Annotated in this window: 110 protein-coding genes, 1 pseudogene and 2 riboswitches (2 of these 113 cut by a window edge); of the genes and pseudogenes, 59 read left to right on the top strand and 52 right to left on the bottom strand. The window is 67.1% G+C overall.

Going from position 1 to position 113,309, the window contains the following annotated elements; all coding sequences use genetic code 11:
• On the top strand, positions 1–221 hold the 3' portion of the coding sequence (locus VH571_RS07520; protein WP_055963258.1) for a LemA family protein. 361 nt of this gene lie to the left of the window's left edge; only the last 221 of its 582 coding nucleotides appear in the window; its start codon lies beyond the left edge, outside the window; it ends in the stop codon at positions 219–221.
• A 47-nt stretch (positions 222–268) separates the two neighbouring features.
• Here the strand turns inward: VH571_RS07520 and VH571_RS07515 are convergent, their stop codons facing one another.
• The gene (locus VH571_RS07515; protein ID WP_423263978.1) at positions 269–1,486 is read right to left on the bottom strand and encodes a winged helix-turn-helix domain-containing protein; all 1,218 of its coding nucleotides are present in this window, start codon (positions 1,484–1,486) and stop codon (positions 269–271) included.
• Positions 1,487–1,555: 69 nt separating this feature from the next.
• Between VH571_RS07515 and ilvA the strand changes: the two genes are divergently transcribed.
• The gene (gene ilvA / locus VH571_RS07510; RefSeq protein ID WP_055963253.1) at positions 1,556–2,797 is read left to right on the top strand and encodes a threonine ammonia-lyase; all 1,242 of its coding nucleotides are present in this window, start codon (positions 1,556–1,558) and stop codon (positions 2,795–2,797) included.
• 95 nt (positions 2,798–2,892) lie between these two features.
• Here ilvA and greA read toward each other — a convergent pair whose 3' ends face one another.
• Positions 2,893–3,384, bottom strand: a complete 492-nt coding sequence (greA, locus tag VH571_RS07505) for a transcription elongation factor GreA (RefSeq protein WP_123942945.1) — start codon at positions 3,382–3,384, stop codon at positions 2,893–2,895.
• An 83-nt stretch (positions 3,385–3,467) separates the two neighbouring features.
• Entirely contained in the window at positions 3,468–3,923 is a 456-nt protein-coding gene (locus VH571_RS07500; protein WP_423263976.1) for a DUF4307 domain-containing protein, read from the bottom strand.
• Positions 3,924–3,972: 49 nt separating this feature from the next.
• Between VH571_RS07500 and mca the strand changes: the two genes are divergently transcribed.
• Both mca and VH571_RS07490 read left to right on the top strand, forming a co-directional pair.
• Complete coding sequence (gene mca / locus VH571_RS07495) at positions 3,973–4,857, top strand: mycothiol conjugate amidase Mca (protein WP_233573073.1); 885 nt, start codon at positions 3,973–3,975, stop codon at positions 4,855–4,857.
• Positions 4,858–4,874: 17 nt separating this feature from the next.
• On the top strand, positions 4,875–5,177 hold the full coding sequence (locus VH571_RS07490; protein ID WP_423263974.1) for a hypothetical protein: 303 nt from the start codon (positions 4,875–4,877) through the stop codon (positions 5,175–5,177).
• A gap of 16 nt (positions 5,178–5,193) precedes the next feature.
• On the opposite strand, the gene trhA is transcribed toward VH571_RS07490, so the two are convergent.
• Positions 5,194–5,841: a PAQR family membrane homeostasis protein TrhA gene (trhA, locus tag VH571_RS07485; RefSeq protein WP_423263972.1), complete on the bottom strand. Its 648-nt coding sequence runs from the start codon at positions 5,839–5,841 to the stop codon at positions 5,194–5,196.
• Between the two features lie 122 nt (positions 5,842–5,963).
• On the opposite strand from trhA, the gene VH571_RS07480 reads away from it, so the two are divergent.
• The 6 genes from VH571_RS07480 to VH571_RS07455 all read left to right on the top strand — a co-directional run bounded on the left by VH571_RS07480 (position 5,964) and on the right by VH571_RS07455 (position 11,693).
• Positions 5,964–6,410 carry a peptidase inhibitor family I36 protein gene (locus VH571_RS07480; RefSeq protein WP_423263971.1) on the top strand — a complete coding sequence of 149 codons (447 nt, stop codon included), beginning with the start codon at positions 5,964–5,966 and terminating at the stop codon, positions 6,408–6,410.
• Positions 6,407–7,360: a hypothetical protein gene (locus tag VH571_RS07475; protein WP_423263970.1), complete on the top strand. Its 954-nt coding sequence runs from the start codon at positions 6,407–6,409 to the stop codon at positions 7,358–7,360. Before VH571_RS07480 ends, VH571_RS07475 begins: the two co-directional genes overlap by 4 nt.
• Positions 7,361–7,364: 4 nt before the next feature.
• Entirely contained in the window at positions 7,365–8,177 is an 813-nt protein-coding gene (locus VH571_RS07470; protein WP_370544573.1) for an isoprenyl transferase, read from the top strand.
• Between the two features lie 25 nt (positions 8,178–8,202).
• Entirely contained in the window at positions 8,203–9,330 is a 1,128-nt protein-coding gene (locus VH571_RS07465) for an aminotransferase class V-fold PLP-dependent enzyme (RefSeq protein WP_423263969.1), read from the top strand.
• Between the two features lie 273 nt (positions 9,331–9,603).
• A complete protein-coding gene (locus VH571_RS07460) occupies positions 9,604–10,968 on the top strand; it encodes a PhoH family protein (RefSeq protein ID WP_423263967.1) in 1,365 nt (454 codons plus the stop codon).
• 167 nt (positions 10,969–11,135) lie between these two features.
• Complete coding sequence (locus VH571_RS07455) at positions 11,136–11,693, top strand: hypothetical protein (RefSeq protein ID WP_423263966.1); 558 nt, start codon at positions 11,136–11,138, stop codon at positions 11,691–11,693.
• Positions 11,694–11,783: 90 nt separating this feature from the next.
• Here the strand turns inward: VH571_RS07455 and VH571_RS07450 are convergent, their stop codons facing one another.
• From VH571_RS07450 to xseA, 5 genes are all read right to left on the bottom strand, one after another.
• Positions 11,784–13,196: a class II fumarate hydratase gene (locus tag VH571_RS07450; protein WP_268761022.1), complete on the bottom strand. Its 1,413-nt coding sequence runs from the start codon at positions 13,194–13,196 to the stop codon at positions 11,784–11,786.
• Positions 13,197–13,321: 125 nt separating this feature from the next.
• Entirely contained in the window at positions 13,322–13,924 is a 603-nt protein-coding gene (locus VH571_RS07445) for a carbonic anhydrase (RefSeq protein ID WP_055963224.1), read from the bottom strand.
• Positions 13,925–14,018: 94 nt separating this feature from the next.
• The gene (locus tag VH571_RS07440; RefSeq protein ID WP_423263965.1) at positions 14,019–14,684 is read right to left on the bottom strand and encodes a DUF4245 domain-containing protein; all 666 of its coding nucleotides are present in this window, start codon (positions 14,682–14,684) and stop codon (positions 14,019–14,021) included.
• Positions 14,681–14,938: an exodeoxyribonuclease VII small subunit gene (locus VH571_RS07435; protein WP_423263964.1), complete on the bottom strand. Its 258-nt coding sequence runs from the start codon at positions 14,936–14,938 to the stop codon at positions 14,681–14,683. The genes VH571_RS07440 and VH571_RS07435 overlap by 4 nt, the downstream gene beginning before the upstream one ends.
• A gap of 47 nt (positions 14,939–14,985) precedes the next feature.
• A complete protein-coding gene (gene xseA, locus VH571_RS07430) occupies positions 14,986–16,209 on the bottom strand; it encodes an exodeoxyribonuclease VII large subunit (protein ID WP_423263963.1) in 1,224 nt (407 codons plus the stop codon).
• A gap of 132 nt (positions 16,210–16,341) precedes the next feature.
• Here xseA and VH571_RS07425 point away from each other — a divergent pair, with 132 nt between their 5' ends.
• The gene (locus VH571_RS07425; RefSeq protein ID WP_055963213.1) at positions 16,342–17,355 is read left to right on the top strand and encodes a 4-hydroxy-3-methylbut-2-enyl diphosphate reductase; all 1,014 of its coding nucleotides are present in this window, start codon (positions 16,342–16,344) and stop codon (positions 17,353–17,355) included.
• On the top strand, positions 17,352–17,954 hold the full coding sequence (locus VH571_RS07420) for a DUF6264 family protein (protein ID WP_194606549.1): 603 nt from the start codon (positions 17,352–17,354) through the stop codon (positions 17,952–17,954). Before VH571_RS07425 ends, VH571_RS07420 begins: the two co-directional genes overlap by 4 nt.
• Positions 17,955–18,045: 91 nt before the next feature.
• On the opposite strand, the gene fbaA is transcribed toward VH571_RS07420, so the two are convergent.
• On the bottom strand, positions 18,046–19,074 hold the full coding sequence (fbaA, locus tag VH571_RS07415; RefSeq protein ID WP_055963207.1) for a class II fructose-bisphosphate aldolase: 1,029 nt from the start codon (positions 19,072–19,074) through the stop codon (positions 18,046–18,048).
• 150 nt (positions 19,075–19,224) lie between these two features.
• Between fbaA and glpX the strand changes: the two genes are divergently transcribed.
• Complete coding sequence (gene glpX, locus VH571_RS07410; protein ID WP_055963206.1) at positions 19,225–20,217, top strand: class II fructose-bisphosphatase; 993 nt, start codon at positions 19,225–19,227, stop codon at positions 20,215–20,217.
• Positions 20,218–20,314: 97 nt separating this feature from the next.
• Here glpX and VH571_RS07405 read toward each other — a convergent pair whose 3' ends face one another.
• Entirely contained in the window at positions 20,315–21,595 is a 1,281-nt protein-coding gene (locus tag VH571_RS07405; protein WP_423263962.1) for a DNA recombination protein RmuC, read from the bottom strand.
• 167 nt (positions 21,596–21,762) lie between these two features.
• Here VH571_RS07405 and iolC point away from each other — a divergent pair, with 167 nt between their 5' ends.
• The 10 genes from iolC to VH571_RS07355 all read left to right on the top strand — a co-directional run bounded on the left by iolC (position 21,763) and on the right by VH571_RS07355 (position 32,669).
• The gene (gene iolC / locus VH571_RS07400; protein WP_423263961.1) at positions 21,763–22,731 is read left to right on the top strand and encodes a 5-dehydro-2-deoxygluconokinase; all 969 of its coding nucleotides are present in this window, start codon (positions 21,763–21,765) and stop codon (positions 22,729–22,731) included.
• Complete coding sequence (locus tag VH571_RS07395; protein ID WP_423263960.1) at positions 22,724–23,677, top strand: class I fructose-bisphosphate aldolase; 954 nt, start codon at positions 22,724–22,726, stop codon at positions 23,675–23,677. Before iolC ends, VH571_RS07395 begins: the two co-directional genes overlap by 8 nt.
• A 17-nt stretch (positions 23,678–23,694) precedes the next feature.
• Positions 23,695–25,224, top strand: a complete 1,530-nt coding sequence (locus tag VH571_RS07390) for a CoA-acylating methylmalonate-semialdehyde dehydrogenase (RefSeq protein ID WP_423263959.1) — start codon at positions 23,695–23,697, stop codon at positions 25,222–25,224.
• Positions 25,225–25,227: 3 nt separating this feature from the next.
• The gene (gene iolB / locus VH571_RS07385; RefSeq protein ID WP_423263957.1) at positions 25,228–26,148 is read left to right on the top strand and encodes a 5-deoxy-glucuronate isomerase; all 921 of its coding nucleotides are present in this window, start codon (positions 25,228–25,230) and stop codon (positions 26,146–26,148) included.
• Positions 26,145–28,052 (top strand): 3D-(3,5/4)-trihydroxycyclohexane-1,2-dione acylhydrolase (decyclizing), encoded by a 1,908-nt coding sequence (gene iolD, locus VH571_RS07380; protein WP_423263956.1) that lies wholly within the window; start codon positions 26,145–26,147, stop codon positions 28,050–28,052. Before iolB ends, iolD begins: the two co-directional genes overlap by 4 nt.
• 35 nt (positions 28,053–28,087) lie before the next feature.
• The gene (locus VH571_RS07375; RefSeq protein ID WP_423263955.1) at positions 28,088–29,020 is read left to right on the top strand and encodes a sugar phosphate isomerase/epimerase family protein; all 933 of its coding nucleotides are present in this window, start codon (positions 28,088–28,090) and stop codon (positions 29,018–29,020) included.
• A 26-nt stretch (positions 29,021–29,046) separates the two neighbouring features.
• Complete coding sequence (locus VH571_RS07370; RefSeq protein WP_423263954.1) at positions 29,047–30,114, top strand: Gfo/Idh/MocA family protein; 1,068 nt, start codon at positions 29,047–29,049, stop codon at positions 30,112–30,114.
• Positions 30,115–30,132: 18 nt separating this feature from the next.
• Positions 30,133–31,002, top strand: coding sequence for a sugar phosphate isomerase/epimerase family protein (locus VH571_RS07365; protein WP_423264023.1), 870 nt, complete (start codon positions 30,133–30,135; stop codon positions 31,000–31,002).
• A 136-nt stretch (positions 31,003–31,138) separates the two neighbouring features.
• Positions 31,139–32,227 carry a transaldolase family protein gene (locus tag VH571_RS07360; RefSeq protein WP_423263953.1) on the top strand — a complete coding sequence of 363 codons (1,089 nt, stop codon included), beginning with the start codon at positions 31,139–31,141 and terminating at the stop codon, positions 32,225–32,227.
• A 37-nt stretch (positions 32,228–32,264) separates the two neighbouring features.
• Positions 32,265–32,669, top strand: a complete 405-nt coding sequence (locus VH571_RS07355; RefSeq protein ID WP_423263952.1) for a tautomerase family protein — start codon at positions 32,265–32,267, stop codon at positions 32,667–32,669.
• A gap of 41 nt (positions 32,670–32,710) precedes the next feature.
• On the opposite strand, the gene VH571_RS07350 is transcribed toward VH571_RS07355, so the two are convergent.
• A complete protein-coding gene (locus tag VH571_RS07350; protein WP_423263951.1) occupies positions 32,711–33,472 on the bottom strand; it encodes a GntR family transcriptional regulator in 762 nt (253 codons plus the stop codon).
• A gap of 187 nt (positions 33,473–33,659) precedes the next feature.
• On the opposite strand from VH571_RS07350, the gene VH571_RS07345 reads away from it, so the two are divergent.
• Positions 33,660–34,982 (top strand): glycoside hydrolase family 2 TIM barrel-domain containing protein, encoded by a 1,323-nt coding sequence (locus VH571_RS07345; RefSeq protein WP_423263950.1) that lies wholly within the window; start codon positions 33,660–33,662, stop codon positions 34,980–34,982.
• A 27-nt stretch (positions 34,983–35,009) separates the two neighbouring features.
• Here VH571_RS07345 and VH571_RS07340 read toward each other — a convergent pair whose 3' ends face one another.
• Entirely contained in the window at positions 35,010–35,600 is a 591-nt protein-coding gene (locus VH571_RS07340) for an exonuclease domain-containing protein (RefSeq protein ID WP_423263949.1), read from the bottom strand.
• A gap of 141 nt (positions 35,601–35,741) precedes the next feature.
• On the opposite strand from VH571_RS07340, the gene ychF reads away from it, so the two are divergent.
• The 3 genes from ychF (at position 35,742) to VH571_RS07325 (ending at position 37,748) form a co-directional block, all read left to right on the top strand.
• Positions 35,742–36,815 carry a redox-regulated ATPase YchF gene (ychF, locus tag VH571_RS07335; protein WP_055963162.1) on the top strand — a complete coding sequence of 358 codons (1,074 nt, stop codon included), beginning with the start codon at positions 35,742–35,744 and terminating at the stop codon, positions 36,813–36,815.
• A 42-nt stretch (positions 36,816–36,857) separates the two neighbouring features.
• Complete coding sequence (locus VH571_RS07330) at positions 36,858–37,247, top strand: hypothetical protein (RefSeq protein ID WP_423263948.1); 390 nt, start codon at positions 36,858–36,860, stop codon at positions 37,245–37,247.
• A gap of 69 nt (positions 37,248–37,316) precedes the next feature.
• The gene (locus tag VH571_RS07325) at positions 37,317–37,748 is read left to right on the top strand and encodes a hypothetical protein (RefSeq protein ID WP_423263947.1); all 432 of its coding nucleotides are present in this window, start codon (positions 37,317–37,319) and stop codon (positions 37,746–37,748) included.
• A gap of 42 nt (positions 37,749–37,790) precedes the next feature.
• On the opposite strand, the gene VH571_RS07320 is transcribed toward VH571_RS07325, so the two are convergent.
• Complete coding sequence (locus tag VH571_RS07320; protein WP_423263946.1) at positions 37,791–38,201, bottom strand: hypothetical protein; 411 nt, start codon at positions 38,199–38,201, stop codon at positions 37,791–37,793.
• Positions 38,202–38,813: 612 nt separating this feature from the next.
• Here VH571_RS07320 and VH571_RS07315 point away from each other — a divergent pair.
• Together VH571_RS07315 and VH571_RS07310 are read left to right on the top strand one after the other, a co-directional pair.
• On the top strand, positions 38,814–41,987 hold the full coding sequence (locus VH571_RS07315) for a phage tail tape measure protein (RefSeq protein ID WP_423263945.1): 3,174 nt from the start codon (positions 38,814–38,816) through the stop codon (positions 41,985–41,987).
• A 143-nt stretch (positions 41,988–42,130) separates the two neighbouring features.
• On the top strand, positions 42,131–42,697 hold the full coding sequence (locus VH571_RS07310) for a hypothetical protein (RefSeq protein ID WP_423263944.1): 567 nt from the start codon (positions 42,131–42,133) through the stop codon (positions 42,695–42,697).
• 81 nt (positions 42,698–42,778) lie between these two features.
• Here the strand turns inward: VH571_RS07310 and VH571_RS07305 are convergent, their stop codons facing one another.
• From VH571_RS07305 to VH571_RS07290, 4 genes are all read right to left on the bottom strand, one after another.
• Positions 42,779–43,258, bottom strand: a complete 480-nt coding sequence (locus tag VH571_RS07305) for a hypothetical protein (RefSeq protein ID WP_423263943.1) — start codon at positions 43,256–43,258, stop codon at positions 42,779–42,781.
• Between the two features lie 184 nt (positions 43,259–43,442).
• Positions 43,443–44,156, bottom strand: a complete 714-nt coding sequence (locus VH571_RS07300) for a hypothetical protein (protein ID WP_423263942.1) — start codon at positions 44,154–44,156, stop codon at positions 43,443–43,445.
• 373 nt (positions 44,157–44,529) lie between these two features.
• On the bottom strand, positions 44,530–46,140 hold the full coding sequence (locus tag VH571_RS07295; RefSeq protein ID WP_423263941.1) for a hypothetical protein: 1,611 nt from the start codon (positions 46,138–46,140) through the stop codon (positions 44,530–44,532).
• A gap of 185 nt (positions 46,141–46,325) precedes the next feature.
• Complete coding sequence (locus VH571_RS07290; RefSeq protein ID WP_423263940.1) at positions 46,326–46,565, bottom strand: helix-turn-helix domain-containing protein; 240 nt, start codon at positions 46,563–46,565, stop codon at positions 46,326–46,328.
• 720 nt (positions 46,566–47,285) lie between these two features.
• Between VH571_RS07290 and VH571_RS07285 the strand changes: the two genes are divergently transcribed.
• Together VH571_RS07285 and VH571_RS07280 are read left to right on the top strand one after the other, a co-directional pair.
• Positions 47,286–48,557, top strand: a complete 1,272-nt coding sequence (locus VH571_RS07285; RefSeq protein ID WP_423263939.1) for a Fic family protein — start codon at positions 47,286–47,288, stop codon at positions 48,555–48,557.
• 98 nt (positions 48,558–48,655) lie between these two features.
• Entirely contained in the window at positions 48,656–49,252 is a 597-nt protein-coding gene (locus VH571_RS07280) for an LON peptidase substrate-binding domain-containing protein (protein WP_423263938.1), read from the top strand.
• Between the two features lie 199 nt (positions 49,253–49,451).
• Here the strand turns inward: VH571_RS07280 and VH571_RS07275 are convergent, their stop codons facing one another.
• A complete protein-coding gene (locus VH571_RS07275; RefSeq protein ID WP_123942884.1) occupies positions 49,452–49,919 on the bottom strand; it encodes a MarR family winged helix-turn-helix transcriptional regulator in 468 nt (155 codons plus the stop codon).
• 9 nt (positions 49,920–49,928) lie between these two features.
• A complete protein-coding gene (locus VH571_RS07270; protein ID WP_423263937.1) occupies positions 49,929–50,684 on the bottom strand; it encodes an SDR family NAD(P)-dependent oxidoreductase in 756 nt (251 codons plus the stop codon).
• Between the two features lie 196 nt (positions 50,685–50,880).
• On the opposite strand from VH571_RS07270, the gene VH571_RS07265 reads away from it, so the two are divergent.
• Positions 50,881–51,138 (top strand): DUF6458 family protein, encoded by a 258-nt coding sequence (locus VH571_RS07265; protein ID WP_055963154.1) that lies wholly within the window; start codon positions 50,881–50,883, stop codon positions 51,136–51,138.
• An 8-nt stretch (positions 51,139–51,146) separates the two neighbouring features.
• Here VH571_RS07265 and VH571_RS07260 read toward each other — a convergent pair whose 3' ends face one another.
• The 3 genes from VH571_RS07260 to VH571_RS07250 are packed head-to-tail and all read right to left on the bottom strand — an operon-like array spanning position 51,147 to position 54,054.
• Positions 51,147–51,941, bottom strand: coding sequence for an alpha/beta fold hydrolase (locus tag VH571_RS07260; RefSeq protein ID WP_423263936.1), 795 nt, complete (start codon positions 51,939–51,941; stop codon positions 51,147–51,149).
• A 59-nt stretch (positions 51,942–52,000) separates the two neighbouring features.
• The gene (locus VH571_RS07255; protein ID WP_423263935.1) at positions 52,001–53,044 is read right to left on the bottom strand and encodes a FecCD family ABC transporter permease; all 1,044 of its coding nucleotides are present in this window, start codon (positions 53,042–53,044) and stop codon (positions 52,001–52,003) included.
• Entirely contained in the window at positions 53,041–54,054 is a 1,014-nt protein-coding gene (locus VH571_RS07250; protein WP_423263934.1) for a FecCD family ABC transporter permease, read from the bottom strand. The genes VH571_RS07255 and VH571_RS07250 overlap by 4 nt, the downstream gene beginning before the upstream one ends.
• A 116-nt stretch (positions 54,055–54,170) precedes the next feature.
• Between VH571_RS07250 and VH571_RS07245 the strand changes: the two genes are divergently transcribed.
• A complete protein-coding gene (locus tag VH571_RS07245) occupies positions 54,171–55,124 on the top strand; it encodes an ABC transporter substrate-binding protein (RefSeq protein ID WP_423263933.1) in 954 nt (317 codons plus the stop codon).
• A 31-nt stretch (positions 55,125–55,155) separates the two neighbouring features.
• On the opposite strand, the gene VH571_RS07240 is transcribed toward VH571_RS07245, so the two are convergent.
• On the bottom strand, positions 55,156–55,410 hold the full coding sequence (locus VH571_RS07240) for a hypothetical protein (RefSeq protein ID WP_423263932.1): 255 nt from the start codon (positions 55,408–55,410) through the stop codon (positions 55,156–55,158).
• Positions 55,411–55,605: 195 nt separating this feature from the next.
• Between VH571_RS07240 and VH571_RS07235 the strand changes: the two genes are divergently transcribed.
• Together VH571_RS07235 and VH571_RS07230 are read left to right on the top strand one after the other, a co-directional pair.
• Entirely contained in the window at positions 55,606–56,238 is a 633-nt protein-coding gene (locus VH571_RS07235) for a TetR family transcriptional regulator (protein ID WP_423263931.1), read from the top strand.
• 67 nt (positions 56,239–56,305) lie between these two features.
• Entirely contained in the window at positions 56,306–56,986 is a 681-nt protein-coding gene (locus VH571_RS07230; protein WP_423263930.1) for an SDR family oxidoreductase, read from the top strand.
• Here VH571_RS07230 and VH571_RS07225 read toward each other — a convergent pair.
• Positions 56,970–57,305 carry a hypothetical protein gene (locus VH571_RS07225; RefSeq protein WP_423263928.1) on the bottom strand — a complete coding sequence of 112 codons (336 nt, stop codon included), beginning with the start codon at positions 57,303–57,305 and terminating at the stop codon, positions 56,970–56,972. The two genes, VH571_RS07230 and VH571_RS07225, sit on opposite strands and share 17 nt — an antisense overlap.
• A gap of 331 nt (positions 57,306–57,636) precedes the next feature.
• Positions 57,637–58,125, bottom strand: coding sequence for a DUF1877 family protein (locus VH571_RS07220; protein ID WP_423263927.1), 489 nt, complete (start codon positions 58,123–58,125; stop codon positions 57,637–57,639).
• A gap of 210 nt (positions 58,126–58,335) precedes the next feature.
• Here VH571_RS07220 and VH571_RS07215 point away from each other — a divergent pair, with 210 nt between their 5' ends.
• Together VH571_RS07215 and VH571_RS07210 are read left to right on the top strand one after the other, a co-directional pair.
• Positions 58,336–58,521, top strand: a complete 186-nt coding sequence (locus VH571_RS07215) for an HPF/RaiA family ribosome-associated protein (RefSeq protein WP_194606524.1) — start codon at positions 58,336–58,338, stop codon at positions 58,519–58,521.
• Positions 58,522–58,639: 118 nt separating this feature from the next.
• Entirely contained in the window at positions 58,640–58,927 is a 288-nt protein-coding gene (locus VH571_RS07210; protein ID WP_423263926.1) for a hypothetical protein, read from the top strand.
• 138 nt (positions 58,928–59,065) lie between these two features.
• On the opposite strand, the gene VH571_RS07205 is transcribed toward VH571_RS07210, so the two are convergent.
• Complete coding sequence (locus VH571_RS07205) at positions 59,066–60,082, bottom strand: bifunctional methionine sulfoxide reductase B/A protein (RefSeq protein WP_423263924.1); 1,017 nt, start codon at positions 60,080–60,082, stop codon at positions 59,066–59,068.
• Between the two features lie 90 nt (positions 60,083–60,172).
• Here VH571_RS07205 and VH571_RS07200 point away from each other — a divergent pair, with 90 nt between their 5' ends.
• Both VH571_RS07200 and VH571_RS07195 read left to right on the top strand, forming a co-directional pair.
• Positions 60,173–61,783 carry an ABC-F family ATP-binding cassette domain-containing protein gene (locus VH571_RS07200; protein WP_423263923.1) on the top strand — a complete coding sequence of 537 codons (1,611 nt, stop codon included), beginning with the start codon at positions 60,173–60,175 and terminating at the stop codon, positions 61,781–61,783.
• On the top strand, positions 61,780–62,676 hold the full coding sequence (locus VH571_RS07195; protein WP_423263921.1) for an NAD-dependent epimerase/dehydratase family protein: 897 nt from the start codon (positions 61,780–61,782) through the stop codon (positions 62,674–62,676). The genes VH571_RS07200 and VH571_RS07195 overlap by 4 nt, the downstream gene beginning before the upstream one ends.
• A 176-nt stretch (positions 62,677–62,852) precedes the next feature.
• Here the strand turns inward: VH571_RS07195 and bla are convergent, their stop codons facing one another.
• From bla to VH571_RS07180, 3 genes are all read right to left on the bottom strand, one after another.
• Complete coding sequence (gene bla, locus VH571_RS07190; RefSeq protein ID WP_423264022.1) at positions 62,853–63,677, bottom strand: class A beta-lactamase; 825 nt, start codon at positions 63,675–63,677, stop codon at positions 62,853–62,855.
• A 146-nt stretch (positions 63,678–63,823) separates the two neighbouring features.
• Complete coding sequence (locus VH571_RS07185; RefSeq protein ID WP_423263920.1) at positions 63,824–64,507, bottom strand: response regulator; 684 nt, start codon at positions 64,505–64,507, stop codon at positions 63,824–63,826.
• Entirely contained in the window at positions 64,504–67,047 is a 2,544-nt protein-coding gene (locus VH571_RS07180; RefSeq protein WP_423264021.1) for an ATP-binding protein, read from the bottom strand. Before VH571_RS07180 ends, VH571_RS07185 begins: the two co-directional genes overlap by 4 nt.
• Positions 67,048–67,143: 96 nt before the next feature.
• On the opposite strand from VH571_RS07180, the gene deoC reads away from it, so the two are divergent.
• Positions 67,144–67,830: a deoxyribose-phosphate aldolase gene (gene deoC / locus VH571_RS07175; protein WP_423263919.1), complete on the top strand. Its 687-nt coding sequence runs from the start codon at positions 67,144–67,146 to the stop codon at positions 67,828–67,830.
• 40 nt (positions 67,831–67,870) lie between these two features.
• On the opposite strand, the gene VH571_RS07170 is transcribed toward deoC, so the two are convergent.
• From VH571_RS07170 to VH571_RS07140, 7 genes are all read right to left on the bottom strand, one after another.
• Positions 67,871–68,455: a type 1 glutamine amidotransferase domain-containing protein gene (locus VH571_RS07170; protein WP_423263918.1), complete on the bottom strand. Its 585-nt coding sequence runs from the start codon at positions 68,453–68,455 to the stop codon at positions 67,871–67,873.
• A gap of 112 nt (positions 68,456–68,567) precedes the next feature.
• Positions 68,568–69,434, bottom strand: a complete 867-nt coding sequence (locus VH571_RS07165) for an ABC transporter permease (protein ID WP_423263917.1) — start codon at positions 69,432–69,434, stop codon at positions 68,568–68,570.
• Positions 69,435–69,438: 4 nt separating this feature from the next.
• Entirely contained in the window at positions 69,439–70,398 is a 960-nt protein-coding gene (locus VH571_RS07160; protein ID WP_423263916.1) for an ATP-binding cassette domain-containing protein, read from the bottom strand.
• A gap of 16 nt (positions 70,399–70,414) precedes the next feature.
• Positions 70,415–71,557, bottom strand: a complete 1,143-nt coding sequence (locus VH571_RS07155) for a LolA family protein (RefSeq protein WP_423263915.1) — start codon at positions 71,555–71,557, stop codon at positions 70,415–70,417.
• 93 nt (positions 71,558–71,650) lie between these two features.
• Positions 71,651–72,136 carry an FBP domain-containing protein gene (locus tag VH571_RS07150; RefSeq protein WP_055963094.1) on the bottom strand — a complete coding sequence of 162 codons (486 nt, stop codon included), beginning with the start codon at positions 72,134–72,136 and terminating at the stop codon, positions 71,651–71,653.
• 145 nt (positions 72,137–72,281) lie between these two features.
• Positions 72,282–72,968: a hypothetical protein gene (locus tag VH571_RS07145; protein ID WP_423263914.1), complete on the bottom strand. Its 687-nt coding sequence runs from the start codon at positions 72,966–72,968 to the stop codon at positions 72,282–72,284.
• Between the two features lie 141 nt (positions 72,969–73,109).
• On the bottom strand, positions 73,110–74,183 hold the full coding sequence (locus VH571_RS07140) for a DUF475 domain-containing protein (RefSeq protein WP_423263913.1): 1,074 nt from the start codon (positions 74,181–74,183) through the stop codon (positions 73,110–73,112).
• 171 nt (positions 74,184–74,354) lie between these two features.
• Here VH571_RS07140 and VH571_RS07135 point away from each other — a divergent pair, with 171 nt between their 5' ends.
• From VH571_RS07135 to gcvP, 4 genes are all read left to right on the top strand, one after another.
• Positions 74,355–74,912 (top strand): SseB family protein, encoded by a 558-nt coding sequence (locus VH571_RS07135; protein WP_423263912.1) that lies wholly within the window; start codon positions 74,355–74,357, stop codon positions 74,910–74,912.
• Between the two features lie 91 nt (positions 74,913–75,003).
• A riboswitch (glycine riboswitch) is annotated at positions 75,004–75,099 on the top strand.
• Between the two features lie 7 nt (positions 75,100–75,106).
• A riboswitch (glycine riboswitch) is annotated at positions 75,107–75,211 on the top strand.
• 37 nt (positions 75,212–75,248) lie between these two features.
• Entirely contained in the window at positions 75,249–76,391 is a 1,143-nt protein-coding gene (gene gcvT, locus VH571_RS07130) for a glycine cleavage system aminomethyltransferase GcvT (RefSeq protein WP_423263911.1), read from the top strand.
• A gap of 26 nt (positions 76,392–76,417) precedes the next feature.
• On the top strand, positions 76,418–76,792 hold the full coding sequence (gene gcvH, locus VH571_RS07125; protein ID WP_194606759.1) for a glycine cleavage system protein GcvH: 375 nt from the start codon (positions 76,418–76,420) through the stop codon (positions 76,790–76,792).
• Positions 76,789–79,704 carry an aminomethyl-transferring glycine dehydrogenase gene (gcvP, locus tag VH571_RS07120; protein WP_423263910.1) on the top strand — a complete coding sequence of 972 codons (2,916 nt, stop codon included), beginning with the start codon at positions 76,789–76,791 and terminating at the stop codon, positions 79,702–79,704. The genes gcvH and gcvP overlap by 4 nt, the downstream gene beginning before the upstream one ends.
• 89 nt (positions 79,705–79,793) lie before the next feature.
• Here the strand turns inward: gcvP and VH571_RS07115 are convergent, their stop codons facing one another.
• Positions 79,794–80,276, bottom strand: coding sequence for a peroxiredoxin (locus VH571_RS07115; RefSeq protein WP_055963077.1), 483 nt, complete (start codon positions 80,274–80,276; stop codon positions 79,794–79,796).
• A gap of 61 nt (positions 80,277–80,337) precedes the next feature.
• Positions 80,338–81,117 carry a CPBP family intramembrane glutamic endopeptidase gene (locus tag VH571_RS07110; RefSeq protein WP_423264020.1) on the bottom strand — a complete coding sequence of 260 codons (780 nt, stop codon included), beginning with the start codon at positions 81,115–81,117 and terminating at the stop codon, positions 80,338–80,340.
• A gap of 329 nt (positions 81,118–81,446) precedes the next feature.
• On the opposite strand from VH571_RS07110, the gene VH571_RS07105 reads away from it, so the two are divergent.
• The 3 genes from VH571_RS07105 (at position 81,447) to VH571_RS07095 (ending at position 86,016) form a co-directional block, all read left to right on the top strand.
• Complete coding sequence (locus VH571_RS07105) at positions 81,447–83,207, top strand: ABC transporter family substrate-binding protein (protein ID WP_055963074.1); 1,761 nt, start codon at positions 81,447–81,449, stop codon at positions 83,205–83,207.
• Positions 83,208–83,381: 174 nt separating this feature from the next.
• Complete coding sequence (locus VH571_RS07100; RefSeq protein ID WP_194606763.1) at positions 83,382–84,914, top strand: ABC transporter permease; 1,533 nt, start codon at positions 83,382–83,384, stop codon at positions 84,912–84,914.
• A 49-nt stretch (positions 84,915–84,963) separates the two neighbouring features.
• Positions 84,964–86,016, top strand: a complete 1,053-nt coding sequence (locus tag VH571_RS07095) for an ABC transporter permease (protein WP_194606764.1) — start codon at positions 84,964–84,966, stop codon at positions 86,014–86,016.
• A gap of 53 nt (positions 86,017–86,069) precedes the next feature.
• Here VH571_RS07095 and VH571_RS07090 read toward each other — a convergent pair whose 3' ends face one another.
• Together VH571_RS07090 and VH571_RS07085 are read right to left on the bottom strand one after the other, a co-directional pair.
• Positions 86,070–86,255 (bottom strand): hypothetical protein, encoded by a 186-nt coding sequence (locus VH571_RS07090; protein WP_423263909.1) that lies wholly within the window; start codon positions 86,253–86,255, stop codon positions 86,070–86,072.
• Between the two features lie 79 nt (positions 86,256–86,334).
• Positions 86,335–86,697, bottom strand: a pseudogene (locus VH571_RS07085) (PH domain-containing protein); the annotation flags it as partial.
• 74 nt (positions 86,698–86,771) lie between these two features.
• Between VH571_RS07085 and VH571_RS07080 the strand changes: the two are divergent.
• From VH571_RS07080 to VH571_RS07070, 3 genes are all read left to right on the top strand, one after another.
• Positions 86,772–88,553 carry an ABC transporter ATP-binding protein gene (locus VH571_RS07080; RefSeq protein WP_423263908.1) on the top strand — a complete coding sequence of 594 codons (1,782 nt, stop codon included), beginning with the start codon at positions 86,772–86,774 and terminating at the stop codon, positions 88,551–88,553.
• Positions 88,554–88,729: 176 nt separating this feature from the next.
• Positions 88,730–90,637, top strand: coding sequence for a translational GTPase TypA (gene typA / locus VH571_RS07075; protein WP_055963064.1), 1,908 nt, complete (start codon positions 88,730–88,732; stop codon positions 90,635–90,637).
• A 147-nt stretch (positions 90,638–90,784) separates the two neighbouring features.
• Positions 90,785–92,794, top strand: coding sequence for a S9 family peptidase (locus VH571_RS07070; protein ID WP_423263907.1), 2,010 nt, complete (start codon positions 90,785–90,787; stop codon positions 92,792–92,794).
• A gap of 117 nt (positions 92,795–92,911) precedes the next feature.
• On the opposite strand, the gene efeB is transcribed toward VH571_RS07070, so the two are convergent.
• From efeB to efeU, 3 genes are read right to left on the bottom strand one after another with little or no spacing between them, the layout of a single operon-like run.
• Positions 92,912–94,192 carry an iron uptake transporter deferrochelatase/peroxidase subunit gene (gene efeB, locus VH571_RS07065; protein WP_423263906.1) on the bottom strand — a complete coding sequence of 427 codons (1,281 nt, stop codon included), beginning with the start codon at positions 94,190–94,192 and terminating at the stop codon, positions 92,912–92,914.
• A gap of 29 nt (positions 94,193–94,221) precedes the next feature.
• Entirely contained in the window at positions 94,222–95,421 is a 1,200-nt protein-coding gene (gene efeO / locus VH571_RS07060; RefSeq protein WP_423263905.1) for an iron uptake system protein EfeO, read from the bottom strand.
• Entirely contained in the window at positions 95,418–96,314 is an 897-nt protein-coding gene (gene efeU / locus VH571_RS07055) for an iron uptake transporter permease EfeU (RefSeq protein WP_423263903.1), read from the bottom strand. The genes efeO and efeU overlap by 4 nt, the downstream gene beginning before the upstream one ends.
• A gap of 136 nt (positions 96,315–96,450) precedes the next feature.
• Between efeU and VH571_RS07050 the strand changes: the two genes are divergently transcribed.
• From VH571_RS07050 to VH571_RS07035, 4 genes are all read left to right on the top strand, one after another.
• Positions 96,451–97,779: a PIG-L family deacetylase gene (locus VH571_RS07050; protein ID WP_423263902.1), complete on the top strand. Its 1,329-nt coding sequence runs from the start codon at positions 96,451–96,453 to the stop codon at positions 97,777–97,779.
• A gap of 3 nt (positions 97,780–97,782) precedes the next feature.
• Positions 97,783–98,109, top strand: coding sequence for a ferredoxin (gene fdxA, locus VH571_RS07045; protein ID WP_055963045.1), 327 nt, complete (start codon positions 97,783–97,785; stop codon positions 98,107–98,109).
• Positions 98,110–98,122: 13 nt separating this feature from the next.
• Complete coding sequence (gene dapC, locus VH571_RS07040; RefSeq protein ID WP_423263901.1) at positions 98,123–99,223, top strand: succinyldiaminopimelate transaminase; 1,101 nt, start codon at positions 98,123–98,125, stop codon at positions 99,221–99,223.
• A 61-nt stretch (positions 99,224–99,284) separates the two neighbouring features.
• Positions 99,285–100,598, top strand: coding sequence for a citrate synthase (locus VH571_RS07035; protein WP_423263900.1), 1,314 nt, complete (start codon positions 99,285–99,287; stop codon positions 100,596–100,598).
• Between the two features lie 99 nt (positions 100,599–100,697).
• Here VH571_RS07035 and dapD read toward each other — a convergent pair whose 3' ends face one another.
• Positions 100,698–101,654: a 2,3,4,5-tetrahydropyridine-2,6-dicarboxylate N-succinyltransferase gene (gene dapD, locus VH571_RS07030; protein WP_423263899.1), complete on the bottom strand. Its 957-nt coding sequence runs from the start codon at positions 101,652–101,654 to the stop codon at positions 100,698–100,700.
• A 79-nt stretch (positions 101,655–101,733) separates the two neighbouring features.
• On the opposite strand from dapD, the gene dapE reads away from it, so the two are divergent.
• The 3 genes from dapE (at position 101,734) to VH571_RS07015 (ending at position 104,314) form a co-directional block, all read left to right on the top strand.
• Positions 101,734–102,807, top strand: a complete 1,074-nt coding sequence (gene dapE / locus VH571_RS07025) for a succinyl-diaminopimelate desuccinylase (RefSeq protein WP_423263898.1) — start codon at positions 101,734–101,736, stop codon at positions 102,805–102,807.
• Complete coding sequence (locus VH571_RS07020) at positions 102,792–104,042, top strand: hypothetical protein (RefSeq protein ID WP_423263897.1); 1,251 nt, start codon at positions 102,792–102,794, stop codon at positions 104,040–104,042. Before dapE ends, VH571_RS07020 begins: the two co-directional genes overlap by 16 nt.
• Positions 104,043–104,137: 95 nt before the next feature.
• Positions 104,138–104,314, top strand: coding sequence for a DUF3117 domain-containing protein (locus VH571_RS07015; protein ID WP_084816223.1), 177 nt, complete (start codon positions 104,138–104,140; stop codon positions 104,312–104,314).
• Positions 104,315–104,369: 55 nt separating this feature from the next.
• Here VH571_RS07015 and VH571_RS07010 read toward each other — a convergent pair whose 3' ends face one another.
• Positions 104,370–104,996, bottom strand: a complete 627-nt coding sequence (locus VH571_RS07010) for an O-methyltransferase (protein ID WP_055963031.1) — start codon at positions 104,994–104,996, stop codon at positions 104,370–104,372.
• 63 nt (positions 104,997–105,059) lie between these two features.
• On the opposite strand from VH571_RS07010, the gene VH571_RS07005 reads away from it, so the two are divergent.
• A complete protein-coding gene (locus VH571_RS07005; protein WP_233573078.1) occupies positions 105,060–105,449 on the top strand; it encodes a Sec-independent protein translocase TatB in 390 nt (129 codons plus the stop codon).
• A 23-nt stretch (positions 105,450–105,472) separates the two neighbouring features.
• Here VH571_RS07005 and VH571_RS07000 read toward each other — a convergent pair whose 3' ends face one another.
• The 6 genes from VH571_RS07000 to VH571_RS06975 all read right to left on the bottom strand — a co-directional run bounded on the left by VH571_RS07000 (position 105,473) and on the right by VH571_RS06975 (position 112,780).
• The gene (locus tag VH571_RS07000) at positions 105,473–106,390 is read right to left on the bottom strand and encodes a LysR family transcriptional regulator (RefSeq protein WP_423263896.1); all 918 of its coding nucleotides are present in this window, start codon (positions 106,388–106,390) and stop codon (positions 105,473–105,475) included.
• A 520-nt stretch (positions 106,391–106,910) separates the two neighbouring features.
• Positions 106,911–108,074, bottom strand: coding sequence for an Mrp/NBP35 family ATP-binding protein (locus VH571_RS06995; RefSeq protein WP_423263895.1), 1,164 nt, complete (start codon positions 108,072–108,074; stop codon positions 106,911–106,913).
• Positions 108,067–108,606 carry a DUF1003 domain-containing protein gene (locus VH571_RS06990; RefSeq protein ID WP_423263894.1) on the bottom strand — a complete coding sequence of 180 codons (540 nt, stop codon included), beginning with the start codon at positions 108,604–108,606 and terminating at the stop codon, positions 108,067–108,069. Before VH571_RS06990 ends, VH571_RS06995 begins: the two co-directional genes overlap by 8 nt.
• Positions 108,587–109,912, bottom strand: a complete 1,326-nt coding sequence (locus VH571_RS06985; RefSeq protein ID WP_423263893.1) for a magnesium transporter MgtE N-terminal domain-containing protein — start codon at positions 109,910–109,912, stop codon at positions 108,587–108,589. Before VH571_RS06985 ends, VH571_RS06990 begins: the two co-directional genes overlap by 20 nt.
• A gap of 278 nt (positions 109,913–110,190) precedes the next feature.
• Positions 110,191–111,678 carry an aminopeptidase P family protein gene (locus VH571_RS06980; RefSeq protein ID WP_423263892.1) on the bottom strand — a complete coding sequence of 496 codons (1,488 nt, stop codon included), beginning with the start codon at positions 111,676–111,678 and terminating at the stop codon, positions 110,191–110,193.
• 76 nt (positions 111,679–111,754) lie between these two features.
• Complete coding sequence (locus VH571_RS06975) at positions 111,755–112,780, bottom strand: endonuclease/exonuclease/phosphatase family protein (protein WP_423263891.1); 1,026 nt, start codon at positions 112,778–112,780, stop codon at positions 111,755–111,757.
• A gap of 64 nt (positions 112,781–112,844) precedes the next feature.
• Here VH571_RS06975 and VH571_RS06970 point away from each other — a divergent pair, with 64 nt between their 5' ends.
• Positions 112,845–113,309, top strand: the 5' portion of a protein-coding gene (locus VH571_RS06970; RefSeq protein ID WP_423263890.1) for a PHP domain-containing protein. The gene runs 390 nt beyond the window's last position; the window shows 465 of its 855 coding nt (coding positions 1–465); its start codon is at positions 112,845–112,847; the stop codon falls past the right edge of the window.

The following is a 113,309-nucleotide window of genomic DNA, read 5'->3' as shown; positions in this document are numbered from 1 at the left end:
CGAGCCAGAACTTCCTTCAACTGCAGTCAGAGCTCGTCGAAACCGAAGACAAGATCCAAGGGTCGAGGCGGTTCTACAACGGCGGCGTTCGTGAGTTCAACACGAAGACCACGGTGTTCCCGAACACCCTCTTCTCGAAGCGGCTCGGATTCACCTCGCGCGACTTCTTCGAGGTGGCAGAGCCGTCGGCGATCGCCGAGCCCCCCCGCGTGCAGTTCTGACCGCGTGCAGTTCTGAGGCGAACCCGGCGAGTGCTCAGGCGCTTTCTTTAGGAGTTGGCGCGGACGGCAGCAGTCAGCGCGGACGCGAGGTCGCCACGCGGCATCACCTCGAGTGACTCCAGGCCCTGCCACTCGGCCGTCCGGCGGAGCAGGGCCGCCAACCGCTCGACGTCGATTGTCTGGCCCGCCTCATGCCACGCCGCCTGTACCCGCAGCACTCCGGCCTGACGGTCGCTTTTGAGGTCGACCCGACCGACCAGCGCCTCGTCTTGCAGCACCGGCAGCACGTAGTAGCCGAAGACTCGCTTGGGCTGCGGCGTGTAGATCTCGATCCGGTAGTGGAACCCGAAGAGGCGCTCGGCCCGCGCGCGCTCCCATACGATCGGGTCGAACGGCGAGAGCAGCGCGTCGGCCTCGATTCGTCGGGGCAGTCTCGCCTCGGCGTGCAGCCACCCTGGCCGGCCCCAGCCGTCGACCGAGACCTGAGTGATCTCGCCGGCCTCGGCCAGATCGGCCAAGGCCGGAGCGACGTCGGCCGCCTTGAGCCGGAAGTAGTCGGCGATGTCGGACGCGGTGCCGATACCGTGAGCCCGGGCGGCGTGCGAGACGAGCGCCCGGTGCGCGTCGGCACGCGAGACCGTGCGATCGAGCACCGCCGAGGGCAGTACCTGGTCGGGAAGACCGTAGGCGCGCTCGAAGCGGGTGCGACCGGCGCTAACGACCTCGCCCGTGCGAAAGAGCACCTCGAGCCCCTGCTTGACGTCGCTCCAGCCCCACCACGGACCGCGCCGCGCGGTCGACTCGGCGCCGATCACGGCATCGGCCTCGATCGCACTCGCCGGCAGGGGCCCGGATGCCCGGAGCTCCGCCCGCAACCAGTCGAGCGTCGCGGTGTTGGCCGACGCCCATGAGTCGGGCCGGGCGGCGTAGTAGTCGCGGTAGTGCTCCATCCGCCAGCGCCAGAGCGGCCAATCGGTCGTCGGGAGGAACGCCGCCTCGTGCGCCCAGTATTCGGTGTAGCGGCCCCCTCGGGCAAAGGTGAGTCGGTCGAGCAGAGACCGATCGAAGGATCCGAGCCGGGCGTAGATCGGCAGATAGTGGCTGCGCTCGAACACGTTGACGGAATCGATCTGCAAGAGGCCGAGACGATCGATGAGGGTGTTGAGTTGACGCGTCGCCACGGGCCCGGACGGGACGCGACCGAACCCTTGCGCCGCCAGGGCGACGCGACGGGCGAGAGCGGGAGAAACGCTGGACGGGAGCACGGTCTGAGGATAGATGCCGCTACCGACATACGGATCCTCAATCGGGGTTTCGCCGCCTACACTTCTTCCATGACGGATGTGACCCTGGCTGGCCCGACACTTGCCGAGTTCCGAGAAGCCCGCGAGCGCGTCTCGCACGTGGCGCACGTCACGCCGATGGAGAGCTCGTCTTTCTTGAGTCAGGCGCTCGGCGCGAAGGTGTACCTCAAGTGCGAGAACCTCCAGCGCACGGGCTCGTACAAGATCCGCGGGGCCTACAACCGGCTGTCGCAGCTCGACGCCGACGAGCGCGCCCACGGCGTCGTGGCGGCGAGTGCCGGCAACCATGCTCAGGGCGTCGCGCTGGCGGCTCGCGAGCTCGGCATCACGGCGACGATCTTCATGCCGGTAGGCGTGGCGCTTCCGAAGCTGCAGGCGACCCGCGACTACGGCGCCGATGTGGTGCTCGGCGGCAACTCCGTCGAAGACGCCCTGCGAGCGGCGAAAGAGTTCTCCGACGAGACCGGCGCCGTCTTCATCCCGCCCTACGACCACCCCGACGTGATCGCGGGCCAGGGCACGCTCGGCCTCGAGATCCTCGACCAGGTGCCCGACGTCGAGACGATCATCATGAGCATCGGCGGCGGCGGCCTCATTGCCGGGGTGGCCAGTGCGGTCACCCAGGCTCGGCGCGAGACCGGCGGAACGATCCGCATCGTCGGCGTCCAGGCGGCGAACTCGGCGCCCTACGCGATCTCGATGAAGCTGGGCGAGGCGACCGCGGTCGTTCCCACGCCGACGATCGCCGACGGTATCGCCGTGGCCAAGCCCGGAGTGCTCAACTTCGCGATCGCCCGCGACGTCGTCGACGAGGTCGTGACGGTCAAAGACGACGACACCGCCCGCGCGATCCTGGTGCTGCTCGAACGGGCCAAGCAGGTCGTGGAGCCCGCCGGAGCCGTGGGCGTGGCCGCCGTGCTCACCGAGCAGGTGCAGCCGACCGGAACGACCGTCATCGTGCTCTCGGGCGGCAACATCGACCCGCTCATGATGGAACGCGTGATCAGCCGCGGCCTCGCCGCCAGCGACCGGTACCTGCACTTCCGCGTCATGCTTCCCGACCGGCCGGGTCAGCTCGCCCGCGTCTCCGAGATCATCTCGGAGGCCAACGCGAACGTGGTCGAAGTGCTGCACACCCGGCACGGCCGTGGCCTTCAGATCAGCGAGGTCGAACTCGAGCTCAGCGTCGAGACACGCGGCCCCGACCACGCCGAGCAGGTCATGGAGCGTCTGCGCGACAATGGCTTCACGCCGCAGCCCGCAGCCTCGTAGGCGCTGACGGTCCGCGACGCTGGCGCGTCCGCGCGACAGAAGGCCCAGGATCCAGCGCGAGTCGCGTTGGATCCTGGGCCTTCTGTCGTGACGGGCTAGAAGCTGTAGGGCGCGACCGACGAGATCGCGACGGCGATCTCTTTGCCGTTGGGAGCCGTGTACGAGGTCGAGTCGCCGGCCTTCTTGCCCTCGATCGCCTCGCCGAGCGGGCTCGTCGGGCTGTAGACGGTGAGGTCGCTGCCGGGCGCGATGATCTCACGGCTGCCGAGCACGAACGTCGACTCGTCGCCGGCGATGGTCGCCGTGATGAGCATGCCGGGGCCGACGATGCCGGTGTCGGCCGCGCCCTCCGAGATGGTCGCCGTCTTGAGGAGGTTGATCAGGGTGCGGATGCGCGCCTCGATCTTCGCCTGCTCGTCTTTGGCCGCGTGGTAGCCGCCGTTCTCTTTCAGATCGCCCTCTTCGCGCGCGGCCGAGATGCGGCCGACGATCTCGTCGCGGCCCGAAGTGCTGAGGGTCTCGAGCTCGGCGGCCAGTCGGTCGTAGGCCTCCTGCGAGAGCCAGGTGGTCGTTTCTGCGTTGCTCATGGTTGCTCCAATACCCCGAAGGGTGGGTGGCTGAAAAAAGGAGACCGGCCGTGTGGCCGGTCTCGAGCGGGAATCACGAGAGTTTACGGCAGCCAGCACTTGTCGATCAAGCCCGTGACTCCGCGGTTCATGGTCTTGAGGTCGGTCGTGTAGGTGTTGTTCTGACTCGTCGATGCGGGGAAGTGGACGACCTTCCAGCCGACCACGTCGAAGCCCGAGTTGAGCACCTGAATCGAGCAGTCGACCTTCGTGCCCGGATCGACGCTGATCTGCGAGCGCACGGTTGCTGAGTGGGCGTCCTGGATCTCATACCCGGCGTCGTTCGACTCGATGGTGGCGCTCGTGCCATCGAAAGCTGCGAAGAGCACCCAGGCTCCGAAGACGACCACGACCACGCCGCCGGCGATTGCGGCGATCCAGCGACGCCGCAGACGGAAGGCGCGAGTGCGGCCGTAACGGACGTCGAGCTTGCTGTCGCCCGCGGGTGCTGCCGACGACTGCGGTGCGCTCGTGCTGTTGCTCGAGGGGGTGGGCGCCACCTGCGGTCTCCGTCCGATTATCCTTGGGTAGAGGTTAGCAACGCTGGCCGTGACCGAGATCCGAGGTACCACCGTGCCATTGCGCCTGCTGGCAGTCCACGCCCATCCCGACGACGAGTCGAGCAAGGGCTCCGCTACGTACGCTCACTACCGCAAGGCCGGGGTCGAGGTCTTGGTGGTGAGCTGCACGGGAGGCGAGCAGGGGTCGATCCTTAACGAGCACCTCGAGGCGCGGGCGCACGCCGAGCGGGACATCGCCGGGCTGCGGATCCTCGAGATGGCCCGCGCTCAAGAGGCCATGGGTGTCGACCATGTCTGGCTCGGGTACAGCGACTCCGGGTTGCCCGAGGAGGGCGAGAGCGTCGCGGTCAACTCGTTCGCAACCATTCCCCTCGAGATCTCGACCGAGCCGCTCGTGCGCATCGTGCGTCGGTTCAAGCCCCACGTGCTCCTCACTTATGACGAGAACGGCGGCTACCCCCACCCCGACCACATCCGCACCCACGAGGTCTCGGTCGCGGCCTACGAGGCTGCCGCCGACCCCGCGCGCTACCCCCACGCGGGCCCTGCCTGGCAGGTGTCGAAGCTCTACTACGACCGCATCATGAACACCACGCGAATGCGGGCGATCTACGAGGCCATCAAGGTCGAGACTCCTGACTCTCCCGTGCTCACGCAGATGGATGAGATGTTCGAACGCTGGGGCGAACGAGCCGACCCGTCGACAACACACGTGAACGTCGCCGATTCGTTCCCGGCGCGCGACGATGCGCTGCGAGCGCACGCGAGCCAGGTCGACCCCACTGGATTCTTCTTCTTGCACTCCCACGAGCTGCAGGCCAGGGTCTGGCCGACCGAAGACTTCCAGCTCATCGACTCCAAGGTCGAGACCACGCTGCCCGAGACCGACCTCTTCGCGGGCGTGACCGAGTGAGCGTGTTGGCCGTCTCGGTGTCAATCAGTGCACTGGCGACGAGGATCCTTGCCGAAACCGGCAACCCGTCTTCACCGGGGGTCCAGACCGTCCCCGACAGCGTCGTCACGCCCGGATGGATCGGGTTCCTGGCGATCTTCGGCGTCGCCCTGGCCACGGTGTTCTTGATCGTCGACATGACACGTCGAGTGCGGCGTACCCGCTATCGGGGCGAAGTGCGCGAGCAGATCGAGGCGGAGCGCGAGGAGGCCGCGAGGGCGGCCGCCGGGCTCGACGACGAGTTGCGCGGCGAGACGGACGACTCGGGCTCGTCTCGCTGAACCCGCGAGAGCGGCGCTAGATCGCGACGAGCAGCACGGCCGTCCAGTGGCAGAGGAACGCCAGCACGGTCAGGGCGTGAAAGAGCTCGTGGAAGCCGAAGACGCCCGGGATGAGATTCGGACGTTTCGCGCCGTAGCAGACGGCTCCGATGATGTAGAGGAGCCCGCCCGCGAGAACCAGGATCATTGACGCGGGGTTATTGGCGATCAATTCGCGCACGTAGAGCAGAGCACCCACGCCGAGGAGCACGTAGAGCGGGGTGTAGAGCCAGCGAGGCGCGCTCGTCCAGAAAACGCGGAAGGCGATGCCGGCGAAGGCCCCGCCCCAGACGAGCCAGAGCAGGATGACCGCCTTGTCGTGCGGGAGGCTCAAGACGGCAAGGGGAGTGTAGGTACCGGCGATCAGCAGGAAGATGTTGGAGTGGTCGAGGCGCTTGAGCAGCAGCTTCGCCTTCGGCTTCCAGTTGAAGCGGTGGTAGGTCGCCGACACTCCGAAGAGCAGCAGTGACGTGCCGAAGTACACGGCCGTCGACGCCTTGGCAGGTGTACCCACGGCGAGACTCACGAGGACGACGCCGAGCGCGATCGCCACGGGAAAGGTCGCGGCGTGAATCCACCCGCGCCAGGTGGGTTTGACCTCGAGCTGGGTGCTAAGAGCGGTCATCCACCGATCGTAGGGGGCTTTTCTGGCTATCCGCCAGGAGTTCACAGACCTGTATTTGCATGTGACACTTCTCGTTCCACAGAGTGAAGGGGCCCAGCCGGGCGACGACTCGAGGGAGAACGATGAAGTCCATTCGCCAGAGGGTGTTCGTGAGCGCGGTGGCCGCTCTCACCGGGGCGGCAGCCGCGATCGGTGCCGCCAGCCCTGCCTCCGCCAGCGGGGTCGCGCGCGCGACCTCACCCGCGCCGGGCACCTGTGCACTCGGTTCGGCTTGTCTCTACGACGCAAAGAGCTATGGCGGAATCCGCACGAGCTTCGCGAACTCGGTCAGCGATCTCCGTCTGGTGCGCGTCGGCGATTCGGGGCAGTGGAACGCCGACGACATCGCCACCTCCGTCTATAACAACGGTCGGTACCAGACCGTCCGTTTCTGGCAAGACGCTAATTTCAAAGGCCCGTCGATCGATCTCCCTCGGGGCTCCGGCGACCGCTATCTCGGCGATGCGGGCGGCACGATCACGAAGGTGTTCGACAACCGCATCAGTTCCGGCAAATTCGTCGCGCAGTGACCGCCCGGCCCCGCGCTCGCCGCGTCGTGGCGGGCGTGGCGGTCACCCTCGTCGTGGCCTTCGGTGCACTGGCGTGCAGCGAACCCGAGACGGGCCGCCACGACGTCCGGCTGCCGGCCAAAGACCGCAGCCGAATGGTGATGCCGACCGACGCCTTCGTCGAGACGGAGACCGGCAACCGCGACTATGCCCGCGACCTCGCGATCGGCACCTGCATGAAGGCGGCCGGCCAGAAGTGGTCCGTCGCGCCCCGCACGGTGCGTCCTGACGGAAACGCCAGCTGGAACTCCGTCACCCGCCTGATCTTCACTCCCGAGACCGCGCGTACCTTCGGGTATCACCAGCAGATCGGCGAGGGCGGCCTCGACCAGCGAAAGATCGACGAGCTCTTTCGGCAACCGCGCCTCGATCGAGCGGGCGAGAAGGCCTGGACTGCCTGTGCCGAGCGCGCCGACCGGCGTCTCGGGCTCGACAAGCCGATCTCGCATTTCGCGACGAAGCTCGCGGCCGAGGCCTACGCTCGCGCCCGAGCAGACCACGGGGTGGTCGCCGCCGCCGGGCGCTGGGCCGACTGCATGGCTCCGCTCGGTATCGCCGATCTGGGCTCCGACCCGGCAGATATGCCGACACCCTCCCTTCGTGCGATGTTCGGCCTCGACGCCGATGCGCCACCCACAGAGAAGGCGAGCGCTGACGAGATCAGGATCGCGACGGCCGACGCCGGGTGCCAAGAATCAAGCGGCTACGCCAAAGCCATCTACGACACCGAGTGGGATATCCAGGCGAAGCTGGTGGAGAAGTACGCCGACCGCCTCGTGAAGATCAGAGCGCGACTCGATGCCCAGCATCGACGCATTCACTCGTACCTGGAGCAGCGCGGCGTCATCCGCGCGGCACCGTCCATCACCCGGGAGGCGGATACCCCGGCTCAGACGAGTGGGCTACCGTAAGAGCGTGACTTCACGGCGACGATCAGGCGGCGGCGACACGGCCGAGACGCCGGTGGGCCGGGGTTTCGCCTACCGTCTCTACCAGCGCCGAATCCGCCGCGGCCTCGCCGAAGCCGAGGTGCCGAACCACGTCGCGATGATCGTCGACGGAAACCGCCGCTGGGCTAAGCAGCGCATGCTCGAGACCGCGGCGCACGGGCATCGTGCCGGTGCCGCGAAGATCCGCGAGTTCTTGACCTGGTGCGACGAGCTCGGCATCAAGGTCGTCACGCTCTACCTCCTCTCGGCCGACAACCTCACCAACCGCCACGACGAAGAGCTCGAAGCTCTCGTCGACATCATCTCCGAGCTGGCTCACGACCTGTCGCAGCAGGGCGACTGGCGGGTGCAGCACGTCGGGTCGGTCGACGGGCTCCCCGGATCCTTGGTTTCTGCGCTTCAGGAGGCAGAGGCGGGCACGGCGAAGCATGCCGGTCTGCACGTCAACCTCGCGGTCGGCTACGGTGGCCGGCGCGAGATCGCCGACGCCATGCGCAGTATCGTGCGAGCCCACGGCGAAGGCGGCGGCACCATCGACGACCTCGCCGACGTGCTGACCCCCGAGCTCATCGCCGACCACCTCTACACGGGGGGACAGCCCGACCCCGACCTGGTGATCCGCACCTCGGGGGAGCAGCGCCTCAGCGACTTCATGCTGTGGCAGAGCGCGCACAGCGAGTTCTATTTCGTCGAGGCCTTCTATCCGGATTTGCGTGAGGTCGACTTCTTGCGGGCCGTCCGAGACTTCGCGAACCGCCACCGCAGGTACGGTAGTTAGGTTCGTTCGCATACAAGGAGCCCGCGTGACCACCATCGACGAGTACCGCCAGGGTTTCGCAGAAGATCCGGGATATCTCGACTTCGCCTCCTTCGGGCCCATGAGCAAGGCCGTCTTGGCCGAGCAGAACGCCCTCGGCGAGATCCACGCCCGAGGTCGGTACGGCGCGGGGAGCGTCTTCGACGAGCAAGACATCCGCGTGCGCGAGGCGGTTCGCCGCCTCACCGGGTTCCCGACCGACCGGGTGGTGTTCCAGCCCAACGCTTCGATGGGGTTGTTCCACGCCATGTTCGGCTTGACCGGACAGGTGCTCTACTCGGCGCGGGAGTACCCGAGCATCCCCGTCGCGGCGCAGCGAGCCGCCCAGGCTCTGCACTCGGTCGACTCGATCACGATGCAGCCGCCGCAGGGGGTCGTGACCCCTGAGGTGGTTCGTGACAACCTCACGCCCGCGACCACCGCCGTCGCGGTGAGTCTCGTCGACTATCGCACCGGCTACCGGAGCGATCTCGAGGGCATTCGCGACGTGATCGGCGACCGGCTGCTGATCGTCGACGCGATCCAGGGCTTCGGAGTCGTCGAGGCCGCCTACGAGCTGGCCGACGTCGTCGTGGCGGGCGGGCAGAAGTGGGTTCGGGCGGGCTGGGGAACAGGTTTCCTCGCACTGAGCGAACGCGCGGCGACCGACCTGGTTCCGCTCATCAGCGGGGTCACCGGCACGATCGTTCCGCTCGGCTCGTCGTACGAAGAGGTACCGCCGCCCCTGCAGGGTGCTGCCGCCTTCCAGGTCACGCGCACCGACCCGATCGCGCAGGCCCGTTTCGCGACGGCTCTCGAAGGCATCGCCGACGTCGGAGTCGGCGCCATCTCCGGGGCGATCGCCGAGACGGTGTCGTCGATCATCGACCTCGCCGACGAGTTCGCACTTCCCGTCATCTCCTCGCGAGACGAGAGCGAGCGCGCCGGCATCGTCGTGCTCGAGCCCGAGCCGCCGCAGGTGACGGCCATCACCGCCTCGCTCATCAACCACGGAATCACCGCGACCGTCCGTGACGGCATGGTGCGACTCAGCGCGCACGTGTCGACGGGCGACGAGACGCTCGGAGCCCTGCGGGGGGCGCTCACGTCGTACGCGACGACCGTGCACTACTGACCGTCTCTCGGCCCGGGGGTTGACCGGAGACGAGGATCCGGCAGACGCCGCTCGGATCCTCGTCCCTTTGCCCTGGTCTGTCGTGGGGCCCCTGTGGCGCGCGTTAATCTGCCCGTAACCCCGGCACGGTGTGTCGGATTTGTGGGATGTCGGTGGGCTGACGTAGCTTCAAGCCATCGGGTAAGGCACCCGGTCGAGACGGCCACGTAAGTTCGTCTAGCTCTTGCTCCATGGCCGACTCGTGGGTAGGTACCGGGTGTTCTTCACCCGGAGATGGAGTCGGTCGTGACCGCATTCGAAGTCACTCCCCAGGCAACCTCAGCTTCGAGCGGGGCGGCGGTGCCGGCCACGGGTCAGCGCACCTACGTGCTCGACACGTCGGTGCTGCTGAGCGATCCCCAGGCGATGTTCCGGTTCGCCGAACAGTCGGTGGTGATTCCGGTCGTCGTCGTGAGCGAGCTCGAGAAGAAACGCCACGACCCCGAGCTCGGCTACTTCGCCCGGCAGGCGCTCCGGCTGCTCGACGACCTCCGCGTCAAGCACGAACGACTCGACTTTCCCGTCGAGGTCGGCGAGGGCGGTTCGCTGCGGGTCGAGCTCAACCACTCGAACATGTCGGTGCTCCCCTCCGGCCTCCGTCTCGACGACAACGACTCGCGGATCCTCGCCGTCGCATCTAACCTCTCGGCCGACGGGCTCGACGTGGTCGTCGTCTCGAAAGACCTGCCCTTGCGAGTCAAGGCGGCGTCGATCGGTCTCTCGGCGGAGGAGTACCGGGCCGAGCAGATCGTCGACTCGGGCTACACCGGCATCGCCGAGGTCGAGATCTCGGCCGAGCAGATGAAGAGGCTCTACGACGACGAGCACATCTCGACCCGCGAGGCCGAGCAGCCGGTCAACACAGGGCTCGTGATGCACTCCGACCGCGGCTCCGCTCTCGGCCGCGTCACGTCTCGCGGCCACGTCCGGCTGGTCCGCGGCGACCGCGACGTCTTCGGGCTCCACGGCCGCTCGGCCGAGCAGCGACTCGCGATCGACCTGCTGCTCGATCCGGAGGTCGGCATCGTGTCGCTCGGCGGCAGCGCCGGCACCGGCAAGTCGGCGCTGGCCCTCTGCGCCGGCCTCGAAGCCGTGCTCGAGAAGCAGCAGCACAAGAAGATCATGGTGTTCCGTCCGCTCTACGCGGTCGGCGGGCAAGACCTCGGCTTCTTGCCGGGCGACGCGGGCGAGAAAATGAACCCGTGGGCGCAGGCGGTCTTCGACACCCTCGGGGCGATCGTGTCGCAGAACGTGCTCGACGAGGTGCTGGAGCGAGGCATCCTCGAGGTGCTTCCGCTCACGCACATTCGCGGGCGTTCGCTGCACGACGCCTTCGTGATCGTCGACGAGGCCCAGTCGCTCGAGCGGAACGTGCTCCTCACGGTGCTGTCGCGCATCGGTCAGAACTCTCGCGTGGTGCTCACCCACGACGTGGCCCAGCGCGACAACCTGCGGGTCGGCCGGCACGACGGCGTCGCCTCGGTGATCGAGACCCTCAAGGGCCACCCGCTGTTCGCCCACGTCACACTCACCCGCTCCGAGCGCTCGGCGATCGCGGCCCTCGTGACCGAGCTGCTGGAGTCGAACGAGTTGGCCTGATCGACCGCGATCTCTGCTGACACGAGGCGCCCCGGGTTTCGACTCGGGGCGCCCGTGTAGTCGGACGCCGGCCCCTCTTCGTCTCCACCGGGCCGGAGCGGGGAGTGGCTCTCCACCGACGGAACCTCCTGGAATCTGCGGTGCGACCGCCGCTCTAGCGTCGACGCATGATCGCCTTCGTAGACGCCGCAGTCGTCCTCGCGCTCCTCGGGGTTGCCGCGCCCAGCCCGCCGGGCGCGCTCGCGCCCGCGGTGTGGCTCGCGTTCACGACGCCGCTCCTGATTCGATCCGACGTCACGAGGCGACGCCTGCCGAACCTCGCGACGATGCCCGCGCTCGGCCTTGTGCTGGGATCGAGTGCCGTCGCCGTCTTTGTCGATACGGGAGTCAAGGATCCTGCGCTCGCCCTGCTCGTCACCACGCTCATCGCCGCGGGTGGCCTTCTGTCAGCGCGCCTCGGTGGCGTCGGCCTCGGTGACGTCAAGCTCGCCGCCGCCGCGGCCGGCTCGGCGGCGCTCGTGGGGACCGATGCCGCCTGGGCGTTGATGGTCGTCGCCGGTGCCTCCGGCGGGGCGGTGGTGCTGGCGGTGAGGCTGCGGCTGCGTCGAGTGAAGCGGCGGAAGAGTCGTTGCGTCGACCCCGCAAGAGAGGTCGGTGAGATCCCCTACGGGCCGTGCCTGTTGTTCGGGTACTGGGTCGCGTTGGCGGTGGTGAACGTCGTGTGACCTCTCACGCGCGTCTGCCGAATGCGCGAAATCCGCCCGGAGCACTCGGCTGCCGGGCAGATTTCGCGCTATCGAGGGTGTGTGGTCGCGTCAGCCCGGGTGGGTCATGCTGAGCACGTCGAGCGCCTTGTCGAGTTGCTCTTCGGTGACTTCGCCGCGCTCGACGAAGCCGAGGTCGACGACGGCCTCGCGCACGGTCATCTTGGCCGACACCGAGTGCTTGGCGATCTTCGCCGCCGCCTCGTAGCCGACGATGCGGTTGAGCGGCGTGACGATCGACGGTGACGATTCGGCGAGGGCGCGGGCGTGCTCGACGTTGGCGACGAGGCCGTCGACGGCCTTGTCGGCGAGAGCCCGGGTGGCGTTCGACAGCAGGCGGATCGACTCGAGGAGGGCGGTGCCCATCACGGGAATGGCGACATTCAGCTCGAAGGCGCCGGAGGCACCGGCCCAGGCGATGGTCGCGTCGTTGCCGATCACGCGCGCGCTGACCATCAGGACGGCCTCGGGGATGACCGGGTTGACCTTGCCGGGCATGATCGACGATCCCGGCTGCAGGTCGGGGATGTGCAGCTCGCCGAGGCCGGCGTTGGGGCCGGAGCCCATCCAGCGGAGGTCGTTGTTGATCTTGGTGAGGCTGACGGCGAGAACGCGCAGTGCACCCGAGGCCTCGACGAGGCCATCGCGGGCGCCCTGAGCCTCGAAGTGGTCGAGAGCCTCGGTGATGGGCAGCGCCGAGTCGGCGGCGAGCAGGGCGATGACACGCTGCGGGAACCCGGCCGGTGTGTTGATGCCGGTGCCGGTGGCCGTGCCGCCGAGGGGAACCTCGGCCACCCGGGGGAGCGTGCCGGTGACGCGCTCGATGCCCAGCCGGATCTGGCGGGCGTAGCCGCCGAACTCCTGACCGAGGGTGACGGGGGTGGCATCCATCAGGTGGGTGCGACCCGCCTTTACGACCCCGCTCCACTCGTCGGCCTTCTTCTCGAGGGCGATCGCGAGGTGATCGAGGGCCGGGATGAGGTCGTGCAGGATCGCGCCGGTGACCGCGACGTGCACCGATGTCGGGAACACGTCGTTCGACGACTGCGAGGCGTTGACGTGGTCGTTGGGGTGGACGGGAGACCCGAGGATCCCCGAGGCCAGCGTCGCGAGGACCTCGTTCATGTTCATATTCGACGAGGTGCCGCTGCCGGTCTGATAGACGTCGACGGGGAATTGATCGTGGTGGGCCCCCTCGATCAGCAGGTCGGCCGCTTCGGCGATGGCCGAGGCGATCGCGGGGTCGATGATGCCCATCTCGCCGTTGACGACGGCCGCCGAGCGTTTGATCCGCGCGAGCGCCACGATCTGTGCCGGTTCGAGCCCGGCGCCCGAGATCGGGAAGTTCTCGACCGCTCGCTGCGTCTGGGCGCTGTAGAGGGCGTTCGCGGGCACGCGCACCTCTCCCATCGTGTCGTGCTCGATGCGGTACTCGGCTGCGTTGGTGGCGTCGGTAGTGGTCACGTCGTTGTGGTCCTTCCGTGGGCTCGGTGCTCCGGTAGGGGCGTCGAGCGGTGCGTTGGTGGTGTGGGGATGAATCGGGGCGACGACAAGCCGCTCACGAGCGGACTGTGATTCGAGACCGCCGGTTAGAGGTCGCCGACCACGGTGTGGACGTCGACGCGGCCGTTGGCGAGGTCGTAGTTGGCCCCGACCACTGCCAACTTACCGGTGGCCACAGCCTCGGAGATGAGAATCGACCGCTCCAGGAGGGCGCCGACCGAGGCCTCGATGTGAAGGCGCCCGACCTCTCGCGGGTCGAGGGCGTGGTCGTCGCCCGGCTGGACGCCGAGTGCGCGGTGGGCCCGCTTGACGGAGGGGACGATCATGTCGATGACGCGCTGGAGGTGGAACGACTGGGGCTCGGAGTCGGCGTCGATCGACTGGATCGCCGCCGCGACCGCACCGCAGCTGTCGTGGCCGAGGACCACGATCAACGGGATGCCCAGCTCGCCGACGGCGAATTCGAGAGAACCGATCACGGTGTCGCCGACGACCTGACCGGCGTTGCGCACGACGAAGAGGTCGCCGAGGCCGGCGTCGAAAATGATCTCGGCGCCGAGGCGGGAGTCGGCGCACCCGAAAAGGGCCGCGACGGGGGTTTGGCCGCCCGCGAGCTGAGCGCGTCGATCGGCGTCTTGGCGGGGGTGCTCGGGCGCCCCGGCGACGAAGCGCTCGTTGCCGGCTCGCATTTCGTCCCAGGCGGCGCCGGGCGTACGAGTGGGGGTGTCTGCGGTGGTCACGAGCGGTCTCCTGCGGGTGTTCGGAGGTGGGCGGGGTCTGGTGTCAGTCGGAGAGCTGGTCGGCGATGCGACCGGCCAGCAGGTCGAACTCGGCGTCGTCGGCCGTACCGGCGAGGACGACGGTCGAGTCGCCCTCGACTCCGACCATGGCGTATTCGGTGTTGCCGGCGTCTGTTTTGTCGCGCTGGTTGTAGACGGCCCAGCGGACTCCGCCGACCGTCTTCGACGACGTCTGACGAGCCTCGCCGAGCTGGTTGCTGACCCACGTGGCGTTGGCCTTGAAGCCCTGGGTCACCCCGATGAACTGCGTCGACGGAGTGATGAGCCCGACGTACCAGCTGGCGACGCCCGACGAGCCGGCCGGCCGGACCTCGGCGCGGTTGCTCGTCCACCCCGAGGGCAACTGAGGGGCGGCGAGCGTTTCGCTCTGCCGGGGTTGCGCGTCGGCGGCCACCTTCAGGTAATCGATCGTCTTGAGCTGCGAGGCCCCCGGCCGCACGACGACGAGGACGAGCAGCACCACGATGCCCACGGACACGATGATGGCGATGGTGAGGTTGAAGGCTGTTTGATTCTCGCGATGGGCACGCGAGCTGGCGGCTTTGCGGGCGGCCGTCTCAGAGGGGGTCTCGGGTCGCCCCAATTCGGCGACGACACGGGGTGCGCGCTGCTTGCCGACCGGGGGCGGGGGTGGGGGAACGCTGCTCATTCGGTTACGACCTGAGCTCGTGCCCGCTCGAGACGCTCTTTCGCGCCGAGCAGCCACTCTTCGCACCGGGCGGCAAGCGCCTCCCCGCGCTCCCAGAGGGCGAGCGATCTCTCGAGAGTCGACGACCCCTGCTCGAGCTCGTTCACCACGGTGACGAGCTCGTCGCGCGCCTGCTCGTACGAGAGGTCGGCGACGGCGTTGGAGTCAGCCGCCGCGGTGCGTGCGTCGGCGTCGGAGGGAGAGGTCTGTGCCACGGGGTGATCCTATCGAGAGAGGGTGGACGTCGATCGGGAGGGGAGGGTCAGGCCGAGACCGGGCCGGTGCTGGTGGCGCCGAGCGTGCCCGAGGCGAGGGTCAGCACCAGGGGTGTGGAGTTGGGGGCCTCGGAGGCGTCGCGCAGGACGGCGCCGGAGGGGAGCTGGACGATGGAATAGCCGCGTCGCAGGGTCGACTCGGGTGAGAGGGCGCGAAGCTGGACGGTGAGCTCGGAGACCCGGGTGCCTGCACGTTCGAGCGCTCGCCGCAGCAGCTCCTCGCTGCGGGCCACGTAGCGGACCAGCTCGTCGGCTCGAGACTCGATCATCGTGGCGGGGCGGGCGAGCACCGGCCGGCTGCGGATCTGACCGAGTCGGTCGATCTCGACGTTCACGATGTGGGTGAGACGAGAGCCCATCCGGGCACGGGCTTGACGAACGCCCTGCAGTTCTTCTCCCACGTCGGGGACGACCCGCTTGGCAGCATCGGTCGGCGTCGAAGCGCGGAGGTCGGCTACGTCGTCGAGAAGGGGCCGGTCGGCCTCGTGCCCGATCGCACTGACGATGGGAGTGGTGGCCGCCGCTGCGGCACGTACGAGAGTCTCGTCGCTGAAGCCCAGGAGATTCTGGAAATCGCCACCGCCTCGCGCGACGATGATGACGTCGACCTCGGGGTCGGCGTCGAGCCTCTGCAGCGCGGCGGTCACCTCGCCGACCATCCGGTCGCCCTGTACGGCCGCGTGGACGACCTTGAAGTGGACCGAGGGCCACCGCAGCTGAGCATTGCGCAGCACGTCTTTCTCGGCGTCGCTGTCTTTGCCGGTGATGAGGCCGATGCAGCCGGGCAGGAAGGGGAGGGGCCGTTTGCGGTCGGCACCGAAGAGGCCCTCCGATGCGAGCTGGCGTCGGAGACGCTCGAGTCGTTCGAGGAGGTCGCCGATGCCGACGTGGCGCATGTCGAACACCTGCATGGTGAGCGAGCCGCCCTTGACCCAATAGTTGGGCTTGATCGCCGCGATGACCCGATCGCCCTGCTTGAGGTCGGCGGGGATCTTGCCACGAACGCTCGACCAGATCGAGAACGAGACCGTCGCGTCGATCTCGAGGTCTTTGAGCTTGCCGTAGACGTTGCCGCCGGCGGAGTTCCACTGCGTGATCTCACCCTCGACCCAGGCCGTGCCGAGCCGGTCGATCCAGTCACGGACCTTGCCGGCGAGCAACCCCACCGGCCAGGGGGATTCGGCTGTGGGAGGCGGTGTGACGATCGTCAAAGGGGGCTCCTCCTGGGCGCTTGATCGAGAGACTCTCAGGCCGACCGGACCGGGCCCGCCTAGACTCGCTTCGTGAGCCGAATTACCAATGGCGCTCTCGCCATAGACCTTCCGACGCCGCGTGTTCCCGCGGTGCGCAACAGGCTAAAGGATACCCCCGTCATCGGGCGCAAACGCGTGCTCTTGGCGGCCCCTCGCGGCTACTGCGCTGGTGTCGACCGCGCCGTGATCGCCGTCGAGAAAGCCCTCGAGCACTACGGTTCGCCCGTCTACGTGCGCAAGCAGATCGTGCACAATGTGCACGTCGTCTCCACACTCGAACAGCAGGGTGCCATTTTCGTCGACGAGGTCGACGAGGTTCCCGAGGGGTCCCACATCGTCTTCAGTGCGCACGGGGTCGCCCCGAGCGTGGTCCAGGGAGCCGCCGATCGTGGTCTCCTGTCGATCGATGCGACCTGCCCCCTGGTCACCAAGGTGCACCGCGAGGCGGTCCGCTTCGCCAAGCAGGATCAGCACATCATCCTCATCGGGCACGCCGGTCACGAAGAGGTCGAGGGCACCATGGGCCACGCCCCCGATCGGACGACACTCGTGCAGAACCCCGCCGAGGTCGACCAGATCGAGGTCGCCGACCCCGACAACCTCGTGTGGCTGTCGCAGACGACCCTCAGCGTCGACGAGACGATGGAGACCGTCAACCGGCTCCGCGAGCGGTTCCCGAACATCCAGAATCCTCCGTCCGACGACATCTGCTACGCGACGCAGAACCGCCAGGTGGCGATCAAGAAGGTTTCGAAAGACGCCGATCTGGTGATCGTTGTCGGCAGCGCCAACAGCTCCAACAGTGTCCGCCTCGTCGAGGTCGCCCTCGAATACGGCGCCAAGGCCGCCTACCGGGTCGACTTCTCTTCCGAGATCCAGCAGGAGTGGCTCGACGGCGTCGAGACGGTCGGCGTCACCTCCGGTGCATCCGTGCCCGAAGTCCTGGTCGACGAGGTGCTCGCCGAGCTCTCCGACGCCGGCTACAACGACGTCGGCGAAGTCGTCACCGCCGAAGAAGACCTGATGTTCTCGCTGCCGAAAGAGCTCCGCAAAGACGCGACCGGCAGCGTCGACTCGCGGGCGCTCGGCGGCCGCACTCGATGACCGATCCCGACGGCGACGTGCGGGTCGAGGGGCGTCCGGCCCCCGAGTACGGCGAGTACGCGCCGCCGGGCTGGGTGAGCCCGGTTGCCCCGGCACCGGTCGACGAGCAACGAGCGCAGGATCCTGCGGCTCGCCAACAGGGCGACGCACGTCCGGCCCCGCCCGAGGCCCGGCAGCGATTCGACGCTCCTCCGCCGACCGGTGCCCCCGTCGCCGGCCCTCCGCCCCGAGCGCTTCGCCGCGCCGCGTTCAATCGGTTCGCCACCGTCCTGCTCGCCGTTCTCGGCGGCTACGACGTCGTCAGTTCGGCGTTCGACGCCAAGACCTTCACCGGTCGCTACGTGTCGGAGTTCACGAAGCTCGGGTACCTGAGTGGCACCTTCCAGAGCACTGCGATCCTCGACACCGTCGCTCTTGTAGCGGCCATCGTCTCGGTGCCGGTCTTTTTGATCGCGCTGGTCGTCGCTCTACGCCGCCTGCGAGTCGGCAAGCGATCGTGGCTGGTGCTGCTGCTGCCGGGCGTGATCGTGAATCTCGCGCTGGGCCTGATCGTCGTGGCGATCGTCATGGGCGACCCCTCGTTCACCGGAGCCGTCTAGTCGCGTCACCCACTCGGATCCTGGGGTCGATTCACTAGGGCCCGAGACGACGAAAGCCCCGCCCAAGTAGGCGGGGCTTTCGCGTCGAGTCTCAGCCCTGCGAGTGGCCGAACGAGCCGAGCTGCTTGGTGGCCTCGATCACGCGAGCGGCCATGGCCGACTCGGCGATCTTGCCCCAGGAGCGCGGGTCGTAAGTCTTCTTGTTGCCGACCTCGCCGTCGACCTTCAAGAAGCCGTCGTAGTTCTTGAGCACCGTGTCAGCGATCGAGCGGGAGAAGGCGTACTGCGTGTCGGTGTCGATGTTCATCTTCACGACGCCGTTCGAAACGGCCTCCGAGATCTCGGCGTCGGACGAGCCCGAACCGCCGTGGAAGACGAGCTCGAGGGGCTTGTCTTTCGTGCCGAACTTCTCTTGGATGCCCTGCTGGATCTCGCCGAGGAGTTCGGGGCGGAGCTTGACGTTGCCGGGCTTGTAGACGCCGTGGACGTTGCCGAAGGTGAGCGCCGCGATGTAGCGACCCTTCTCGCCGAGGCCGAGCGCCTCGACCACGCGGGTCACGTCGCCGACGGTCGTGTACAGGGCGTCGTTGGTGCCCTCGTGCTCGACGCCGTCTTCTTCGCCGCCGACGACGCCGATCTCGACCTCGAGAATGGCGTTGATCGCACGGGTGCGCTTGAGCATCTCTTCGGCGATCGAGATGTTCTCGTCGAGGGGAACCGCCGAGCCATCCCACATGTGCGACTGGAACAGCGGGTTGCGCCCGGCCTTGATCTCCTCTTCGGAGGCCGCGATCAAGGGCAGCACGAACCCGTCAAGAGCGTCTTTCGGGCAGTGGTCGGTGTGCAGAGCCACGGTGATCGGGTAGTTCTTGGCCACCTCGGTGGCGAACTTGGCGAACGCGATGGCACCGGCGGCGCGGTTCTTGACGGTCTGGCCGGCGAAGTAGTCGGCACCTCCGGTCGTGACCTGGATGATGCCGTCGGAGCCGGCCTCGGTCAGACCCTGCAGCACCGAGTTGATGGTCTGCGACGACGAGACGTTGATGGCGGGGTAGGCGAACCCCTGCGCTTTGGCTCGGTCGAGCATCTCGGCGTACTGGTCTGGGGTGGCGACGGGCATGACTTCTCCTTCGATGACGGGCGCGTTCGGGCTCAACTCTAGACTCGCCGCCCAAATGGGCGCTCCATCGCGACGACGATGCACAGACGTGCAGACGAAAGCCCACCCTGCACGAAGGGATCGAGTCGAGGCCCTAGTAAAGTTCGGAATATGACGACTACGGAGCCAGGCACCCTGTTCACGCACCCCGACCGCAACCTCGGTATGGAGCTGGTGCGAGCGACCGAGGCCGCGGCGATCCGGGCAGCACCGTGGATCGGCCGAGGCGAGAAGAACCTCGCCGACGGCGCCGCGGTCGACGCCATGCGCAAATTCCTCGGCACGGTCGACTTCGACGGCGTCGTGGTGATCGGCGAGGGCGAGAAAGACGAAGCCCCCATGCTGTTCAACGGCGAGCACGTCGGCACGGGCAACGGGGCGTCGTTCGACATCGCCGTCGACCCGATCGACGGCACCTCGCTGACCGCGACCGGCCGCATGAACGCCGTCTCGGTCATCGCCGTCTCGGACCGCGGAACGATGTACGACCCGAGCGCCGTCTTCTACATGGACAAGATCGTGACGGGCCCCGAGGGTCGCGGAGTCATCGACCTCGCCCGCCCGATCGGTGAGAACATCCGCGCCCTGGCCGAGGCCAAGGGCATCCCCGTCGAAGAGATGCAGATCGCCGTTCTCGACCGCCCGCGCCACAAGCAGCTCATCGCCGACATCCGCGCGGCCGGAGCCGGCACGCGCCTGCTGCTCGACGGCGACGTCGCCGGTGGCATCAACGCCGCCCGCCCCGACTCGCGCATCGACATGTGTGTCGGTGTCGGCGGAACCCCCGAGGGCATCATCACCGCGTGCGCCGTCAAAGCGCTCGGCGGCGTGATCCAGGGGCGACTCAAGCCCAAAGACGACACCGAGCGCCAGCGCGCCCTCGACGCCGGGCACGACCTCGACCGGATTCTCGACCAGGACGACCTGGTCACGGGCGACAACACGTACTTCGTCGCGACGGGTGTCACCGACGGTGGCCTCGTGGCCGGTGTCTCGCGCAAAAACGGCCTCATTCGCACCGAGTCGCTCGTGCTGCGGTCGCACTCGGGCACCCAGCGTCGCGTGATCGCCGACCACCTCGAGTCGAAGTGGCTCGGCGAGTAGGAGCTCTTCCGGTCGGAACCCTCGACCGACCATCTCGGGCGGATCTGCCACCTCGGTGGCGGGTCCGCCCGTTTTCGTCGGTCGAGGGAACGCTGCCCTAGATAGCTGGGGGAGTCGGCGCGGGTGGGGAGGCAGGTGCAGGCGTGGGTACGGGCGCAGGAGCGGCGTCGAGCTCGGCGATGAGCTCGGGCGCAGCGAGATCGCGCGGTACGTCGTCGATCGGAGGGGACGCCGCGATGACGGTGCTCTCGTCGAGCACGCTCAGCCGTCGCGCCGACGGCAACACCTGCCGCTCGAGCGAGCCGACGAAGCGGTTGTAGTCGGTCACGGTGCCGCGGATCGACCGGCCGAGCTTGTCGACGTGAGTGGCCATCGTCGAGAGGCGGCCGTAGAGCTCGCGGCTCAGGTCGAACAGCTGCTTGGCCTCCTGGGTGACGACATCCTGCTGCCAGCTGAACGCGATGGTCTTGAGGACCGACCAGAGGGTGACGGGGGAGGCCAGCGCCACCTTCTTCTGGAAGGCGTAGTCCATCACGGAGGGGTCGGCCTCGAGGGCCGACGAGACGAGCGATTCGCTCGGGATGAACGCGATGGTGAGTTCGGGCGAAGACTCGAGCCCCGACCAGTAGGCCTTGCTCGACAGGGCGTCGATGTGCGCGCGGACCGCCTTGACATGCTCGCGGAGCAGCTCGCCCCGACGCGCGAACTCGGCCCCCGTCGCCGTCGCGGGGATGCTCGAAGCCTCGAGATAGGCGGAGAAGGGGACCTTGGCGTCGACCGCGATGTTCTTGCCGCCGGGCAGGTGGATGACCATGTCGGGGCGCCGGGCACCGGAATCGGCCACGATGCCGGTCTGGACGTCGAAGTCGACCCGTTCGAGAAGCCCGGCCGCCTGCACCACGTTGCGGAGCTGCGTCTCGCCCCAGACTCCGCGCGTGCTGTTCGACTTAAGGGCGGCCGCGAGCGACTCGGCCGTCGACCGGAGGCGCTCCTCCGACTCGGCGGCACTCCGCAGCTGCTCGCTCAGCTCGCCGTGCTGCCGGTGCCGCTGCTGTTCGAGCTCGGCGACCTTGAGCTGCACGGCTCGCAGACTCTCGGCGACCGGGCTGAGAGCCGTCAAGACCCGCCCGTCGGATGACGAGCGCCTGGTTTCGGCCTCGGCCGCGGCGATCAGCCGGTCGTGGAGCTCGTCGACCCGTTGCTCCTGCTGCTCGAGCTGCCGCGCGTGCAGCTCTTCTTGCGCGGCGAGGCGATCGCGGAGAGCGGCGGCGGTCGAGTCGGCGGCGGCCGCGCGAGCTGAGAGCAACAGGCGGCCGATCACGAGACCGGCCACCGCACCGGTGAGAAGACCGAGGAGAAGAGCCACGACGGGAGACATGCGAGGAGTCTGGCAGGAGCTACCGACAGTGCCGTCGGATCCTGGGATCTGGCCTCGACGGTGCTTCAGCGGAGCTGAGACATAATGTCATGACATTAAGCCAAAACCGGTGTACGCTCATCGGGAATCGCAGATCGGCCCACGACGAGGAAGTTGTCCAGACGAGCATGACGCAGACACCAGAGCACCACGCCTTCGACGTGATCACCATGGGTCGAGTGGGCGTCGACATCTATCCGCAGCAGGCCGGGGTTCCGCTCGAAGAGGTCGAAACGTTCTCGAAGTCGGTCGGCGGCAGCGCCACGAACGTCGCCATCGCCGCGTCGCGGTACGAGCACCGCACAGCCGTCGTCACGCGCACCGGTAACGACCCCTTCGGTCGGTATGTCGTGAAAGAGCTCGAGCGGCTCGGTGTCTCGACGAAGTTCATCGCATCGGTCGACGGGCTGAATACCCCCGTGACCTTCTGCGAGATCTTCCCGCCCGACGACTTCCCCCTCTACTTCTACCGCGCCCCTAAGGCGCCCGACCTCATGATTTCGGTGAAGTCGCTCGACCTCGCCGCGATCGAGCAGGCCAAGGTCTTCTGGACAACTGTGACGGGCCTCTCCGAGGAGCCCAGCCGGCAGGCTCACCACGTCGCCTATCAGGCTCGTGCCCGCCGCCCGCTGACGATCCTCGACCTCGACTACCGGCCCATGTTCTGGTCGTCGCCCGAAGTCGCCACCCGCGAGGTCGGCCGTGCGCTCGAGCACGTCACCGTGGCAGTCGGCAACCGCGAGGAGTGCGAGATCGCTGTCGGCGAGACCGATCCGCACCGAGCCGCTGACGCGCTTCTCGAACGCGGGGTCGAACTCGCGATCGTCAAGCAGGGGCCGCGGGGAGTGCTCGCGAAGACGGCCGACGAGACGATCGAGGTGCCGGCGCACCTCGTCACCGTCATCAACGGTCTCGGCTCGGGCGACGGCTTCGGCGGCGCCCTCTGCCACGGGCTCATCGAAGGCTGGCCGCTCGAGCGGGTGCTGCGGTTCGCGAATGCCGCCGGCGGCATCGTCGCCACCCGATTCGAGTGCTCGACCGCCATGCCGACCTCGGCCGAGGTCGAGGCCGTCCTCGAGGAGGCTCTCCATGTCTGACGGTTTCGCTCACGACGGCATCGACATCGCGCGGCTCCGCGACATCAGGGCCACGCAGCCCGCTGCCATCGGCGCCGCACTGGAAGCCCGCGTGAAGCGCCCTCTGCTCCAGGGCGACGGACGGCTCTTCATCGTCGCGGCCGATCACACGGCCCGGGGTGCCCTCGGGGTCCGCGGCGACTCGCTGGCCATGTCGGATCGCGGCGAACTGCTGCGACGCCTCGTCGTCGCGCTCGAACGCCCCGGAGTCGACGGCGTGCTCGGAACCCCCGACATCCTCGAAGACCTCGCCCTCCTCGGCGCCCTCGACGGGAAGGTCGTCGTCGGGTCGATGAACCGGGGCGGCCTGCAGGGCGCGAGCTTCGAGATGGACGACCGCTTCACCGCCTATTCGGCCCGCGGTATCGTCGACGCCGGCTTCGACTTCGCGAAGCTGCTCGTGCGGCTCAACCTCGAAGACGCCGGTACGGCGGCGACGGTCGAGGCCACGGCGCGGGCGGTCAGCGAGGCGGCTGCCCTGAAGCTCCCGATCATGCTCGAGCCGTTCGTCTCGAACTGGGTCGACGGCGCGATCGTCAACGACCTCTCGACCGAGGCCGTGATCAAGTCGGTCGCCATCGCCTCGGGCCTCGGAGAGTCAACGGCGTACAGCTGGCTGAAGCTGCCGGTCGTCGATGAGATGGAACGTGTCATGGCGGCGACGACCCTCCCGACCCTGCTCCTCGGCGGCGATCCGGCCGAGAACCCGGACGCGAGCTACGCGAAGTGGGCCGATGCGCTGGCGCAGCCGGGTGTCCGCGGCCTCACCGTCGGGCGCACCCTCCTCTACCCGCCTGACGACGACGTCCAGGGCGCCGTCGACATCGCGGCGAGTCTGGTCCATTCCGAGAAGCCGGCGCCGACGGGGTCCGCGTCGATCCAGCCCGCGCAGACCCAACACGCCTAGTTCAGAAAGAAGCAGCCATGACCACCACCGCTCCCACGACCGACAGCACGGGCACAGCGCTTCCCGAGATCACTCACTGGATCGACGGTCAGCGCGTTGCCGGAACCTCCGGTCGCACCAGCCCGGTCTTCGACCCGGCCCTCGGCGTCGCGACGAAGAACGTCGCCCTCGCCAGCCAAGACGAGATCGACCGGGCCATCGCGAGTGCCAAGAAGGCTTTTCCGGCCTGGCGCGACATGTCGATCACTAAGCGCCAGCAGATCATGTTCCGCTTTCGCGAGCTGGTGAACGAGCGCAAAGACGAGCTCGCCCAGATCCTGACCGCCGAGCACGGCAAGGTCGTCTCCGACTCCCTCGGCGAGATCCAGCGCGGCCTCGAGGTGCTCGAGCTCGCCACCGGCTTCCCGCACCTGATCAAGGGCGAGTTCAGCCAGCAGGTCTCGACGGGTGTCGACGTCTACTCGACCAAATCGCCCCTCGGCGTCGTGGGCATCATCAGCCCCTTCAACTTTCCGGTCATGGTGCCGATGTGGTTCTTCCCCATCGCCATCGCGGTCGGCAACACCGTCGTGCTCAAGCCGAGTGAGAAGGATCCCTCGTCGTCGATCTTCCTGGCCGAGCTGTTCCAGGAGGCGGGGCTTCCCGACGGCGTCTTCACCGTGCTCCAGGGCGACAAGCTCGCCGTCGACGGCCTGCTGAACAGCCCCGACGTGGCCAGCATCTCGTTCGTCGGGTCGACCCCGATCGCGAAGTACATCTACGAGACCGCGGCGAAGAACGGCAAGCGCGTCCAGGCGCTCGGCGGGGCGAAGAACCACATGCTGGTGCTGCCCGACGCCGACCTCGAGCTCGTCGCCGACAGTGCCATCAACGCCGGCTTCGGCTCGGCCGGCGAACGGTGCATGGCGATCAGCGTGCTCGTCGCCGTCGGCGACGTGGCCGACAAGGTCGTGCCGATGATCAAAGAGCGCATGGCGAAGCTCGTCGTCGGCGACGGTCGACGATCCTGCGACATGGGCCCGCTCGTCACCCGGCAGCACCGCGACAAGGTGGCCTCGTACGTCGACATCGCTCTCGAAGACGGTGCCGAGGTCGTCGTCGACGGGCGCGAAGTAGCCGTCGACGGCGAGAAAGACGGCTTCTGGTTCGGCCCCACCCTCATCGACAGGGTTCCGCTCACGAGCCGCGTCTACACCGAAGAGATCTTCGGCCCGGTGCTCAGCGTCGTGCGCGTCGACACCTATGAGGAGGGCGTCGAGCTCATCAACTCGGGTGCGTTCGGCAACGGCACCGCGATCTTCACCAACGACGGCGGCGCCGCGAGACGCTTCCAGAACGAGATCGAGGTCGGCATGATCGGCATCAACGTGCCGATCCCCGTCCCCGTCGCGTACTACTCGTTCGGCGGCTTCAAAGACTCGATCTTCGGCGATTCGAAGGCCTACGGTCTGCAGGGCTTCCACTTCTTCACGCGCGAGAAGGCGATCACGTCGCGCTGGTCCGACCCGTCGTACGGCGGTATCAACCTCGGATTCCCGCAGGCCTAGTCGATGGCTCCGCAGCAGAACTGGTTCCATCCGAGAGGCGCCCTCGCCCGCGACGGCTGGGAGAGCGTCGTCGACGATTCCCTCGAGGGGTGGCAGCACACCGGCATCCGTGTCGGTGCGCTGACCGGGGGCAGGTCGCTCGCGCTCGAGGGCGGCAACGTCGAGCGGATGATCGTCCCGCTGTCGGGCGACGTCCACGTCGCGTACGTGACGAGCGAAGGATCCCACGGCTCACTCGATCTCGCCGGTCGCGCTTCGGTCTTCGACGGTCCGCCCGATGTGGCCTACACGGGTGTGGGCACGAGCGTCGCACTCACCGGCACCGGCCGCGTCGCGGTCGCCGAGGCGCCCGCGACCGAGGCGCTCGACGTGCAGGTGCTCCGCAAGACCGACATTCCCGTCGAGATCCGCGGCGCCGGTCGTTCGACCCGGCAGGTGCACAATTACGGCACCCCGGCGGGCCTTCATGCGCAGAAGCTCATCGTCTGCGAGGTCATCACGCCGGCCGAGAACTGGTCGTCGTACCCGGCGCACAAGCACGACGAGTCGGTGCCCGGTCACGAGTCGAAGCTGGAAGAGATCTATTACTTCGAGTCGGCGGTGTCGCGCAGTGTGACCGCGCCCGCCGAGGCCGACCCGTTCGGCATGTTCGCGACGTACTCGTCGCCGGCCGGCCAGATCGACATCAACGCGCTCGTGCGCACCGGAGACATCGCCCTGGTGCCCTACGGCTATCACGGCCCGGCCGTTGCGGCTCCGGGCTACGACCTCTACTACCTCAACGTGATGGCGGGCCCCGACCCCGAGCGCGTCTGGAACATCTCCGACGATCCGGCGCACGGCTGGGTCAGGGCGGAATGGGAATCGCAGGATCCCGACCCCCGCCTGCCCTACACCGAAACACCGAAAGAAGCGTCTCGATGAGCACCCCGAACACCAAGCGAATGACCGTCGGCCAGGCCCTGGTCGAGTTCCTGGCGAACCAGTGGACGGTCGACGGCGACGTGCGCGAGCGCACAATCCCCGGCATGTTCGGCATCTTCGGCCACGGCAACGTGGCGGGAGTCGGCCAGGCGCTCAAGCAGTTGCACGACACCGACCCCGGCCTCATGCCCTACCTCCAGGCGCGCAACGAGCAGGCGATGGTGCACGAGTCGGTCGGCTTCGCGCGCATGCACCGCCGCCGCGCGACGTACGCCTCGACCGCGTCGGTCGGCCCGGGCGCTGCCAACATGCTCACCGGGGCGGCGCTCGCCACGACGAATCGGCTGCCCGCCCTGCTCCTGCCGAGCGATACTTTCGCGACCCGGGTGTCGGATCCTGTGCTCCAGCAGATCGAGATGCCCCACGACACCTCTGTCAGCGTCAACGACGCGTTCCGCCCGCTGTCGCGGTACTTCGACCGGGTCGATCGCCCCGAGCAGCTCTTCTCGATCGCGCTCGCGGCGATGCGCGTCTTGACCGACCCGGTCGAGACCGGTGCCGTGACGATCGCGCTGCCCGAAGACGTCCAGGCGGAGGCGCTCGACGTGCCGCTCGAGTTCCTCCAACCGCGCGAATGGCACATTCGTCGTCCGGTGCCCGAGAGGGGCCCGCTCGCCCGTGCCGTCGCCGCGATCGCTCACGCGAAGCGCCCCATCATCATCGCCGGTGGCGGCGTGATCTACTCCGACGCCGAGCAGCAGCTGAGGGCGTTCGCCGAAGCCACCGGCATCCCGGTCGGCACGTCGCAGGCGGGCGGGGGAGCCCTCGACTGGGATCACCCGCAGTACCTCGGCGGGGTCGGCGCGACCGGAACCCTCGCGGCCAATCACCTCGCGGCGGAGGCCGACGTCGTCATCGGCATCGGGACGCGGTACAGCGACTTCACGACCGCCTCTCGCACCGCCTTCCAAGATCCCGACGTCACGTTCGTCAACATCAACGTGGCTTCGTTCGACGCCTACAAGCACGGATCGCAGCTGCCGGTGATCGCCGACGCCCGCGAGGCCCTCGACGCGCTCGCCGAGGCCCTCGCCGACTTCCGTGTCGAAGCCGACTACGCCGCTCGCATCAAAGCCGAGAAGGCCGCCTGGGACGCCCTTGTCGACCAGGCGTTCGAGCCGAGCGGCCTCGCGCTCCCCGGCCAGCCCGAGATCATCGGGGCGATCCAGTCGGGCAGCGCCCCCACGGATGTCGTCGTACAGGCCGCCGGATCCTTGCCGGGTGATCTGCACAAGCTCTGGCGCGTGCGCGACAGCCTCGGCTACCACGTCGAGTATGCGTTCTCGTGCATGGGCTATGAGATCGCCGGAGGCATCGGCGTCAAGCGCGCCGCCCCCGAGCGCGACGTGATCGTCATGGTCGGCGACGGGTCGTATCTGATGCTGCACACCGAGCTCGTCACGGCCGTCGCCGAGGGCATCAAGGTGATCGTCGTGCTGATTCAGAACCACGGGTACGCCTCGATCGGCCACCTCTCCGAGACGGTCGGGTCGGAGCGCTTCGGCACCCTCTATCGACGGCAGGATCCCGACACCCTCGACTTCCAGGGGGCCGAGTTGCTCCCGGTCGACCTCGCCATGAACGCGCGCAGCTATGGCCTCGACGTGATCGAGATCGAGCCGACGGCCCGCGCGATCGATGACCTGTCGGCGGCGCTGGCCACCGCCAAGGCGTCCGACACCTCGACGCTGATCCACATCAACAGCGACCCCCGGGTCTACGCGCCCGACGGCGACGGCTGGTGGGACGTGCCGGTGGCCGAGGTCTCGACGATCCCGTCGACGAAGGCCGCCTACGACGACTACCTCGCGGAACGGGCCCACCAGCGTCCGCTCCTCGGCTGACCATTCACCACCTCCACCAGAAAGACGAAGACGTCATGACCGTCACCTCCACCGCCGTCGACCGGGGCATCCGCATCGGCACCGCGCCCGACTCCTGGGGCGTCTGGTTCGCGGAGCACCCCAGCCAGATTCCGTGGGATCGCTTTCTCGACGAGGTCGAGAAGGCCGGCTACGAGTGGATCGAGCTCGGGCCGTTCGGCTACCTGCCGACCGACCCGCACCAGCTCGAAGACGAACTGGGCAAGCGGGGCCTCAAGCTCTCGGCCGGAACGGTCTTCACCGGGCTGCACAAGGGCGACGACCAGTGGCAGCGCGCCTGGGATCAAGCCCTGAACGTCGCGGGTCTCGCCTCGAAGCTCGGCGCAGAGCACCTCGTCGTGATCCCCGACCTCTGGCGGAGCGACCTCGACGCGAGTGTGATCGAGTCGCGCACGCTGACGACCGAGCAGTGGGGCAAGCTCGGCGCGGGCCACGACAAGCTCGGCAAAGCGCTACTCGAAGAGTTCGGCGTGAAGCAGCAGTTCCACACGCACGCCGACAGCCACGTCGGCACTTACCAGGAGACCGAGCGGTTCCTCGAGGTGACCGACCAGCAGTTCACGAACCTCTGTCTCGACACCGGGCACTTCGCCTACTACGGCGGCGACAACGTGAGGCTCATCGAGCAGTATCCCGACCGCATCGGCTACCTCCACCTCAAGCAGGTCGACTCCGACCTGCGCTTCACGGTGCTGAAGAACGACATCCCGTTCGGCGACGCCGTCGCGATGGGCGTCATGGTCGAACCGCCGACGGGGGTGCCCGAGTTCGCGCCGATCATCGAGGCGGTCGCGAAGATCGACCCGACCATCTTCGGCATCGTCGAGCAAGACATGTTCCCGGTCTCATCGATCGACCTGCCCCTCGGCATCGCCACCCGCACCCGCGAGCACATCTTCGGCTGCACGTCGGCCGCCCGCATCCACTGATCCGCTTCCGCTCTCAAGGAGACCCCATGTCTGTGTCACCCGCTCCCCTCCGCGTCGCCGTCGTCGGCGCCGGTGCCATGGGCGCCGACCACGTCCGCCGAATCACCACCCGGATCTCGGGCGCCGAGGTCACGGCGATCGTCGACCCCGACACCGGCCGCGCCACGGCCGCCGCCGAGCTCGCGCCGGGCTCGGTGACCTTCGCCTCGTTCGAGGAGGCCTTGGAGGCCGTCGAACTCGACGCCGTCATCATCGCGACGCCCGGGTTCTTGCACGAGCCGGTGATCCTGCCCGCGCTCGATGCGGGTCTGGCGATCCTGAGCGAGAAACCGCTGAGCGACACGGTCGAGTCGAGCCTTCGCATCGTCGAGGCCGAGCAGAAGCTCGCTCGCCCGCACATCCAGGTGGGCTTCATGCGCCGGTTCGACGCCGGCTACCTCCAGCTCCGGGAGCTCGTGGAACGCGGCGACAACGGCGCGCTGCTCGCCCTCCACTGCGCGCATCGCAACCCGTCGACACCGCCGAACTACTCCGAGTCGGCCCTCATCACCGACTCGGTCATCCACGAGATCGACATCGTGCCGTTCCTCACCGGCGAGCCCATCGTCTCGGTCGAAGTGAAGAAGCCGCGCCGCAACTCGCTCGCCCCCGACGGCCTCGTCGAGCCGCAGTTCGTGCTGTTCGAAACCGCGTCGGGCACGCTGGCCATCGTCGAGATCAGCGTCAACATCCAGTTCGGCTACCAGGTCACCACCGACGCCGTCTTCGAGTCGGGAGTCGCCTCGATCGGGCGCGCCGAGACGATCCAGATCGCCTCTGCCGGGCAGATCGGCCAGTCGGTGACCCCGTCGTTCAAGGAGCGCTTCGGGCTCGCCTACGACACCGAGATCCAGCGCTGGGTCGACGCTGCGCACCGGGGTGAGATCGACGGACCCTCGGCCTGGGACGGCTACCTCGCCAGCGTCGTCGCCGACGCCGGTGTGCTCGCGCAGCAGTCGGGCAAGAAAGAACCCGTCACCTACGCGATCGAGAAGCCGGCCTTCTACGAGACGCGGCAGTCGCTCGCGACGGCCCCTTCCTCGGCGACGGCCTAGTCGGATCCTGAAGCCATGGTGAAGATCGCTCTCGACCCGACCCCGTTCCATCACGACTACTCCCTGCTCGAGCTGCCGCAGAAGGTGCGCGACCTCGGGTACGACTACCTCCAGCTCACCCCGCACAAAGACTTCGTCCCCTTCTTTCGTCACCCAAAGGCAGACGACGACCTGGTCGACGCGTTCGCCGCAGCCTGCGCGAACGCGGGAGTACAGGTGGCGTCGGTGCTGCCGGTGCTGCGCTGGTCGAGCCCGGTCGAGGCCGAACGTCTCGCGGCTGTGAAGCAGTGGAAGCGCGTGATCGACATCACCGCCAGGCTCGGCGTCGATCTGATCAACACCGAGTTCAGCGGCCGACCCGAGCTGCAGGAGGAGTCGGAGCGCGCCTTCTACGAGTCGATGGAAGAGCTGCTGCCGCTCTTCGAGCGCGAGGGCATCCGCGTGCTGATCGACCCGCACCCCGACGACTTCGTCGAGGACGGCCTCGAGGCGGTGCGCGTGATCCGCGGGCTCAATTCGAAGCAGGTCGGGTTCGCCTTCGTGGCCTGCCACACGTTCCACTACGGCGATCAGACACCCGCCATCTTCGAGGCGGCAGGGCAGTCCATCGGCCTCGTGCACATCGCCGACACGTTCGACCACCACCGGTCGCACGGCTTGCGGTACATCACGAATCCGCCGGGCAACGCGGTCCGGGTGCACCAGCACCTGCCGATCGGGGGCGGCGACGTCGACTTCGGCGAGTTCTTCGGCGGGCTGAAAGGCCTTGGGTTCTTCGACCGCGACGACACCGTCGCGGTGTCGAGCGTGTTCGCCGACGACGAGAACGCCGACGAGGTGTCGCGCTATCAGCTCGCCGAGATCCGGTCGCGGATCGCCTCGGCCTGAGCTTCGACACCGCTTTGCGGTAACGACGCCGTCGATCGACGGTGCCTCATCCGAAAAGCGGTGGCATCGTGCACGAGCCATGTTAGGACAATAAGACCAGAGCACCTAGGCTGGTCGACGAGACGGGAGACCCACCATGACGACGACTGCCACCGACACGCGCCCCAGCACACTTCGAGCCGCGCACGACACGCCCACCAGCCTCTGGAACGATTCCGCGGATCCTCGTGAACTGAGCCGGTCGATCGCCGAGTTCGGCGCCGTCGGGGCGACCTGCAACCCGGTGATCGCCTACACCTGCATCAGGAACGACCCCGAGACCTGGGTGCCGCGCATCCGTCAGCTGGCCGACGAGTTCCCCACCGCGGGGGAGTCGGAGCTCGGCTGGAAGGCCGTTGAAGAGCTGTCGATCGGCGCCGCTCAGCTGCTCGAGCCGGCCTTCGAGGCGTCGGGCGGGCGCAACGGCCGTCTCTCGATGCAGACCGACCCGCGCTTTCACCGCGACAAAGACGCCCTGGTCGCACAAGCCATCTACTTCTCAGGGCTCGCGAAGAACATCATCGTGAAGATCCCGGCGACGAAGCTGGGCATCGAGGCGATCGAGGAGGCCGTCTACCGGGGCGTCAGCATCAACGCCACGGTCTCGTTCACCGTGGCTCAGGCCGTCGCTGTCGCGCAGGCGATGGAGCGCGCCCTCGACCGCCGCGCCGCCGACGGGCTGCCTGAAAAAGAGTTCGGCAACGTCGTCACGATCATGGGCGGGCGCCTCGACGACTGGCTCAAGGCCGTCGTCAAGCGCGACCGGATCATGATCGACCCCGGCTACCTCGAATGGGCCGGCGTCGCCGCGCTCAAGAAGGCGCACCACCTCTTCACGGCGCGCGGCTATCGGGCCCGCGTGCTGTCGGCGGCCTTCCGCAACCACCTGCAGTGGTCGGAGCTCGTCGGCGGCGATCTGGTGGTCTCCCCGCCGTTCCAGTGGCAGGTCGATATCAACGCAGCAGCCATTCCGGCCGAGAACCGCATCGACGTCCCCGTGGATCCTGAGATCATCCAGAGCCTGCGCGATAAGGTTCCCGAGTTCAGTCGCAGCTACGACGAAGACGGCATGACGCCCGACGAATTCGACCGCTTTGGTGCCACCGTCACGACGTTGCGCCAGTTCCTCGACGCCGACGCTCAGCTCGATGCGCTGGTGCGCGACATCCTGGTTCCCGCGGTCTGACTCCCACACTCGCAACCCCCAAAACCGAAGGATCCCCATGCCCCTCGTTCGTATCGACGTCATCCAGGGCCACTCCGCCGAGACGCTCACCGCCATCGCCGACGCCATTCACGAAGCCATCGTCGAGGTCTACGAGATTCCGCCCCGCGACCGCTTCCAGATCATCACCGAGCAGCCCGCCGCGCGGATCATCGCTCAAGACGCCGGTCTCGGCTTCGAGCGCACCGACGGTGTCGTCATGATCCAGATCTTCACGCAGCGCGGTCGTTCGACCGGCGACAAGGCGGCGCTCTACGCCCGGATCGCCTCCGGGCTCGCGGCTGTCGGTGTCGCGGGCGAGAACGTGTTCATCGGCTACGTCGAGAACGGGCCGGAAGACTGGTCGTTCGGCTTCGGTGCCGCGCAGTACATGACGGGCGAGCTGAACGTTCCCAAGGCCTAAGACGGCTCAGCTACGAGGCTCAGAGCCTCAAAGGCTCTCGGCTACTTTTCGACCAGCGTGATGGAGAACGAGTAGAGGTCGGGGCGGTAGCAGTGGTAGCCGACCTCGACGGCTCGGCCGGAGGCGTCGTAGGCCGTGCGGGTCATCGTGAGCACGGCACCGTGCTCGTCGATCTCGAGCAGAGACGCTTCGTCGTCGTAGCTGGCTCGCGCTCCGATGGTCTGCTTCGCGACGCGGATCGTCACGCCCCGGCCGCGGAGGATCTGATAGAGGCCGAACTCGTCGAAGTCGACCTCTGACAGGTCGGCCACCGCGGTCGGAAGGTAGTTCTCGAGTAGAGCGACGGGAACATCGTCGGCCAGGCGCAGGCGCCGGAGGTGGGTTACGGGGTCTCCGACGTCGATGCCCAGGGCGTTGGCGATCGGTTCGTCGGCCGGGATGACGCTGTGGCCGAGCACGGTCGTCGTGGGATGCTGATCGCCGTTCTTGAGGTCGTCGAAGAGGCTGGTCAGTTCGACCTTCCGGCTGACCGGACCGTGCACGACCTGCGTGCCGATGCCCCGCCGCCTGACGAGAAGACCCTTGTCGACCAGCTCCTGAATAGCGCGTCGAATAGTGGGGCGCGAGAGGCCGAGCCGTTCCCCGAGGGCGACCTCGTTCTCCAGGCGCGATCCGGCGGGCAGGCGGCCGGAGGTGATGGCCTGCTCGAGGCGGGTCGAGACCTGGAAGTACAGGGGCATGGGCCCGGATCGGTCGAGATCCATGAAGAGGTCCGCTGGTAAGACGCCATCCTGCGCTGTCATCGCCACTCCCCGCTGCACGGGCGACCCCGTAGACCGCAAGGTCTGGCCGCATATGTGCTGACAATAGCATCCCTCCAGTTCAGGGAGCGTCGGCTCGAACCGGAGGTCAGCGTTGCAGGCACTTTGGGGGACTGCGCGGTGAGTTTGCGACACGTAGCGTGGGAGCAACCGATCGCTTGGGAGCCCCATGCCGCGCACTGTCCGTTCCTCCACAGCCTTGGCCGTCTCGACCTTCGCCGTTGCGGCCCTCGTCGCCGGTGGTCTCGTGGCGGCCGCGCCGGCGCCCGCCGAGGCTGCTACGACCGCGGCCGTTACGACCGCTCTGGCCGTCCGCGTCGCCGGATCGCAGGGGTCGTGGCATCTCACTGTCGGAGGCAAGGCCTACACGGTGAAGGGCGTCACCTACGACCCGAACGTCAACGCACCCGCGAAGTACCTTCCCGACATCGCGTCGATGGGCGCGAACACCGTGCGCGACTGGGGCACCGACGTCTCGAGCACGACCGACACCTTCTTCGCGCAGGCTCGCGCCAACCGCCTCCGCGTGATCGCGGGTCTGTGGATCGATCAGAACCAGAATTGGACGACGAACTCGGCCTACCAGAAGCAGGCGCTAGCGACCATCAAGAAGACCGTGACGGCCTACAAAAACGACAACGCGGTGCTGATGTGGGACGTCGGTAACGAGGTAATGCTCACCCTGCCGAATGCGACTCAGCGGGCCGGTTACGCGAAGTTCATCGAGAAGGCCGCGAAGGCGATCCACGCCATCGACTCCCACCACTTGGTGACCTCCACCGACGCTCAGACGGCGTTCTGGCCGGCGTACGAGAAGTACGCGCCGTCCCTCGACGTGTTCGGGCTCAACATGTACGGCGGGATTCCGACGGTCGAGAAGGCGTGGCGGGCCGGGAAGTTCACCAAGCCGTACGTGCTCACCGAGGCGGGCCCCTTCGGATCCTGGGAGGTCGCGCGCGACGCGAACGGTCAGCCGGTCCAGCCGACCGATGCGGCCAACGCCCGCACCTACGCGTCGGCGTGGTCGAACATCACCGGGGCCCGGGGCATCTCGCTCGGCGGCACCATGTTCCACTACAGCAATCAGACCGACCTGCAGTCTCTCTGGTTCGGCATCCGGCCTGGAGACAAGAAGCGCGCCTCGTACTACGCGCTCGCGAAGGACTGGGGCGGGTCGGTCGGCTCGAACCGGCCGCCGGTCGTGTCGTCGCTGCGGTTCTCGGTCGGGTCGGTGAAGGCCGGCAAGACGTTCACCCTTGCGGCGCCGGCGGCGGATCCTGACCGCGACAAGCTGACCTGGAGCGTCTCGCGGACGTCGGCAACGATCGACCAGAACGGCACCGCCCCGCGCGCCAACTTCACGAAGGTGAGCACCGGGCGGTATCGGATCAAGGCTCCCGCGGCGGCCGGCGTCTACCGCTTCTACGTGCAGGTGTCGGACGGCAAGGGCAACGTCGACATCGAGTCGAAGACGATCAAGGTCGTGCGCTAGCTCCCGGAGCCGTTCGAACGAGGGCCCCTAGACGAAGCGGACAGCCGTCTTCGGCGTGAGCGTGTTGATGCGCACGCCGGTCGCGGCCGCGAGCTCGTCGACCGTGGTGGCACCGTGCCGCTCGGCGGCGTGCACGATGATCGCCGCGCAGGCCTCGGCGTCGGCCAGGGCATCGTGGTGCTGGAATCCCTCGAACCCGGCAGCCATCGCCGCGACCGGCAGGCGGTACGACTCGAGCGCGTAGGTCTTGCGCGCCACCTGGAGGCTGCAGAGGTAGCGCGACGCCGGCGGTTCGAGCCCGGTCGCGGCGCACCCGCCCCGGATCACACCCATGTCGAACCCGGCGTTGTGCGCGACCAGCACGTCGTCTCCCGCGAACGTCACCAGGTCGGCCAGCTGCTCGTGCCAGCCGAGCGCATCGATCACGTCGTCGCGCCGGATGCCGTGGATGCGGGTGTTCCACTCGCTGAAGTCGTCGTACCCGAACGGCGGCTTGATCAGCCACGACACCGCGTCGACGACGACACCGCTGCGGACCTTCACGAGACCGACCGAACAAGCTGACGCGCTGGAGGAGTTCGCGGTCTCGAAGTCGATTGCTACGTAGTCGAGGGGCACGGTGTCATGGTGACACGGGCCTCAGACATTCAGGATCCGACGCCCCGATCTCGAACCGGCCACCTCGGGTCTGTGACCCGGTCTCCGCGACCTGCGCCGCCCGGATCCTTCGTTCTGTGGGGCCGGTTAGGCTTGGGGACCGTGGCTCTCACTATCGCGATCGTCGGACTCCCCAATGTGGGCAAGTCCACCCTCTTCAACGCCCTGACAAAGAACCAGGTTCTGGCGGCGAACTACCCGTTCGCCACCATCGAGCCGAACGTCGGTATCGTCAACCTGCCCGACCCGCGCCTCGGCGTGCTGGCGGGCATCTTCGGCAGCGAGAAGATCCTGCCCGCGCCGGTGTCGTTCGTCGACATCGCCGGCATCGTCAAGGGCGCGTCGGAGGGGGAGGGGCTCGGCAACAAGTTCCTCGCCAACATCCGCGAGGCCGACGCCATCGCCGAGGTCGTGCGCGGCTTCGTCGACCCCGACGTCGTGCACGTCGACGGTGAGGTCAACCCCGAGAACGACATGGGCACGATCAACACCGAGCTGATCCTCGCCGACCTCGAGACCGTCGAGAAGGCGCTCGTCCGGTACGAGAAAGAACTGCGCCTCAAGCGCGTCGAGCCCATCACGCACGAGACCGCCGTCGCCGCCCGCGACGCCTTGCAGCGCGGCGAGGCCCTCTCGGCCACGTCGATCGACCTGTCGCCCATCGCCGAGCTCGGTCTGCTGACCGCGAAGCCCTTCATCTACGTCTTCAACGTCGACGAGACGATCATCAACTCGGAATCGCGCAAGGCCGAGCTCGCAGCGCTCGTCGCGCCGGCCGAAGCGGTGTTCCTCGACGCGAAGATCGAGTCGGAGCTCATCGACCTCGACCCGGAGGATGCCGCCGAGCTGCTCGCCTCCACCGGTCAGGAGGAGTCAGGCCTCGACCAGCTCGCGCGCATCGGCTTCGACACGCTCGGCCTGCAGACCTACCTCACGGCCGGCCCCAAAGAGACCCGCGCCTGGACGATCAGCAAGGGTTGGAAGGCCCCGCAGGCCGCCGGCGTCATTCACACCGACTTTGAGAAGGGCTTCATCAAGGCCGAGGTCATCTCGTACTCCGACCTCGTCGAGACCGGCTCGATCGCCGACGCCCGCTCGGCCGGCAAGGCCCGCATCGAGGGCAAGGAATACGTCATGCAGGATGGCGACGTGGTGGAGTTCCGCTTCAACAACTAGCTAGCCCGGAAACGCGGCGATCTAGCGGCCGGCAGTGATGAAATGCGTGCAACTCTCGATGAGTTCTACACGGCATCCGACCTGTCAGCGGAACCCCTCAAGGAGGCACTCGAGCAGGTGCAGGAAGCGATCGCGAGATACCGGAAACTCGTCTCCAACCAGCACACGGCACTCAAGGTGTGGGGTGACAGGCTGACCGCCCTCGGCATCCCGCGTGAAGGCTTCACGATCGATGACACCACCGTCACCATCAGCGCCGGCAACCTAATGGGCAGCACCGCAGTCGGCGAGATCACCATCGGTGATGCAACTGTCGAAGCGATCCACCGCCCAAACAGGTTCCTAGTCGACGCAATCAACGACCCCAGCATCACAGGCACCGACCACCGGACACCCATCGAAGAGGTAACCCGGATCGATCGCCGCTCCTAACCGTCACATTCAAGCCGCAGCCGGTGCGCAGCCCGTTCGAGTCGGGCCCCAGCCGCTAAGGTCCATGCCGTGGACACAAACGTGCTTATTGCTCTCATTGCGGGCACAGCCCTGGTGTTGGGTCAAATAGTCCAAAGCTTTCTCAGTCGGGCGCAGGCTAAGTCTGACTTGGAAGGGGACCTTGAGCTTTATAAAGCACTTCCAGCCGAATCCACGGCCAAGGTCGATCTCCTGACCGACATCGATCGGCGTATTTACAACAGGATCCGAAAGAACTCTGCAACGCGGTACGTCTTCGGAATCGTGCTCTCCGTCCTCCTCCTGGTTACCGGTGTGTGGTTTGGGTATCTCTGGTGGGGGGAGGCGAACTGGTACCGATGGGCGTTCGGGGTTCTGGCCGTAGGCCTTGTCGTGTTTGGCCTTGTCGGTGTCTCCATCTATGCCTCCAAGAAAGAGCGTGGGCCCGACGGGCTTGAAGTCAGACGAGATACCGAGTCGTGACTAACGACAAAAGAAGCAACTCTGGGTAAGGAGGGGCGAGTCTTACTTGTCCCACTTCAATGCGTCGAGCGTTGCCTGCCTCTTCTCCTGCGCAGCTTCTTCTCGCTGCGCTAACTCGGCAAGTAACTGGGCTTCCTTCTCCACTTCAATGCGACGCTCTGCGTTGAACGTGCGAAGAGCCGTTTGAATCGCCGGCTGATTTTCGCGCATGTCATCTGCGGTCATCATCCGCCACTCAATCTTGTTCTCGTGAATCTCGAGCGGATCGGCGGAAGATGGACCAACGTTGAGGCCCAACTGGTCAGAGACATGCGAGACGAGCAACCTTGCCTCTGTTACGTCCAAGCGGCGCGTGAGTGTCATCAAGACCATAAAGCGATGACTATCGCTAGGGTGCCGAACGCTTTCCGTACGGCTAACGTTGACTGGTACGTAGGTGTCATAGTCACTCATGATTGGGAGGCTACCTCAAGCTCCCAGGTACTCGTCTAAGGGACTCAGAGGACTAGAACGGGTGGGGGTGACTCCCCTTCCGCATCCAGCAAAAACCGCCGGATAGCAATTCCGGTCCTGCGTGCGCTTCTTCTGTGTTTTTGGGGCCTTCTGGCTGGCCTTTGGTGGCGCATTTGCGGCGCTTTCGTGGCGTCTGCGGGTGGTGCTACCTCTGATCGCTTAGACGCCGGATTCGACGCCGGACTTTCTGCGCGTCAGGCCAGAACCCCGGAAACATGCGGATTATCCGTAACGAGCTTAACCGCGGGGGCACGCTTCTCCGATGTGCCTGCTTGCCGATTTCGTCAGTCGGCGGTACCCGAGTCCGTGGGCCGAAGACGGCAACCAAGCCTGCTGTCTTGGATCTCAGAGGGCCCAATAAGTTGCCTCGTTTACGCCCATAAAGCCTCCTGATCAGGTAAAATTGAGGTGGAGTGAGTACACCTCTAATGCTTTTCCCTAGCTCCGCGCCTGCGGGGCTTTTCCTATTTCTAGCGCCTGCCCTGCACCGAAACACGGTCGAAGGGGCGGGCGCTTTTTCGTGCCCCAGCGAGGGCAGAAAGCGAGGCCCCGATGGCCGGCGACAGAATCACTCGAGTGTCTTTGGTGGCTAACGTCAGCAACTACGTCACAGGCATGAATCAGGCGGCAGCAGCAACGCGAGCGACTGGGACCGCTGCTGAGCGTCTCGGGCAGCAACGCGAGGCGTTTGACAGGCTCGGTAAGGGCATCACGTCGATTGGTGTCGTCGCGGCGGCGTCGGTGGCTAGCTCGGTCAAGAAGTTTGCCGACTTCGATCAGGCGATCTCGAACGTTCAGGCCGCTACCCATGCCTCTGCGGCGACTATGGGGCAGCTCCGTGATGCGGCGATCGACGCGGGCGCGAAGACGGTCTACTCGGCCACGGAGGCAGCGAACGCGATCGAAGAATTGTCCAAGGCGGGCCTGACCTCGAAAGACATTCTCGGTGGCGGCTTGGCCGGTGCTCTCAACCTTGCCGCAGCCGGTGGCCTCGACGTCGCTGATGCCGCTCAGCAGACCGCGATCACGCTGAAGCAGTTCAATCTGGCAGGCAATCAGGCAGGCCACGTAGCCGACCTTCTAGCGGCGGGTGCGGGTAAAGCGGTGGGCGACGTATCCGACCTCTCGGCGGCTCTCGGGCAGGCCGGGTTGGTGGCGAACCAGACGGGCCTCAGCGTCGAGGAAACGACTGGTGTACTCGCCGCGTTTGCCGACAAGGGCCTCCTGGGATCCGATGCCGGAACGAGTCTCAAAACAATGCTGCAGTCGCTTTCACCGAGTTCTAAGCAGGCGGCGGATGAGTTCAAGAAGCTTGGCATCAACGCTTATGACGCTCAGGGCAAGTTTGTCGGTATTGCTGACTTCGCGGGCCAGTACCAGACGGCGCTCAAGAAGCTGAGCCCGGAGCAGCAGGCCACGTCGTCCAAGATCATTTTTGGGTCGGATGCCGTGCGAGCTGCGAACGTGCTCTATAGCGAGGGTGCCGACGGGATCCAGAAATACATCAACCAGACCAACGACACCGGGTACGCGGCAGAAACGGCCCGGATCAAGCTCGACAACCTCAAGGGCGATATCGAGCAGCTCGGCGGCTCTCTCGATACGGCCCTCATCAAGACGGGCTCAGGGGCCAACCTCGCTCTGCGCGACCTCACACAGGGCGCTACCGGGCTGGTGAACGCTTTCGGTCAGGCCCCCGCTCGCGTGCAGCAGACGGCTCTAGCTCTCGGCACGGTCGTCGCCGCGTCGGCGCTCGTCGGTGGTGGGTTCCTGGCGATCGTCCCCAAGGTTGCGGCAGCTCGCGTGGCCCTCCAAACCATGAACGTGACCGGTACGCGCCTCGCTAAGGGGTTCGGTATCGGCGGTGGTGTCGTCGCTGGCCTCGCCGTCGCTACTGCAGCTCTGAGCGGGCTTGGCACCACGGCGAACCTGACTAGCGATCAGGTCTCGAAGCTGAACGCCGCTTCTAAGCTCGGCGACCTGAAAAGCCTAAACGCTCAGTTCAAGGGCCGCGGCGGCGTATTCGACCTGGTGGCTAAGGAATCGACCGGTATGGCCGATGCCCTCAACTACCTGTCTGACTCGTCGCAGCAAGCCAACCGGACTACCGGGGATCTTTTCGCCGGTGTCGGTATCGGCTTGGGCGACACGGGACGCAGGTTCAAGGCTCAGTTTGTTCAGATTGGCACCACTCTTGGCCAGTTGGCGGCCTCGGATCTCCCCTCTGCCACGGACGGGTTCAACAAACTGGTGAAGGCAGCAGGCGGTGGAGACGACACGGCCCGGAAATTGCTCAAGACGATGCCTGACTATGCGTCGGCGCTGACTGACCTGGCGGCAGCGTCGGGTAAGAACCTCTCCCAACAGGAGCTTTTGAACCTCGCTCAGGGCAAGGGGGAGACGGCGGCAAACCTGGCGACTACCGCAGCCAAGAAGCAGGCCGATGGTCTCGCGGACCTCTCGGGCACGGCTACTGCAGCTACCGGTGACATTCAAGATCTCGCGGACGCTATTAGCAATTTTGGCAAGTCGCAGTTTGACGTGAACAGCACCACCCGTGACTTCCAGGCGTCGATTGACGATGCCACGAGCGCGCTCAAGGAGAACGGGCGAACCCTCGACGTCCGCACCGAAAAGGGGCGCGCGAACGCCGCAGCTCTCGACGGGATCGGTTCGTCGGCCCTCGCCTCTGCTAGTGCGATCTACACGAGCACCGGCAGCCAGAAAGCGGCAGCCGCAGCGGTGAGCAGGGGCCGTGATGCCCTAATTGCTCAGGGGCAGCAGTTCGGCCTCACCAAGGGCCAGGCAATCGCTTACGCCGATCGTCTCGGACTGATTCCCAAGAACGTGAATACGGCCATCGGGCTGACAGGTGTCGCAGCGGCCACGCAAGCGCTGTTCACTTTCGGTGGCCAGCTCGACCAGATCACTCGAGCGCGAACCGTGGGTAACACTGCGGTTCTCGCGGCCAATAAAACGGGCCTCCCGGTTGACGGTTCGTTTAAGGTGCCGGGGAAAGCCGTTGGTGGTCAGGTTCGCGGCCCTGGCAGTTCGACCTCCGACAGCATCCCCACTTTGCTCTCTAACGGCGAGTACGTGGTGAAAGCCAAGTCCGTTTCTAAGTACGGGCTCGGGCTCCTAAACGCTCTGAACGCCGGAGAAATCCCGGCATTTGCTAAGGGTGGCCCGGTTGCGGTTGGTGCGGCGAAGCGGAAGCTGGACGATGCTGAGGCGGCTCAGAAGCGTTCTCAGGCGGAGTATGACCGGATCAAGTCGGCAGCAGCAAAGGGTCGGCTGGATGCGGCGAAGAATCGCACTGTGGCTGCGCAGAAAGCGTTGAAGGCTGCGCAAGATGCACCTACTGGCGCTTCGTCGTCTGACCGGATCTCGTTCCGTTCTACGGTGCGCTCTGGTGACTTCGACTCGGGCGAGGGTGTGCGTTCGCTCTACTCGATGGGCCAGGATGCATCCGCGTATTCTTCCAAGACACGGGCGGCGTTTATCGCTCAGGCCAACCGTTCCGAAGTGCGAATGCTGAAGCTCGAAAGGCCTCCGACTAAGCCGGGGCAGCGGTTGAGAAGGCAGCTGACAAGCTCGGCGATCTGCAAGACAAGTCGTCGTCGCTGGCGTCGTCTGTTGCGTCGAACCTTTCGGGTCAGGGTGTCTCGGACTTTGGTTCTGCGTCGTCGTTCGCTTGAGGCCAGTCCCGCACGGCAGCCACTCTGAAACAGCTTGCACCCGTCCTCGACAAGCTGAGCAAGAAGGGCCTCAGCCCCGCTCTCATTGCTCAGATTGCAGGGCTCGCACCCGTCGAGGCATTGCGGATGGCTAAGTCCTTTGACGCGCTCTCGGGGGCTGGAATCAAGTCGGTGAACGCCGACTACAAGTCCGTTCAGTCAACGTCGGCCGCGATCGGTAAACAGGTGGCCGATGCGAACTACGGTCCACAAATCAAGGTTGCTCAGGCCGCGCTCACTGACGCTCGGAAGAACGCCAAGATAATTACCTCGGAGCTCAAGACCCAAGGGCTGCTGCTTCGGAAGGTCGTCGGCAAGGGCCTCGGCCTCAAGGGATACATGGCAGGCGGTCACACCGGGGTGGGCTCGGTAAATCAGGTGGCGGGCATCGTCCACGCTGGCGAGTTCGTCGCCAACGCGCGGGCCACCGCGAACCCGCGTAACCGGATGATGCTCGAGGCCATGAACCGGGCAGGCGCACCCGGCTACGTACAGGGCGGGTACGTTCGACCGGTCAACATGCGAGGAGGTGGCGGCCTCGACGCTAAGGCGATCGTGGACGCGCTCAAAGCTGCACCTGGTGGCAACCAGTTCACGCAACAAAACACCATCACACCGATTCAGGCAGTTGACCCGCAGACGATCACGACCGTACTCGGACGTGAGTTGTCTCGACAGATGGTCGGCATGGTGAGCTAGAGCCCCGAAACCCCCAGGATTAAACCGATCCTGGGGGTTTCGCCTCTTCCGCAACAGATGAAGCTACGAATCTGGATCGTCCTAGGACAGGTCAGCTAGAAGCGATTCTAGGAATTCTGCGAGCTCTGGCGCATCAGCCTTCCCCCGGGACACGAACGTCACGCTTGCCTCTGGATAGGTGGCTTGGAACTTCAAACCGATGATGCTTCCCGAATCGACATTGATGTTCGCTGATTCCACACTGAGCGAGGTGATTCGACTACGCGGATAGACGGTGACGCTCGCTGCGTTGCCGATCGGCTTATCGACGACGACAAACCTGGATTCCGTGAAAACAAAAAAATTACCGGCCCAAGTCTCCCTGTTATCTTGCAGCTCAGCATGCCCTTCGCCAACTACCCGCTTTACCGACTCGGCACCCACCGCGAAGGAAACCCTGTCGACTACATTGCGCATTCCACCGCCAATCCAGGCGTCCTTGTCGTAGGAAAGGGGCTCCCATTGGTCCAGGCTGATTGATAGGGCAGAACTGACGTCTGATCTTGTGCTCTCGAATGACATGAGCTGAGTATGACGTTCAGGCGAAGTACCGGCTAGTGGCTCAGCAGGGTGAGCGAGGATCTTCACCTAGGGCACCGATTTGGTCGCACATTCACCAGAATCAGCCTCCCGAGTTCATCGCGCAGAGAGTCGCTCGACGGAGGCAGTCGCGAGGCGTCTCGCAACTAAGGGGCCCCCGGAGTAGTCATCGGCTCCGGGGCTTCGGGCTCGCCCCTCTTGCCGCCCGCCAAGTCCTAAACCGGGCCTTCACCCACGGCAACGTGCCCCCGAAGATTTGGCCGATGGAAGGGTCTCTAAGTCTCATCTTCTCTTGCGCAGCCTCCACGGACGCCCCGCCCAGAATTAGCTGAATGAAATAAGCGCGATTCGCGTGCGTCGTTGCGGCTATGGCAAGGGCGAACAGGATCACGAACGAGACCGCTGCCACGCTTATAAAGGCAAGGGAAAGCTGCTGCAGTTGCGATTCAGTGGCTGTGCTCACAGCAGCTCGCTTATCCTTCGCGTTCTCGCTGCTCAGCACAGATCCTGGGTAGGCGAAAACCCAGATGCCGACGAGTCCGAATGCTGTGAGGACGATGCACACAAAACTGAACACATAGCCGATCACTATTCTCGGGAGGCCCACGAGAGTAAGAGCTAGATAGCGGGCCGCTTCCAGATCCCTAACTCCCTCAACGGCGGTTCGGCTGGTACCTCGCGGGAGCTTGGAGGCAAGTTCCGTCGTTTTGAAAAGAGATCTTCTGAGGCGGTTCCGGCGACCGAGCTCAATGCCACCCGATAGAAGTCCGGCCACTCCACTGCTACCTAAAATCGACGCAGCGACAACGGCAAACGAGTCCAACCCCATAGCGCGAACAATACGGCCTACAACAGCGGCGATCCAGGGACTGACGTACATCAGTCAAGTTCCAAACCACGGCCTAGGTAATGACTTCCGGCTGGCAACGCCCAATGAAGTCTCGGATGTCCCGTTCGTGCTGCAACATCCAAGCCACCGCAGAATTCAGGGACGCAAAGGTCTTGAGCCACGGTCGCTCCCCGCCTTCGTCGCGGCAGTACGCGTAGCAATCCATCACGTACACGCCAAGCTCTGAACGAGCGAGCACCCTCCGAAGAGGCGGGCCGGCTTCTCCTGGACCACCCAGAAGCCGAACGAGCCGTGTGCGTAAGGATGTGATTGGGGAGGCCTGAACAGTGCTCGACCTATGTTCTCGAAGCTGCTCTGAACGCTTACGGTCCTTAGGGTGCCCTATGCGACCGACACTGGACTCCTACGAGAGAAGCGTAGCTATGTGCTTACCCCCTGGTTGGCCGACAAGATCCAATTCGATGGCTGCACGCGCAGCGAGTCCCAGCGGTGGCACACTTCCTGACCTGAAATGGGCATTAACGATCTGGTCGAGACCAGCGGCCACGAGTCTGGGGGCAATACGCGACGTCATGGAGAGGGAAACAGAGTCGAACTTCGCCGAGTGCATCACAAAGTTTCGCTGGTAGTAAAGCCTCCGGAAAGCTGTCTGTAGGTAGGCACGCACCCTCTTAACCGTTGGTGCCGAGGATGTGGCAAGTTCGTGAATGCGGGCAACGGCAGCCTGTTCTTCCGGTCGTTTGAACCCGGGATCACCGCTACTCACAATGTGATCGACCATGACTGTCATCTGCTCAAATGTCGTTCCATGGCGGATGTCTGGCCCGGATGAGCCCCGCGTCTCCTGTCGCCACCTCTTTACCAATTCAAAGAGTTCTTCGCGAATAAATGAGCACGCAACGACGTCAGCAAGTCGATCGGCGACACTGTGGCCGTTCGACTGCACGCGCCCCAGGAGACCTTCGCAAGCCGCCCAAAGGGTGGCCGCCGAAACGCCGGCGGTGCTCTGAAGGTGAGGCGCGAGCATGGCTAGTGCATCATCAAGCTGCTTTGACTGGGCAGAGTCGTCGATCGCGTCAACCGCGTTTTCGCGAAGAATGGAGGGCACCCGAAGTAGGTCCTGGTCCGCGAGAGCCCAAATCTTCTTCGCGCCTATTTCGACGACTTGGTCGTTAAGGTTTACGCCAAGACTCGCAGTTGCGAGAGCTGCGCGAGACGCGACTCGTTTAGCCCACTCACGGACGGAATCGAGGGCCGAGTGGGGGTCCTTTGCCTGAAAAGACACTTTGAGAACGCACTGAGGTGCAGATACAAGCGGACCTGACTTGACGCTGTTTTCACAGGAATAATACAGAGCTTCAAAGTCAGCAACTGCCATGAGATGCCCCTTGTCCAGAGAATTGCGAACCTCCCTCGACATCTTCACGAAGGGCACGGCGAATTCGTACGTCTTCATCTGCGCGTTTGCCAGCAGCTTGGCTTCGCGAATTAGTTCGACTGCGTTCAGGCTTCCCCTTCTTTTGTCGATCCAGCCGACGAGATGCTTGGGGTGAAGTCCATCGTCAAGGAGATGGCTGGCAAGTGATCGGCACATCGATTCAAATTGTTGGTCGGCCACCTGCCCCGATTCGATCGCGCTGGCCCAGTTTTCTAGGTACGGAAGTCGGCATCGAGTTATGAACTGTTCTAGTTCGGCAAGAGCGGTTCGTCCCTCGTTCGTGGACTCGGGCTTGAGTTTGATGATTATGAGCCGCAACTTCTCTCGCACCACCTCGGAACCTAGTCCAAGGTCGCCTTTAACCAATGACATCGCGTTTTTCTTGAAATCCGCCATCGCGCCGTCGTTCGTTAGGACGTTGTCCCAGGTTGCATTGACCGACTCCACGACCTCAAGCAGAGCCGTCACAGTCCCGACAGTCCACAGCGATCTAAACCAGGGCGCACTCGGGTCACACAGTTCTCGAATGCGATCGACGACAATCGGTTCGAGGATAAATTGACTCGGCGCGCTCATCCACGTATTCTATGGGGAGAGTCAACGACTCTCGCCTTGTCAAACGGGGCCGACATAATGTCGGCCCCGTTTTTGCGTCCGTAGATGATGCTTCAGGCTTATATCTGGTTCTGATGACCTCTCCGAGAATCAGAGCCCCGCTTTTGCGCCGCCTTCCTACCCAGGAGTAGGAATGTGACCGATCGTCAATTCGTCCGGCGCAATCGCTCGCGACTCTGTGGCGTCATCCCAGTTCGGTGCCGATCGATCTGCGGTCGAGTTATCTGCTCCACGTACGCCTCGATTACGGCCAGCGGGAAAAGCCACTTCGCACCAATCTTCATCGCGCCGATCTGCTGGCTCCTAGCCATCCGACGAAGCACCTCCGGAGAAATTTTGAGGTAGTCGGCCGTTGCTTCCAAGGAGTTGACCTCTTCTAGTGGCATCAGCATTGGTTCCTGAGCTCAGTCGGCAGCCAGTCGACGAAGTTGACTTTCAGCGCTGTGCCGAGGGCCATCAAATCTGGGAGGTCAATTCCCCGCTCCCCTCGAAGTTGCCTGCCTAGCGTGGTCCGAGGAATGTCAGTCATTCGAAATAGCTCCGACACGGACAAAAACCTTCGGACGCGCGAGTGATTTACGCGACGTGCCAGCTCAAATCGGAGAGTGTCTGTTGTAGTCATATCCTGAGTCCTGGGCTCGCGGAAGCACAGCCCGACCACGCTCTGCCACATTTGAGAGTCGATTACTTGGAAGTGGGTGTTTGCTACCGAATCTGGACCGATTTCCAAGTGGTTTGACAGAGCTTAAGTCTTCGAACGAAGAAGGTCGGGTGTTGCTGGTTCCAGTAGCAGGGCTCCCGCCAGCGAAGCGGCTGTGAGCGACCGTGCCTCACGCGTGCCGCAAAAGTCCCAATCACCGACTCGCATCCACAACCGGAAGTACCGGGCTAAACCCCGAAAAATCAACGGTGTTGAGGTCAGGCGGGTGTGGTCAACAACGCAGGCTTAGTTCCGCTTCAACAACTAGCTGATCGTACCGCATCGGCTTTTCGTGGGCGTTGTCGTCGGCGGACCGACAGGTTCGGTCTATCGGCGAAGGGATGTCAACTTTAGGCAAGCTAAAGTTGTTTTGACCCGGAATCCGGCAAGGCTAGGCGGTGCACCCATGTACTACGTCGACCTCCTGTGGAGCCCGGAAGACGCGGCGCACCTGAGCCGGAGAGATCGAGCGCCGGGCCGCTATCGCGCCTACGTCCCCGAGGAGTTGCCGCCCGAGCTGCCCCGCCTCTCACGAGAGGCAGAAGAGGCTGCCTCCGACGCGCTCGCGGTCCTCTCTCGTGCCGATGAACGCATTGGCACCCGCGGCCGCTACCTGAATCACCTCCTCATTCGATCCGAGAGCATCTCGTCGTCGTGGATCGAGGGAAATCGCGTCACCCCCAAGAAGCTCGCAATCGCGGAGTTGCTCCGCCAGGGCAACCGGGTCGCTCTCGATGTGGTCGCCAACGTCAGGGCGACCGAGGAGGCGATCGAGGCACTGGCCGATCGCGAGCGAACCATCGCGGTGGCCGATCTGGAACACCTGCAACACGTGATCGAGCCCTCGTTGGCGCCGGGCATCCGGGTCGAGCAGAACTGGGTCGGCGGCAACGGGTGGTCACCTCTTCGCGCCGATTTCGTACCTCCCCCCGAGACGGAGGTCGAGCGCTTACTGGCCAACCTGACGGCCTTTCTCACCGAGACCGGCGGCAACCCCATCGTTCGTGCCGCCCTGGCGCACGCGCAGTTCGAAACAATCCACCCCTTCATCGATGGCAACGGCCGCACGGGCCGTGCCCTCATCCACACCGTGCTGAAACGCGCCGATGCCCTGCGGCACATCCTCGTTCCGATCAGCACGGTGTTCGCCGGCGACGTCGACGCATACATCGCCGGCCTCACCTCCTACCGCGCGAGGAATGTCGACGCCTGGGTCATCGGCTTCGCTCAGGCGACAGAGATCGCGGCCTCGAATGCCGTTCGCCTTGCCGACGACATCGCACGACTCGACGACGCACTGCTGCAGCAACTCCTCGCCTACCGACGATCGCAAGGGCTGGCTCCGGAGTCTCCCCGTGCAGACGCTGTCGTCCTCAAGATTCTGGGTCGACTGTCGAGGGACCCGGTCGTCACAATCGACTCGGTGGCCGAGGCGCATAGTGTCTCGCGGGTGGCGGCGAACAATGCTCTGACCCAGTTGGCGGACGCCCGGATCCTTGGGCGGAGCAAAGATCACAAGGGTCGTCTCGTCTGCTGGACTGCCGACAAGCATCTGGCCCTCGTTGCCCTGACTGAACGGAGCAATCGAGTCGGGGGTGGCGACACGGCCAACAAGAAGCCGCGTCAGGGCCCACCGGTCCCTCCGGGTGACGCTCTCGGGACGTTACGAGAGGGCTAGCAGCGGAGTTCCGTCTCAACAACTAGGCCTCTCTCGAGGTGTGGTCGACCGCTCTCTGGGCACCTGCCACCCCTCCGCCCGCGGTGCTTCACTGAGGTATGGCCGTCTCACCGATGTTCCCGCTCGGATCAGTGCTGTTCCCCTTCATGCCAATCCAGCTGCGGATCTTCGAGCCGCGGTATCTCACGTTGGTCGGCCGCTTGCTCGACGAGGAGGAACCCGAGTTCGGCGTCGTCCTAATCGAGCGCGGACCAGAGGCCGGGGGTGGCGACCAGCGCGCCTCGGTCGGGACAATGGCGCGTCTCGTGAGCGCCGCCGCGGGTGCTGACGACCTGTTCATCGTCGGCCTGGGGACCAAGCGGTTCACGGTCGAGCGCTGGGTCGACGAAGACCCGTACCCGCAGGCCGAGCTCTCGATGCTTCCCGATCTCGAGTGGTCCGAGAAGCTCGCACCCCTGCGGGACCAGGCCGAAGCAGTGGTCCGCCGCTTGATCACCCGAGCCGCGGGGCCCATGTCGGATGACGACATCGAGCTGTCGGACGATCCCGTCGCCGCCGTCTGGCAGCTTGCGGCGATCGCCCCGCTGGGTGATTACGACAGTTACACCCTGTTGAGGTCGACGACGCTGGGGGGTCTCTTGCGTCAGCTGATCGATCTGGCCCTCGAGGCCGAAGAGCTCTGGTCCGCCGAGTGAGGCTTGTCGCTACGGTGCACCACCTCTGGGGTTCCGCGTCGACTGAGGACGACAAGGACGTCCTCTCGAAAGGAGCCGCGCGACGCTGAGCAGGAGAAGTGACGCCGGTCGTCATTCCAGCGAGGAGATCGGTGAGTAAACGCTCCTTTGAGAAGGAGCAGAGGCCCGATGTTCCTTCCGAAAGGATCAGCAACCGGAGCTAAGCGCCAGCCGAACCAGGCCCCGCCATGTGCTCCACGAGCCGCTGCGTCGCCTCCCGCAGCACCCGCCGCGCCACCTCCAGGTCAGCGGCATCGACACCGTCGAACGACAGAGCCGTCGCACGCCCCACAGGATCCGGAAGCTCGGCCCACAGCGCACGCCCGGCGTCGGTGATGCTCAGGATGCGCTGCCGCTGGTCGACCTCGTCGGCCACCTGCGCCACGAGGCCCTTGCGCACGAGCGTCGCGACGACGCCGCTGAGGGTCGCCCGTTCGATGTTCAGCAGCTGGCTCAGGTCGCGCTGTTTCGTCGCACCGACATTGGCGAGCTGGTACAGCACGTACCACTGGGTCGGCCCGAGGTCGTGCTCGCGCAGAACCGACTCGATCAGAGCGCGGGAGGTGAGGTAGTACTTCTTCGCCCACGCTCCGACCGAGTCGTGTTGGTCTTGGGGTTCGTCAGGCACCCGACATGGTTACCACGGAATCGTGGCGTCCTCCCAGCGGGTGAAGGTGCCGGTCGGGTCGTTCGGCCCGAACAGGGCGACGCGGACGACCTCGCGCGAGCCGTCTTCGACGGATTCGGTGCCGGCGAAGTTGTTCAGCGCCGTGCTCGTGAAACCGGGGGAGACCAGGTTGACCTTGATGTCGGTGCCCTCGAGCTCGATCATCATCGCCAGGGTCATCGCGTTCAGCGCCGCCTTGGAGGCGGGGTAGACCGGACCGAAGATGGCGCGGTACGGGAAGCTCGGGTCGGCGTTCGACGCCAGTGAGCCCACGCCGCTCGACACGTTCACGATGCGGGCATCGATACCGTCGCGAAGCAGCGGCAGCATCGCCTGGTAGACCGCGACGACGCCAAAGACGTTGACCTCCCACACCGCGCGGATCTCGTCGAGCGACGCCTGGCTGGCCGTCGACTGCGCCGCGTTCTGCTCCGGGGTGAGGCCCGCACCGAGGGTGTTCGAGATTCCGGCGTTGTTGACGAGGAGGTCGAGGCGGCCGAAGCGCTCGCGGATGGTGCCGGCCGCGGATGCGATGGACGCAGGATCCGTGACGTCCAGCTGGATCGCGTGGGCTCCGCTTCCGATTTCGGCAGCCGCCGCTTCGCCTTTCGCCAGATCACGTGACCCGACCAGCACGGTCACCCCGTGCTCGGCGAGCTCTTTCGCCACCTGCTTGCCGACTCCCTGATTTGCTCCGGTGACCAGTGCGATGCGTTCCGTGGGCATGGCGCCCTCCTTCATGTTCGATGATAATTCGTTTGCTACCTCACAATTATTGTCAGGTAGCAAACGAAACGTCAAGTCCCCCGAGAGCTAGCGGGCCGGGCTGCTCAGCAGCGCGCGTGAGTGGGCGCGGAGGGCCGTGCCCCGATAGGTTTCCTCTGAACCTCGAAATCGAGGTCACCCCGACGAAAGGAACACCATGAGTCTCGGCGGAGGAATCTTCCTGCTCGTTATCGGCGCCATTCTGGCGTTCGCCGTCGACTTCACGGTCGCCGGCGTCAACATCCACCTGATCGGCTACATTCTGATGGCAGCGGGAGCGCTGGGGATCATCCTCGGAATCGTGCTTCTCAGCCGTCGCCGTCAGGTGACCACCACCTCGCGCTCGGGCATCGACTCGGCGACGGGCGAGCGTGTCACGCGCCGTTCGACCGAAGACGGCGGCCCGCTCGTCTGAGTGACCCGCTAGACGGCGACGAAGTCGCGGATCGCCTCGCGCCACCCGGCCAGCTCGGGTGGTGACGAGGCGATTCGCATCTCGGCATTCGGCAGGCGTGACGCCAGGATCTCGGCCGTAGACACCGGGTGCCCGGGGTCGGTAGCCCAGGGCAGAAGCAGCACGGGAAGGTCGAGCGCCCGGAGGTCGTCGGGTGACGGCAGGTCGGACGAGCCCGCTCCGCGAAAAATGGACGCCGCGAGCTCGGGTCGGACATCGGGTTCCGGCGGGTAGCCGGCAATGTCGCGGAACAGCTCGGGGACAGGCGCTGCCGCCATCATCCCGGCCAGCACGCCGGTGCCGCGCGCATCCACCAGGTCGGCCATCTGGCGGTAGACGTCTGTCTGCCCGGCCCGCGTCGCCCAGGCGGTCGGCGGTGCGGTGAGCACGAGGCGGCTGAAGCGCTCCGGCCGTCTGAGCGCGGCGAAGAGCAACGTTGCCGTCCCCATCGACGTGCCGATGCCGGCGACGGGCTCGTCGGGCGAGAACGTGTCGAGCAGTTCGAGTAGATCGTCGGCGAGCGACGACCAGGTGTACGAGGCCGGGTCGGCAGCGCCGGTCGACTCGCCATGACCGCGAGCGTCGTAGGTGACGAGCCGGTTGGTGTCGACGACGCCGGACAGATCGGGGACGCCGAGTCGAGACACTTGCGCTCGGCTGCCCGAAAGACCGTGGGCGTAGACGGCGGTGTGGCCGGATCCTTGTTCCGAGAACGCGATCGTCGCGCCCTGCAGCTCGATCGTTCCCCGCGTGGTGTCAGCCATGTCGCCCTCTCGTGGTCTCGATCAGGCTAGACCCGCACGGGATCTCGAGGGCACTGCGGTCAGCCGTCGGCGGTCTTCGCGAAACCGACCATCCACAGCAGGTAGAAGCCGCCGAGGGCCGAGCAGACGAGCCCGACCGGAATCTGGAACGGATCGAGGATCCGCTGCGCCGCCAGATCACTCGCCGCGAGGAGGGCAGCCCCCATCACCCCCGACGGGAGAAGGCCGACCGACGAGAAGCCTGTCGCGGCACGGGCGAGACGCGGTGCTGCCAGGGCCAGGAATCCGATCGGACCGGCAGTCGAGACCGCCGCGGCCGCCAGGATCGTTCCAGCCGCCACCATGATCAGCTTCTGCAGTCGGGTGCGCACGCCCAGGCCGATGGCGAGATCGTCGCCCAGTTCGAGGATTCCTGCCGGGCGGGCAATCGCGACCACGACGACCGAGGCGACGAGCAGACAGGCCGCGAGAGGGACGATTCGATCCCAGGTGATCAGGTTGAGGCTGCCGTACTTCCACGCGCGCGCCGCCTCGGCCGATTCGAGAGGGGCCCGGCTGATCACGTAGTCGTTGACCGAGGCGAGCAGTGCGGCGACGGCGATGCCGCCCAGGATGAGGCGGTCGCCCGAGAAGCGTCGTGCCGCGGCGAACACAGTAACGACGGTGGCGCAGGCCAGGCCTCCGACAATCGTTCCCCCGGCAATCGACAGGGCCGACGGCGACGGTGTCAGGAGGATGACGACGAGCCCGCCGGTGGCCGCCCCGGTCGTGAAACCGATGATGTCGGGGCTGCCCAGCGGGTTGCGCGAGACGCTCTGGAAGAGCGCCCCCGAGACGCCGAGGCAGCAGCCCACGAGAAGTGCGGCCACGGCGCGGGGCAGGCGCTGCTCGACGACGAGGTAGCGGGCGGTCGCGGTTCCGCCGCCCGTGAGGGCATCGACGACACCGGACAGCTCGAGCCGGTAGGTGCCGGTGGCCACCGACAGCGCTGCGATCGACAGAGCGACGAGCGCGAGGATCCCGGTCACGCCGATCACCCTCGGCCGGATGACCACCGACAGGCCGCCGATCCGCACAGCGCGGCGGCGGGAGAAGCCGCTCACGAGGCTCGCCGCGCGATGAGAAAGAGCAGCACCGGTGCGCCGATGAACGCCGTGACGATACCCGCCTCGATTTCGCCCGGAAACGAGATGATGCGGCCGACGATGTCGGCGGCGAGGAGGAGCGCGGGCCCCAGGACGAGGCTCGAGGCCAGGATCCGACGCTGGTCGGCTCCCCAGATCAGCCGACTGACGTGAGGAACGACGAGCCCGATGAACGAGATCGGGCCGACCGCCGCGGTCGCCGCCCCGCACAGCAGCGTCACCGACAGCACGGCGGCTCCGACCGCGAGGCGAACAGGGATGCCGAGGGATGTCGCCTGCTCGGTTCCCAGCGTCAGCACGTTCAACGTGCGCCCGGACAGGAGGGCGAGAGCGAACCCGAGCGTCAAGAACGGCGCGACGGTGACCACGACGTCCATGCCTCGCGACGTCAGCGACCCCACCACCCACGAGTTGAAGGTCGTGAAAGCGGTGGCGTCGCGCAGGATCACTATGCCGGTTAGTGCGCTCAGACTCGCCCCGAGAGCGACGCCGGCGAGGAGCAGTCGAGTCGGGGAGGCCCGGGATCGGCGAGTGGAGATGACGAACACGAGGAGTGCTGTGCCGGCGGCGCCCACGAGAGCGAACCAGGTGGAAGCGAGAGCCGAACCGCCGCCGAAGACCGCTATTCCGGTCACGACCGCGAGAGCGGCACCAGCGTTGATGCCGAGCAGACCCGGTTCGGCCAAGGGGTTGCGGGTCAGGGCTTGAATGACGGTTCCCGCGACGGCGAGGGCTGCTCCGATCAGAACAGCGAGCAGGGTGCGGGGGAGGCGCAACTGCCAGACGATGATCGACGCCGACGTCGAGTCGTGGGCCAGGAGGCCCCGCATCACCTGCCCGGGGCCCAGCTCGCCCGATCCCACCAGGAGACTCGCGACGGTGAAGCCGATAGCGAGCGCCCCGAGGGAAACGATGCGGATTACCTCCCGAGGAGGGCCCGAGGCAGGGCGGAGTCGTTCATCAGGCATCACGAGTAATTAGGATAGCCTAAGCTAACTTCATGATGAAAAGAACGACCTCACCTGTTGCCATAGTCTTTGCAATCGTCACGGCCACGACACTCTCTCTCAGCGGGTGTGCGCAGGTGTCTGGCGCTTCGGCCACGAGCGAGAAGTCGGCCGCGACGCAGGGCGATGGCTCCTGGACGACGCCGCGCACCATGCCCGCAGGGAAGGGCAGCGATGCCGACGACGGGGTCTTTCCCCGAACGGTCGCCCACTTCGAGGGCTCCACCACCATTCCGTCGGCGCCGAAGAAGATCGTCGTGATCTCGACCGGGCAGGCGGATGCCCTGCTCACGCTGGGGCTCACCCCTGCTGCCTCGACCTCGGGCGACGGTGCCGACCTCGTCCCCGCGTACCTCACCGAGGCGTTCCCGGCGAAGGCTTCGCAGCTGGCCGATGTCGTCGACGTCGGCAATCGCTTCGAACCCAACCTCGAAGCGATCGCGAACGTCGACCCGGATCTGATCCTCATGAACATCGCCGGGAAGGATGCTGCCGGCCTGTACGCCGGTCTTACCGCCATCGCCCCGACCGTCGCCACGCAGGGAACGGGGAAGTATTGGAAACAGGACTTCCTTCTCCTTGCCGATGCCGTCGGTAAAACGCAGCAGGCCGAGGCGTGGCTGACGGACTACCAGGATGACGCCGCCGCCTTCGGTCGCAGCGTCGACGCTGATCCGGCCGTCTCGTTCCTTCGAAAGAGCGCCGATCGCACCCGGGTCTTCGGTGTCGCCTCGTTCAGTGGCTCCGTCGCGGAAGACGCCGGACTCGCTCGCCCGTCGACCCAGGCGTTCACCGACGACACCTCGGTCGATATCTCCGCAGAACAGCTGTCGCAGGCCGACGGTGACTGGGTTTTCTACGGCGTCCAGGGTGGCGACGAGACCGAACTCACCGGCTTGCCGCTCTGGCCGACCCTCACTGCGGTGTCGGCCAAGCACGCCGTCGCGGTCGACGACGACACGTTCTTCTTGAATGTGGGCCCGACTGCGGCCCGTGCCGTGCTTCAGCAACTGAAGAAAACGCTGGGGTAGATCGTCACGGCGTCGTCGCGGCCTGCATCACCTACCCGGTCCAGTCGGTCGGCACCTGCCGCCGAGTGGACCGGGACGCGACGGATGCCGTCTTCCAGGAGGCGAGGTAGCTGCGAATCGACTCCGCAGCGCTTCTCAGCTGGTCGGGCGGCCCCGGGTGGGCCATTCGGTATTCCAAGTGGGTGTGGTCGCGGGCGATATCGCAGGTGCACGACACGCGGATCGGCTGCCCGGTGGCCAGGCTGCGGAACACCTCGGCGTGAGGCGAATAGCGGTGTGGGGTCATTTCACCGCGCTCGATTCTTGCGCGCTCATATCTGTGGGCTCATTTCTCCGCGCTCATATCTTCGGGCTCATTTCTCACGAGGAGTCGCCGCGCTGAATCGCCGCAGTTATCCCAGACGATCGTCTGACATAGATGATCGTATAGTGAGGGACCGGGAATCGAAAGACCCGGAGCAGCGCTCGTCTGAGGGGTTCCATGAATCAACGCCAAGCAGGAATGGCCCGCGCTCGACAGGAGATCGTCGAGGCGGCCGGTGCCGAATTCGCGGCGCACGGGTACGAGGGCACGTCGTTCTCGGGTGTTGCCGCGGCGATGAACAAGCCGAAGTCGGCCATCGGCTACCACCTCTTCCCGTCGAAGCACAGTCTCGCCGTGGCTGTGATCACTGATCAGCAGGCCCGATGGCAGCGCTTCGACGACGCGATCCCGGCATCGCGAGGCGTCGAGAAGCTCGCGACCATGCTGCTGTCGTCGGCGCTCAACGCTCAGGAGTGCCCGGTCGCCGCCGGATCGATTCGGCTCCTTCACGAGCTGCGGCGGGCAGACATCGAGGTGCCCGAAGGGTACGACTGGTACCGCTTCGCCCGCGACCAGATCGAGGCCGAACTCGACGGGTCGCGATCCTCGCCTCTCGGTGATTCAGAGGCCGCCGCACAACTCGTCGTCAACGCCACCTTCGGGGTGCTCGGCGCCCTCCCGACTCCGGGTGGCCCGGGTGTCGAGGTGCGTCTCAAAGCCTTGTGGGTTCCCCTCTTCCAGTCCATCGGGATCACCGACGCCGAGAGCGTCGTGTCTGGCATCACACCGCTCGCTTCCGAACACCCCTGACCAGGCCTGGAGGGCGAGTCGCCCGCGGGCCAGGCATTCCGGCACCGCAGCGGGTACCGTGCGGGCAATGACAGACATCAGCGGTGCGGTCGTTCTCGTGGTCGGAGCGTCGGGAGGCCTCGGGTCGCGAATCTCGCGGGAGCTTGCCGAGGCGGGTGCGGTCGTCGTACGCGGTGGCCGGAGCGCGGAACGTCTCAGCGGCGACGGCGCCTACCTGGCCGACCTTCGATCGCCCGAGGGGGGAGCCTCGCTGGTCGCCGCGGCCCTAAAAGCCCACGGGCGGCTCGATGGCGTCGTGGTGGCCGCCGGCGTGGTCGCCTTCGGCCCGGCGGGCGAGATCGACGACGCCACCCTCGACGAGTTGATCGACGTGAACCTCCAGGCTCCGATTCGGCTCATCAGGGCGGCGACGCCGGCGCTCGCCGAATCGGCGAAGTCGGGCGGTTCGCCGTTTATCGTCACGCTGAGCGGCATCGTCGCCGAGGTTCCGACGGCGGGCATGGCTGCCTATTCGGCGGCGAAGGCGGGCCTCGCGGCGTTCATGACCGCCGCCTCTCGCGAGTATCGGCGCCAGGGCATCCGGCTGCTCGACGCCCGGCCCGGCCATATTGGCACCGAACTCTCTCAGCACCCCATCGCAGGTACGGCTCCCGCTCTGGGCGCCGGGTTCGATCCCGATGACGTGGCGAAACGCATCGTCCGGGCGATCGCCGAAGACGAGAAGGATCTGCCTAGCTCGGCGTTTTAGCCGGTTCGGCATTGTCATGCTCAGCAGCCGCCTGCTCAAGCGCCGCCTTCCGCTTCTTCTTAGTTAGCCGTTCGGGAGGCCGATCTTCGAATTGACAGCGCTTCCAGACCTTCCACCAGGGCACGCGACGCCAATAGACGATGTCAGCGTATTTCGGCACGGTGTCGGGCAGTGACAGTCGGAACTCTTCCATGGTGCAGTCGGGAATGTTGCCCGTCTTCACTTTTGCGAGTTCGGCGACCCAGCCGGGCAGCGGCTCGTTGAGGGCCTGGCAGACCGTGACGGCGAGCCGTGCATCGGCGATCTCCCACTCCTCCATCAGAGCTCCTCCATTTCTCTTAGGGTATCGAGCACCCGTCTTATAAGCACTAAATCGTAGCTTGGAACCGCTGTCGGAGGCTGAGGATGGTCTGGATCATGGGCGCTGACGATGAATGACTGCAAAGCGAAGCGACCGACGGACCGCGCGCTTGCCTTCTCGTGCCAGCACTGATCGAAGGCCCACTTCATACGTCGCCAGAGCTCGTCGCTCCGGTCGGCGCGCCAGCGCAATGTGGCAGTCAGAGCCACTCCGACGAACGCGAGGCCGGCAACCCCGACCGTGATGAGTTGCGTCGTTCCGAATACCCACGGATCGGCGGACATGAAGGTCACCCGATCGTGTAGATCACGCCGTAGCCGGCCTCCGCGCAGGCGGCCGTGAACTTCTGCGCTTCTGCCAGGAAGTGCCCGACGTAGCTCGTGTAGTCGCGGATCCGGCCCGTCTCACGCACATGGCTTCGCCCGCCATCGACGTACATGGCGAGGACATCGACCTTGTCGAAGCGTGCGATCTGGGTCGCGACGGTCGCGACTTGCTCCGGAGTGAGCACGGCGTAGTGCGGCTGATAAGCGAAACCGCTGTCGTAGTGGACGTTGCCGCGAACGAGATCCATTCCCCACTCGGCCGGTGAGCAGTGCGGCACCGTGAAGAGCTCCTGTAGGTCGCGCCACGACTTGTCGAGGTAGAGGCGCAGCTGCTCGTCGTACGGTTTGTCGTCGTCGACGAGGGGATGCGAGTTGAGGTAGCCGACCGGGTCACGGCGGGCGAGATCGATGTCGGAGGCGAGGATCGGATAGGCGTAGTAACGAATTCCCATGCCGAAAATCCTGACGACCCGTGCCGGATCCTGCGGGCGTTCTCCCCAGGGTGCAAAGCGGAGAACGCAAGCGGCAACTGGGGAGACGAGGACGCATGAGCCGCCCAGGCACACATCGGTACCGAAAGCAATGGGTCAGTTCACGTTTCTCGGTTTGGGCTCGAACGGGCACACTTCTCTTAGACACCACCGACCTAGGAGGGCCGCCCAGTGTTCCACGTTGAAATCCAGGCGCGTCTCGCCAACGGCGCTGTCATGAACGTCTCGGCGACGAGCGAAGATCGCCGCACTGCTATCCGTCGCGCGCTCGACTCGATGCCCCTCGGCAGTGTCGCGGTCAGCACGGTGGTCACGTCGTCGTCTGAGCAGTCGAGGCTCTTCGCTCCGTCGAGCTGAGCCCAGGTTGGCGCTGCAAGAACGGCTCCGCGCCGAGATCGCAGTAGTGGTCGCCGCCACCCGACCTCAACTGCGATCTCGGCGGCCCGAACGAACCAGCCCGGCCTACGCTCGGCCTATGCCGCACATCGTCTTCTCCGGTCAGAAAATCGCCATCAGCGACGCCCAACTCGTCGAGGTCAAAGACGGTTTGCGCCACGCAGCAGCCGCCGGTGAGCCCGCCGAATTCGACCTCCTCGATGCCGACGGAAACGCGACGTGGGTGCTCTGGACTCCCGGCGCACCCATCGTCGTGAACGACGGCGAGATTCCGCCGCTTCCCGAGATCCCCGTGCCCGACTTCTCGTCGCTCGGTCTGCCGGGATTCGGCGAGCCGCCGCAGCAGCAGCGCCGCGTCGGCTTCTAGCTGACCAGGGCGCAGGATCCGGCGGAGCCGCGCTCCACACTGGGCCCTGGCGCACGAAAGGCCGGATCGCATGCACCTCGCAAGGTGATGCGACCCGGCCTCGTCGGTGCCGGCGCCGGTCTCAGCGCCTAGAAGCGACTACGCGGCGTTCCGCTGCGGCAGACGCCAGTTCGGCCGCACGAAGTGGCACGTGTAGCCGAAGGGGTCTTTCTCGAGGTAGTCCTGGTGCTCTTCCTCGGCCTCCCAGAACGGTCCGGCGGCGGTGACCTCGGTGACGACCTTGCCCGGCCAGAGGCCCGACTCGTTCACGTCGGCGATGGTGTCGAGCGCGGTGCTCTTCTGCTCGTCGGAGGTGTAGAAGATCGCCGAGCGGTAGCTGTCTCCGACATCGTTGCCCTGGCGGTTCTTCGTCGACGGGTCGTGGATCTGGAAGAAGAACTCCAGGATCTCGCGGTACGACGTCACCGCGGGGTCGAAGACGATCTCGACGGCCTCGGCGTGGCCGGTGTGGTTGCGGTACGTGGCGTTCTCCACCGAGCCGCCGGAGTAGCCGACGCGCGACGAGATGATGCCGGGCCGGCGGCGGAGCAGCTGCTGCGCGCCCCAGAAGCAACCACCGGCGAGGAGGGCGGTCTCGGTCGTGGCGGGAGCCGGATCCTGGTGTGCTGCCGTGACTGTTGCGGCACTGGTGTCGGTCATGGGGTTCTCCTTCGGTGTGAACAGGGCTGAGTAGGCGCCGTATCCCTCGGCCTCGAGCGAGGCGGCGGGGACGAAGCGGAGGGCGGCGGAGTTCAGGCAGTAGCGGTCGCCGCCGGTCGCGAGCGGGCCGTCGGGGAAGACGTGACCCAGGTGGCTGTCGCCCGAGGCCGACCTGACCTCGGTGCGCTTCACGAACAGCTTGCGATCGGTCTTGGTGGTGACGCTCGCGGGCTCGATCGGCTTGGTGAAGCTCGGCCAGCCGGTGTGGCTGTCGTACTTGTCGATGGACGAGAAGAGGGGCTCGCCGGTGACGACGTCGACGTAGATGCCGTCGTCGTGGGTGTCCCAGTACTCGTTGCGGAACGCGGGTTCGGTGCCGTTCTTCTGAGTGACGCGATACTGCTGCGGCGTCAGCTTCTCGAGAGCTTCGGGGGTCTTGCGGTAATCGTTCGACACGGTGCCTCCTTGTGTCTGTCGGTCTACACGCCCCAACGCCGAGGGCGCCCAGAAAGTTCCCGCGCAGGCGCTCCTGTCAGACTGTCGCCTATGAGTCTCATCCGTCTGAACGACGTCTCCGTCCGCTTCGAGAACCGTCCCGTGCTGCGAGAGGCTTTCCTGAAGCTCGACTCCGGTGACCGGGTCGGCCTGATCGGGCGCAACGGCTCGGGCAAGACGACGCTGCTGAAGCTGATTCTCGAGCAGGTCGAACCCGACGAGGGCACGGTCACTGTCGAGCAGGGTGTGAAGGTCGGCTACTTCTCGCAGTTCTCTGAGCTCGACGGCACGCTCACCATCGTCGCCGAGCTGGAGGCCCTCTTCGCCGACATCCGCGCGATCGAGGCCGAGCTGGCCACCATCGATGAGCGGATTGCCGTCGTGGCGATGGATCCCGACGGCGGTGACGAGCTGACCGCGCTGATCGAGCGCCAGTCCGAGCTCTTCGCCGAGATGGACCGCCTCGACGGCTGGGAGTACGGCCGCCGCATCGACACGGCGCTCAGCGTGCTCGGGTTCAACGACGCGCACCGGACGAGCGCGATCGACGACCTCTCGGGCGGGTGGCGCAACCGGGCGGCCCTGGCGAAGATCGTGCTGCAGGATCCTGACGTCCTCCTCCTCGACGAGCCGACGAACTTCCTCGACGTCGCGGGCGTGGAGTGGCTCGAGGCCTGGTTCCGCGACTTCAAGGGCGCCGCCATCGTGGTCTCGCACGATCGGAGCTTCCTCGACGCGATCGCGACCCGCATCGTCGAGGTCGAGAACTTCCATCTGCACGAGTACCCCGGCAACTTCGGCGAGTACATCGTGCAGAAGCAGTTCCGGCTGAAGACGCTCGAGCAGCAGTTCGCTCACGAGTCGGAGTTGCTCGCGTTCGAGTCGGAGGGGATCTCCGACCGTCGAGAGGCGGTCAAGGCGGCGAAGGCCGGTACAGGGCTCTCGAAAGAGCTCTCGAAGATCAAGAAAGCTCGCACGCCGCGACCCGTCGACCAGATCATCACCGAGATCTACGGCGGCCTGCACGTCAAAGACGTCCTCGGTCGCATCGAGGGGCTCGCGAAGAGCTACGGCGATCGAACGCTGTTCGAGGGCGTCTCGTTCGAGGTGCGGCGCCGCGATCGCATCGTGGTGCTCGGTTCGAACGGTTCGGGCAAGAGCACGCTGCTGCGCGTGTTGACGGGTGACGAGAAGGCCGACAGCGGTTCGGCGAACTGGGCCGCCGGAGCGAAGGTGGTCTCGTACAACCGCATGCTCGACGAGCTCGACGGCGACGACACGGTCACTCACGCGGTCAACGCGATGCCCGACAGTCTCGCGCTGACCGCCACGCGCAAATCGGTGGGACGCTTCTTGACGATGTTCCAGTTCTCGGAGGCCGACCTGCAGAGCCGCATCCGCACCCTCTCGGGAGGTCAGCGGGCGCGAGTCGCGATGGCCCAGTGTCTGCTGTCGGGCGCGTCCGTCCTGCTCCTCGACGAGCCGACCAACCACCTCGATCTCGCCAGCACGCAGGTGATGGAGCGGGCTCTGCAGCACTTCCCGGGCGCCGTCATCGTTGTCAGCCACGATCGCTTCTTCGCCGAGAAGGTCGCGAACCGTCGCCTCGTCTTCGGTGCCGACGGGGCCGCCGCCTCCGAGCTCGAGATGAGCGCCGCATGAGCGACTCGTCGCATCGTTTCCCGGGCGCTGCTGCCCCGCGAACGGCAGTTATCGCAGGATCCGGCGACCTCGGCACCGAGGCCGGCCTCCGATTCGCCGACCGAGGCCTGCGAGTGGTCGGAATCCGACGCCAGGCCGACCTGCTGCCCGGCTCCTTCGACCGGCAGAGCCTCGACCTCTCGGTCGACGCACCCGTGATCCCGGCGGATACCGCCGTGGTCGTCGTCGCGCTCGCCGCCGGCAGCCGAGACCCCGACGTCTATCGCGCCACCTACCTCGACGGGCTCCGGCACGTGCTCGATGCCGTCGCCGCCTCGGGGGCGTCGCCGCGTATCGTTTTCGTCTCCTCGACGGCCGTCTACGACGTGGCCGACGGCAGCGTGGTCGATGAAGACACCCCGGCCACGGCGTCGGGCCCCACCGCCGCGATCCTGCTCGAGGCCGAGCAGTTGCTCGCCTCCCGGTCCGCCGCGTCGGGCTGGAAGTCCGTCTCCCTCCGCCTCGGCGGCATCTACGGCCCCGGCCGCGAGCGTCTCATCGACCAGGTGCGCCAGGGCGCTCACGCCCCGCGCAACTCGCCGCACACGAACCGCATCCACCGCGACGACGCGGCGGCGGCCATCGTGCACCTCGCCCTCGACGTTGCCACGCCTCCTCCGGTCGTGCTGGGGGTCGACGACGAGTCGGCGCCCCTCTCCGACGTCTTGCGCTTCATCGCCGCCGAGCTCGATGTCGACGAACCGAGCGAAGGATCCGAGATGGCCAGGGGAGCAGCCGGAGACAAGCGCTGCGACAACGCCCTCCTGCATTCCACGGGTTTCGAGTTTGCCTACCCGACCTATCGCGAGGGCTACCGCGCTGTGCTCGCGGGTGACGGGGTGAGGCACCCCTAGGGCCGGGGCGTGCTTCGGTCGCCGGCTGTCAGGCCGCCGGCTGTCAGGCCGCCGGCTGTCAGGCCGCCGGGCCGCCAATTTGCGAGTGATCATAAATCTCGGCCGCGCGGATCCGGGCGAGCGTGGCGGCGATAGGCCGAATCGCTCTCAAATTGACGGCGGGGCCGGCAGCGGGACTACTCGAGCGCGCCCACGACGACGCGAGTGGCGTCGGCCAGCAGCGCGTCGTCGCTCGTAGCGTCGACCGTGCCTCGATCGCTGAGCAGTGCGATGACGATCGGCGCGTGCCCCGGCGGGTAGGCGACGGCGATGTCGTTGCGCGTGCCGTACGACGCATTGCCGGTCTTGTCGGCGATCTTCCACGTCGAGGGCACTCCCGCGCGGATCCAGGGCGCGCCGGTGGTGTTGCCGAGCATCAGGGTGGTCATCTCGGAGCGGCGCGGGGTAGCGAGCGCACCGCCGAGGAGGAACGAGCGGAGGTCGCCCGCGATGGCTGCGGGTGTCGTGGTGTCGCGCGGATCCTTGGGTATTGCCTCGTTCACGCCGGGTTCGGGACGGTCGACCCTGGTGGTCGTGTCTCCGAGCGAGCGGAGCGATTCGGTGAGCCCGGCGGGGCCACCCAGCTGATCGAGCATCAGGTTGGCGGCGGTGTTGTCGCTGTACTGGAGAGCGGCGGCGATGATCTCGCGCACGGTCATGCCGCTGGCAACGTGCTTCTCGGTGACGGGGGAGTAGTCGACGAGGTCGCTCTCCGTGTAGTGAATCGTGTGGTCGAGCTCGGCTTCGGTCGATTGTTTGAAGAGGACGCCGGCGGCCAGGGCCTTGTAGGTCGAGGCGAAGGCGAAGCGCTCGCCGGGGCGGTAGGCGATGGTCGTCTCGCTGCCGGAGGGGGCGCTGGTGTCGACGGCGAAGACACCGAGTCGTGCGCCGTATTTGTTCTCGAGAGCGGAGAACGCGGCCCTCGTCGACGGAGTGGTCGTTGCCGGGGTCGTGGTCGGCATCGGCGCGGTCGTGCCCGCCGCATCGGGTGCGGAGGCCGATACCGATGCTGGTTCGGTGTCGTTCGCCCCCTGCCCACCCGCCGTGCAGCCGGTCAGCAGCACGGCCGCGACGAGCGCGCTGGCGGCGATCGCGCTGCCGCGCCGTCTCACACGAGCCCCTGCGGCACGAATCGGTATCCCATGCCCTGCTCGGTGACGAAGTAGCGCGGGCTGGCCGGCACTGGTTCGAGCTTCTTGCGCAGCTGCGCGAGGTACAGGCGGAGGTACCCGGTGTCTCGGGCGTGCGACGGACCCCACACCTGGGTGAGCATGGCCTCCCGCGTGATGAGCCGGCCCGGGTTCTGCACGAGCAGCTCGAGCAGGCGCCACTCGGTCGGAGTGAGTCGAATCGCGCCGTCCGGCCCGGTGACGACGCGCGACGCCATGTCGATGGCGATGTCGCCGAGACGCACAGTCGGCGACTCGCTCGGCCCCGCGAGCCGACGGGTGAGAGCTCGGATGCGGGCCAGCAGTTCGTCCATGGCGAAGGGCTTCGTCACGTAGTCGTCGGCGCCCGCGTCGAGAGCGTCGACCTTGTCGGCGGCACCGGTGCGGCCCGAGACGACGAGGATCGGCACCTGCGACCAGCCCCGCAGCGCCTGAACGACCTGGACCCCGTCGAGGTGCGGCATGCCGAGGTCGAGCATCACGATGTCGGGGTGCTGCGAGATGGCCTGCGCGAGGGCGGCGGCGCCGTCGGCAGCGGTGACCACCTCGTATCCGGCGGCGCCGAGGGTGATTCGCAGGGCCCGGATGATCTGCGGGTCGTCGTCGGCCACGAGGATTTTCATGCGTCAGGCTCCTTTTCGGGGGCGGGCGAAGCCGAGGATCCGGGCCCACCGTCGCTCGACTCCGCGCCAGCCGCCACGGGAAGTGACACCACCATCGTGAGCCCACCTCCCGGTGTGTCTTCGGCGTCGAGCGTACCGCCCATGCCCTCCGCGAACCCCCGAGACAGCGCGAGCCCGAGCCCGAGCCCCGTGGTGTTGTCGGTGTCGCCGAGTCGCTGGAACGGAACGAACACCTCGTCTCGACGCTCCTTCGAGATCCCCGGGCCGTGATCGGCGACCCGAAGTTCGACTCGTCCGCCGAACTCGCTCGCCGCGACGCGGACCCTCGTCGACGGCGGTGCGTGGCGAATCGCGTTGTCGAGCAGATTGACGACGATCCGCTGCAGGAGCACCCCGTCAGCGAGCGCCGGAGGAAGGGAGTCGGCCAGTCCGAGTTCGACCCGGTCGGGGCCGAGGCCGAGTTCGTCGAGCGACCCGAGAACCACGTCGTCGACGTCGACCGCGGCGAGTGACACGGCGAGGACGCCGGCCTGCACCCGCGACACGTCGAGCAGGTTGGTGACGAGGGTGGCGAGCGAGTCGAGGCTCTCGCTCGCGGTCGTGAGGAGTTCGTCGCGGTCGGCAGCCGACCACTCGACACCGGGGGAGCGGAGGCCCGTTACGGCGGCCGTGGCGGCGGCGAGTGGTCGGCGGAGGTCGTGGCCGACCGCGGCGAGCAGCGCGGTGCGCATCTGGTCGGCCTGGGCGAGGGGGGCAACCTCGTCGGCCGCCTGCCGGAGGGCGGATCGTTCGAGGGCGGCGTCGACCTGAGTGGCGATGACGCCCAGCAGACGCTGCTCGGTGGCGGCGAGGGTGGGCCCGCGGAGCTCGAGCGAGCCGTGTGACCCGGCCGGCACCGTCGTGATTCGGTCGTCGCGGTCGGGCTGCCCGGACTCCGACACCACTTCGCCATCGGCGAGCACTCGCACGCTGGTGAGGCCGAAGACCTCGCGGGTGCGTGACACGAGGGCCTCGAGGGCGTCTTGGCCGCGCAGCACACTCCCGGCGACGGTAGCGAGGAGCTCGGATTCGGCGAGGGCTCGGGCGGCAGATCGGGATCGGCGGGCCGCCTGGTCGACGACGTACGAGACGAGCAGGCCGTTGACCACGTAGAGGCCCAGGGCGATGAAGTGCAACGGTTGATCGATCGTCACGCTGTGGATCGGTTGCACGAAGAAGTAGTCCAGGGTGAGCCCGGAGAGCACGGCGGCGACTAGGGCCGGCCAGATGCCGCCGACGAGGGCGATCACGACGACGAGGAGCTGGTAGACGAGCACGTCGCTGGTGAGGGTGTCGTCGGAGCGGAGCGCCGTGAGGAGCCAGGTCACGAGCGGCCCGAGCGCGATCGTCAGGGCGAGGCCGATGAGCCGGCGCTGGAGCGTCAGAGCACCGCCGACGCGGGGGAGCGTGAACTGGCCACCCGCTCGGGCGTGCGAGACGATGTGCACGTCGATGGCGCCGGATTCGCGGATCACCGTGGCGCCGATGCCGGGGCCCGACAGCGCTGCGGCCAGTCGTGAGCGTCGGCTGACCCCGATCACGAGCTGGGTGGCGTTCATCGACTTCGCGAATTCGACCAGAGCGCGCGGCACATCGTCGCCCATCACCTGGTGGTAGCTGCCGCCGAGCTTCTCCGCGAGCGCACGCTGCGAGGCGAGCGCGCCGGGGTGCGTTTCGGCGAGGCCGTCCTGTCGGCTGACGTGCACGACGATGAGATCGCCTCCCGCCGAGCGGGCGGCGATCCGGGCGCCGCGTTTGATGAGGGTGTCGCCCTCGGGGCCGCCGGTCAGGGCCACGACGACGCGTTCGCGGGCCTCCCACTTGCTGTCGATGCCGTGCTCGGCCCGGTAGGCCTTGAGCGACGACTCCACCTCGTCGGCCAGCCACAGCAGGGCGAGCTCGCGGAGGGCGGTCAGGTTGCCGAGCCGGAAGTAGTTGGAGAGGGCGGCGTCGATGCGGGCGGCGGGATACACGTTGCCCTCCGCGAGGCGATCGCGGAGAGCCTGCGGGGCGAGGTCGATCACCTCGATCTGGTCGGCCGAACGGAGCACGGCGTCGGGGATCGTCTCGCGCTGGGGTGCCCCAGTGATCTGCTCCACTACGTCGCTCAGCGATTCGATGTGCTGCACGTTGACGGTCGAGATGACGTCGATGCCCGCTTCGAGCAGGTCGAGCACGTCTTGCCAGCGCTTCTCGTTGCGACTGCCCGGGGCGTTGGTGTGGGCGAGTTCGTCGACCAGGGCGAGGCTCGGGCGGCGCGCGATCACCCCGGCGACGTCGAGTTCGGTGAGCTCGACTCCGCGATGCCGCGAGACCACTCGGGGGAGGATCTCGAGTGAGTCGGTGAGAGCGGCGGTCGCAGCCCGGTCGTGCGTCTCGACGACAGCCACGACGACGTCTCGCCCCTCGGCTTTCAGTCGCGCGCCCTCTTCGAGCATGGTGAAGGTCTTGCCGACACCGGGGGCGGCGCCGAGCAACACGCGGAGTTGCCCTCTCTTCACGCTCACCCCCACCTCTCGTCGAACACCCACATGGTCAGCCCCACGGTATCGGGCGGGGCGGATCCCCTTCGAATTCGAGGCGACTAGCCTGGTCTCATGCCCTCAGACATTGCACGCCTCATCGACCACACGCTGCTCAAACCGGAGGCGACCCGCGCCGACGTCGACGCCCTCATCGCCGAGGCCGCCGAGCTCGGCACCTACTCGGTGTGCGTCTCGCCCTCGATGCTGCCCGTCGTGATCCCCGAGGGGTCTGACCTCAAGGTCGCTGTGGTCTGCGGGTTCCCGAGCGGCAAGCACACCTCCGCGATCAAGGCCGCCGAGGCAGCCGAGTCGGTCTCGCTCGGGGCCGACGAGATCGACATGGTGATCGACGTCGGCGCGGCGAAGGCCGGCGACTTCGACGGCGTCGAGAGAGACATCGCCGCGGTTCGCGCCGCAGCACCGGCCCCCACGGTCCTCAAGGTGATCATCGAGTCGGCAGCCCTGACCGACGACGAGATCGTCGCGGTCTCGAAAGCCGCCGAGACGGCGGGCGCCGACTTCGTGAAAACGTCAACAGGCTTCCACCCGACCGGCGGAGCCACCGAGCACGCTGTCGCGCTCATGGCCGCGACCGTCGCTCCGCGCCTCGGCGTCAAGGCGTCCGGTGGCGTCCGCAGCCTCGACGACGCCCGCCGGATGGTCGCCGCGGGCGCCACCCGCCTCGGGGTCTCGGGCTCGCGAGCGATGCTCGCCGCCGACGACACCGCGGGCGCAGGATCCGACACGGCCGGTTACTGAGACCCGTCGCGTCGGTCTGCCCCCGCTCGCCGACTCGCTTCTAGAGAACCGGCTGCTGCGGCGTCTCGAGCGACTCCAGCACCTTGTCGATCTCGCGCAGGAAGTCGGGGATGTCGTCCGGGTTCCGTGACGTGATGAGCGTCCACGAGCTTGAGTCGTCGCGTACCACCGACTGGTCGACCCAGTCGCCGCCCGCGTTCACGACGTCAGTGCGGAGCGATGGGAACGACGTGAGCTTCTTGCCCGACACGACCTTCGACTCGACGAGGGTCCAGGGCGCGTGGCAGATCGCCGCGACGGCGCCGTGGGCGTCGACGACGGATCGCACGATCTCGACGGCACGCTCGGACGTCCTGAGGGTGTCGGCGTTGATGGTGCCGCCCGGGACGAGCAGAAGGCCGTAGGCGGCAGGGTCGGCGTCGTCGAGGGTGATCGTCGGCGTGACCGACTGGCCCGGCTTCTTGTCGTCGACGAGGGTCTCGATTGGATCGAGCGTGGTGGCGGCGATATCGACGTGCGCGCCCGCCTGGCGCAGGTGCTCGACGGGCTTGACGAGCTCGTCCTGTTCGATGCCGTAGTTCGTGACGATGGCCAGAACGCGGCGGCCGGTGAGATCGGTGGTCATGATGGGCTCCTTCCGGGCGTCGACTCCGACGACCCTTACGACCGTGACCGTAGTCTCGCCACGTCGTGCCGAGCCCAGCTTGCGGGGGACAGCGGCGCTCGCCGAGGTCGCCTCAGCTCAGGATGTCTTTGGTCGAGAAGCGACCCCACGCGAGAAACCCGAACACGACGATGTAGCCCGCTTGAAGCAGGGCGTTGTCGCCGAACGAACCCCACGAGAGCGGTGTGCGGAGGAGGTCGCCGAACTCGAGCCAGTGATCGGTGAAGAGCCACGGGTGGAGGAACTCCAGTTGGGGCAATGACCCGAGGATCTGCGCCACCGTCGACAGCACGATGGTCGCCGCCATGGCTCCGACGGGCACCGAGGTCAGCGTCGAGATGAAGAGACCGATCGCCGACAGCCCGAGCAGTGAGACGGTGACGTACAGGGCGAGGAGCAGCAGGCGGAGCACGTACTCGCCGAAGGAGACGGTCTGCCCGGAGAGGAGCGTGACCGGCCCCACCGGAAAGAGGATCGCGCCGATGATTCCGCCGACGACCACGACCACTAGAGTCGCGGTGAGGCAGAACAGCGCCGTCGCGAGGTACTTCACGACCAGCAGGCGCACGCGCCCGGCCGGGGCGACGAGCAGGTAGCGCAGCGTTCCGGCACCGGCCTCACCGGCGATCGTGTCGCCCGCGACGACGCCGACGGTCAGGGGCAAGAACAAGGGGATGGCGACCACGAGGGCCGTGAGCGAGACGAAGAGACCGTTCTGGGTGATGTCGCCGAGGAACGTCGGCCCGCCTCCTCCTCCGTCGGACGTCACCCGCACGGCGATCGCCAAGAGGATGGGGATGGCCGCCAGCGCGCCCAGCATGGCGATGGTGCGCACTCGACGGAAGAGCGTCCGGATCTCGGACCCGAGCAGCGCGAGCCCCAGCGAGCTACCGCCCGCCGGTCGAGAGGCCGTCTTGTTCGGCGCGGTGCCAGCGGGCACGGTGTCATTCGGCAACGGCGAACCCCTCTCCGGTCAGGTCGACGAAGCGATCCTCGAGGGTCGCTCCCGACACCGAGAAGCCGCGCACGCGCACACCACCGGCGACCAGGGCAGCATTCAGGCGTTCCGGCTCCTGTTCGGTGGTCGGCAGCGCAGCAGAGACACCCGTCGGCAGGAGCTCGGGTTCGAGGCCGAGAGTCGCAAGGATCCGCTGCGCCGCCTCGGCATCCGGTGTGACGACGGTGACGCGTTGCACACCCTGACGCCGCACGTCGTCGAGCGTGCCCTGAAGCAGCAGGCGCCCCGCACTCATCACGCCGACGTGCGTGCACATCTGCTCGATCTCGCTGAGGAGATGGCTCGACACGAACACCGTGGTGCCGTCGGCGGCGAGAGAGCCGATGAGCGACCTCACCTCGCGCGTGCCCTGCGGGTCGAGGCCATTGCTCGGCTCGTCGAGGATGAGCAGGTCGCGCGGCATGAGCAGCGCGCCGGCGATGCCGAGCCGCTGCTTCATCCCGAGCGAGTAGGCGTGGGCTTTCTTGTCGGCGGCGTGACCGAGCCCGACCCGGTCGAGAGCCTCGTCGACACGGGACTTGCGGGTCGCGCCGGGCGCGTCGCGGTCGGCCGTGTCGAGCCGACGCAGATTGGCCCGACCGGAGAGGTAGGGCGCGAAGGCGGGGCCTTCGACCAGGGCGCCGACACGCGGCAGGACGCGTCGGAGATCGTCGGGCATGCGGGACCCTAGTAGCCGGATCTCACCGCCGGTCGCCTGAGTCAAACCGAGGAGCATGCGGATGGTCGACGTCTTGCCCGAGCCGTTCGGCCCGAGAAAGCCGTAGACGCTTCCGCGCGGCACCGCGAGGTCGACGTCGTGGACGGCCCGCTGGCGTCCGAAGGCCTTGGTGAGGCCCGTTGTCTCGATTGCGAGTTCGGTCGTCGCCACGAGGGGGTCGGCGGTCACGGGTGGCAGAGCGGGGTTACTGCGCGGCGACGGCGGTTTGGAGGGCAGAGGGGGTCACGGCGCCCGCGTACACCTCGCCGTCGTCGGTGATCAGCACGGTGACCAGCGACGTCGTGAGCAGGCGTCCGCCGTCGACCGGTGTGAAGACCTGACCGAGTGTGTCGTCGCTCGAGAGCGCACTGACCGCCGATGTGGGAAGTTTCGCGCCGATGATGGTCGACCATCCGGTGCCGATGACGGTCGGCTGGGCTTCTGCCTTCGCCTTCGCGATGCGGTCGTTGCGGCTGGTGATGCCGGGATGGGACTTCGTGGTCGTGCCGCCCGCGTGCGCCGAGCGGTCGGGCACCGCGATCTTCTTCACGGTCGCGCCCTGCGGGGGCGTGAAGGCGAACGTCGAGGCCGCCGGGGTGGAGTAGTCGATCGAGGTGAACGAGACGGAATAGGCCGGGTCGGTCTGGCCCTTGGCCGTCACCGCGACTCGCAACGGAACCCCGGTCGTGGCATCGACGGCCAGGGTTGCGGTCGTGATCAGGCTGCTCGAGTCGTTGGGTGCGAGCGTGACCTGATAGGCCTTCTGGCCGGCGATGCGGACGTTGTCGGAGGTCGAGACCGTCGTGTAGCGGCCGATCGCCTTGAGGGCCGAGGCTGCGGCGGTGGCCGGGTCGGTCGGCACAGCACCGGGGGAGGGCGTCGCACCGGCCGAGGGCGTGTCGCTGTCTCGGCTGGGGAGGGTGAGGTGCACGGCCGACTTGTCGCTGGAGTCGTAGGCCCAGACGGAGGTGCCGTTACGGATGACGTCGCGCTCCGCCAGCTGGTCGAGCGTCTGGACGCGCGACTTCGAGGAGCCGTCGACGAAGACGCGGGCCTTGTGCGTGCCACTCAATTGGCTGACGATGTCGGAGACGCCCGAGCCGTCGTCGCTCGAAGTCGCCCCGCCGAACGACGAGAGGTCGGGAAGACCGAGGTTGGCCGTCTGCTCGACGGTGCCGGAGAACGACGTGCCCGCGCTCTTCTCAGCGAGAGCGACGATCTGCGCCGCTGACTTAGAGGGCAGCGAGACACCGGCGTTGGCCATGCTGGGAATGGCGACCGTGCCCGCGATGACGACGGCGGGAACGGCGATCGCGGGGATCCACCGGAGCTTCGATTTCTGCAGCATTGCTACGACCTTCTTACGCGACTCATGTGATTCGGCAGGCTACGTCGCGAGTCTGCGAGCCGACTCCGAGAAACGGCGATCGGTCGACGGGCGTCAGCCTGCCGTCTTCATGACCCCGGCAGTGAAATTCTGCACGCGCGCCAGAAGCCCGGCGGCGCGTTCGGCGATCCGCTCCGGAGGATTGAGGTGGGGAGGTGCGACGCGGATGAGGAGGGAGCACGCGAGGTCTTCGCAGATGTACGTGCCGAGGGTGTTGCCGTTCAGCCCGGCCTCGCCAGCCCGGGGTGCTGTGAACAGTCGCACCTGGGTGGCGGGTTGGGGAGAGTGGCAGAGGGAGCACATGGCGGCGATACCGGGGCGCAATGTCGTGGAGGCGGTGCGGACGACGAGGCCGGTCGGCCGGTCGTCCATCCAGACGACGATGTACCCGCGCAGATGGGCCTGGCTGTCGCGCCACCCGAGGAATTCGCGCTCCTCCCAGAGCATCTCGTGCAGCCCGGGAATGGGCAGACGGTCGAGATCGCCGGGGAGGGCGTTCACGAACGACGAGCGGATGTCGTCTTCGGTCAGCGGCTTCACAGTCGGCCCTTCACTCAGTCGGTGTCGTTCCAGCCTAGCTACGGCCTCCGACAGAGGCCCGCACGCCGGTTTCTGCCAGGCGCGCGCCGAACGGCCCGTCGCACAGGGGGCGACGGGCCGTTCGGATGGTGCTGGGAGGGGGGTGTTACTTGGTGATCTGGGCGCTGATGGTGGCGACTCCGACGAGGAGGTCGGCCTTGACGGCGTCGGTCTTGAACGTGGAGTTCAGGAGCTTCGCAGCCGTTCCCGACACGTGGACGGTGGTGCCGGTGAGGACGCCGTTCTTGCCGTCCATGGTGAGGGGCTTCAGGGTGCCGCCGTGGAGGGAGAAGATGTAGGCCTGCTCGGCTGCGACCTTGCCGTTGACGAGGACATCGCCGTAGAGCTTGGAGTTACCCGGGTTGACGGTGAGGTCCTCGAGGGTGACCGTGGTCGAACCGGCCTTCAGGGTGAGGCCGGACCCGGTGTGCTGGAGGATGCCCTGCACGTAGGGACGGTAGTCGCCCTTGGGGTTCCAGTACGCCAGCGAGCCGCCGGTGATGGGGAACGAGATGTCGGTGCCGGAAAGCTTCGCGTTGCCGGAGGTGCCGGGGGTGAGCTTCAGGCTCTTCAGCGCGGCGAGGAAGTTGCTGTCGAGGGCGACGGAGGTGTCGCCACCGAAGACCTCGGGGACCGCGGCGAGGGGCGCGGGGACCGTCGAGGAGGATGCGGCGAGGTGGACGTTCGAGGACGAGGGGGCGGCGTAGGCGGTGGAGACGCCGAGGCCGGTGACGCCGGCGACGAGGAGGCCGGCGGTAGCGAATCCGACTGTAGCTTTCGAGAACTTGCGCATGAGCTGTTCCTTACGTGGATAAATTGTGAATGCCTCTTGGGTACTCAGTGGGCGTTTGCCCGATGTCATGTGTTCGCCACCACCCCTGGAATGGTTTGCTCGATTTCTCGTTGTTACCGAGCCGTGACCATCGAGACATACTCACGAAGCGGGAGCGACCGGATCCTGGTTGCGGAGCGAGCGCCTGCGAGGGAGAGACGTCAGCAGCGCGAGGCCGATGATGACGCTGCCGAACCAGCCGGCCAGTCCGCCGGGGATGGGGACGGCGAGGCTCGCCCAGAGGAGAACGGAGAGCACGCCGAGGACGTAGGCCGCTCCCGCTTTGAGATAGCGGAGGCGCTTGAGCCCGCGCTCGGCGTTGACCGTCGCTGTGAGGCGAGCAAGGAAGACGGCTCCGATTGCCACCCCGACGACGGCCACCGCGGCTTCTTCGAGGTAGTTCAACCCGGGGGACGAGCTCGTCGACGAGAGCGTGTACGACCCGTCGAGGATCTCGAAGAGCATGAACACGGTCAGGCCGCGCTCGAAGACCACGGTCGCGGCATGCAGGTGGAGCTTCCAGCCCGCTGCCCCGTCGCGGGTCGACCAGGCGGCCACGACCTTGTTCGCGAGGTAGGCCGCGACCCCGGTGGCGCTGCCGATCGCAATTGCGCCCCGGACGGATGGGTCGGCCAGAGCGACGGAGACCGCGGCGGCCGCCACCCCCACGCCGAGTGCGGCTGCGCGGGGAAAGCGGACTCGCGCAAGGGCGGCTTCGACGCGGCCCAGCCACGCCCGGCGGCTCGTCCGTTCGACGTTGAAGAGGTACTCGGAGAACACCAGCCAGATGAACAGGGCGCCGAACGCGGCGATGCCGGGTCGGGCCGCCTCCAGGTGCGCTGCGAAGAGGCCGGGTTGGAGGACGGCCTCCGCCGCGGCGTCGGCCGGCGACTCGGCCTGCGTCACGGCCACGGCGGTCGGCGGGAGCAGCAACCTCATGGCGAGGACTCCGAGGACCAGACCGACAGAGAGGAAGAGTCGTCGGGCGGGATGCTGGATCCTTGCCGCGATCCCGGCCATCGGCACCGACGTGTCGGCGGCCATCGCGATCTCGAGCAGGGCGAGGGCCGTGAGGGCTGCCGCAGCAGCGGGCGAGAGCAGGATCCACGCGACAGGCACGCAGACGGCGAGTAAGAGGAGCGGCAGGGCGAGACTGCTGCGGACGATCGGGCGCACGGGGGTGTCCTCTCGGGGGGAGTCGGGGGCGCGTCGTCGAGCCGAGGAGCCCAGTCAGTCAGTCGAGCCTGGACGGAGCCTCTGCGCCGATGTCGCGGGGTACCGCGGACGTCCCCCGACTCGCCGCCGTCGATTGAGGGGTTACGGAGGTTGGGCGGGCAAGGTGTTCTGATGACTTCCACCGAGGGTGCCGACACGAACGAGCCCCAGAACATCGACGCATCGACCACCGGCGAGACGGCTGACACGCAAGAAGAAGCGCGCGAGTCAACGCCGCTCGAGGCTGCGATCGCCAACGGCCAGGCCGGTCAGGGCGACATGAACGATGTCATCGCGCAGTTCGTCAACGCGCTTATCGTGGTTCCGACCGCCACCGAGGTCACCGACGACCTCAACGAGCTGCAGCCCGTGCTGTTCGACCGCGAGGGCATGCCGATGCTGGCTGTCTTCACCCACATCGACCGCATTCCTCCGCAGGTCGCCGACGTCGCGTCGTATGCCGTGCAACTGCCCGCAGCGGAGCTCGTCCAGGCGATTCCGGCCGAAACCGGGCTCGTCGTCAACCCCGGCAACCCCGAGGGCTTCGAGATGCTCGCCGAGGGAGTGCAGCAGCTCGCGAACGACGTACGCAACATGGTTGCCGCGATGGAGCAGGCGCAGACGGACGAACCCGCCGCTCCGACGACGACCCCCGGCAAGGTCGACCCGTCGGGTATTCCGAACTTCTAGGCCGATCGGTTCGAAGTCACACGCGGGAAACATCCCGTTGCTAGGCTCGACCGCGATCCACCAGGCACATCACAATCGAACATCGGGCCAGACACACGCCGCGGGAGAGCCTCCGACCACACCGGTCGGCCACCGAAGGAGCAAGCATCCCCGCCAATCTCTCAGGTACACGTACCGCGGCGAAGTAGCAGCACACTGGCCACTCTGAAAAGCAGGAGCACACCATCGCGCCTCGCCGACGGTGAAAGCCGCGCCCCTGGGCGCGGCGAAACTCTCAGGCCCATGACAGAGGGGGACTCCCTAGCTGACACGCGAACATCGCCCCCGGAGTCCTGAATGACCGATGCCATCGTCCCTCCCGCCGAAGACGCGGTCGAGCCGCGCTACAGCCCGTTGCACGAGGTGCACGTCGCGGCCGGAGCCAGCTTCACCGACTTCGCCGGCTGGCAGATGCCGGTCCGCTACTCGTCCGACCTTCAGGAGCACCACGCGGTGCGCACGGCAGCGGGGCTCTTCGACCTGTCGCACATGGCCGAGATCGCCGTCGTGGGGCCGGGCGCCGGGGCTTTTCTCGACCACGCCCTGGCCGGCTTCCTGTCGACGATCGCGGTCGGCCGCGCTAAGTACTCGCTGCTGCTCGCCGATGAGGGCGGCATCATCGACGACCTCGTCGTCTACCGCCTCGACGAGCACGACTTCCTCGTGGTGGCGAACGCGGGCAACCGCGACGCCGCGTTCTCGGCTCTCGCGACCCGCGCCCACGACTTCGACGTGACGGTCGACGACGAGAGCGACGACACCGCGCTGATCGCGATCCAGGGGCCCGAGGCCGTCGGCGTGCTCGACGAACTCATCACCCGCGATCGGCTCGCCCCCGACGCCCCCCTCTCCGAGCTTCGTTATTACCGGGTGCTCCAGGGCACCTTCGACGATGCGCCCGTGCTGATCGCCCGCACCGGCTACACGGGGGAGGACGGCTTCGAGCTGTACATCGACAACGAGACCGCTCCGGTCCTGTGGCAGTCCCTGGCCGAGGCGGGTGCCCCGCGCGGCGTCGTGCCCGCCGGTCTCGCGAGCCGCGACACCCTGCGTCTCGAGGCGGGCATGCCCCTTTACGGTCATGAGCTCGGTCTCGACACCAAGCCGGCGCAGGCCGGTCTCGGCCGTGTCGTCGACGCGAGCAAGGCGAGCTTCGTCGGCCGTGACGGCGTCACCGCGTCCGATGATGCCCGCGTCCTGGTGGGCCTGACCCTCGAAGGGCGCCGCGCCGCACGTGCCGAGTACTCGGTGGTCGATGAGGCCGGCGCCGTCGTCGGCGTCGTGACGAGCGGCGCGCTCTCGCCGACCCTCGGCCACCCCGTGGCCATGGCCTACGTCGAACCCGCCTCGTCCGCAGTCGGCACCGTGCTCGGTGTCGACGTCCGCGGCACCGTCATTCCCGCGACCGTCGTCGCACTCCCGTTCTACAAGCGCTCCTAAGCCGAGATCGTCGAAAGGCCACCCCCGTGTCTGACCTGACCACCCTGAAATACACCGCCGAGCACGAGTGGCTCCTGATCGACGGAGACACCGCCACCGTCGGAATCACCGACTACGCCGCCGACAAGCTGGGCGATGTCGTCTACGTCGACCTCCCCGCCGTGGGCACCGACGTCGAGGCCGGCAAGGTCGTCGGCGAGATCGAATCGACCAAGTCGGTCGGTGAACTGTTCGCCCCCGTGCTCGGCACGGTCACCGAGATCAACGACGCGGTCGTCGACAGCCCCGACCTCGTCAACTCCTCGCCGTTCGACGACGGCTGGCTCGTCAAGATCTCGCTCTCGGGCGACCTCCCCGCCCTCCTGACCCGCGACGAGTACGTCGCCCTCACCGCCGAATGAGCGCCGAGCAGCGGGCTAGCGGCCTGATCGAGGGCACCGCGGCCGAGGGCTTCGTCGACCGCCACATCGGCACGACCCCGGAGTCGCAGCGCATCATGCTCGACGCGATCGGCGCCGAGAGCGTCCGCTCGCTCGTCGAGCGCGCCGTCCCCGACAGCATCCACGCCCGAACCCTCGCCTCGAGCGTGCTCCCGGAGCCCATCGGCGAGCAGGAGACACTCGCAGAGCTCCGCACCATCGCGAACCGCAACACGGTCAACCGCTCGTTCCTCGGCCTCGGCTACTACGGCACCGTCACTCCGGCCGTGATCCAGCGCAACGTCCTCGAGAACCCGAGTTGGTACACGGCCTACACGCCCTACCAGCCCGAGATCTCGCAGGGGCGTCTCGAAGCCCTGATCAACTTCCAGACCATGGTCTCCGAGCTGACGGGCCTCACCACCGCCAATGCGTCCATGCTCGACGAGGCCACCGCGGTGGTCGAGGGCATGCTTCTGGCTCGCCGCGCGTCGAAGTCGAAGGCGAACGTCTTCGTCATCGACGCCGACGCCCTCCCTCAGACCAAGGCTCTCCTGCACGGCCGTGCCGAGGCCGTCGGCATCGACCTCGTCGAACTTCCGCTCGCGCGAATCGACGTCGATCAAATCCCCGAGGCGTTCGGTGTCTTCGTTCAGTACCCCGGCGCGTCCGGAGCGGTCTGGAACCCCGAGCCCGTCGTCGATCGCGTCCACCTGGGCGGCGGTCTCGCCGTCGTAGCGGCCGATCTCCTCGCGCTGACCATGATCACGGCACCCGGCGAGTTCGGTGCCGACGTCGCTGTCGGCACGAGCCAGCGCTTCGGCGTACCCATGGGCTTCGGCGGCCCGCACGCCGGCTACATGGCCGTGCGCACCGGCCTCGAGCGCCAGCTTCCCGGCCGTCTCGTCGGCGTCTCGCAAGACGCGGTCGGCAACCCCGCCTACCGCCTCAGTCTGCAGACCCGCGAGCAGCACATCCGCCGCGAGAAGGCCACCTCCAACATCTGCACGGCGCAGGTGCTCCTCGCCGTCATGGCCTCCATGTACGCCGTCTACCACGGGCCGTGGGGGCTGAAGCACATCGCGAAGCGCACGCACCAGCACGCGGTCGACCTCGCAGCGGGCGCGGAGGCCGCAGGCCTCGGATCCTCGGCTCTGCCCTTCTTCGACACGGTCACCGTGACGGTTCCCGGCCGCGCAGGCGCGATCGTCAGCGCCGCCCATGAGCGTGGCTACCTGCTGCTCGAGCTCGATGCCGACACCGTCTCGATCTCGACCGACGAGACGACGACCCGCGACGACCTCGCGGTGCTCGGTGAACTGCTCGGCATCGCGGTGCCCGAAGGATCCAGCTCGCCGCTTCCCGAGGCCCAGTTGCGCACCAGCGATTACCTCACGCACCCCGTCTTCCGCACACACCGCAGCGAGACGAGCATGATGCGGTACCTAAAGCACCTCGCCGACAAGGACTACGCGCTCGACCGCGGCATGATCCCGCTGGGGTCGTGCACGATGAAGCTGAACGCGGCGACCGAGATGGCTGCTGTGACCTGGCCGGAGTTCGCGAACATCCACCCGTTCGCACCCGCGGCAGACGTCCGGGGCTACCTCGAACTCATCGGGCAGCTCGAGGGCTGGCTCGCCGAGGTCACCGGGTACGACACGGTCTCGCTGCAGCCGAACGCCGGAAGCCAGGGCGAGCTCGCAGGCCTCCTGGCCATTCGCGGGTTCCACCTGGCGAACGGCGACGACGCGCGCACCGTCTGCCTCATTCCTCAGTCGGCGCACGGCACCAACGCAGCCAGCGCCGTCCTCGCGGGCCTCCGAGTCGTCGTGGTCGCCTGCGACGAGCAGGGCAACGTCGATCTCGCCGACCTGCGGGCGAAGGTCGAGTCGAACGCCGAAGAGCTCGCCGCACTGATGATCACCTACCCGTCGACGCACGGTGTCTACGAGCACGACATCCGCGACATCACCGACGCCGTGCACGCCGCCGGCGGGCAGGTCTACGTCGACGGAGCCAACCTCAACGCGCTGCTCGGCTTCGCGCGGTTCGGCGAGTTCGGCGGCGACGTGTCGCATCTCAACCTGCACAAGACGTTCTGCATCCCGCACGGCGGTGGCGGGCCCGGAGTCGGGCCGGTCGCGGCGAAGGCGCACCTCGCGCCGTTCCTACCCGGGCACCCGCTCGCACAGCAGGCCGATCGTCGAACCGGCGCTCCCGCGGCAGTCGGCACCGACCGTCTCGCCCACGCCGGCGTGCCCGTGTCGGCCGCACCCTACGGGTCGCCGAGCATCCTGCCGATCTCGTGGGCGTACGTCCGCATGATGGGAACCGACGGCCTCACCGAGGCCACCGGGGCAGCCGTGCTGTCGGCCAACTACGTGGCGGCGCGTCTTCGCGACCACTACCCGGTGCTCTACTCAGGCGACGGCGGGCTGGTGGCGCACGAGTGCATCCTCGACCTCCGGCCGCTCCGCGACGAGACCGGTGTGACCGTCGACGACGTGGCCAAGCGCCTCATCGACTACGGATTCCACTCGCCGACGATGTCGTTCCCGGTTGCCGGCACTCTCATGGTCGAGCCGACCGAGAGCGAAGATCTGGCCGAGATCGACCGCTTCGTCGACGCGATGATCGCGATCAAGCACGAGGCCGATCGGGTCGGCGCCGGCGAGTGGTCGGCCGAGGAGTCACCGCTCCGTGGCGCTCCGCACACCGCCGAGTCGGCGATCGTGGGGGAGTGGACGGCCGCGTACAGCCGCGAAGAAGCCGTCTACCCGCTGAAGTCGCTGGTCCGCTCGAAGTACTGGCCGCCGGTGCGCCGGATCGACCAGGCGTACGGCGACCGCAACCTGTTCTGCGCGTGCCCACCCGTCGAGGCCTTCGCCTAGTCGCATGACACCGCTTTTCGGTGCCCCACCCGCCCATCGGCGGTGCCTGGCCCGAAAAGCGGTGTCAAACCGGGGCTACGCGGCGACGGCTACGCGGCGAGAGTCTCAGCGACAGCCTTCTGCAAGACCTCGGGCTTCTGAAAACGCGCGCCGACGAGCGCAACGTGCTTCCACCGCAGCACACCCGCGGCGTCGATGACGAACACCGACCGGCGCAGGCCGATCCCGGCAAGACCGATGCCGTAGGCGCTGACGGCCTTGCCCTGCTCGTCAGACAGAAGCGGAAAATTCAGCCCCTCTTTGCGGGCGAACCGTTCGTGGCTGTCGAGGCCCTGCTTGCTGATGCCCCAGACGGTGGCTCCGAGCGAGGTGAAGCCGGCGAGCTCGGTCTGGTAGCTGCAGAGCTGGGCGGTGCAGACGGCCGATTCGTCGCCCGGGTAGAACGCCAGGATCAACGGCGAACCGGCGGCTGCCGACAGGGAGTACTCCGACCGGACCACCTCGCCGTCGACGAGCTGGATGCCGGGAAGGGTGAAGTCGGGGGCCGCGGCGCCGACATCGGGGATGCTCATGCCGCAACGGTAGTGCCGCCGGCCCGCGAGTCAGCAGGGAATGAGCCGGCCCGGCACGAGGTCAGCCGGGCGTCCCGAACAGCGCCGGGAAAGCGGCGGCGGCCCACGGGTAGCCGACGAAGACCGCCGCATCCATGAGGAAGTGCGCGATCACGAGCGGCAGGATCCTGCCGAATCGCAGGTAGAGCCACCCGAAGACGAGGCCCATGACGGCGTTGCCGACGAATGCTCCGAAGCCCTGATACAGGTGGTAGGTGCCGCGGAGAAGGGCGGCCGACAGAAGGATCCAGACGGGTCGCCACCCGAGGTCGCGCAGCCTCGCGAACAGGTAGGCGACGACGATCACTTCTTCGGTCACACCGGAGCGCAGCGCAGAGAGCAGCAGCACCGGCACGGTCCACCAGTGAGCGGCGAGATTCGTCGGCACGACGTCGACCGTGATGCCGATGGCGCGCCCGGCGAAGTAGAGGGCGAGGCCCGGGACGCCGATGGCCAGGGCGAGACCGGCACCGCCGAGGGCATCGCGCCAGAAGCGGCGACCACTCGACAGGTCGAGGCCGAGACGCGCCAGGTGGGGCGAGGCGGCCTGCCAGAGGAGGAACCCGACGAGGATGACCGGCACGAGGTCGAAGGCGATGCCGAGCACCTGATAGACGAAGTCGAAGAGTTCGCGGCTGTTGAGAGAGTTGTTGAGGTTGGCCGTCTGGCTCGACAGGGGAGTGGGTCGGGTCAGCAGATCGAGGATCTGCACCACGGAGTACACGGCGCTCGCCCCGAGGGAGAGGCCCAGGACGAGGAGGATCTCGGCGCGCAGGCGACCTCGCGTGGTGCCGGACGGCAGAGGAACGGCCGCCGGGAAATCGAGCGGGGCACGGAAGAACGGGCGGCGGGTCACCGGGCAATGATGTCAGACCGAGTTACCCCGCTTGAAATACTTGGACGCACCTGCATGCTGCCTGAAACGCAGGATTATTGCGTCACGCAGGAGCCCCGCGCGGTTTAACGGCCACCCGTGCAAGAAACTCGCTTGGCGTGTTTCCAAGTCGTAACGCTTTGTTCGGCGGTTTGGCGAATTGCAACCCGTTCCTTAGTGTCTTCTTATCCAGAGCGGTCCGCCGTGCCCCTTGCCCGGAGCCGCTGTGCGTCACATTCCATCAGGAGGAACATTCAGTGAAAATCACTGGTAAGCGACTGCGCCCGCTCGTCGGGGCCATTGCACTCGTAGGGGCGGCCACTGTCGTCCTCTCCGGCTGCACCACCTCGGGTGCCACCGACAACGAGACGTCCAAGACCGGCGGCAACGTCACGATCGCCCAGGTCAACGAGGTCTCGTCGTTCAACTACAACACCCCTCAGGGCAACCTCGACACGAACGGCATGGTGAACTACCTCACCCAGCCGCAGTTCTTCACTCTCGACGACCAGTACAAGATCGTTCACAACTCCGATCTCGGCTCGTACAAGAAGCTCAGCGACAACCCGCTCAAGGTGGAGTACACGCTGAACGACGACGACAAGTGGTCCGACGGCACGGCGATGACCGCTGACGACCTCCTCCTCGGATGGGCTCAGGCGTCGGGGTACTACGACTCGGCCACCCTGAACGACGCGGGTGAAGTCACCAAGGGCACGCAGTACTTCTCCACCGCGGCTGGCGCGCCGTTCTCGACCAACCTCCCGACGGTCTCGAACGACAACCACACCATCACGTACACCTACGACGAGCCCTACGTCGACTGGGAGCTCGTGAACCCGATCCAGTTCCCGGCGCACATCGTCGCGAAGAAGGCCGGTGTCTCGACCGAAGACCTCACGAAGGCCATCCTCGACACGCCCAAGGGCGACACCGCGAAGCCTGCTTCGCCCAACAAGACGATCCTCGCCGCGGCGAAGCTCATCAACACCGGCTACGACGCCACGTCGCTTCCGAGCGACAAAGACCTGCTTGTCTCCGGCGGACCCCTCCAGGTCTCGGCCTGGACCCCGAAGCAGTCGATGACGTTCGTCCCGAACAAGGAATACAAGGGCGACCACACCGTCAAGTTCTCGAAGCTCGTCATGCGCTTCATCGGCGATGCGAACGCTCAGGTGACGGCTCTCCAGAACGGCGAGGTCGACGCGATTCAGCCGCAGCCCTCCGCTGACACGGTCAAGGCCCTCAAGGCCGCGAACTCCACCGTCATCGACGGCAGCCAGGTCGCCTACGACCACCTCGACCTCAACTTCGGCTCGTCGGTCTTCAAAGACGAGAACGTGCGCAAGGCGTTCCTTCTGACCATCCCTCGCGAAGACATCCTCAAGTCGATCGTCACCCCGATCAACTCCAGCGCCAAGGTGCTCGACTCGCAGGTCTTCCTGCCGGGCCAGGAGGGCTACGAGGAGTCCGTCTCGAAGAACGGCTCGAGCGACTACGACAAGGTCGACATCGCCCAGGCCAAGAAGCTCCTGAACGGTGCGACTCCGACCGTCAAGATCCTCTACAACACCCTGAACCCCAACCGCGTCGACTCCTTCCAGGCCATCCAGGCCTCCGCCGCCAAGGCCGGCATCAAGGTCACCGACGGTGGCTCGCCCAAGTGGAGCGAACTCCTCGCCGGTGGCGACTACGACGCGTCGATCTTCGGCTGGGTCAACCCGGGTGCCGGTAACGCCGCCCTTCCGCAGCTGTTCGAGACCAACAACAGCGGAAACTACAACAAGTACAACGACAAGACCGTCAGCGACCTCGCGGTCAAGACGCAGACGACTCTTGACGCTGACCAGCTCCTGACCGAGAAGGAGCAGATCGACGCCGGCACGTTCGCCGACGCCTACGGCCTGCCCCTCTTCCAGACGCCGGGCCTGTTCGCGACGAACTCGAACCTCAAGGGTGTCAAGTTCTTCGGTGGCCAGACCGGAATCGTCTGGAACATCTGGGACTGGACCAAATAGCAAGAGCGTGACCGGGTTGGCCGTCTGACGGCCATCCCGTTCCACACCTCGACAGGGCGGGCGTCGGGTTCTCACAAGAACTCGACGCCCGTCGTCTGCCGAGTCCCGTAGTAGCCTCGTCATGCTCCTGTCCGGCATGAACGGGCGCGTCCGCATCGCAAAGGTCCCGAATCAATGGTCAGCTTCATCCTGAGACGAATTCTCGTCTCGATCCTCGTCCTGGTCGCCGCGTCGTTCATCATGTACGTGCTGGTCGCCAACTCGGACAACCCGCTCCGAGATCTGCAGACCGGCAACTCGCCGAACAAACAGGCCCTCATCGAGGCGCGCATCCAACAGCAGCACCTCGACGTGAACCCCGTCCTGCGATGGGGCATCTGGCTCGGCGGCGTCGCCCGCTGTGTGGTCCCGATCGGCGGCAGCTGCAGCCTCGGTGTGAACTTCCAGAACCAGCCGATCACGGCACTGCTGCCGGCGGCCATGGGCTCCACCCTCCAGCTGGTCACCCTCTCGTTCCTCCTGGCCATCGTGCTGGGTATCGCGCTCGGTATCATCACCGCGCTTCGCGTCTACAGCGGCTTCGACTACACGATCACGCTGTTCAGCTTCTTCCTCTTCTCGCTGCCCTCGTTCCTCATGGCGGTCCTGCTGAAGACGTTCGTCGCCCTCGGCTACAACAACTTCCTTCAGGATCCAAAGATCCCGCTCTCGACATTGCTCATAGCCGGAGTGGTGATCGGCGCCATAATTCAACTCGTCGTCGGCGGAACGATCCGTCGGCGCCTCCTCGCCTTCGTGATCTCGGGAGGCGCCACCGTGGTCGTCCTCGCCGCTCTCTCGGCGTCGGACTGGTTCGCCCGTCCGGCACTCGGCCCCTTCGCCGTCATTCTGTTCTCCCTCGGCATCGCCTTCGCGGTCGTCGCCCTTCTCGCCGGTCTCAACAACCGTCGGGCGTGGATCACCGCGGGTATCAACGTCGTGCTCGCCGTGATCGCCTACTTCACGCTGCAAGGCCTCTTCAACATCTCGACTCTTGGCACGATCCTCACTCTCGCGGTGGCGACGCTCGCCGTGGGGCTCATCAGCGGCTTCCTGGTCGGCGGATACGACCGTGGCCTGATGATGCGCATCGGCGCCCTGACCGCCGTGCTGTCGGCAGCCGTGGTGCTCCTCGACCGCTTCGTGGCGTCATGGGCCAACTACGTCGACGCCGTCGGCGGGCGTCCGCTTGCGACCGTGGGCTCGCAGACACCGGGGCTGGGCGGCGACTTCTGGATCTCGGGAATCGACACCTACACCCACCTCCTGCTTCCGACCATCAGCCTGCTGCTCATCTCGTTCGCGGGATACACGCGATACGCCCGCTCCGGCATGCTCGAGGTGCTCGACCAGGATTACGTCCGGACGGCGCGTGCCAAGGGCCTTCCCGAGCGGACGGTCATCGTGCGCCACGCCTTCCGCAACATGCTGATCCCGATCGCGACTCTCGTGGCGACCGACGTCGGCGCCCTGCTCGGCGGCGCCGTCATCACCGAGTCGGTCTTCGCTATCAGCGGCATGGGCAACCTCTTCATCACGGGGCTCACGGCGACCGACGTCAACCCGGTCATGGGGTACTTCCTGGTCATCGCCATCACGGCGATCGCCTTCAACTTCCTCGCTGACTTGGCCTACGCCGCCCTCGACCCGAGGGTGCGTGCGCGTTGAGCCTTCCGCTGCGTTCCGCCGTCAACCCGAACCACCGAAAGGCCCCCCGATGAGCACGATTCAAGGCAACCCGCTTGAGCCGAGCATCGGCGATGGCGTCGATCTGGCTTCGCGCAAAGACGACAACCCGGGTGAGAGCCAAGGGCGCATCGTCTACAAGCGCTTCGTCTCGAACAAGGTCGCCGTCGTCGCGATCATCGTCTACGTCCTCCTGATCGTGCTGTCGATCTCTGCGATCGGCCTCGGGCCCATTCCCGGCTGGTGGAAGTACGACTACAAGAGCCTCAACTCTCTCGTCAACGAGGGTGCACCCACCCTCAAGCTCTTCCCCTTCAGCCTCGGCGACCACCCGTTCGGCCAGGACCGCATCGGCAAGGACTACTTCGCCCTGACGATGCGAGGAATTCAGAACTCCGTCCTCGTCATGATCCTGATCGGACTCGTCGCCACGGTCATCGGCGTCGTCGTCGGTGCTCTCGCGGGCTACTTCCGCGGCTGGGTCGACTCGGTCCTCATGCGGATCACCGACGTCTTCATCGTGATCCCCGCGCTGGTGATCGGCCTGATCGTCGGCAAGTCCGCCGGTGCCGGAGGCCTTGGCGCATTCGGCCTCGCGGCCCTCCTTGGTGTCGTGTCCTGGATGGTCATCGCCCGTCTGGTGCGAAGCGAGTTCCTCTCCCTACGAGAGCGGGAGTTCGTCGAAGCCGCCCGGGTCGCCGGCGCCTCCGACGCGCGGATCATCTTCCGCCACATCCTGCCGAACGCCATCGGCGTGATCATCGTCTCGTCGACGTTGCTCGTCGCCTCGGCGATCCTGCTCGAAACAGCCATCAGCTACCTCGGCTTCGGTATCAAGTCACCCGACTCGTCTCTCGGTCTGCTGATCAGCGGCAACCAGTCGGCCTTCTCCACCCGACCCTGGCTCTTCTGGTGGCCGGCCGCTTTCATCGTGATCCTGGCCCTGTGTGCCAACTTCGTCGGCGACGGCCTCCGCGACGCGTTCGACCCGCGCTCCAAGCGCTTCAGCCTTCGCAAGACGGCCGAGCCCGACGCAGCCGAGGTGTCGACCCAGGTGTCTCCGACACCGCCGGTCACCAAGTGATGGCGACCCGCTTCGCGGGTGTCGTAGCCCCGCGCGGGGTGAGCAGCGCCAGCTCAGACTCGACCGAGCAGCACGGCTCCCGCGACAGCCAGAACAACAACCGCCGCGAGCGGCTGCCAGAGCCACTCGACGCGAACAGCCATCTTGTCGGCCAGGCCGAGTTCCAGCGCACCGTTCTCGCGCAGGTGCTCCCATCGTTCGCGGACGAGGTCGGCGGCAGCGCCCGACTCGGTCGTCACGAGGTCTCCGGGCCGCACGGTGCTGCCGAGGTCGCCGCGGGGGGCTGCTGCGCGTCCCTTTCTCGCGACGCTGCGCCATGGCGGCTCCGGTGCGACCGGGCGCCGGTGCGGCCCAGGCCGCGTAGGTGTGGCCGGGCGTGTGAAGAGTCAGGGCGAATCGAGTGCTCACGTCGATCAGCGCGGCCCAGGGCACGTGGATTCGACGAACGACGTTGGTAAGGGTGACGCCGTCGGCATCGACCTCGACGCGGGGGCGCCACAGGGCGATCCACGTCAGAGCGGCGATAGCCGCGGCCGTCAGTATCTCTGCCGCCGCCGACTCGGGGTTGCCGACAGCCTGACTCACGGCGACGAACAGAAGCAGCGCCCAGATCGCGATGGCCAGCCCGCGGTTGAAACGAGAGACAAAAGAGGCGTCTGTGGGCGATCCGGGGTCCGACATGACTCCATCGTCGCAGAGGTGCCCGTGACAGAGTGCACACCGGCTAGCGCCGGCCGAGAAAGGACCACCGACTGATGTCCCAGGTCAACGAGACACCCGCCCGTACGACGAACGACGGCGCTCCCGTCCTTGAGGTGACCGACCTCGACGTCGACTTCGCGGTCGACAACGTCTGGGTGCCGGCTGTCAAGAAGCTGTCGTACTCGATCAAGAGCGGCGAAGTCATGGCGCTGGTCGGCGAGTCCGGGTCGGGCAAGAGCGTCAGCTCCATGTCGATCCTCGATCTCCTGCCGCGGAACGCGCGTGTCGGCGGCAGCATCAAGCTCAACGGCCGGGAGCTCCGCGGCATCTCTCCGGCGCAGATGCGAGGCGTCCGCGGTCAAGACGTCGCGGTCATCTTCCAGGAGCCAATGACGGCTCTCAACCCGGTGTTCACCGTGGGCGCGCAGATCGTCGAGACGCTCCGCGTGCACTACGGGATCGCGCCCTCGAAAGCACGGGAGCGGGCCATCGAGCTCCTGGGCATGGTCGAGCTGCCGGATCCTGAGAAGGCCTTCAACTCGTACCCGCACCAGCTCTCGGGCGGCCAGCGCCAGCGCGCCATGATCGCCCAGTCGATCTCGTGCGACCCCGGCCTCCTGATCGCCGACGAGCCCACGACCGCTCTCGATGTGACGGTCCAAGCCGAGATCCTCGACCTGATCCGCAGTCTCCGCGACCGTCTCGGCAGCGCCGTGCTGCTCATCACGCACGACATGGGCGTCGTCGCCGACATCGCCGATCACATCGCGGTCATGCGCCAGGGCGAGGTCGTCGAGGCCGGCCCCACACTCCAGATCTTCCGCAACCCGCAGCACGAATACACGAAGGCCCTCCTGGAGGCCGTGCCGCACCTGGGGCAGGGCGGTGGTGAAGACGATGTCGTCGACATCACGGAGGCCATGGCCGAGACCGTCGCCGCCGTCACACACGAGTCGGCTCCCGTCGACGGACGGCCTCACGTGGAAGACCGCGACGACACGGATGCCGTCCTGAACTTCAAAGACGTCGTCATCGAATATCCCGGTCGGGGTCGGGTCAAAGCGTTCCGAGCCATCGACCACGTCGATCTCGTCGTTCGCCGGGGCGAAGTCGTCGGCCTCGTCGGGGAATCAGGATCCGGCAAGACCACGCTCGGGCGAGCCGCAATCGGCCTCCTCCCCATCACCGAGGGGCACCTCTCCGTCGTCGGCACCGACCTGTCGAAGCATTCGCGCGCGCTGACGCGCCAGGTGCACAAGAACGCCGGCATCGTGTTCCAGGATCCCTCGTCGTCGCTCAACCCCCGGATGAGCATCGGCGACAGCATCGGCGAGCCGCTTCTTCTCGCGAAGAAGTTCAAGGGGCAGGAGCTCACCAACGAGGTCGAGTCGCTCCTCGACAGCGTTCGCCTGCCGAAGAGCTACCGCACCCGCTACCCGCACGAGCTCTCGGGTGGGCAGAAGCAGCGCGTCGGCATCGCGCGTGCGCTCGCTCTCCGACCTCAGCTGCTCATCGCCGACGAGCCGACCTCGGCGCTCGATGTCTCGGTGCAGGCCACGGTGCTCCAGCTCCTCAAGGAGCTGCAGCGCGAGTTCCAGTTCGCCTGCTTGTTCATCACCCACGACCTCGCGGTGATCGACATCCTGGCCGACCGCATCGCGGTCATGCACAAGGGTCGGCTGGCCGAGGTCGGCACGCGCGATGCGATCCTCCGCCACCCGCAAGATCCCTACACGCAGCGCCTCATCGCGGCCGTCCCCCTGCCCGATCCGGAGGTGCAGCGCGAGCGACGCGAGTTGCGCGCCCAGATCCTCGCGGCCGGCTCGGACGAGTAGCCGACCGCTCACGGCAGTCAGGAGCACCCCGCGACGCAGGCCGCGGGGTGCTCCTCGTTCCGCTCTGGGAGGACGTTTCCCGCTGTTCACCCCGCTCCGGGTAGACTCTTGAGGTCGGGGCCATGGTTGCCCCCAATCGACTTTCTCTCCTCCCTCTCGAAAAAGGACGTACAACTATGGCGACTGCCATCCGCAGTGACCTGCGCAACGTGGCAATCGTTGCCCACGTCGACCACGGCAAGACGACTCTCGTCGACGCCATGCTCAAGCAGACCAACTCCTTCGACGCGCACTTCGACACCGAAGACCGCATGATGGACGGCAACGAGCTCGAGCGCGAAAAGGGCATCACGATCCTCGCGAAGAACACCTCGGTGCTCTACAACGGCGAGCACGCGACCGACGGTCCGATCACGATCAACGTGATCGACACCCCGGGCCACGCCGACTTCGGTGGCGAGGTCGAGCGCGGCCTCTCGATGGTCGACGGCGTCGTCCTTCTCGTCGACGCGTCCGAGGGCCCTCTGCCTCAGACCCGCTTCGTCCTTCGCAAGGCACTTGCCGCGAAGCTCCCTGTCATCCTCCTGGTCAACAAGACCGACCGCCCCGACGCGCGCATCGACGACGTCGTCGCCGAGTCGCAAGACCTCCTTCTCGGCCTCGCATCCGACCTGGCCGACGAGGTCGAAGACCTCGACCTCGACGCCATCCTCGACGTCCCCGTCGTCTACGCCTCCGGCCGCGCCGGCGCCGCGTCGACCAACAAGCCCGAAAACGGCTCGCTGCCCGACAACGACGACCTCGAGCCGCTCTTCGACGCGATCCTCAAGCACGTCCCGGCTCCGACCTACGACGACGAGCACCCTCTCCAGGCGCACGTCACCAACCTCGACGCCTCACCGTTCCTCGGTCGTCTCGCCCTGCTGCGCGTCTTCCACGGCACGCTGAAGAAGGGTCAGACGGTCGCCTGGGTCAAGCACGACGGCACCGTTCAGAACGCCCGCATCACCGAGCTCCTCGTCACCAAGGCTCTCTCGCGCTACCCCGCCGAGAGCGCGGGCCCCGGTGACATCGTCGCCGTCGCCGGCTTCGACACCATCACCATCGGTGAGACGCTGTCCGACCCCGACGATGTGCGTCCGCTGCCGACCATCACGGTCGACGACCCCGCCATCTCGATGACGATCGGCACCAACACCTCGCCCATCATCGGCAAGGTCAAGGGGCACAAGCTCACCGCCCGCATGGTCAAAGACCGCCTCGACCGCGAGCTGATCGGTAACGTCTCGCTCAAGGTCGAAGACATCGGGCGCCCCGACGCCTGGGAGGTCCAGGGTCGTGGCGAGCTCGCTCTGGCCATTCTGGTCGAGCAGATGCGCCGCGAGGGCTTCGAGCTCACCGTCGGCAAGCCGCAGGTCGTGACGCGTCGCGTCGACGGCAAGCTACAGGAGCCCTTCGAGCACATGACCATCGACGTGCCCGACGAGTACCTCGGTGCCGTCACGCAGCTGATGGCCTCGCGCAAGGGTCGTATGGAGAACATGGCGAACCACGGCTCGGGCTGGGTCCGCATGGAGTTCATCGTCCCCGCCCGCGGCCTGATCGGCTTCCGCACGCAGTTCCTCACCGACACGCGCGGTACCGGTATCGCCAACGGCATCAGCCACGGCTACGGCCCCTGGGCCGGCGAGATCCAGACCCGTACCAACGGCTCGATCATCGCTGACCGCTCGGGTGTCGTCACGCCCTTCGCCATCATCAACCTCCAGGAGCGCATGACCTTCTTCGTGCAGCCCACCGAAGAGGTCTATGAGGGCATGGTCGTGGGCGAGAACTCGCGCGCCGACGACATGGACGTCAACATCACCAAAGAGAAAAAGCTGACCAACATGCGTCAGTCGACGGCTGACAACTTCGAGTCGATGACGCCCTCCAAGGTGCTCTCGCTCGAAGAGGCCCTCGAGTTCGCCGGCGACGACGAGTGCGTCGAGGTCACCCCCGACGCAATCCGCATCCGCAAGGTGGAGCTCGACGCGTCGGCTCGCCAGCGCTCGACCGCTCGCCTGAAGAAGCAGAACGCGTAGTCGTACGACTCCCGCTCGACGGAACGCCCCCGGATCCTGGTCTTCAGGATCCGGGGGCGTTCGTCGTTCACTCCGGCTCGGCCGGAACCGGAGCCGCTGCGGCCTCGTGGCAACGGCCACGCCTCGACCCCGCGTAGGGTCGTAGGGGTGAAGTCCACCGACCTGAATCTGCTCGTGTCCACGTCTCACCCCACGATCTCGCCGGACGGCAAGCGCATTGTGTTCGCCGTCACGCGACCCGACATCGACGGTGACGCCTACGTCGGCCAGCTGTGGCAGGCTCCGGCAGACGCCTCTTCTCCGCCCGAGCGACTGACCCGTGGTTTCCACGACTTCAGCCCGGCGTTCTCGCCCGACGGCTCGACTATCGCGTTTCTGCGGGCCACCAGCGACGGTGCTCCTCAGCTGCAGGTGGTCCGAGCCGCGGGTGGAGAGCCGCTCCAGGTCACCGATCTGAAGCTCGGCGTCTCCGACTTCTCCTGGTCGCCTGACGGCTCTCGTCTCGTCTTCGTGTCACGCGTGCCCGAGGAGGGTCGCTACGGCACGGTCGAGGGGATCTCGTCGAGCGCCGAGCCGGCCCGCACGATCACGACGACGCGGTACCTCTCGAACGGCGTCGGTTACACCAGCGACCGCCATGCGCAGCTGTTCGTCGTCGACGTTCCCGACATCGGAGCAGAGCCCTTCGTGAAGTCGGCCCCGTATCCGGGTGCGATCAACGACGCGACGGGGCGGCCGGACGGCGAGCCGTCCGGGCTCCCGACGGCGCGTCAACTCACCTCGGCCGCTGCCGACCATGCTCACCCGCGCTTCACGCCCGACGGCTCCGAGATCACCTTCGTGGCCTCGCTGCACGAGGGCAGCGACTCGGATCTCCGCTCCGGGGCGTACTCCGTGCCCGCAGCGGGGGGCGACATCACGACCCTGGTCGGCCCCGAGCTCGACCTCGGCGTCGACGACATCCTCGTCGAGCCGAGCGGGAGTGCGTTCGTCCTCGCCTCCGAGACCGGTCCGACCGGGCTCGAGTTCGTCGGCACGAACGCGGCGCTCTACGTTCGTTCGGCGGCCGGGGTCGCGCTGACGCGGCTGACCGACCCGGAGAACGTCGATCTCTCCTCGTCGAGGCTGGTGGGCGCCGGAAACGGCGCAGTGCTCGTGGCGGAGACGACACGCGGCACGGTTCAGCTGCTGCGTGTCACAGCGGATGGCGTGACGACGCGCCTCACCGAGGGAAGCCTGGAGGTCACCGGGTACGCCGTCTCCGGGGCCACGACGGCAGTGACCTACATCGACGAGTCGACAGCGGGCGACGTCGCGGTGGTGGAGAGCGGGTCGTTCGACCGTGTCACCGACTTCTCCGCCGCCGTTCGCGCGACCGGGCTGCGCGAGGCCGTCGAGACCACGATCGAGGCTCGAGACGGAACCCCCATCCACGGCTGGGTGCTCACTCCGTCGGGGGAGGGGCCGCACCCCGTGCTTCTCGTGATCCACGGTGGGCCGTACTCGCAGTACACCGGGTCGCTCTTCGACGAGGCTCAGGTCTATGCCGACGCCGGCTACGGCGTCGTCATGTGCAACCCGCGGGGCGCCTCCGGATACGGTCAGGCCTTCGGGCGGGCCATCCAGAACCGCATGGGCACCATCGACATGACCGACGTCCTCGACTTCCTTGAAGGCGCGGTGGCTGCCAACCCGAGCTTCGATGGGGAGCGAGTCGGCATCATGGGCGGTTCGTACGGGGGCTACCTCACGGCCTGGACGATCGCGCACGATCACCGGTTCGCGGGTGCGATCGTCGAGCGCGGGTTCCTCGACCCGGAGTTCTTCATCGGCACCTCCGACATCGGCACCTTCTTCGTGGAGCAGTACACCGGGGCCGACCCCCAGGCGATGGCCGCGCAGAGCCCGCAGGCCTTCGTGTCGCAGGTGACGACGCCGACGTTCGTCGTGCACTCGGAGGACGACCTCCGCTGTCCGCTGCCGCAGGCTGAGCGGTATTACCTCGGCCTCGTGCGGGCCGGCGTCGACACCAAGATGCTGGTGTTCCCGGGTGAGAACCACGAGTTGTCGCGATCGGGTCGCCCGCGGCACCGGGTGCAGAGGTTCGACGAGATCCTCGGCTGGTGGGCGGAACACCTCCCCGTCGCTGCTTCGTAGCGGCCGAGGGTGAAGTGAAACGGCCACCGGGACGCCCTACGGTGTTCAGGATTGGCCGTTTCGCGTCGCTCCGCTGTGCTTCACAGGGTCAGAGCGAGTGAACGCAAGCGGCGCGTACTACGCGAACAGCGTCTCGCCCACAAACCCTCCGGCACGGGCTCCGGGCGGCACCGCGAAGATGCCGCTCGACACGTGTTGCAGGTATTCGCCCATCGCGTCGTTCGCGGCCAGGGCGTTCTGGATCCGGACGAACTGCGCCTCGGGGTCGCGCTGGAAGCTGATGAAGAACAACCCGGCGTTGAGGCGACCGAGGTCATCGTTGCCGTCGACGAAGTTGTAGCCGCGGCGCAGCAGCTGAGCGCCGCCGTTGTGGTCGGGGTGGGCGAGCGACACATGCGACGTGGTCGCGACGAGCGGCACCCCGTGCTGCTTCTTGGTGAAGTCGACGGAGCTGAACTCGGTCCCGCCCGAAAGCGGAGCGCCCTCGCCCTTGTCGCGACCGACGACGACCTGCTGCTCCTTGAGCGACTGGTGGTCCCAGGTCTCGATCTGCATCCGGATCTTGCGGGAGACCAGGTAGGTGCCGTTCGCCATCCAGGCCGCGCCGTCGGATCCTTGGGCCCAGACGTCTTTGCGCACGAGCGCCGTGTCTTCGGCCTTGAGGTTGGCCGTGCCGTCTTTGAAGCCGAACAGGTTGCGGGGTGTGGTCTGGCCGCGGGTGGTCGACGAGGTGCGGCCGAATCCGAGTTGCGACCAGCGGAGCGAGGCGCGGCCGAACGCGATGCGCGACAGGTTGCGGATGGCGTGGACGGCGACCTGCGGGTCGTCGCTGCACGCCTGAATGCAGAGGTCGCCGTCGCTGGCCGCGGCGTTGAGGTTGTCGCCGGGGAACTCGGGCAGGTCGATCAGCTTGGGCGGGCGTTTCGAGGCGAGGCCGAAGCGATCGTCGAACAGCGAGGGGCCGAAGCCGATCGTGATGGTGAGGCCCGAAGCCGGCAGACCGAGCGCTTCTCCGGTGTCGTCCGGGGGAGCGTAGAGCGAGCCGCCGGTGGCACCCGTGGGCGACACCTCCTGCCCACGGGTCATGCGGCCGGCCGCGTACGACCAGTCTTTGAGGAGGTCGATGAGCTCGGCGCGCGTCACGCCCGACGCGATGTCGAAGGCCGCGAAGTGCAGGCGGTCCTGCGCCGCGGTGACGATGCCCGACTGGTGCGTGGCGTAGAAGGGGTAGGTCGTGTTCGCGCCGCTCGAGGCGGCCGCGGCACTCGTGACCGCCGACTCGATTCCGAGTGCCGAGCCTGCGCCGATCACGCCCGCGCCGAGGCCCACTCCGGCCAGGCCGAGCAGCCCGCGCCGCGACAGTCCGGGGCGCGGAGCGGTCTCGTCGTCTGTGGGCACGCTTGTCTGCCTGTCTCTCACCCTGTGCCCTAGCCGAGGAGCGCCGCGGTGAGCTTCGACAGGGGCTCGCTGAGGGCGTTGACGCCGTCGGAGAGCGCCTTCTTGTCGGCTGCAGTGAGCTTCGTGTACGACGGGTACGAGGTGTCGAGGCTGCCGTACTTCGCGAGGAGCGCGTCGAGTGACTTGAACTCGGAGTCGAGCTCGGTCGCGAGCGACTTGTCTTTCGTGAGGAGGATCGAGCGCACGCCCTCGTAGGCGACCTGCGCGCCCTCGAGGTTGGCCTGGAAGTCGTAGAGGTCGGTGTGCGACCAGGTCTCTTCTTCGCCGGTGATCTTCGACGTCGCGACCTCGTCGAGGAGGCCGACAGCGCCGTTGGCGATCGTGTCGAGCCCGACGCTGAAGTCGGAGGCGGTGACCTCGTCGTAGAGCTGCTTGGTGTTCTTGGTGAGCTGCGCGGCGAGGGACTTCTTCTCCGCGGCGGTCAGAGCGGTCTTGTAGTCGGAGCGGCCGGGAACGGCGGCGGTCGGCTGCCACAGGTCTTTCTCGATCCGGTGCCAGCCCGTCCACTTCTCGCCCTTCTCGAGGTCGGCGGCGCGGTTGTCGAGCTGGGGATCGAGGTCGCCGAACGACTCGGCGACGGGTTCGATGCGCTCGTAGTGCGCGCGTACCTCGGGGTAGAGCTTCTTGGCCGCCGCGTCGTCGCCCGCGAGCCACGCGTCGAGGAAGTCCTGCGTGCCGGTCACGAGCTGGCCGGTCTGATCTTTGATGTACCCGACGTAGGCCTTGTCGGCCGCGTCGATCTGCTGCTGCTCGGTGCCGGTCGCCTTGATGGTCTTGCCCGAGTCGGTGACGGTGAACTTGGCGCGAACGCCCTCTCCGACGAGGCCGGGGATGCAGGCGGTGTAGTAGTCGCCGGCCGCGAGCTGGGTGGTCAGCGTGCCCGACGTTCCGGGCCCGATGTTCTCTTTCTCGCTCAGGATCCGGAGCCCGTCCGAGGCGAGGACCTCGAACTCGGTGTTGTCGGATCCTTCGTTCGCCATCGTGAAGGTGACCGTTCCGCTCGGCGCGGTCGTGGTCGAGACCTCGCAGCTCGAGTCTTTGCCGGTGACGCTGACGGTCGTGGCGCCATTCGACGAGGATCCCGCGGACGGGTTGTTCTCGACGCAGCCGGTCAGGGCGAGGGCGGCGACGGCGACTCCGGCCGCGAGGCCGAGGGGGCGAACGATCATTCGGGTGCTCCAGTGCTGAGAACGGACTCGCGCGAACCCGGGGTGGGCGTCGAGTCGGCGGTGGTGGTCGAGGGGGAGGTCGTCTTCGCCGGGCGGCGCCGTGTGGCGCGGAGGAAGAGCGGGAGGACGACCACGAGATATGCGAGCCAGACGATGGACTGCAGCACCGTCGGGCGCGGGGTGAAGTTGACGAGGCCCTGGAGAAGGGTGCCGTACCAGCTGGTCGGCGGAATCGCACGCGAGATGTCGAACGCGTAGACACTCGCGCCGGGCAGGACTCCGGCCTCCTGCAGGTCGCCGATGCCGTACAGCAACACGCCGGCGGCGACGATCACCAGGAAGAACCCGGTGATGGTGAAGAACTTCGCCAGGTTGAGGTGGACGAAGCCGCGGTAGATGCCGATCTCGATCACGATGGCCGCGGCGATGCCGAGAAGAGCGCCGATGGCGGGAATGGCGGTGCCTCCCGCGGTCGACACGGTCGCCCAGACGAACAGCGCCGTCTCGATGCCCTCGCGGCCGACCGAGAGGAACGCGAGGCCGACGATCGCCCAGGCGCCGCCGAGGAGGGCCTTGTCGAGGTTCGACTGCAGGTCGTGCTTCATGCTGCCGGCGGTCTTCGCCATCCAGAAGGTCATCGTCGTGACGAAGCCGACGGCGATGATCGACAGCCCGCCGCCGATGATCTCCTGCGCCTGGAAGCTGAGGCCGTAGCGGCCGAAGGTGAGCAGGGCACCGAGGCCGAGCGAGAGAACTGCGGCGAGGGCGACGCCGGCCCAGATCCGGGGCAGCACGTCGCGCCGCCCGACCTTGACCAGGTAGGCGATGAGGATGCCTACGACGATGGAGGCCTCGAGACCTTCGCGGAGGCCGATGAGGAAGTTGGCGATCACGGGCGAGCCTTATGAATCGGATGGGCCGGAGCCGGTCGGCGGGGCGATGGCCCTGGCCGGGTGAGGTCGACTTATGTTGGTAAGCCTTGCCTAACCACGGACGACAATAATGGCCGCTCGCCTATCCTGTCCAGTGATGAGCACTTCCGAGACCGACCCTCCAGCCCCTGTTGCCTCGACATCGAGAGACCGAGGGAGCGACCTCGAGCGCGTCCTCGTGGTGCACGCCCACCCCGACGACGAGACGATCGCGACAGGGGCGCTGCTGGCGACCCTCGTCGACGACGGCGCCCAGGTGACGGTCGTCACCTGCACTCGCGGAGAGCTCGGCGAGGTCATGCCCGACGACCTCGCCGCCCTGCGCGGTCGCGACGCCGCGCTCGCCGCGCACCGACAGAACGAGATCGCCGAGGCGATGGCCGTTCTCGGGGTGGCCGACCACCGGTTCCTCGGCACCGAGAGCGCTCGCACGCCCGGTCTTCCCGTCCGCGCCTACCGCGACTCCGGCATGGAGTGGGGGAGCGACGGAATGCCCATCCCCGTGGCCGACGTGCACCCAGCCGCGTTCTGCTCCGCGTCCTTCGGCGAGATCGTCTCCGACCTGGCGGCCGTGGTCGACGACGTGCAGCCGACCGCCATCGTCAGCTACGACGTCGACGGCGGCTACGGGCACCCCGATCACGTCCGGGTCAACCGCGTGGTAGCACGAACCGCCGAGATCGCGGGTGTTCCGTTCTTCGCGATCACAGGCGGCACCGTCGAGATGGAGACCTCGTCCGGCGGGAGGCCGTCCGGGGTGCCGGCCTTGGCGGGCGCCGACGTCGTCGTCGATGGCACCCTCGTGCTCGAGCGCAAGGTCCGAGCCCTCGAGGCCTACCGCTCGCAGGTGCGCGTCGTCCGCACGCCGGGCGGGCCCGCCCTGGAGTTTCCGCACGGCGCCATCGAGCCGGTCAGCGTCGTCGAGACGTTCCGTCACGTGGCCGAGCCGGAGCCTGCGTCGTTCCCGCAGGGTGCCGGCTTGGACGAGCTCGGCCCGCTGGGCAAGGGCCTGACCTACGGCGCCTCGCTCGTCGCCGGCGCCCTCTTCGGGGCCATCGGCACGATCGCCCATCAAGAGACGGCGGGTGGCTTCCCGGTCGGGGCGACGCTGGCGCTGGCCATGGTCGCGGCACTGCTGATCGGCTTCAGGATCCAGTTCGGCTCACGATTCGTCGGCGTCCTCGCCGCCCTGGGAGTGGTCGGCGTCGTCGGCCTCCTGTCCCTTCCCCAGTCGAGCGGAACCGTGCTCGTTCCGGGCAACGCGCTCGGCTACGCGTGGCTCTTCGGCCCGGTCGTGATCGCCCTGTTCGTCTTGGGCTGGCCCCGTTTCGGGGCTCTGCGGGCCGCACGGGCCGCGCGGGTCGATAGACTGGGACACTCGCCGCAGAGTCCGACCGACCTGCCCGATGCGAAGGAACAGATTTAGCCCGTGACGTATGTGATCGCCCTCCCCTGTGTCGATGTCAAAGACCGCGCCTGCATCGACGAGTGCCCGGTCGACTGCATCTACGAGGGTGAACGCTCGCTCTACATTCACCCCGACGAATGCGTCGACTGCGGTGCCTGCGAACCGGTCTGCCCCGTCGAGGCGATCTACTACGAAGACGATCTTCCCGACAAGTGGTCCGAGTACTACAAGGCCAATGTCGAATTCTTCGACGAGATCGGCTCGCCGGGCGGTGCCGCCAAGATCGGCGTGATCGCTCACGACCACCCGGTCATCTCGGTTCTGCCGCCGCAGGCCGCCGAGCACTGATCGGCGTCTCGGCGTGGCTCTGACTCTTCCCGAGTTTCCGTGGGATTCCCTGGCCGGCGCCTCGGCCACTGCGCGCCGTCACGAGGGCGGCATCGTCGACCTCTCGGTCGGATCGCCCGTCGACCCGACCCCGGCCGTCGTGCGCGACGCCCTGCGTGAGGCGACCGATGCGCACGCCTATCCGCAGGTCGCCGGCACCCCGGCCCTCCGCGCCGCCATCATCGACTGGTATGCCGAACGGCGCGGCGTCACCGGCCTCACCGACGCGAACGTGCTGCCGACGATCGGCTCCAAAGAGCTCATCGCCGGCATGGCCCTCTGGCTCGGTCTCGGCCCGGGCGACACTGTCGTGTACCCGACAAACGCCTACCCAACCTACGAACTCGGCGCGGCACTGGTCGGCGCCACCGCCCTCGCCTCCGACGACCCCGCCGAGTGGCCTCGGTCGACGAAGCTCGTATGGCTTAACAGCCCCGGCAACCCCGACGGCCGAGTCCTCTCCATCGAGCAGCTCAAGGCCGCCGTCGAGCGTGCCCGCGAGCTCGGGGCCGTCGTCGCTGGCGACGAGTGCTATGCCGAGCTCGGCTGGGAGGCGGAGTACGACGACACGGCGACACCCTGCATCCTCGACGAGCGCGTGATCGGCGACAGCCGCCGAAACGTCATCTCGGTCTACTCGCTGTCGAAGCAGTCGAATCTCGCGGGCTACCGCGCCGGGTTCATCGCCGGCTGCGGCGAGATCGTCGGGCAGCTGCTCGGTGTGCGGAAGCACGCGGGTCTCATGCCTCCGGCGCCGGTGCAGCAGGCCATGGTCACAGCCCTCGGTGACCACGAGCACGTTCGCGCCCAGAAGGCGCTCTACCGAGGGCGGCGCGACCGGCTCTCGCGAGCCCTCGTCGCCGCCGGATTCCGCATCGACGACAGCGAGGCAGGCCTCTACCTCTGGGCCACCCGCGACGAAGACGCCTGGGCGACCGTGGGGTGGCTCGCCGACCGGGGCATCCTGGTGGCGCCGGGCACGTTCTACGGGGTGAGCGGTGCACGTCATGTGCGCATCGCGCTCACCACGACCGACGAGCGGATCGACGCGGCCGTGAGTCGTCTCGCCGGCTGAGCCGTCGGATCCTGCGCTCGGGGGTGCTCGCGCCCGGTGCCCCTCCTACTAGGCTGAACGAGTGACTGACACTGCCAACGACGCCCAGAAGGCCACGCAGCAGACGGCGAAACTCACGTTCCCGGGCGGAACGGCCGAGTTCCCGATCGTCCCGTCGAGCGACGGGGCATCGAGCGTCGACATCTCGACGTTCATGAAGCAGACGGGCTACTCGACGCTCGACGCCGGATTCGTGAACACGGCCGCGACCAAGAGCGCGATCACCTACATCGACGGCGACGAGGGCATCCTCCGCTATCGCGGGTACCCGATCGAGCAGGTCGCGGCGAACTCGACTTTTCTCGAGACCGCGTGGCTGCTGATCTACGGTGAGCTGCCGACCGCCGACGAGCTCGCCTCGTTCGACGCGCGCATCCGCCGCCACACTCTTCTGCACGAAGACCTCCGCCGGTTCTTCGATGCGCTGCCCGCCTCGGCTCACCCGATGTCGGTGCTGTCGTCGGCCGTCGGCGCGCTGTCGACGTTCTACGAAGACACCATGGACGTCAAAGATCCGGCGCAGGTCGAACTCCAGACCATCCGCCTCTTGGCGAAGCTGCCCGTCATTGCGGCCTACGCCCACAAGAAGAGCCTCGGGCAGGCGTTCCTCTACCCCGACAACAGCCTCTCGTTCGTCGACAACTTCTTGAAGCTCAACTTCGGCACGATGGCCGAGCCGTACGTCGTCAACCCGGTGCTCTCGAAAGCCCTTGAACGCCTGCTCATCCTCCACGAAGACCACGAGCAGAACGCGTCCACTTCGACGGTCCGCCTCGTCGGCTCGACCGAGGCCAACATGTACTCCTCGATCTCGGCCGGCATCTCGGCCCTCTACGGTCCGCTGCACGGCGGCGCCAACGAGGCCGTGCTCAAGATGCTCGCCGAGATCCGCGACTCCGGTCAGGGCGTCGCCCGCTTCGTCGAGCGCGTCAAAAACAAGGAGGAGGGCGTCAAGCTGATGGGCTTCGGCCACCGGGTCTACAAGAACTACGACCCGCGCGCCAAGCTCGTCAAGGAGAGCGCCGACGAGGTTCTCGCAGCCCTCGGCGTGAAAGATGAGCTGCTCGACATCGCCCTCGAGCTGGAGCAGGTCGCGCTCAGCGACGAGTACTTCATCTCGCGCAAGCTGTACCCGAACGTCGACTTCTACACCGGCATCATCTACAAGGCCATGGGGTTCCCGCCCCGCATGTTCACGGTGCTCTTTGCCATCGGGCGGCTGCCCGGGTGGATCGCGCACTGGCGTGAGATGAACGTCGACAAGGCCACCAAGATCGGCCGACCGCAGCAGCTGTATGTCGGAGCGACCGAGCGCGACTGGCCCGAGCGTCGCTGACCGTCTAGGCGTGCGACCCCTAGTCGCGTTTCGCAGGTTTAGTCGCGGCATTCCGCGACTAAACCCGCGTATTGCGACTAGCTGACGCGGATGCCTGGGTCAGGCGTGCAGCGCCTCGTTCAGCGTCACGCCGGTGCCCTTGCGCTGCAGCACCTCGACGGCTCCGGTCAGCGAGTTGCGGCGGAATAGCAGCCCGGCCCGGCCCGACAGCTCGACGGCCTTGACCGTCTGCTGCTTGCCGTTCGTGTCGGAGGCTGAACCGACGACGACCACCTTCGTGCCGGCCGTCACGTAGAGGCCCGCCTCGACGACGGTGTCGTCGCCGATCGAGATGCCGATGCCCGAGTTCGCTCCGAGCAGGGCCCGGTCGCCGATCGAGACGCGCTGGGTGCCGCCGCCCGAGAGCGTGCCCATGATCGAGGCGCCGCCCCCGACGTCGGAGCCGTGCCCGACGATGACGCCCTGCGACACGCGACCCTCGATCATGGAGTCGCCAAGCGTTCCCGCGTTGAAGTTGACGAAGCCCTCGTGCATGACGGTCGTGCCCGGTGCCAGGTGAGCGCCGAGGCGCACGCGCGACGCGTCGGCGATGCGCACCCTCTCGGGCAGCACGTAGTCGAGAAGGCGGGGGAACTTGTCGACGCCGGTCGCCTGGATCCCCGCGCGCTGCAGGCTTCGGCGCAGCCGGCCGAAGTCGTCGGGGTGCACGGGGCCGGCGTTCGTCCATACGACCGCGGGCAGGTGGGCGAAGATGCCGTCGAGGTTGATCGTGTTCGGCTTGACGAGCAGGTGGCTGAGCAGGTGCAGGCGCAGATACGCGTCGGGGGTCGACGCGGGTGCCGCCTCGAGGTCGATTCGCACCGTGACGGGCTCGAGCGTCACGGCTCGGCGGTCGTCGGGGCCGGCCTGCTCGCCGATCTCGGCCGGCGCGAGAGCCGGGTCGCGATCGGCGGGAAACTCGCCGAGAACGGGCGAGCCGAACCACGTGTCGAGGATCGTGCCGTCGGAGGCGATGGTGGCGAGGCCGTAGCCCCAGGCGGCGGAAGAAGCACTCATGGCAAAAGGCTATCGAGGATCCGACGGGGTCGCGTTCGTCTCCGAGGTCCCGTTATCGCCGCCCGGCTAGGCTGTGCGCATGCCAGCCCTCGACCTGACCGTCTCCTCGATCGACCTCACCCGGCAGCTGTGCGATATCCCCTCGGTGTCGGCCGATGAGAAGCGGATCGCCGACGACATCTGGGCCACTCTCGAGGGGTGCGATCACCTCGAGCTCTTTCAGGACGGCGATGCCATCGTCGCGAAGACGAACCTCGGCCGGGCGAAGCGGGTCGTCATCGCCGGGCACATCGACACCGTGCCGATCAACGACAACGTTCCGACCCGCTACGAGACGATCGACGGTGTCGACTACCTCTGGGGCCGCGGCACCGTCGACATGAAGGCCGGCTGCGCGGTCGCCCTCAAGCTCGCCGTCGAATTGACCGAGCCGAACGTCGACATCACCTGGGTCTGGTACGACCACGAAGAGGTCTCCGATGCGCTCAACGGTCTCGGCCGCCTGACTCGCGAGTACCCCGAGATGCTCGCGTCCGACTTCGCGATCCTCATGGAGCCGTCGAACTCGAGCGTCGAGGGTGGCTGCAACGGCAACCTCCGCGCCGAGATCCGCACCTACGGCCTCCGCTCGCACAGCGCTCGCTCCTGGATCGGCGACAACGCCATCCACAAGGCCGCGCCCATTCTCGCGAAGCTCGCCGCCTACGAGGCGCGCCAGGTCGAAGTCGACGGCCTCGTCTACCGCGAGGGTCTGAACGCCGTCGGAATCAGCGGCGGCGTCGCCGGCAACGTGATCCCCGACGAGTGCATGGTGCACATTAACTACCGGTTCGCACCGAGCCGCTCGGCCGACGAGGCCGTGGCGCATATCCACGAGCTGTTCGGCGAGTACGACGTCACGATCGTCGACCTGGCGCAGGGCGCTCGCCCGGGCCTTGACGCGCCCCTCGCGCAAGAATTCTTGAAGGCCGTCGGCGGCGAGGCCAAGCCGAAGTACGGCTGGACCGACGTTGCGCGCTTCTCGGGCCTCGGCATCCCCGCGGTCAACTACGGCCCCGGCGACCCGATGAAGGCCCACGCCGACGACGAGCGCGTCGCGCTCGAGCAGATCACCGAGTGCGAGCGCGGGCTGCGGGCGTGGCTGACGGCCTGATCACCGGTAGCCGCCCTTCGGTGCGAAACGAGGTGAGTGCGGCGACGCCGCTGTCACGCGCTCGCGCGATCGTCGACCGGCTGCCGTGGTGGGCGCAGGTCCTGCTGATCTTCGTGGCGTCGCGCCTCGTCAGCACGGCGCTTCTGCTCGGGTTCGCCGGCGCTCAGGCGACCAACCCCTGGACCGTCTCTCGACCGGATTACGCGAGCTTCGCGAAGATCTGGGACGGCCAGTGGTACTACATCGTCGCCCAGATCGGATACCCGAGCGTGCTGCCGCTCACCGCCGACGGGCACGTCGCGCAGAACCAGTGGGCGTTCCTCCCGGTCTACCCCGTGGTTACCCGTGGGCTGATGGAGCTGACCGGAGCGTCGTTCGCGCCGACGGCAGTGTTCGTGTCGGTGCTGGCGGCCGCAGCGACCGCCCTGGTGTTCTCTCGGATCCTCGTCCGGTTCCTGCCCGCCGGGTCGGCCCTCTTCGGAGTGCTGCTTTTCTGTGTGGCCCCGCTGTCGCCGCTGCTGCAGGTGGCGTACGCCGAGTCGCTGTTCCTGTTGCTGCTGGCGGTCGCGCTTCTGCTGCTGCTGCAGCGGCGCTACGGGTTGATGCTCCTCGTGCTCGCGGTGGCGTCGTTCACCCGGCCCGGTGTGATCGCCTTCGCGCTGGCGCTCGCGCTCCACTGGGGTCATCGGTACCTCCGGCGGGAGACCGAGCCGTTCCCGCCTCGTGAGCGCCTGAAAGTCGGAGTCGTGGCGATAGCCACGGGAGTCTTCGGTCTGGCCTGGCCCGTCGTGGCGGCCATCGCCACCGGCCGTCTCGACGCCTACACGGCCACCGAGCTGTCGTGGCGCGCCGACTACATCGGCTACGGACACCTCCTGCCCTTCACCTCGTGGGTCCAGGGGGCGAACTGGTGGGTGCCGGGTGGTGCGGGGGTGGTCTTCCTCGTCGTGGCGGTAGTCCTCTTCGGGCTGTTCCTCGTCACCCCGTGGGCACGGCGCCTGCCCATCGACCTGCGGTTCTGGGTCGTTGCCTACGTGCTCTATCTGCTGGCGGTGTTCTTTCCGCAGTCGTCGACGTTCCGTGTGCTGATGCCGATTTTCCCGCTGCTCGGAGCGCTCGCCGTTCCACGGTCGAAGGTGTTCCGCGTGAGCCTCGTGGCCGTCTTCGTCATTGCCCAGTGGATCTGGCTCTACTACTGCTGGTGGGTGAACGGGTACGACTGGACACCCCCGTGACAGGCGGTTCGGCGACGCCTGACGGCCGACGTTTAGGGACTGGCCTGCAAATCACCGATAATAGGTATGAGCATTCCGCGAAAGGGGACTATCTGATGGCAGCCATGAAGCCGAGGACCGGCGACGGACCAATGGAGGCCGTGAAGGAGGGTCGGCTCATCATCGTGCGCGTTCCGCTGGAGGGCGGAGGGCGCCTGGTGGTCTCGGTCAACGATGACGAGGCCAAAGAGCTGCACGACGCCCTAGCCGGCGTTGTCAAAGCCGCTTCCTAACGGCCCCCAGAAGACGCCCCGCACAGAACGTGCGGGGCGTTTTTGCATGCCCGCGTCAGCGCTTGACGAGCTGGAGCAGTCCGTCGCCGGCGGTCGCGAGCGAGCTGATCACGGCCGGTGACGTCGAGACCTCGGTGAGGAGCGTGCGGTAGTCGGCGGTGATCTGCTCGCGGGCGGCGGGGTTGGCCACGCGGCCGTTCCAGAGAGCATGAGCGACGAGGACGATCCCGCCCGTGCGGGCCAGCCGGAGGCCGTGCTCGACGTACTCGATGACGCCCTCGGGATCGGCGTCGATCAAGACCACGTCGTAGGAGTTCTCGTTCATCCGCGGCAGCACCTCGCGGGCGCGACCGGCGATCAGCCGCACGCGGTTGGCCGGGATGCCGGCGAGCACGTACGTCTCGCGAGCCGTCTGCTGATGATCGACCTCACTGTCGATCGACGTGAGCGTGGCGGAGGGCGCTCCCGCCATGAGCCACAGGCCAGAGACGCCGAGACCCGTGCCGATCTCGATGATGTTCTTGGCGCCGATGAGGGCGGTGGTCAGCGCCAGCTGCGCACCGACACCAGGCGAGACCGCCTCGACACCCGCTTCGAGGGAGTGCTGGCGCGCAAGACCGATGGCGTCGCTCTCGGTGACCAGTTCTTCGGCGAACTTCCAACTGGACTCTTTGTGTGGCACTCGTTACTCCTCGTCGGTCAACTCTAGGGGGCGCTCCGAGGTTCGAGCCGTTAGTCTCTTCACGTGTTGCCCTCCTTCGACAAGATCTTCGTGATCGCGCTCATCGCGGTCATGCTGTTGGGGCCCACACGCCTTCCGATCTACGCGCAGAAGCTCGGCCAGCTCGTGCGAACCGTTCGGGGCATGGCAGATACGGCCCGGGCCCGCATGAAAGAGGAGATGGGCGAGGAGTACAACGACGTCGACTGGCAGAAGCTCGACCCGCGTCAGTACGATCCCCGTCGCATCATCCGCGACGCCCTCCTCGACGAGCCCACGACCGTCATCTCGACTCCGGCGTCGGCCGCCGCGGCGTCGGCTGTGGCGGCGGGCCTGCCCACCCGCAGCTCGCGCGCGACGGTGGTGCCGTTGTCTGCAGGCGAGGCGCCGCCCTACGACAACGAGGCGACGTAGGCCCTGCGCGGATCCTCGTCTCTTTAGACCGTGCCGTGCAGCGAAGCTACTCGTGAGGCCTCGGCGCGAAGGGCGTCGACGACGCGGCGAACCGATGGCCGTTCGGCGCGATCGGGACGGAGCAGCACCGACACGTAGCGCACAGCACGCATCCCCTCGAGCGGCAGAAGCACCATGTCGTCGCGGACGCCGCTCGACGTGAAGCGGGGGAGCACGGCGATGCCGAGGCCGGCGCCGACCAGCGACTCGGTGATGCGGGTGTCGCTGAAGCGCTGCGAGATGCGCGGTGCCGTGCCGGTGATGCGCTCGATCTCGCGGTACACCCAGTCGTACGGGTAGCCCTTCGGCACACCGATCCAACTCTCGCCGACGAGGTCCTCGAGGGCCAGCGAGGCGCGGCCGGCGAGTCGGTGGTCGGCGGGGAGCGCGATGTCGAGCGGTTCGCGGAGCAGGGGCACGATCGTGAGCCCTCGACCGCGCCAGCTTCGCTCGCCGTCGGGGGAGTGCGCGATGACCACGTCGAAGTCGCCCGTGAGGTCGGGGAACGCGAGGGTGGCCGGATCGTGGTCGGATGCGCGCACGACCAGGCCCGGCGTCTCGGCCACGGTCCTGAGCAGCCCGGGAAGCAGCATCTGTCCGGCCGTCGGGAACGTCGCCAGAGTGACCTCCCCCTGGGGTGCCACGAGGAAGTCGTCCCAGGTGGCCTGAGCGCGCTCGAGGGCGACTGCGACATCGGCCGCCGTCTGGGCCAGCACGCGCCCCGACCCGGTCAGCACGAGACCCCGCCCCTGCCGCTCGGTGAGGGGTGTACCGGCCTCGCGTTCGAGCACCTTGAGCTGCTGCGACACGGCCGACGGGGTGCGGTGCGTGGCTTTGGCGACCGCGGCAATACTGCCCCGCTCGGCGAGTTCGCGGAGGAGCTCGAGACGCTTGACATCCATGAAGCAAATCTACATTGTCACTCTAGAAAAGGTCGATTGTCCTTTGCAATGACCCTCTTCATACTGGTATTACACACAACAACCACATCGCCATGGAGGGCATCATGTTCATCGGAATCACCGTTCTTGCAGTCGCCGCATTCGCCGGTATCGTCGGCACCGTCGTCAGCACCAGCACCGACGGCTACCGTCGTCAGCCCACGCGCTCCTTCGACTGAGCCCACGCGCTGGCGCGACCAGCAGCAGCCCACGGCGACCCCCGCAGTAGCGGGAGGTCGCCTTTGCTGTTTACGGCGCAGCCTGTCGGGTGCAGTCTTTTTCGTGGCTCAGGATCCGACGGGTCGCCCGAACCTTACGCGTCCGGTTTTGCGCGTCTCGGCCCTCAAGCGGCCGGATCAGGCCGAATTCGCAGAACGACGGCCCGGCTGGGGGGCACGAGCGTTCAGAACGCTGGCAAAACCAGCTGATTTGCCCGCTACAGGGGGCCTTTCAGCTCGCTCTTGCCAGACTTCTGAACGCGTCAGAAGACCGTGACCCCGAGTCGGCGGCCAGCCAGCCCGCGCCCCTGGCTCGCCAGCCTCGCGGCCAACGTCTCGATCGCCTGTGCCGCCGGGTCACCCGGCCGGCCGACGACGACCGGCTCGCCCGCGTCGCCGCCTTCGCGCAACGCCAGGCTCAGTGGCACGCTCGCCAGGAGCTCGACGGGAGACTCCTGCCCTTTCGAGAGCCGCCGGGCGGTCTCCGCGCCGCCGCCCGAGCCGAACAGCTCGAGCACCGAGCCGTCGGGCTGGGGCATCCCCGACATGGTCTCGACCACGCCGAGCAGCTTCTGCCCGGTCTGCCGGGCGACGAGCCCGGAACGCTCGGCGACGTCGGCCGCCGCCGGCTGGGGTGTCGTGACGACGATGACCTCGGCGTTCGGCAGTAGCTGCCCGACCGAGATAGCCACGTCGCCGGTGCCGGGTGGCAGGTCGAGTAGGAGCACGTCGAGGTCGCCGAAATAGACGTCGGTCAAGAACTGCTGAATCGTGCGGTGCAGCATGGGGCCACGCCAGGCCACCGCGGTCGAGGTGTCGTCGACGAACATGCCGATCGAGATCACCTTCACCCCGTAGGCGACGGGCGGCAGGATCATGTCGTCGACCTGCGTCGGCTTCACACTCGCACCCGCGTCGTCGACCAAGCCGAGGAGGCCGGGGATCGAGAAGCCGTAGACATCGGCGTCGACGATGCCGACCGCGAGCCCGCGAGCGGCCAGAGCAACTGCGAGGTTGGCAGTGACCGTCGACTTGCCGACGCCGCCCTTGCCACTCGTCACGGCGTAGACCCGCGTCAGCGAGCCGGGGCCGAACGGCATCACGCGGGCAGCGCGGCCTCCGCGCAGCTTCTCGGTGAGCGCAGCTCGCTCCTCGCGGGTCATGACAGTGATGTCGACGTCGACCGCGGTGACCCCCGCGACGCGGGCGGTCGCGGCGCGAACGTCGCGTTCGATGGTGTCGGCCGCCGGGCAGCCGACGATCGTGAGCTTGACGCCGACGGTCGCCGCGCCGCTGTCGTCGACCGCGATGTCGCCGACCATGTCGAGGTCGGTGATGGGTTTACGGATCTCGGGGTCGAGCACGCCGGCGAGGGCGGTGCGGATGCGCGCTGACACGCCCTCGGGGGCGGGCAGCGGGTCAGTCACGCGCGGATCCTGGGGCCTCTGGCGATGCCTCCGGTTCGTCTCGACGGTCGAGTTCTTCGAGCAGCGACCGGAGTTCGTCGCGGATGAAGTCTTTCGACGCCATGTCTTTCATCGCGAGGCGCAGCGCCACGACCTCGCGGGCCAGGTACTCGGTGTCGGCGAGATTGCGCTCGGCACGTTGGCGATCCTGCTCGACCTGCACTCGATCGCGGTCGTCTTGGCGGTTCTGTGCGAGGAGGATCAGCGGCGCGGCGTAGGAGGCCTGGAGCGACAGGATGAGGGTCAGGGCCGTGAACCCGATCGCGGCCGAGTCGAAGCGGAGATTGAGCGGAGCGAGCGTGTTGTAGCCCATCCACGCGACACAGAAGAGCGTCAGGGCGATGAGGAAGTAGGGCGTGCCCATGTTGCGGGCGATCGACTCCGTCGCGCGGCCGAAGCGATCACGGCTCGGCCCTTTGCGGCCGGAGAGGACGCGGGTGCGGAGGCCCTTGGGCGAGTCGAGACGGACGTCGCTACGGCTGTCGCGTGCCATTGGTCGTCCTCCTTCCGGTTACGGTCGCGGTTGCTCTTCTGAGGCGGGGCCGGGTGTGGCCCAAGGGTTGCTCGGGATCCTGGCTTCGCCAGTCGTCGGGCAGTACGTGGTCGAGGACGTCGTCGATAGTCACCACCCCGACAAGTCGGTGGTTGTCGTCGACGACCGGGACGCTGACGAGGTTGTAACGCGCCATGACGCGTGTCACCTCGAGAGCGGACGCACCGACATTGACCGGTTCGGTCTGAGCGTCGAGAAGCGTGCCCAGACGCTCGTTGGGCGGATACCGGAGCATCCGCTGGAAGTGCACCATGCCGAGGAAGCGGCCGGTCGGAGGCTCGTAGGGCGGCAGGACGACGCAGACGGCTGCGCCGAGCGCCGGAGCGATCTCGTGGCGGCGGATCAGCGCGAGGCCCTCGGCGACGGTGGCATCACCCGACACGATAACTGGATCGGTCGTCATCAGACCGCCCGCCGTGTCGGAGTCGTAGCTGAGGAGCATGCGGACGTCGTCGGCCTCGTCGGGCTGCATCAGGGCCAGCAGTGCTTCACCCCGCTCGTCGGTGAGCTGGGCGATGAGGTCGGCCGCGTCGTCGGGCTGCATCTGGTCGAGCACATCAGCCGCGCGATTGTCGTCGAGGCGGTTGAGGATCGACACCTGCTCGTCTTCGGGCATCTCTTCGAGGACGTCGGCCAGACGGTCGTCAGAGAGCTCTTCGGCGACTTCGTAGCGACGCTCTTCGCCCAGATCGAGCAGGGTGTTCGCCAGGTCGGCGGGAAGCAGGTCGGCGTAGGCGGCGATGACGTGCTCGGCGCTCTGGGCCTCGCCGGGGGCGCTCTCTTCGCGGACGTCCGTCCACAGGGCGAAGACGGTGGGCCCTTTGCCGAACGGGGAGGGGCTCGCCTTCGGCTTGCGCAGGAAGACCTGCCCGACCTCCCAGCCGCCCTCATCGGTCTCGTCGATCGCGACGTCTTCGATGGTGGCGAGCGAGCCGTCGTGGCGGAGTCGAACCTTTCGGCCGAGGATCTCGGCGATGACCCGCACCTCGCCGCCGCGCTGCTCGAACCGGCGGAGCGCGATGGTGCCCGTGGTGATGATCTGGCCGGAGCCGATGCTGGTGACCCGGCCGATCGACACGAATACGCGTCGCTTGCCGGGGACCTCGACGACCAGACCGACGACCCGCGGAGCTTCGTCGTTGCGGTAGACGACGAGGACGTCGCGGACCTTGCCGACGCGATCGCCCGCGGGGTCGAAAACGAGGCACCCGGCGAGCCGGGCGACGAAAACTCTCGTGGCGCTCACCCGACCAATTTAGCCTGTGCCGGTGACCGCCGGGGACCGGCGCGGGGATGGGCTACCGACTGACGCCAAATGCTGGACCGAGCACGCCCGGTGCGACATTTGGCGGCACTCGCTCCCCAGCGCGGCGGAGTCAGCACGGGCGGGAGTCACCGAGTGCCGCCAAGTGCCGGACTGAGCGCGCCCGGTGCGACATTCAGCGGCACTCGCGGCGGCGAGGTGCGGTCGCCGCAGCGGCTCCGCACGCCGAAGCAGGAGTAGCGGCCCCTGGGTGCAGGGACTCAGGCCCGGGCGATCCAGGCCTCGACGTCGGACGCGGTCCGCGGAATGCCGACCGAGAGGTTCTCAGCGCCGTCGGCCGTGACGAGGATGTCGTCTTCGATGCGCACGCCGATGCCCCGGAACGCCTCGGGCACCGTGAGGTCGTCGGGCTGGAAGTAGAGGCCCGGCTCGATGGTGAACACCATGCCGGCCTCGATCACACCGTCGAGGTAGAGGTCGCGTCGCGCGGCGGCACAGTCGTGCACGTCGATGCCGAGGTGGTGGCTCGTGCCGTGCACCATGTAGCGACGGTGGTACTGCGCGTCGGGCTTGATCGACTCGGCGGCCGAGACGGGCAGGAACCCCCACTCGGCGGTCTTCTCGGCGATGACGGCCATGGCCGTGGCGTGGATCTCGCGGAACCGAATGCCGGGCTTCACGATCGCGAAGGCGGCGTCGGCGGCCTCCAAGACCGCCTCGTACACCAGGCGCTGAACGTCGGTGAACCGACCGGAGACCGGCAGGGTGCGGGTGATGTCGGCGGTGTACAGGCTGTCGAGCTCGACCCCTGCGTCGATCAGGATGAGGTCGCCAGGGGAGACACGGCCGTCGTTGGTGGTCCAGTGCAGAACACAGGCGTGCTCGCCGGACGCGGCAATCGTCTCGTAGCCGACCGTGTTGCCGTCGGCGCGCGCGCGGCGGTTGAACGTGCCCTCGACGATGCGCTCACCCCGAGGGTGTGCCAGAACCTCGTCGAAGTCGGCGATGACGTCGTCGAAACCCTTCTTGGTGACGGCGACCGCCTGCCGCATCTGGGCGATCTCGTAGCTGTCTTTGACGAGACGGAGCTCGCTGAGGTCGCGGGCGAGAACGTCGGTGGTCGCCGACCGATCGGCCACAGTGTCGACGGTCGCCTCACCGGCCGGCACGGGAAGCAGGGCATCGACGCGGCGCGTCAGATCGCCGTCGGCCTCGCGGACGAGGAGCGTGTCGGCATCGACGGAGCCGACGACCGACTCGAAGTCAGACAGATCGCGCGTAGCCAGACCGAGGTCGACGCCCACGTCGGCGAGAGACGGCCGAGGCCCGATCCAGAACTCGCCGATGTCGGAGTTGGCGTAGAACTCATCGGAGTCGCGGCCCGCGCTCGCCCGGAAATAGAGCGTCGCTTCGTGGCCGTCGGCGGTGGGCTCGAGCACCAGGACGGAGCCGGGGACGCTGTCAGAGGCCCAGCCCGTCAGGTGCGCGAAGGCGGAGTGAGGCCGGTAGGGGTAGTCGGTGTCGTTCGACCGCACCTTGGCCTGCCCGGCCGGCACGATCAGCCGCTTGCCCGGGTGGAGAGCCGACAGGCGCGCACGTCGTTCGGCCGTGAACGCCGTCTGCTCGCGGGGCGTCGAGACCGAGTCGGCACGATCGGCCCACTGCGACGAGATGTACTCCTTGAACGTGTCGGAGCCTGGGGTCGTCGAACGATTGGAAGTGGCGCGAGGTGCCTTCTGATCAGCCATGCCCACCATTATGGTCGCCGCCGCCCGAGAGCGGATTGCGTTCTCCACAGGGTCACGTCGTGCCTGTGGCTGCGCTCTAGTCGGTCGACGCCGGGGTGAGCTGCGCGAGCACCGGTCGGTGGTCACTGCCCGAGCCGTCCTGCGTCGTGATCACGCGGAAGCCCGAGACGCTCCAGTCGGAGGTCGCCATCACGTGGTCGATCGGTGCCGCGAGCAGGGCGGGAACCGTGGTCGGCCAGGTGCCGACCGCCCCGTTGGCCGACGCCTTCGCCGCATCACGACAGCTGCCGAGGGTGGTGCTTGGCTTCGAACCGAGGCCGGACTGGTGGTCGAGCGTCGAGTTGAAATCGCCGGCCATGATCATGCTCTCGCCCGAGCAGAGCTTCGCGAGGTACCGCAGCCCGGCACGCCAGTCGGTCATGAGCGCCTTGACGGGCGCCGCTGGATGGGCCGCCACGATGACCGGGCCGGAGCCGTCGGCCGGGCGTGCCACGACCGTCGGGAGCACGGGCGTGGTGCCGCCCTCATCGTCTGCGACGACTCGGTAGGTGCCGAGCTTGGTCGAGATGAGCAGGGCCGTCGACTTGGCGCTGTCGGTCTTGTCGTACGCGAGCACGAGCACGCTGACGGGGCGCTTGGCTGCCTTCATCTTCGCGGCGACGGCGTTGGCGGTCTTGCGGGTCGTCTCGGGCAGGCTCACGATGTCGGCCTTCGAGTTGACGGCGAGCTTCGCGATGGTCGCTGCGCCCGGAGCCCCGCCGAGGGTGTTCCACGCGAGCACACGAACGTCTCCGCCAGCCTTCGCATCGAACTTCGTCGACCCGGTGCCACGCTCGACGAGCACCCCGCCGGTAACCGCCGCGAAGACCAGCAGCAGCACGGCCGCGGCAGCGAGCAGACTCCGCGCGGCGCGGAGGGCGAGGCCCGCGAAGAGGAACACGACCGCCACGACGACGGCGACGACCACGAGGATCCCGCGGAACGCGATCACCTGCGCGACGTAATAGCGCTGTTCCAGCCCGAGGACCTGGGGGAACGCCGCGACGAACAGCGCCGCGGCCAGGGCCAGCAGCAGGACGAAGGAGACGAGTCGACGGATCACGGTGGAACGAGCCTAGGGGACACCGCCGACTTCGACCTCTCCCGCACCGCCTACGATGGAGTCCATGATCACCGGGCCGATCGACCTGCATACCCACAGCAGCGTCTCCGACGGCACAGAGGCTCCCGCCGACCTGATCGCCAGCGCGGTGACAGCCGGCCTCGCGGCCGTGGCTCTCACCGACCACGACTCGACGAGTGGCTGGGATGAGGCGCGAGCGGCGATCGTGGGCACCGGCCTGACCCTCATCCCCGGCATGGAGCTCTCCACCCGGGTCGGCTACAACAGCGTGCACATGCTGGGGTATCTCTTCGACCCGGCTTCGCCCGAACTCGTGGAGGAGACCACCCGTCTCCGCAACGACCGGCTGCACCGCGCGGAGCGAATGGTCACGCGTATTGGCGCCGATTACGACATCGACTGGGGCGACGTGCTCGCCCAGGCCTCCGAGGGGGCGACTCTCGGTCGACCCCACATCGCCGATGCCCTCGTGGCCAAAGGCTACGCCCGAGATCGCAGTGCGGCGTTT

The organism is Frondihabitans sp. 4ASC-45 (genome assembly GCF_049472575.1).
In the GTDB taxonomy this organism is placed as follows: Bacteria; Actinomycetota; Actinomycetes; order Actinomycetales; family Microbacteriaceae; genus Frondihabitans.
Note: the sequence above shows the minus strand (reverse complement) of the source record. Positions and strands in the feature narration are given on the sequence as shown.

Excerpts from the sequence above, each read along its gene's own strand:
- ilvA (WP_055963253.1), top strand. The coding sequence starts at position 1,556 with ATGACGGATGTGACCCTGGCTGGCCCGACACTTGCCGAGTTCCGAGAA.
- greA (WP_123942945.1), bottom strand. The coding sequence starts at position 3,384 with ATGAGCAACGCAGAAACGACCACCTGGCTCTCGCAGGAGGCCTACGAC.
- trhA (WP_423263972.1), bottom strand. The coding sequence starts at position 5,841 with ATGACCGCTCTTAGCACCCAGCTCGAGGTCAAACCCACCTGGCGCGGG.
- VH571_RS07480 (WP_423263971.1), top strand. The coding sequence starts at position 5,964 with ATGAAGTCCATTCGCCAGAGGGTGTTCGTGAGCGCGGTGGCCGCTCTC.
- VH571_RS07460 (WP_423263967.1), top strand. The coding sequence starts at position 9,604 with ATGGAGTCGGTCGTGACCGCATTCGAAGTCACTCCCCAGGCAACCTCA.
- VH571_RS07455 (WP_423263966.1), top strand. The coding sequence starts at position 11,136 with ATGATCGCCTTCGTAGACGCCGCAGTCGTCCTCGCGCTCCTCGGGGTT.
- VH571_RS07445 (WP_055963224.1), bottom strand. The coding sequence starts at position 13,924 with ATGCGAGCCGGCAACGAGCGCTTCGTCGCCGGGGCGCCCGAGCACCCC.
- VH571_RS07440 (WP_423263965.1), bottom strand. The coding sequence starts at position 14,684 with ATGAGCAGCGTTCCCCCACCCCCGCCCCCGGTCGGCAAGCAGCGCGCA.
- VH571_RS07420 (WP_194606549.1), top strand. The coding sequence starts at position 17,352 with ATGACCGATCCCGACGGCGACGTGCGGGTCGAGGGGCGTCCGGCCCCC.
- fbaA (WP_055963207.1), bottom strand. The coding sequence starts at position 19,074 with ATGCCCGTCGCCACCCCAGACCAGTACGCCGAGATGCTCGACCGAGCC.
- glpX (WP_055963206.1), top strand. The coding sequence starts at position 19,225 with ATGACGACTACGGAGCCAGGCACCCTGTTCACGCACCCCGACCGCAAC.
- VH571_RS07405 (WP_423263962.1), bottom strand. The coding sequence starts at position 21,595 with ATGTCTCCCGTCGTGGCTCTTCTCCTCGGTCTTCTCACCGGTGCGGTG.
- iolC (WP_423263961.1), top strand. The coding sequence starts at position 21,763 with ATGACGCAGACACCAGAGCACCACGCCTTCGACGTGATCACCATGGGT.
- VH571_RS07395 (WP_423263960.1), top strand. The coding sequence starts at position 22,724 with ATGTCTGACGGTTTCGCTCACGACGGCATCGACATCGCGCGGCTCCGC.
- VH571_RS07390 (WP_423263959.1), top strand. The coding sequence starts at position 23,695 with ATGACCACCACCGCTCCCACGACCGACAGCACGGGCACAGCGCTTCCC.
- iolB (WP_423263957.1), top strand. The coding sequence starts at position 25,228 with ATGGCTCCGCAGCAGAACTGGTTCCATCCGAGAGGCGCCCTCGCCCGC.
- iolD (WP_423263956.1), top strand. The coding sequence starts at position 26,145 with ATGAGCACCCCGAACACCAAGCGAATGACCGTCGGCCAGGCCCTGGTC.
- VH571_RS07375 (WP_423263955.1), top strand. The coding sequence starts at position 28,088 with ATGACCGTCACCTCCACCGCCGTCGACCGGGGCATCCGCATCGGCACC.
- VH571_RS07370 (WP_423263954.1), top strand. The coding sequence starts at position 29,047 with ATGTCTGTGTCACCCGCTCCCCTCCGCGTCGCCGTCGTCGGCGCCGGT.
- VH571_RS07360 (WP_423263953.1), top strand. The coding sequence starts at position 31,139 with ATGACGACGACTGCCACCGACACGCGCCCCAGCACACTTCGAGCCGCG.
- VH571_RS07355 (WP_423263952.1), top strand. The coding sequence starts at position 32,265 with ATGCCCCTCGTTCGTATCGACGTCATCCAGGGCCACTCCGCCGAGACG.
- VH571_RS07350 (WP_423263951.1), bottom strand. The coding sequence starts at position 33,472 with ATGACAGCGCAGGATGGCGTCTTACCAGCGGACCTCTTCATGGATCTC.
- VH571_RS07345 (WP_423263950.1), top strand. The coding sequence starts at position 33,660 with ATGCCGCGCACTGTCCGTTCCTCCACAGCCTTGGCCGTCTCGACCTTC.
- VH571_RS07330 (WP_423263948.1), top strand. The coding sequence starts at position 36,858 with ATGCGTGCAACTCTCGATGAGTTCTACACGGCATCCGACCTGTCAGCG.
- VH571_RS07320 (WP_423263946.1), bottom strand. The coding sequence starts at position 38,201 with ATGAGTGACTATGACACCTACGTACCAGTCAACGTTAGCCGTACGGAA.
- VH571_RS07315 (WP_423263945.1), top strand. The coding sequence starts at position 38,814 with ATGGCCGGCGACAGAATCACTCGAGTGTCTTTGGTGGCTAACGTCAGC.
- VH571_RS07305 (WP_423263943.1), bottom strand. The coding sequence starts at position 43,258 with ATGTCATTCGAGAGCACAAGATCAGACGTCAGTTCTGCCCTATCAATC.
- VH571_RS07300 (WP_423263942.1), bottom strand. The coding sequence starts at position 44,156 with ATGTACGTCAGTCCCTGGATCGCCGCTGTTGTAGGCCGTATTGTTCGC.
- VH571_RS07295 (WP_423263941.1), bottom strand. The coding sequence starts at position 46,140 with ATGAGCGCGCCGAGTCAATTTATCCTCGAACCGATTGTCGTCGATCGC.
- VH571_RS07290 (WP_423263940.1), bottom strand. The coding sequence starts at position 46,565 with ATGCCACTAGAAGAGGTCAACTCCTTGGAAGCAACGGCCGACTACCTC.
- VH571_RS07285 (WP_423263939.1), top strand. The coding sequence starts at position 47,286 with ATGTACTACGTCGACCTCCTGTGGAGCCCGGAAGACGCGGCGCACCTG.
- VH571_RS07280 (WP_423263938.1), top strand. The coding sequence starts at position 48,656 with ATGGCCGTCTCACCGATGTTCCCGCTCGGATCAGTGCTGTTCCCCTTC.
- VH571_RS07270 (WP_423263937.1), bottom strand. The coding sequence starts at position 50,684 with ATGCCCACGGAACGCATCGCACTGGTCACCGGAGCAAATCAGGGAGTC.
- VH571_RS07265 (WP_055963154.1), top strand. The coding sequence starts at position 50,881 with ATGAGTCTCGGCGGAGGAATCTTCCTGCTCGTTATCGGCGCCATTCTG.
- VH571_RS07260 (WP_423263936.1), bottom strand. The coding sequence starts at position 51,941 with ATGGCTGACACCACGCGGGGAACGATCGAGCTGCAGGGCGCGACGATC.
- VH571_RS07250 (WP_423263934.1), bottom strand. The coding sequence starts at position 54,054 with ATGCCTGATGAACGACTCCGCCCTGCCTCGGGCCCTCCTCGGGAGGTA.
- VH571_RS07240 (WP_423263932.1), bottom strand. The coding sequence starts at position 55,410 with ATGACCCCACACCGCTATTCGCCTCACGCCGAGGTGTTCCGCAGCCTG.
- VH571_RS07235 (WP_423263931.1), top strand. The coding sequence starts at position 55,606 with ATGAATCAACGCCAAGCAGGAATGGCCCGCGCTCGACAGGAGATCGTC.
- VH571_RS07230 (WP_423263930.1), top strand. The coding sequence starts at position 56,306 with ATGACAGACATCAGCGGTGCGGTCGTTCTCGTGGTCGGAGCGTCGGGA.
- VH571_RS07225 (WP_423263928.1), bottom strand. The coding sequence starts at position 57,305 with ATGGAGGAGTGGGAGATCGCCGATGCACGGCTCGCCGTCACGGTCTGC.
- VH571_RS07220 (WP_423263927.1), bottom strand. The coding sequence starts at position 58,125 with ATGGGAATTCGTTACTACGCCTATCCGATCCTCGCCTCCGACATCGAT.
- VH571_RS07210 (WP_423263926.1), top strand. The coding sequence starts at position 58,640 with ATGCCGCACATCGTCTTCTCCGGTCAGAAAATCGCCATCAGCGACGCC.
- VH571_RS07200 (WP_423263923.1), top strand. The coding sequence starts at position 60,173 with ATGAGTCTCATCCGTCTGAACGACGTCTCCGTCCGCTTCGAGAACCGT.
- VH571_RS07195 (WP_423263921.1), top strand. The coding sequence starts at position 61,780 with ATGAGCGACTCGTCGCATCGTTTCCCGGGCGCTGCTGCCCCGCGAACG.
- bla (WP_423264022.1), bottom strand. The coding sequence starts at position 63,677 with ATGCCGACCACGACCCCGGCAACGACCACTCCGTCGACGAGGGCCGCG.
- VH571_RS07185 (WP_423263920.1), bottom strand. The coding sequence starts at position 64,507 with ATGAAAATCCTCGTGGCCGACGACGACCCGCAGATCATCCGGGCCCTG.
- deoC (WP_423263919.1), top strand. The coding sequence starts at position 67,144 with ATGCCCTCAGACATTGCACGCCTCATCGACCACACGCTGCTCAAACCG.
- VH571_RS07170 (WP_423263918.1), bottom strand. The coding sequence starts at position 68,455 with ATGACCACCGATCTCACCGGCCGCCGCGTTCTGGCCATCGTCACGAAC.
- VH571_RS07155 (WP_423263915.1), bottom strand. The coding sequence starts at position 71,557 with ATGCTGCAGAAATCGAAGCTCCGGTGGATCCCCGCGATCGCCGTTCCC.
- VH571_RS07145 (WP_423263914.1), bottom strand. The coding sequence starts at position 72,968 with ATGCGCAAGTTCTCGAAAGCTACAGTCGGATTCGCTACCGCCGGCCTC.
- VH571_RS07135 (WP_423263912.1), top strand. The coding sequence starts at position 74,355 with ATGACTTCCACCGAGGGTGCCGACACGAACGAGCCCCAGAACATCGAC.
- gcvT (WP_423263911.1), top strand. The coding sequence starts at position 75,249 with ATGACCGATGCCATCGTCCCTCCCGCCGAAGACGCGGTCGAGCCGCGC.
- gcvP (WP_423263910.1), top strand. The coding sequence starts at position 76,789 with ATGAGCGCCGAGCAGCGGGCTAGCGGCCTGATCGAGGGCACCGCGGCC.
- VH571_RS07115 (WP_055963077.1), bottom strand. The coding sequence starts at position 80,276 with ATGAGCATCCCCGATGTCGGCGCCGCGGCCCCCGACTTCACCCTTCCC.
- VH571_RS07100 (WP_194606763.1), top strand. The coding sequence starts at position 83,382 with ATGGTCAGCTTCATCCTGAGACGAATTCTCGTCTCGATCCTCGTCCTG.
- VH571_RS07095 (WP_194606764.1), top strand. The coding sequence starts at position 84,964 with ATGAGCACGATTCAAGGCAACCCGCTTGAGCCGAGCATCGGCGATGGC.
- VH571_RS07080 (WP_423263908.1), top strand. The coding sequence starts at position 86,772 with ATGTCCCAGGTCAACGAGACACCCGCCCGTACGACGAACGACGGCGCT.
- typA (WP_055963064.1), top strand. The coding sequence starts at position 88,730 with ATGGCGACTGCCATCCGCAGTGACCTGCGCAACGTGGCAATCGTTGCC.
- efeO (WP_423263905.1), bottom strand. The coding sequence starts at position 95,421 with ATGATCGTTCGCCCCCTCGGCCTCGCGGCCGGAGTCGCCGTCGCCGCC.
- VH571_RS07050 (WP_423263902.1), top strand. The coding sequence starts at position 96,451 with ATGAGCACTTCCGAGACCGACCCTCCAGCCCCTGTTGCCTCGACATCG.
- dapD (WP_423263899.1), bottom strand. The coding sequence starts at position 101,654 with ATGAGTGCTTCTTCCGCCGCCTGGGGCTACGGCCTCGCCACCATCGCC.
- dapE (WP_423263898.1), top strand. The coding sequence starts at position 101,734 with ATGCCAGCCCTCGACCTGACCGTCTCCTCGATCGACCTCACCCGGCAG.
- VH571_RS07015 (WP_084816223.1), top strand. The coding sequence starts at position 104,138 with ATGGCAGCCATGAAGCCGAGGACCGGCGACGGACCAATGGAGGCCGTG.
- VH571_RS07000 (WP_423263896.1), bottom strand. The coding sequence starts at position 106,390 with ATGGATGTCAAGCGTCTCGAGCTCCTCCGCGAACTCGCCGAGCGGGGC.
- VH571_RS06990 (WP_423263894.1), bottom strand. The coding sequence starts at position 108,606 with ATGGCACGCGACAGCCGTAGCGACGTCCGTCTCGACTCGCCCAAGGGC.
- VH571_RS06980 (WP_423263892.1), bottom strand. The coding sequence starts at position 111,678 with ATGGCTGATCAGAAGGCACCTCGCGCCACTTCCAATCGTTCGACGACC.